This is a genomic window from Providencia sp. PROV201, from assembly GCF_028479545.1.
GTDB lineage: Bacteria > Pseudomonadota > Gammaproteobacteria > Enterobacterales > Enterobacteriaceae > Providencia > Providencia huaxiensis.
Genome location: NZ_JAMPNW010000004.1, coordinates 1 through 115,343 on the forward strand (window position 1 = coordinate 1; position 115,343 = coordinate 115,343).

The following is a 115,343-nucleotide window of genomic DNA, read 5'->3' on the forward strand; positions in this document are numbered from 1 at the left end:
TCATTAGAAATCAAACATAACTTTATTACAGATTAAATCTAACGAATATACACATGTTTTGTAAGTTACATTCTCTAAGTAGCATGATAAAGGGGCAAAAATTAATGATCGCGTCACTCGCTTTATATGCAGAATAATTCAGAATGTATCTTATAAAAGTCCTTTAGTACTTACATCTAAGTTTCAATATGGTACTAGCAGGATATATTTGGTGCGTTATAGAATATAATGATTTCACTATGTATAAATGAGAGAATAAAGCTGCGAGGATAAATATCGAGTGTGGGATAGAAAAAGTAAATATAATTTTTTATAAACGAATATTATTATATAGTAAATGTAAGATACTATAATATAGCAATAAATCCTGTGATTTTGTTTGTTTTTGAAGTTTTACGTCAGTTTGCACACAGTAAAAAACAAAAAAACAGTTAAATCAAAAACGCATTGTCGATGAAAATTATTTTTCATAATTTTGTGATATTCATCTAGTAAAATGAATAATAAGCTTTCTTAACGTTATGGTTTTGTTATGTTTGGTACTTGAATATAATAAATCCATATTTTGCTACTTTAAAAATTTAGTATTTTACTAATTGTAACAGACTGGCTGGTTTTTTAATGTACTGATATTTTGTCAAATTAGAGAGTTTTAGAGATAAAATTGACTGTTTTTACTATTTTTTACATAAAAGTATCATGAATACAGGTTTTATCATTTCAGACCATGTTAAATTGTATCAATAACATTAATATTGTTACAGTGTTAAATAATTCTATTTATTTCCTTTATTTTTAGGTTATACATCGGCCATACGGGTCTTTTTTAGATGAATATTCCGAGGGAGGAGGGGTGTCTTTTGGATTACTATCAAATGAAATTACACATATTTGGTGTAACTGAGTGATTTTAAAGTGTTATTTTGCTTTTAAATGCATAATGTATAGCATGAAATACTTTGTTACATAGTTGCAATGTTAATTTAGGACTAGTTGAAACTAATTATAAGGGTAGTATATCATTCTTTCCGATATATGCTGAATCGTCTATAGCATTATCACTGTTATACACATAAATATAAAAAATAAAATATGCAGGTAATTATCTGTTAATTTTTATTTCCTTAATAATAAATTGAAGCGAGAATGTTTATGAACACGAAATATCCTGTCGCTTGTGCAGTTGGACAAAAAATAAAAGCCCTTAGAAGAGCTCAAGGCTTTACTGTTTTTCAGTTAGCTAAAGAGATAGATATAAGTGAACAGCAGCTATTTCGTTACGAGCGTGGTGTTAATCGTATTGATATAGACTGTCTTGTTCGAGTGCTAAAAGTTTTAGACGTTAACATGGGTGAGTTTTTTAGTGAAGTCCTACAAGAGGATACTCAAGTAGATGAGGACACAGCTAATAAAGGGTTTGAAAGTTCTGCATACACCCTTATATAGCCGAATAAACCATATTGTCCCAGAATGAAACATAATTAGCTCTCATTCTTACCTGTTTAAATTAGGAACGTAAATTAAATACATTTGCTGTTTATAGTTTAAATAAGACAATATCTATTATTATCCTAGGTTTCATAAAAGAACAAATAAAAGCCCGAAAGGGCTTTTATTTTTGTATCTTTGAACTAATTATTACTTAACATTAGAGTCATTATCTCTAGCACATTTATGTGTAATTAACCTTCCTGCGCTTTAATAGGTTCTAATATTACGGTTATGATGCGTGTGCCTATCATTTCTCCAATTTTTAATTGCAGTTGTTCTAATTTCATGACGGTATCTTGTAAAGGTTCCGATATAGAAGCATAAATAAATTGGTTAAGGGTTCTTTCATCACCATTATCAATTTGGATACCATAAGATGAGTGGATCTCATTTAACCGAGTCGTTCCTTTTAAACTTAACCCGGTATCGGGTAGTTCAATAGGCGTGTTTTCAGAGATGTTTTTTTCTGAAAATAGATGTTCAAGAAAAATACGATTTTCAGGTTTAAGAACAACAAATAAATGATCATCAGCATGAAGCGTAGTTGACCCCCTTGGCGGTAAAACACTTTTTTCTCGCGTGATCATAGCAATGACAGTTTGGTCAGGTAATGCAAGTTGAGATAATCGACGACCTACTACAGCGCAATCCTCACCTAATGTATATTCCACTAAATCTGCATCTATTTGGTCTACCGCGGTAATATCTAACGTTGCTGCAGGGATCAATGGCGGTGGCTGCATTAAATTTAATTTACGTGCAACATAAGGTAAGGTTGAACCTTGTAATGTTGCTGAAATTAATACCACAAAGAAAACCACGTCAAAAATCAGATGGGCATTAGGTAAACCATAGATAAATGGGAAAATGGCGAGAATAATAGGGACAGAGCCACGTAATCCTACCCAAGAAATTAATGTAATTTCAGGTTTAGGGAAACCAAATAATTTTAGAACCGGTATTACAGCTAATGGCCTTGCGATAAACGTTAAGACAAGAGCAATAATTAAACCCTCAAGCCAGACTTCAATTAGAGAACTTGGGTTGACAAGTAGCCCTAACATAACAAACATGATAATTTGGCTTAGCCATGCTAATCCATCATGAAACAAAAATGTATTGCGTTGAAAAACAAACCGATGGTTACCAATCACCACACCAGTAACAAAAATAGATAAGAAGCCACTACCTTCTAAATTACTCGCGAGTCCAAAAGAAAGCAACCCACAAGCAGCGACAAGCACAGGATACAACCCAGTTGCGATTAGTTTAATCTTATTGATAATTTTGACTGAAACCCAGCCAACACTTAAGCCAACAACTGTACCTATCCCCATTTGACTAAAAAATAACAGAATTAATTCACTACCTGAAGCTTGTGGATTCATTAAGAGTTGTAATAAGCCAACAGTTAAGAATATGGCTGTCGGGTCATTGGTTGCGCTTTCTATTTCTAACGTCGATTGCAGGCGTTCATTTAAATAGATCCCCGCGTTGCGCAGTAAGGAAAAGACGGCGGCAGCATCGGTAGAACCGACGATAGCGCCTAGTAATAGCCCTTCCAGAAGAGGGACGTCGAGGATATAAGCAGCCGCGAGACCAGTCACCCCAGCGGTTACAAGAACGCCTAGCGTTGCTAGTGTAAAAGACGGTTTCCAAACTAGACGAATAGATTTTACTGATGTTTGTAGACCCCCATCAAATAAAATTAAAGCAAGCGCGAGAGAGCCAACGGCATACGAAACATTAACGTTATCAAACGTAATCTTACCTATCCCATCTTCACCCGCTAGCATGCCAACAAATAAAAACATGACAAGCATGGGTAAACCGAGCCTAGCGGACAGTTTGCTAGAGAAAATTCCCAAAAGAATGAGTATAGAAATCAATAAAATGAGCTGTTCAATAGTTGGCATAATCAGTTTAATCTGTAAGTGAATAAAACGCTGACGATGCATCGTAAAGCGCGCGTAGAAAGCAAAAACAACAAAATAGCAAGACGACTAAATATATATTGAGAATAGATTATTTTAGCGAAAAGCGGATAACATCCATTAAAATATATATCTACATGATTATAATATAAATAAATTTAAATAATTTGATTATTTATCGCATTTCTCACTATAAAAAAGCGTTAAAACACGTAAAAAATTGATAGATATGAATAAGTAAGCACTAGAGTGAGTTTTATTGTTAATTTTTTCTATTAACGATAATTATGGTGTTGGGGCTCGCCACAAGTCTTAAGGGGGATAATCGACACTTATAAAGTAAGGTAAAAGAGAGAAGGCCGAATATATTTTCGACCTTTTCCACGAAACTAATGACTAATGGAAGCGCGCTTTTTTCGCTAAATAGTCACCAATAAATTGCATGCCTTGTACGATAATTACTAATGTAACAACGGTGATAGCCATTGCAACATTATCAAAACGCTGGTAGCCGTAGTTTAGTGCTAAGTCACCGACACCTCCACCACCAACGGCTCCTGCCATTGCGGTTGCACCAACTAAAGTAATGCTGGCAGCGGTTAAACTTAGAATTAATGATGATTTCGCTTCAGGTAAAATAAAGTGCCAAACAATTTGCCAATTTGTTGCTCCCATAGAATCAGCCGCTTCAATAATACCTGAATGTACACTGAGTAATGAGTTTTCAACTAAACGTGCAGTATAGGGGGCAATAAAAATCACTAATGGCACAATTGCTGCAGTTGTTCCTATTGAGGTTCCTACCATAAAGCGTGTAAGGGGGATCATCGCAACTAATAAGATGATAAAAGGCAATGAACGAATAATATTAATTATCGGGTTCACAATGCGATAAATACATTTATTTTCCCAAATACCCTCTGGCCTCGTTACAACAAGTACGATACCTAATAGGATCCCAAATATAGAACCTAATACGAGCGCAATGCTGACCATCGTAAAGGTTTCTGACATCGCTAATAAAAACTGTTTCGCCGTTAAAGCGGTTTCGAATAATTGTGTCATAGTGCCCCCTGATTGACTGCAACTCCGCGTTGGCGAAGAAAAGAGACGGCTTCATCAATTTTTTCTTTATCACCAATAAATTGGACAAACATACTGCCCAGCACGACACCACTGATCTCTTTCATATTGGCAAATAAGATATTTATTTTGACAATTTCTTTGAGTATTAACTCATTAACGACAGGTTGTTGTGCGGAAGCCCCTAAAAATTCAAGACGATAAACATCTTGTTGATGTTCTAAGTTATGCAGAACGCGTTCTGGAATTTCTTCGTTTAATACGGTTCCTACAAATTTCTTGGTTGTGTCATGGCGTGGGTTGGCAAAAATATCAAGTACAGTTCCTTCTTCGACAATTTTGCCAGACCCCATAACAGCAACACGGTTACAAATTTGTTCAATAACTTCCATTTCGTGAGTAACTAGCAAAATAGTAATATGCTGTTCTTGGTTGATCTTTTTTAGTAATTGCAAAATTGAGCGCGTTGTTTGCGGGTCGAGTGCTGAAGTGGCTTCATCACATAATAAAATTTGTGGGTTGTTGATCAAAGCACGCGCAATACCCACACGCTGCTTTTGCCCACCAGATAACTGCCCTGGGTATTGGTTTTTTTTATCACTAAGCTCGACATATTCAAGAATGCTATCAACTCGCTGATTGATTTCTTGTTTATTGACACCTGAGAGTAATAAGGGCATCGCAATATTTTGAGCAACAGTTTTCGTTTCTAGCAAATTGAAATGCTGAAAAATCATACCGATGCTTTTTTTATGTGAGCGCGTTTCTGCTGGGGTATGCTCAGCAATATTTTGGCCATTGATAATAACGGCACCACTGGTTGGCTTTTCTAATTGATTAACCAAACGGATAAGTGAGCTTTTACCAGCCCCGCTATAACCAATAAACCCAAAGATATCACCTTTATTGATATGCAAATTAATGTCTTGCAATGCAACTAAAGACTGCCCATCTTTTTCATAAACTTTTTGAATGTTTTGAAAGGTAATCATAATCTACTCTACACTATCAGCTAATTGCACACGTTCTGAAGGCGGTACAGCGGGTTGCCACTCATCCCCCAATAATTCAGCTTCTTGGCTAGTTTTAACTTGCTCAAGGTGTTGCTCTTGGTAGCTTAGGTACAATTGAGCTGCAATATGGTCAGCCAATCGTTCTGCCCCAATATTCGTTCCAGGGATTAACCCTATGACCGGGCCCATACTGAGCGATGCACTTAAGTTAAAACAATATAACCGATTGATTTTTAATGTATCTGACTTGTTTTTAGCTTGAAATTCAAAATGATTACCTAAATAAGGGTGTGAAGCTAACTCTGCATTTTCTTCATGAATGGATGGCGTGTATGCATCCCCCCATGTTTTAACTAGCGGAGATAATTGATGAAAAGCGCTGTGTTTGGCCCAATTAATCCGATAGCCAGTTGCTAAGATTAAATAATCTAATACGAATTTGTCTGTTGTTGTTGTGACATGCAATTTTTTATTTTTCAATTCAATAAATTTAACTTGGGTATTGAAATTGAAATAAGCATTTTTATGGCGAGAAACTCTCAACGTGCTGCCATGAGGAGCTGGCGTTTTGGCTTTGGCAACATAATCAGTGTAATGCCACTTCTGAGCATCTGTAAAATAGGTATACGCATTGGTAAATCCTGCACTTCCAGCAACTTTTCCTCGATTTACTCGGGGCATGTCGCTAGCGCGGATCAAAATCTCAACTGAATTAGCACCATTTTCTAATGCCGTTGCTGAACTATCCATCGCACCGGCACTATATCCAACAACACCAATGTCTAAGCCTTTAAAACGACGATAGTCAGTACCTGCATATGAATGTTCCCAATAGGTCGTTGGGATATCATTCATAAAACTAGGGATATTAGCTTCACTAAAAGACTCCATACCCGTCGATAAAATAACATGTTGCGCTTGATATCTGACGGTACCGTTAGGAGTGTCAAAAATTAATTCACGGTAGTTATCGTTTAATTGCACATCGACTAATTGGTATTGATTAAGTACATAGGGTTCTGTCATGGTTTTATACCATTGCAGATATTCTCCCCACTGCAAACGTGGAATTTTATCGAGTTCATCCCATTTTTGAATGCCAAACTGGGCTTTAAACCAAGCTTGAAAAGTTAAAGAGGGGGATGCAAGCGCAGGGCCAACCACATGTTTTGGGGAACGCAATGTTTCCATTAATGCAGGGCTTTGCCATGGGCCTTCTTTGCCAGCAGGGGCTTGGTCGAAAACAATTGCATTGATACCTCGTAATTTCAGAGCGAATGCGGCTGTAATTCCTGACATACCCGCACCAATGATAGCGACATCAATAATTTGGTTTTCAGGGTTATTTTTTGATAATGACCAAGACGTTATTGGTAAATTTAAATACTGCAAATCTTGTTTTATTTGCGCTTCTAATGCCTCTAAACCCATAATCAGTTCCATTGAATTACTCCTTATCCTCTACTATTTCAAAGGGCTCACCCAGCGATAACATTAAGCGGTTCGCCCATGAAAAGAAGGCCGTTGATTGAACTAAGTCAAGTAATTCAAGTTCAGATAAACCCAAGTTTTGTAACTCTTTAATTTGTGATGGTGTGGCTTGGATGGGGGTTGCAGATAAAGAGGCGACTAAATCTGTGATGGCTAGGAGTCTGTCATCAAAACCTTCAGCAAGTACTGAACCCGTCGCAGTTGCTAGTAATTTATCAACATCAGCACGTCGTTCTTTTGCATACTGACTGGCTTTTCTAGCATGTACAGAAGCGCAGTATATGCAGCCATTAACTTTGCTAGTTACGGCCGCAGCAAATTCACGTTCCCAGCGAGGTAACCCTTCTGAGGTATAAAACACGCCTCGGTCAACTAAAGTTCGTAACTCTAAAATTTTACTTTGATGGGCGAGCAGTAAAAAATATTCAGAGTTTAATTGACCAAATTTTTTCATGACTTGGGCTTCTTCAACGGATAGCGTTTTTGCATCCCTTGCTGAAATCCAAGCTTCCCATCCTAAATTATCTTGTGTAAAAGCCGTTGGTGAAGGTTTTCCTTTGCGGGTTAATGGTTGGTGGTTCCATTTACCAGCCACAACTTTAGGTGAGTTATGTGTAAGATGACTACTATTCGTCAGTAACAGAACCCCTTCGATTAGCCGAGCTTGATAGGTGACATAAGTTATTAATTGAGCAAGTAAAATGATGTCACTTTCTTGCCAACCTTGTTCAGCTAACGCAGCAATTAATTGGTAATGGGTATCTTTAGGTGATTGTGTTAAAACTTGCAGATATTCTTTTGCTGTAGCCAGTGGTTTACTAAGAGGTTCATCAGGCATTGAGTTTATTAATTGAAAATAAAATTCAGCTAGGCGGGGACTTCCTGTCATTTTTGCAACTTCATAAGCAAAATAATATTTCACATTATTTGTGAGAAGTGTCGATGGTGCAGAAAAAATGGCTTCAAATACGGCTTGAGTATTTTCAGTCGCCACCGCGCGTTCATGGCGAATTTTAGCTAGGCTGGAATCTGGTGTTAAATTAGTTAAAGAATTAATTACATCATTATAGGAAATAGTCATAAAGCAACTCACTTTTTTAAATGTTTTTTATCTCCTTCATTACATATCAATCACATTACTAATCGAACGATCTGTTTGTTATATGCTTATAACCAAAAGGAATCAAATGCCACTCTTATATTACTTTAGTATTAAGTTATAACGATATAGTCTAAGTTGTACTCTCTAATTATGATTATACTGCCTAAAATATCTTTACAGGGCTGTTATCTATGTTAAAACAAAAATTAATAAATTTATCTTTAATTACTACTGCTTTAGCGGTGCTGGCTGGATGTGGCGATAATAGTGAAAAAGATAATCCTAATAAAAAACAAATTACAATAGGTTTTGGTGTTGGCAATTATATTGACCAAGTAGACAAAGGTATCGTACCGATTTTAGAGAAAAAAGGTTATACCGTTAATTTGCGCCAATTTTCACAGAATAGACAAATAAATCCTGCTTTTGAAGAAGGCTCTATTGATGCTTCTGTAAATCAAAGCCGTGCCTATATGGAGGCTTATAACAAAAAAAATAATATTAATATGGTGGCATTAACAGACTCACCGAGTGCGCCTCAAAGTCTGCGGTCAAATAAACATAAAACACTGGATGAAGTGAAAGACGGTATGATTGTTGCGTTATCTAATGACCCCGTTAATGCAGAGCGTGGCGCGAGGATCTTGGAAAAGTTAGGTTGGATAAAAATTAATCCAGATGTGAGTACATTAAGTTTTAGTGTTAATGATATCTCCCCAAATGAATATAACTTAGATATTCGAGAAACCGATGCGGCACAAGGGTTGCGATTATTAGATGATGTTGATTTTGTTGTTGTGAATGGTAACTATGTGGCAAGTGCTGGCCAACGTATTGCTGATGGTTTAGTTGTAGAAAATTCACCGCTAGAGCATCGCGTTATTGTGACTGTTATGCAAAAAGATTTAGATGCTCAGTGGGCAAAAGATTTGAAAGAAGCTTTTGAGTCTAAAGAGTACGCAGATTATATTCGTTCGCAGCGTATTTATGATGGTTTTATTGAACCTGACAGCTGGAACAAATATCCTAAATAAAATCCTAGTCTATTTTTTATTTTGATTATTACGTTGACCACTAATTTTTATTAATTAGTGGTTTTTTCTATATAAACTAAATATCTTACTGATTTAATATGAAAAAGATTCGTGTTGAATTTGTAGACAACAGAATGTTTTTTCGTTATTTAATAGGTTAGGAAGGGCATTATAAAAATAGTCTGTAGATAAGCTTATTTAGACAATAGAACTGACAGGGGAAAATATGAGCAATGAATTAATAGATGCATTTAATGTAATAAAATCTAAAAAATGGGTTGATTTGACACATAGCTTCGATAAAGACTCACCACATTTTTTTATGTTTGACTCTGCCGAATTTAAAACATTATTTGGCTATCCAGAAGGTTTCTTTGCACAGCAATTTACATTTCCAGGACAATATGGCACCCATATTGATGCTCCTTGTCATTTCGTTGAAGGGAAACGTTATTTACATGAGCTCGAATTAAAAGAACTTGTTCTGCCACTGATTGTTATTGACCAGTCAGAAAGGGCCAAAGAAGATCCTAACTTTGCATTTTCTCTCGATGATATCCTTAATTTTGAAGCGAAAAATGGTCGAATTGAATCAGGGAGTTTTGTTGCATTACGTACGGATTGGAGTAAACGTTGGCCATCACAAGAGCTTATGGATAATAAAGATGATGAGGGCAATAACCAAATACCGGGTTGGGGAATGGACGCACTCAAATTTTTATTTGAAGAACGCGGTATAAAAGCGATTGGACATGAAACATTTGATACTGATGCTGCAAAAGATTTTCGAAAAAATAATGCATTACTCGGTGAGTATTACGTATTAGAACAAGATACATACCAAGTTGAATTACTTGCTAATTTAGACCAAGTGCCCACACGTGGCGCGGTAATTTTTAATATCGTCGCTAAACCAAATAATGCCAGTGGTTTTCCTGTTCGTTCTTTTGCGATATTGCCATAGGAAATATAATGATAACCAATCTGCCAGTGTGATAGCAGATTGGTTAAAACGACTATAACGCAAGTAAAATCCAAGCAGCGGCTAATAGCATACACAATAGCGCGACAATTCCCCCTGATTTAGAGAACTCACCGAAAGAAATTTTTACGCCATATGCCGCTGATTGCTCAACGACGATAATGCCAGCAAGGCTACCGAAGACCAGTAAGTTACTTGAAAAACCAGAACCCAATACGAGAGCAGCGCCTAATGAATCGGCATTGCCTTCAGGTGTTAAGAAGGGGACGAGTAGCATGACTGAAGGGTTGTTTCCAACGATAGTACTTAGGACGCCTGTCACTAAAAATAGGGCTAATGGGTTATTGAGTTCCACACCGTAGTTTCGCAAATCAGTTAATAATTGCTGAGGTAGTCCTGTGGCGGCAAAAGCGGCATTGACAACAAATAGCCCCATGATGAGTAATAAAAGATTACCATCAACGAGTTTAAGCATATCACTCGAGGCAATAGATCGATTTAATAATAAAAATCCAGCAGCCGTTAATGCAATAAGTTCTTTAGGAATATCAGTCACAATAAAGGTAATGATGACTGCGAAAGTAATGACACCCGCTTTTGCTGTCTCCCAGACATCTAATGTTTCTTGGGTTGATTTAGGGGGAGTTGAGAGCGTATTTTCTTTAGTCAAATACCAACGATGACGATATAACCAAACGAGTACTAACCATGTTAATGGTAAGGAAAGCAGGGCTGGTATTGCTGATGCCTGTAATAAGCCAACAAACGAGATATCAAGCCCTTGTGCTGCGATCATATTTTGTGGGCTACCAATTAATGAACCTGCGGCCCCGTTATTCGCTGCGAAACAAAAGCCAAGTAAAAAAGGAATTGGGTTTAAACCGCGAGATAAACTAATTGATACTAATAATGGAGTCATCGCGACAACAACAACATCATTAGTGAGCAATGCGGAAAGAAAGCCACCAACAAGAATTAAAACAGCGAGTAATATAGGGGGCGAAACTTTTAGCATTGCGACTTTATTTGCGGTCCAGCTATAAAAACCAGACACAACAAAAGAAGCAGAAACGACCATAAGCCCGAATAACATCCCAATCGTTCGGTAATCGATAGCATTCCATGCATGGGGAGGGGTAATACTACCAATAGCCATCATAGCTAGGGCACCAATAACCGCAGCGCCAGTTCTATCAACTTTGAAGCCGGGTAGCTTACCAAAGCCCATCGCAATATAAACCAAAAGAAAAACAATAACGGTTGACGTCATGATATTCACATTTTAATTAAGAAAATTAGAGGTAATTTATCGGTGAAGACCAGACGAAGCAAGGTTAAATAATGTATTGATAATAATACGTTGTCGTTAATTCAATTTAAGATTATCGCAAAAAGATGATGGTAATAATGAAATAGAAAATGAAGTTTTCAAATAGCAATAACAGGCATTGACTACGAAAGACGATAATGTGATTTATTGCAGCATGCAAAGAAAAATGAAGAAAGTACGTTTAGTAATTTTATTACAAAATATAAAAAGTGACTTGTACAGTTGGATAATTGACATTAGTCCACAGGATAAAAAAGATAAATAGAAAATAAATTGTGATGCTCATCACTAATCGAAGATAAATAACGAGTTTTAAACTGTGACTAATATCACTAAAAATGGTTTTTTTGTGTAAAAAAAGAGCAATGTAATTTAGTGACATGAATTTTATGTGATCTTCATCAATATAAAGGTGGGGTGAGCCGGGGGGTAATAGTGATCTTGTTCACATAAAGGCCCACGTGGTGCGGATCTGATAAAGCTCATGCTAGAGTGAAAGAGTTGAAAAAATCACAGACGTTATTTGGCGATAACGTTACAACTTTATCATTCTCGTACCACGGGGTTCTATCATGGTAACATCAAATATCAAATTAAAGGTACAGAATTTTGGGCGTTTCCTCAGTAATATGGTTATGCCTAATATCGGTGCTTTCATCGCTTGGGGATTAATTACCGCGTTATTTATCCCAACGGGCTGGTGGCCTAATGAGACATTAGCTCAACTTGTTGGTCCTATGATCACCTATTTACTCCCTCTATTAATCGGTTATACCGGTGGCCGTTTGGTCGGTGGAGAGCGGGGTGGAATAGTTGGTGCAATAACAACAATGGGGGTCATTGTTGGTGCTGACATGCCGATGTTTATGGGGGCAATGATTGCTGGTCCATTAGGCGGATATGCAATAAAACGTTTTGATTTGTGGATCGAAGGCAAAGTTAAAACGGGTTTTGAAATGTTAGTGAATAATTTTTCATCCGGCATTATCGGCATGTTATTAGCTATTTTGGCTTATTTAGCGATAGGTCCTCTTGTTGCAGGGTTATCCAAAATATTAGCGGCTGGTGTGAACGTGATGGTGGAGAATAACTTACTTCCACTCACGTCTATTTTTGTTGAACCTGCAAAAATCTTATTTCTCAATAATGCTATTAATCACGGTATTTTTTCACCGTTAGGTATTCAGCAAGCATCTGAAACAGGTTCCTCCATTTTTTTCTTAATTGAAGCAAACCCTGGACCAGGTTTAGGCGTTTTACTCGCTTATATGTTTTTTGGTAAAGGTAATGCCAAGCAATCTGCACCAGGGGCAGCAATTATTCACTTTTTTGGCGGTATCCATGAAATTTATTTCCCGTATGTTTTAATGAATCCTCGATTAATTCTTGCTGTAATTCTTGGAGGGATGACAGGGGTATTTGTGATGAACCTTTTTCATGCGGGCTTAGTCTCTCCTGCATCACCAGGTTCAATATTTGCAGTTCTACTGATGACCCCTAAATCATCACTTATTGGCGTTATTTTATCAGTCACAAGTGCTACAGCTGTTTCTTTTATCGTTTCAGTGCTTTTATTAAAACGAACACGAATTGGCGATGATGATGAGCTCGAAAGTGCGACGAAAAAAATGCGCAATATGAAAACGCAATCAAAGTCATCAGCAACAAGCTCAACCAATAAAGATACCTCTATCAATTTAGCTCAAGTGCGCAACATTATTGTTGCTTGCGATGCAGGCATGGGGTCAAGTGCAATGGGGGCCGGGGTATTAGCCAAAAAAGTACGAGATGCAGGCTTAATCGATATTGCAGTCACTAATATGGCAATTAACGACCTGCCAGATAACGTTGATATTGTTATTACTCATAGAGATCTAACACAAAGGGCACAGTCATTTGCGCCAAATGCAATGCATATTTCTTTAACAAACTTCTTAGATAGCCAAACGTATAATGATCTAGTCACCAATTTAATAGCTAAAAAAAATCCTAAAGCTGCGAATGACGGACGACTGATTAAGCAAACGATTATTGCAGCAAATGATGAATCCTATGAAATAGAAAATTATGATGATGCGATATTTACATTGAGTGCAAAGCATATTCATTTAAACCTATCTGCACAGAATAAAACGCAAGCCATCCAATTTGCGGGGCAAAAATTAGTTGAGGGTGGCTATGTTGAGCCTGACTATATTGAGGCGATGTTAGCTCGCGAAAAACTAACTCCCACATATCTTGGCGAGTCTATTGCGGTACCTCACGGAACGATAGAAGCCAAAGACCGCGTATTAAAAACCGGCATTGTTATTTGCCAATACCCCGAAGGCGTACAATTTGGTGAAGAACCCGATGAAATTGCCCGCCTAGTTATTGGTATTGCCGCACAAAATAATGAGCACATTGAAGTTATCACACGAATTACTTCCGCTTTAGATGAAGATGGGGTTATTGAGCGTTTATGTGAAACCCAAGATGTTCAGGAAGTACTCGAAATTTTAGCGTCTCAAAGTGCAGCATAAGGAGAATAATAATGAAAGTCATTCACTTTGGTGCAGGAAATATAGGCCGTGGGTTTATTGGTAAATTATTAGCAGACGCAAATTCACAAGTGACTTTTACGGATGTTAATCAGCCATTAATTGACCAACTCGCGCATCAGCAATCTTATAATGTTCACGTGGTTGGTCAGGAAAATCGTATTGAGAAAGTCCAACACATTCACGCTGTTAATAGTAATGACCCTAAAACGATAGAGTTTATTGCAACAGCGGATATGCTTACAACTGCTGTCGGGCCACAAGTACTTGAAAAAATAGCGTCAACCATAGCTAAAGGCATAGTTTATAGAAAATCGCAGGGAAATAACCAGCCACTCAATATAATTGCATGTGAAAATATGGTAAGGGGAACTAGCCAATTAAAACAACATGTGTTGGTTCATTTGCCGGAAGAATTACATCAATGGGTTGACCAACATATTGGTTTTGTAGACTCCGCAGTTGACCGGATCGTTCCTCCGATGGATGCAGCGAATGATGACCCACTTGATGTTACTGTCGAATCCTTTAGCGAGTGGATTGTTGACCGAACACAATTTGTTGGTGATATTCCTATTATCGATGGAATGGAATTGACGAACAATCTAATGGCATTTGTTGAACGTAAACTATTTACATTAAATACAGGTCATGCAATGACAGCGTATTTAGGGCAGCGATATGGATACCAGACAATCAGCGAGGCAATTGGAGATTTGAGGATCTATACTGTTGTTAAATCGGCTATGCAAGAAAGTGGACAAGTTTTAATTCAACGTTATGGTTTTGATTCACAAATACATAATCAATACATAGATAAAATACTAAGTCGCTTTGCAAACCCATATTTAAAAGATGATGTTAGTCGAGTTGGGCGACAGCCTATAAGAAAGTTAAGTTCTAATGATCGCTTAATTAAGCCTTTGCTAGGCACATTAGAATATCAATTACCAAATGAAAATCTGATCATAGGAATTGCTGCCGCATTACATTTCAGATGTGAAGCCGATCCTCAAGCAAATGAAATGGCAAAGTTAATAGCTGATAAAGGTATATATCAAGCGGTTGTTGAGCTTTGTGGGTTAGAGAAATATCCCGAGGTTGTTGATAGAATTAGTTCCCAATACCAGTTATTGATATTGAGTAACAAGTGATATTACGGATAATAGATTGATTAACTGAGGTTCAGTCACTTTATGGCTATCTACTGTATGATAGTAAGCAGTATAGCTGTAAAGTGATAAAAGAAGCTAATATGGAAAATAAACAAAACATTGAAAATCAGATCCTTGAGCGGTTAAATCAACGGCCAGAAGTATATTTGTTTGTTCAAGAAGTCGTTGTTTTAATTTCACAAGCTATTGATAAATTAATGTTAAAAGTTTTTAGAAAGGATGATTATGCGGTAAAGTATGCCGTTGAACCACTTTTAACTGGAAATGGGCCATTAGGGGAGTTATCAGTTCGTTTGAAACTCCTATTTGCATTAGGGGCTATTTCTCGCGAAACCTATGAAGATATAGAATTATTTCTTGCTTTAAACGAATCGTTATCGGCAGAGGATTTAAATATAAATTTTACGGATGATGAAATTTTAGGCAGTATTAAAATGCTCCATTGTATGGAACCTTTACCAGAAATGATGAGATTCAATCAACCAGAGGATCTTGTCGATAACCAATTAATTGAATTACAAAAACACCGTTTTCAGCAAATGATCAAATCTTCATTGGTATTGTCTGTAACGGCTTTAATTACCCAAATTATAGAAACTGATGTATTTTAAAATAGCATATTCAATCCTCTCCTATTTTACTGTTTTCTTATCAAAGTAAATATGTTTGAAATAACACGTTATTAGCCGAGTATTAGCAGAGTATCAGTAGAGCATCGAATGAATATTATTGTTGCACATGAAATCACCACTGAAGATAAAGATGAACTCCTTGCAGGGTTACGTAGTTTTAATATCCAATATTTGAGTGCAGAACGTTTTGGTGAGCTAGGCGTTTATTTTAAAAATGATTCTGGTGTTATGCTTGGAGGATTACTGGCTTCTGTCAAGGCGAATTGGCTTTGTATCGATTTTTTATGGGTAAGTGAGGACGCCAGAAAAATGGGATTAGGCAGTAAATTGATGAAGGCTGCTGAACGGGAAGCAATTAAACTAGGTTGTATTCATAGCTTAGTTGACACCTTCAGTTTTCAAGCCTTGCCATTTTATGAAAAATTAGGATATGTGAAACAAATGTCATTGTCTGATTTCCCAGAGAAAGGCATGGAAAGGCATTATCTCACTAAAACTGAATTAGCGTAGGTATTTTTTGTTTGCTTCAATTAGCACACCCGTTAAGTTAACATGACTGAAATTAATTGATGGGATGCTGAGATGAAAAGAGCCTTAGTGGTTATATTATTTATGTGTTTTCAGTCGCCTTTAATGGCGACGACATATAGTTTGGATGAGCTACAGGCGATGTCAGCTAACAATAAAAAGCCAGAAATAGTACGCCCTTATAAGCAGCTTATAAAAGTAAAAGAGTTAGGTGATTTCAACACTTGCAAAGAGTGGCAAAAAGAACAGTTGACACCATACGCTGCATATCCACAGAAAATAGGGGCTTCAATGGAGAAGTTATATTCTATTAGGGTGTTGATGGCGGATAGAACACTGACATTCAATTGTATTGACCTAGATAACGTATCTGGCACGATAAATGAAGCAATGTACAAATAATTTAGTTGGGTAGTGAGGCTAATAGTTTAGTTTTTCAGTTTTTATGCGACTCATACTCTTAAGTAAAAATCTCACATAAAATAAAAAAACTATTTATATTCAAATAATTATAAATTTATTCACTAAATGTACTTCACTTTGAAACTGAAATAATTTTATGATCCAAATTGTGCAGGCGGGTGCGGTGTAGTGAATTTTACGTGGTTGAGAACTTTATTTCGTGTGAAAGGAAAAACATCATTTTCAAAACACCGCAATATCTCGCTCGCATAGCCTTTTGACCATGTAGAACATTTTGATGCATGCCATTCCATTGCAACCGCTTTAAACGTATTTTCAGCAGCATATTTTTGTGTAATCTTTTCCGATTTGCGAGCATCACTAGGGTCTATACCATCTGAAAGCTGTTTTTTTGCTTCATCTCTTTTTCTTCTGGCATCGGCTAAAGAAATTTGCCCATACACACCAAATGAAATCATTTTAGGCTTACCAGCAAAGCGATAACGAAACCGCCACCCCTTGGAACCATTGGGTTCAATGAGAAGGGATAAGCCATTGCCATCATTTAGGGTGTAAGCCTTATCTTTAGGCTTAGCTTTACGAATTTGGATATCAGTGAGCAGCATAATGTGTATAGTTTTTTTATCGAACCTAGACCTATACACAATACTATACACATTAATACTTAGATTCCACTAGAAGTTACTAGACCTTTTTGGAAGTCAAAATAATTAATCTATTGTTTTTATTTAAAAAATTGGAAGTCTTGAGAGGTCTTTAGAAGTGGCAATGGTGTCCCCTGCAGGAATCGAACCTGCAACTAGCCCTTAGGAGGGGCTCGTTATATCCATTTAACTAAGGGGACTTTTGGAGTCGTAGTTACGATAGCGAAAGCATTTTACTGTTCAGGTCTAATTGAATCAAGTTGTTACGGACAAATAATCGAATTTATCTTCCATAAATATTTATTTGACTGTTTTTCATTCGAAAATAGGGTGATTATCATCTTTATGGCTGAGTGGGCGCATTTCTATTTTGTACTAACTGTTCAATTTTCTTATAATAAGAATATTATTAAATGGCGTATAATTAGCCTTTAAGATAATCGAATAACTCAAAAGGATTAACATAATTCTTTTTTTCGCCTTACTATAAGCAAAGCAGTTATTACAGTGGAAAAGTACCGCAGTAGGACGGTACAGGGAATGGAGAAGTGTTATGAAGTTTCGCATGACGGGCGTTTTTCTGGCAGGGGTGTTAATTGCAGGTTGTGCAAGTAGCATTGATCCAGAAACACATGAACGTTCGGACCCATTAGAAGGGTTCAACCGAGCAATGTTTAATTTCAACTATAACGTCCTTGACCCTTATGTCTTGAGGCCAGTTGCTGTTGCTTGGAATGATTATGTCCCGATGCCTGCCCGTAATGGATTAACCAATTTTTTTGTTAACCTTGAAGAACCTGCAAGTATGCTAAATAGCTTTCTGCGTGGGGAAGTGACTCAAGGTTTCAAACATTTTAACCGCTTCTTCCTTAATACTGTCTTCGGCATGGGGGGGCTCATTGATGTGGCGACAATGGCAAACCCTCAATTAGCGAAAGAAGAGCCAAAACGTTTTGGTAATACCTTAGGCTATTACGATGTGGGCTATGGTCCTTATGTGGTGTTACCGGGGTATGGCAGTGCAACACCGAGGGAACAAGGGGGGGACTTAGTTGATGATTTATATCCAATGCTAAGCTATCTCACATTCTGGATGTCCGCGGGTAAATGGGCACTGGAAGGAATTGAAACCCGAGCAAGGCTATTAGATTCAGATGGATTATTGAAGAACTCTTCAGACCCGTACTTAATGATGCGAGAAGCCTATTTCCAACGTAATGACTTTTTATCAAGTGGTGGCGCGTTAAAAGCAACAGAAAACCCAAATGCGGCAGCGATTGAAGACCAGCTTGATTCGATAGATTAGTAAATTGAATTGTTTTGGAAGGTTTATCACTCTCTTGTATACGAATGATACTAGAGAGTGATAAATAAAAAGCTAATCATTGTCTCGCTTTCCTCGTTGAGAGACGGTGTCAATTAAGGCTATTACCCCTAATACACCAATAAAACCGACAGTAAACAGTGTTCCCATACAGCCTCCTAAGTTTTAGTCATTGTTGCCTCTTTTACATGCCTTCGCGGCCGTAGCCAATAATAGAATATAGCGTGATTAATACAGTTTGATGAAAAGCCATATATTAGTGGATATCATCAGTATAAAATATGCTATTGGGTTGTGCTTGCAAATAAGAACATTCAGAGAATGAATGATAATCTAATGAAATCTAAAGCGATTTATCTTAAAAATGCGATAGTGTGTATTTTATAAAGAAATGATGAGGTGAACTCATGTTCTTAACATTTAATTTACATATGATGCGGGTGAGGGTCAAGAAAATTTATGTTAAGTTTTGAAAATTAGTGGGATGGGGCAATTGACATTGATAATAGTACCAGGGAGAGAACTCCCTGATACTTAAAAATTCGATTAATTAGAACGTATAGTTGAAGTTTACGCCGTATAACCAAGCAGAACCTTCAGACTTGAAATGATATGCTGGAAGGATACTTTCAGGAACATCTTCACTTAATCTTTCTTTAATATTTACTTTTTTACCGTGCATATAAGAAATACCCACATCAACAGATGCATTTTCATTAAATGCATACGTTGTACCTGCACTTAACCAGTAACGGTCTTGGTCAGGGATAGAAATAGAACGGTAATCTGAACGTACAGGCGTTTGGTCGTAGGCAATACCGGTACGGAATGTCCAGTTATCATCATAAAAATAGGTGGTACCGAGTGCTAAACGCCAAGCATCTTTAAAGTGCTCAGGTTTATGGAATAACTGTTCGCCATCACTTTTTCTATAGGCGGTTAATTCTTTAAATTCACTCCAGCCAGTATAGGCAACGCTATAGTGTAAAGCCCACTTAGGAGCAACTTTATGGTACCCAGAGAACTCCCAAATATCTGGTAAATTAAGGTCTAACTTACCTTTGACTTTTTCACCCCCAGTACCATGTAACTGAGTTATTGATTTAGGTATGTCATTGGAATATTTGCCATCTTCAAACTTAACTTTAACTTTAGAACGATAGCTTAAACTTAAACGGTTATCATCATTGATTTCATACAAAATACCCGCATTCCAACCATAACCCCAGTCATCCCCTGTTAATTTAGCCATGGTAGTGCTGGCAGGGAACGAAGGTAAGCCTAATTTAGGTGCTAGGGCGCCAAGGTCACCTGCATGACGAGTAATTTCTGCATCGGCATATACCGCGTTCACGCCCAAGCCAAAACTGAAATTATTATTTACGCGGTATGCACCACTTAGGTTCAGGTTAACAGTTTTTAGGTCTGTTTTACCACCGATAGGGCCTGCAGCATAATTTTTATTAAAATCAGTGGCTAAACCAAAGTTGGTGGTCATTGAAGTACCAACAGCCCACTTGTCATTAACTGGGAAGATAAAGTGAGCATTGGGTACTACAGCACTTGGCGCAATATCATTTGCTGTTGTATTACTACCAAGTAAAGAGCCTCCTTTACCTTTGATATCAACGCTTGGGTCAATATAAACGGCACCAACAGAAAGAGAAGGGCGATCAAACAACATCATGGCAGCAGGGTTTCGGCTTCCCTCACTTGCGTTGTCGCCCATTGCACCCGCTCCCGAAAACGCGCGTCCCAGTGCGGATGTAGAATATTCATTAAGCAAAAAACCAGCCGCGCCTGCGTTGGATGATACAATTGCCACTGCTATTGCTAAAGCTGATCTAGAAAACAGGTTTTTCTGGCTCATGACCAAAACCCTCTTATGTTTTATTTTGAATAAAGCGACTTCTATCGCAAGAAGCGCAGAATTGTAGGGTCCCTTGCCGTTATGACAAATCAGACCAGTTACTAGAGTATAGGTCTGACCACCTGATATGTTGCAAGCTTGTTTTGCAGTTATTGTGACTTTGTTTTCAAAAATGCTACATATTTAACAAAATGGCAACATTGACTGACGAATTGGGAGCAAAAAGTATACGAATACGGGGTAAGATCAAACTTATGTTTAATTATTAGCGATATATTTTGATACACACTAGTTTTTAGCACTTTTTCAGCGTTATGATAGCGACTTAACAGTTTGTTTATTTGGAGAGTAAAATGACTGATGCGATTAACCGTTGTAGCGCGGATGAAACCGCAGCCTGCTGCTGCGTAGATGTGGGAACAGTATTAGATAATAAAGACTGCACTGCCTCGTATCAGCATGTATTCGCTACACAAAATGAAGCGGAAACTATGTTGAAAACACTCACAGAGAAAGCAAAATCTGTTGAGTCAGACCCTTGTGCGATAACCCATTCTATTAAGCCTGTAGAGGGTGGCGTTGAGCTTACGGCAGAGTTTAGTTTTAGCTGTGAAGCAGAAAGTTTGATTTTTCAATTAGGCCTTCGTTAATCAAACGATTGAATTTGCTCTGATTTGCCTTTTATCACTAAAACGATGGCGTGATTAACGCTCAGTGATAAAAGGCTTCCTTATTTCCCTCCTGTTTTCCTCTGCTGCAATTTGTTGGGTTTTTACTCTAAGTTGCGTACCTGCTCGCATTTTTTATCAATACCCATTGATAATTGTGAATTTTATGTTAACAATTGTTACAGGTCAGACCTCTTTGTCCGCTTAGAGAGCTAATTAACTATAATTTTCATTTTTGCTTTAGCAGGAGCGACCATGAATCAACATCTCAACCATGGTGAAAATACAGATAAAACAAATGAAAGGATCGCCATTGTCAGTGGTCTACGCTTACCTTTTGCAAAGCAATCTACGGCATACGCAGGAATTCCAGCAGTCGATCTAGGTAAAGCCGTAGTTGCTGAATTATTAGCCCGTAATGATTTAGATAGAAACCTGATTGAGCAACTGGTATTTGGGCAAGTGGTGCAAATGCCAGAAGCACCGAATATTGCGCGGGAAATTGTTCTTGGTACAGGGATGAGTGTCTCAACTGATGCCTATAGTGTATCAAGAGCCTGTGCGACAAGTTTTCAAGCAATTGTTAACGTTGCTCAAAGTATGAGGGTAGGCGATATTTCTATCGGTATTGCTGGCGGGGCAGATTCATCTTCTGTGCTTCCTATTGGCGTATCAAAAAAATTGGCCGAGACGTTATTAGCATTAAGCAAAGCAAAGTCTGTTGGGCAAAAATTATCATTGTTAGCGAAATTACGTTTGAGGGATTTAGCGCCAGTTGCACCCGGTGTTGCGGAATATTCTACAGGGCTGCGTATGGGAGATACCGCGGAGCAAATGGCGAAAAGTTATCAAATTAGCCGAGCCCAGCAAGATGAGCTTGCTCATCGCTCGCATATGTTAGCGACAAAAGCGTGGGAAAATGGCGCTTTAAATGATGAAGTTATGACCGCATATATGCCGCCCTTTAAGCAAGCTTTTTCCCAAGATAACAATGTGCGTACAAACTCAGTATTATCATCCTATGCGAAATTAAAACCCGCCTTTGACCGTAAGCACGGTAGTGTTACCGCTGCGAACAGCACACCGTTGACCGATGGTGCCGCTGCGGTGTTGATGATGACAGAATCTCGAGCGAAATCGCTGGGTTATACACCGTTAGGCTATATTCGAAGTTATGCGTTTTCAGCGATAGACGTATGGGAAGATATGCTTTTGGGGCCTTCTTATGCCACTCCGCTTGCTTTGAAACGAGCGGGGTTATCGCTGCAAGATTTATCCCTGATTGATATGCATGAAGCCTTTGCTGCGCAAACACTCGCTAATTTACAAATGTTTGGTAGTCGTAAATTCGCTCAAGAAAAATTAGGAATAGATAACGCAATTGGCGAAGTGGATATGGATAAATTTAATGTCTTAGGGGGCTCTATCGCTTATGGGCACCCATTTGCAGCCACAGGCGCACGAATGGTGACTCAAACCCTAAATGAATTGCGCAGACGGGGTGGTGGTTTTGGTTTAACAACAGCTTGTGCTGCGGGTGGTTTAGGTGCAGCTATGATCTTAGAGGTGGAATAATGGCTCAAAATTCTGCTATAGAAGTTGCAAGAGAAAAAACACAACAGGCTTTTCGCTTAGAAATTCATGATGAAAACGTCGGGGTCATCTTCATTGATGTACCGAATGAAAAAGTGAATACATTAAAAGCGGAATTTGCGGAGCAATTCCTTGCAGTTTTACAGCAAGCGCAGTCTACCTCTGGTTTGAAAGGCTTAGTTATCACCTCAGGGAAAAAAGACAGTTTTATTGCAGGCGCAGACATTAGCATGATAGCTGGCTGTGAAAATAAAGCTCAAGCCAGTGAGTTGTCAAAAGCAGGTCATGCACTATTTGATAAAATCGATAATTACCCATTGCCTATTATTGCCGCAATACATGGTGCGTGTTTAGGCGGCGGGCTAGAGCTTGCCTTGGCATGTCATGCGAGGGTTTGTTCTAATGATGATAAAACGAAGTTAGGCTTGCCTGAAGTACAATTGGGGTTATTACCTGGCTCTGGAGGAACGCAGCGTTTACCTCGGTTGATTGGTATTCCACATGCATTGGATTTAATGCTGACAGGCCGCCAGCTAAAAGCGAAACAGGCGCTGAAAATAGGGTTAGTTGATGATGTAGTTCCTGAGTCTATTTTACTCGACGTTGCAGTTAAAATGGTGAAAAAAGGGGGCGTTCAGCGTCCTGCTATCCATTGGCAACAGCGCTTATTAAGCAGCAAATTATTACGCAATAAAGTGTTCGATAGCGCCAAACAAAAAGCACTCAGCAAAACCAAAGGCCATTACCCAGCCCCTGAAAAAATTATTCATGTTGTGAAAACAGGAATGAATAAAGGGTTGCAAGCCGGTTATGCAGAAGAAGCGAAAGCCTTCGGTGAGCTTGTGATGACACCAGAGTCTGCTGCATTACGTAATTTATTTTTTGCGGTTACCGCGTTAAAAAATGAAACGGGGGCGCAAGCTGCACCCTTGAAAATTAACCAAGTTGGTGTGCTTGGCGGTGGGTTGATGGGCGGCGGAATTGCTTATGTCACCGCTTTTCAAGGTAAATTACCCGTTCGTATTAAAGATATTTCAGACAAAGGTGTCACCCAAGCCCTGCGTTATAGCTGGGACCTACTGACTCAGCGAGTTATCAAACGGCGGTTACTAGCCCGGGAACGAGCAGCCGTTATGGCTAAGGTATCAGGCACATTAAGTTATCAAGGGCTGGAAAACGCTAATGTTATCATTGAAGCGGTATTTGAAGATTTAGCATTAAAACAAAAAATGGTTGCTGAAGTTGAAAAGATGTCGAAACAACAAGCTATTTTTGCTTCTAATACATCATCCTTACCTATTCACCAAATTGCACAGAATGCGACGCATCCTGAAAAAGTCATCGGCTTACACTACTTTAGCCCAGTCGATAAAATGCCTTTGGTTGAAGTAATCCCTCATCAACACACAGACGAAACAACGATTGCAACCGTTGTTGCTCTAGCAAAACGCCAAGGCAAAACAGCAATTGTCGTGGGGGATGATGCCGGTTTCTATGTAAATCGCATTTTAGCCCCATTCTTATGTGAAGCTGCCCAATGCCTTGTTGAAGGTGAATCAATAGAGCATATTGACCGTGCTTTAGTCGAATTTGGCTTCCCTGTCGGGCCTTTTAATCTATTAGACGAAGTCGGTATTGATGTAGGAACTAAAATTTTACCGATTTTAGTTGAGCGTTTTGGTGAGCGTTTCAAAGCCCCTGATTTACTCGACAAAGTCGTTAAAGACGACCGTAAAGGTAAGAAAAATGGCAAAGGTTTTTATGAATATGGTCACCACACTAATAAGTTGTGGTTTTGGAAAAAAGCCAGTAAGCGTCAAGTCGATAAAACCATTTATTCACTGATTGGTGTAGTTCCCAACGATACATTGACTAAAGCGGATATTGCACAGCGGTGCGTTATGATGATGCTTAACGAGGCTGCCCGTTGCCTTGATGAAAAGATTATTAAAAGTGCACGTGATGGGGATGTCGGGGCGGTATTTGGTATCGGTTTCCCACCTTTCTTTGGTGGCCCATTCAGGTATATGGATAGCCTGGGGATTGCAAAAACCGTGGAAACCCTGAATAACCTCGCTATGAAATATGGTGATAAATTCCAGCCTTGTGAATTGCTATGTAACATGGCAGAAAATAATCGAACCTTTTTTTCTGCAGATGCAGAAGATGGGGTTAATGCAACAAAATCAAGTAACGAACAGTAATAGCATCAACAATCATGGCATAGCAGGATAGCCTGTTAGCCAATGGTTGTTTGATTCAATAAAACCAGTCAAGGCCTGATACCAAATATATCCTTGGTTATCAGGCTTTTTTAAGCCAAGTTCGTACAGTTAGAATAACTAATTATATTATCTTTAACTGATTGATAATAAATACCAAAATTTAGCTCGCAACATAGCCTGCTAAAGAAACATGCATAAAAATTTACTCAAATCATTTTCTTTGTTGGTCATTTCATGCAGAATCACATTTCACCCCAACTGATGGTTACTTTTACAACAATTATCTTAACAACAAAAGAATAGCCACCTTAATAAGGTAGGTTACTCAGATGGTGGATTATGCAAGTTTACATTATGCGTCACGGTGATGCAGCGATACAAGCGCCTAGCGATGCTGAGCGCCCATTGACTCAAAAGGGAAAAGACGACTCAGTATTAATGGCTCAATGGTTACAGAACCAAGGTATTAAGATTGATTCGGTGTTAGTGAGCCCCTATCTAAGAGCCGAACAAACTAGGCAGGTTGTGAGTCAGCACCTCGATTTACCCGTAAAGGCGGAGGTTTTAGGGCAATTAACGCCAGGAGGGAATGCCGCATTTGTGGCTGACCATATTCGAGATCTTGCTGTGCTAGGCGCTAATGCGATATTAGTTGTATCTCATTTACCGCTGGTGGGGTATTTAGTGTCGGAGCTATGTCCACATAAAGAACCTCCGATGTTCACCACATCAACAGTTGCATGTGTTGATATTGATGTGGCCCATCAGAAAAGTCATTTAGAATGGATGCTGAGTCCATCACAACTATTATTTGCGAAATAATACAGAACGGATGAGCGCTTAACGGCGAGCGCTCTCCGCGGTTTCAATGAGTAGTAATAAGGCTGCATTACCCCCCCATTCTTTAGGTGCTTGGTGAAAAGCAATAATATCAGGGTGTTGGGCAAGCCATAGCGGTGTTTGCTGCTTTAAAACATGCTTACCATGGCCGTGCATAATACAGGCACAATAGACATTTTCACGCTTACAGGCCGCAATAAGCGCGCCAATTTCTTGCTTTGCTTCCATTTGTGTTAAGCCATGTAAATCCAAAAACAACTCAGGAGCGTAGTCACCCCGACGAAGTTTTTTTAATTCATAAGGGTTAGCGTCGGGCCTTAAATAACGCGTTGGGCCTTCATTTTCAAGTTGCGGTTGAAATTCATCTGAAAAATAAAAAGAGGCGTCAACCTGTTCTTGCATGACTTTTTTATTTGATGGTTGTGTCACCTTGGCACGAACAGGTGCGTGCAGGACTTGGTCCTGATGGATTTTCTTTGCTCCATTAATGGCTTCTTTGAAAAGACGGATCTCTTCATCTTCTAGACCAAATTTTTTCTTCATAATTTTAATAATATATTTTTTGTGATTAATTTTTCTGATTGCTAGTGTAACTCATTTTTAATGAATGGTGATAATCGTAGATTGTTCGCGCTAAGTAACATATTTATAACCTTTTTACAGGTAAGCATTGACAAAAGGGGACTTGCTAGTCTAATTGTATATACATATCTATACTATTTATTAATACAATGATTAAAACTGAATTCAATAACAATGAATTCAATAACAATGAATTCAATAACAATGAATTCAATAACAATAGGAAAAACGATGGTATTCAAAACACACTCTCAAGATATCGTTTGGCGTAATGGCCGTATTGCCACTATGGATCCAGAACTATCAGTCCCTTATGGGCTTGTTGAACACCATGATTTAGTTGTCCGTGATAATAAAATAGTTGCAATTGTTCCTACTCAGGAAATTGAATTAAATGACTGCCAGGTTATTGATGTAAAGGGTAAATTAATAACCCCAGGATTAATCGATTGCCATACACATTTAGTTTTTGGTGGTGACCGAGCTTCTGAATGGGAACAGCGAATGAATGGGGTCTCTTATGAAACTATTAGTTCTCAAGGTGGTGGAATTAATTCTACTGTGCGTGAAACCCGTAAGATGAGCGAGAACGAGTTATTTGAACGCGCTAAGCCAAGGCTCGAAGCATTAATTCGAGAAGGTGTGACAAGTATAGAAATGAAATCAGGTTATGGGCTTGATTATGAAAATGAAGAAAAACAGTTACAAGTCGCAAAACGGTTATCTGCACAATATCCTATTTCAGTCAGTTCAACCTTGCTCTCCGCTCACACCGTTCCCGTTGAATATAAAGATAAACCTGATGAATACATTGATTTGATTTGCCAAAAAATCATGCCTAGACTATGGGAAAAAGGCTTGTTTGAAGCAGTCGATGTTTTCTGTGAAAGCGTGGGTTTTTCCCTTGCTCAAAGCGAAAAGTTATTTGCAGCGGCGCAGAAATTAGGCATTCCTGTGAAAGGGCATATGGAGCAGTTATCAAATCTAGGTGGGAGCGAATTAGTTGCCCGATACAAAGGGTTATCGGTTGACCACATTGAATATTTAGATTTAGAAGGGGTTAAAGCACTTAAAGCGAGCGGAACAGTCGCGGTCTTGCTACCGGGGGCATTTTATTTTCTGAGGGAAACCAAATTACCGCCAATTGAGCTGTTGAGGGAACATAACGTTCCTATGGCGGTTTCAACGGATTTTAACCCGGGCACCAGTCCTTTTGCCTCGTTACGTATTATTATGAATATGGCGGCTGTCTTATTTAAGCTGACACCGGAGGAGATATGGGCAGGTGTGACACGTCACGCTGCGAAGGCGTTAGGCCGTGAAAGTAGCCATGGGCAATTAAAAACGGGCTTTGTTGCTGATTTTGTTGTGTGGAACGCGCAAGAGCCAGTCGAAATGATTTATGAGCAGGGGAGTAACCCATTGTTCATTCGAGTGCATGAAGGCAAAATTACCCATCGAAACGGGTGATATATGTGACCCGCAGTTCTAGCTACGAAAATAATAATAATTAATAGCGGTAAATAATGTTGTTTGCCGCAATTTGCCCTAAATATTTTCTGTTTTTTGTTTGTTTCTATTAAAATTACATCGTTTAATTATGTGAATGCTTAATAATTAAGCATGATGTTTTTATTCGCGACTGTCAGGATAAAAAATGTCCGATAGCACTAAGGTCGTGTTGTATGCTATTCAATGAATAGCATATTAATACTTAAGATTTTAATCATTAAATTGGAAATGACTGTGACAGCCGATAAAAAGGATAAGCAGGGGGTACCGCTCCCGCTATATTTGCAAGTAAAACAATCGATTATTGAAAAAATCCACACCGCAGAGTGGCAGGCAAATGACCGTATTCCATCTGAGGCTGAGTTAGTTACACAGTTTCAATGTAGTCGAATGACGGCAAACCGAGCACTACGTGAATTAACCGCAGAAGGGTTATTGGTTCGCTTGCAAGGTGTGGGAACGTTCGTGGCTGAGCCAAAGGGGCAATCTGCGCTATTTGAAATCCACAGTATTGAAGCGGAAATACTGGCGAGAAACCATAAGTACAGCTGCAGGATAATTAAACTCGAAGAAATACAAGCGTCACCCGCGCTCGCAAATGAGTTAAATATTAGCCCAGATACCGTGATATTTCATTCTATTATTGTACATTTAGAAAATGATGTCCCTGTACAAATTGAAGACAGATATGTCAATGCGTTAGCAGCGCCTGATTATTTACAGCAAAACTTTTTATCGATTACCCCCCATGATTATTTGTCCCAAGTCGCCCCTTTAACACAAGGGGAGCATATTGTTGAGGCCGTAGAAGCTGATGAGCGCTCAGCGAGGTTATTGCAAATTACCACAGGCGCATCTTGTTTGTTAATTACAAGGCGTACTTGGTCCCAGTCTTTCACTGTGACAAGTACCAAACTATTGTTTCCTGGTCACCGCTATAAGCTTAAAGGTAGTTTCACGTCATAAGTTCTTTCACCACGTAAAAATATGGGCGGAATGATATACAACCTATTTTCCGCTTATCGTATCGAGTTATTCTCTTCCATACCTATTTTGTGTGAATTTATTGTAAATCAAATGTGATCTGGTAGGCATATTTAGAATAAAGAAAATACACCAAAATATCAGCCTTGTTTTTTATCTAATTGTTTTATTTGTATAAAAACATTTTCATATCACATTTTTTTAATCTTTATGTTAAAAAATTAATTGATCGTACATGTATATACAACTATATCTATAAGAACAATAAAAGGTAGCTAATGGACAGATAAAAGAGGGTATACAAGTGACAGCACTGAATAATAAATATCGAAATATCGAAATTAGGGCACCGCGGGGGAATACCTTAAGTGCCAAAAGTTGGCTCACTGAAGCTCCATTACGTATGTTAATGAATAACCTTGACCCAGATGTTGCAGAAAACCCTCATGAATTAGTGGTTTATGGTGGTATTGGGCGCGCGGCACGGAATTGGCAATGCTATGACCAAATTGTTGAGTCCCTGAAACAACTCGAGAGCGATGAAACACTGCTGGTTCAGTCAGGTAAGCCTGTCGGTGTTTTCAAAACCCATGCAAATGCCCCACGTGTTTTAATCGCTAACTCAAATCTCGTGCCACATTGGGCAAACTGGGAACATTTTAATGAGTTGGATGCGAAAGGCCTCGCCATGTATGGCCAAATGACGGCAGGTAGCTGGATTTATATCGGCAGCCAAGGCATTGTTCAAGGAACCTATGAAACCTTTGTGGAAGCCGCTCGTCAGCACTTTAACGGTGATTTAACTGGGCGCTGGGTACTTACCGCGGGTTTAGGTGGCATGGGGGGCGCACAACCTCTAGCCGCGACACTGGCAGGTGCTTGCTCATTGAATATTGAGTGCCAACAAAGCCGTATCGATTTCCGTTTAAGAACCCATTATGTGGATGAACAAGCGGTCGATCTTGATGATGCTCTAGCGCGTCTCAAAAAATACACATCGGAAGGCAAAGCCATTTCTATCGCACTGTGTGCTAATGCCGCTGAAGTTCTTCCTGAGCTCGTCAAACGCGGTGTTAAACCGGATATGGTGACCGACCAGACAAGTGCCCATGACCCGCTAAATGGTTATTTGCCAATTGGGATGAGCTGGGAAGAGTACCGTGAACGCAGTGTTCAAGACCCGCAAGCGACTGCATTGGCTGCAAAAAAATCCATGGCGGAACACGTTAAAGCGATGCTGGCGTTCAAACAGCAAGGCATTCCAACGTTTGATTATGGGAACAATATCCGCCAAATGGCGTTGGAAATGGGCGTAGAGAATGCGTTTGATTTCCCTGGTTTTGTGCCTGCTTATATTCGCCCACTATTTTGCCGCGGTGTTGGCCCATTCCGTTGGGTCGCGTTATCAGGGGATCCTGAAGATATCTATAAAACCGATGCGAAAGTAAAAGAACTTCTACCGGATGATAAGCACTTGCATCGCTGGTTGGATATGGCGCGTGAACGTATCAGCTTTCAAGGTTTGCCAGCGCGTATCTGTTGGGTAGGGCTTGGGGACCGCGCTAAATTAGGTTTAGCATTCAATGAGATGGTCAGAAACGGTGAGGTTTCGGCTCCAATTGTTATCGGCCGTGACCACCTAGATTCAGGCTCAGTGGCCAGCCCAAATCGGGAAACAGAGTCGATGAAAGATGGCTCTGATGCCGTTTCAGACTGGCCGTTACTCAATGCGTTATTAAATACAGCCAGTGGTGCGACGTGGGTATCCTTACATCACGGTGGTGGCGTAGGTATGGGCTTCTCTCAGCACTCTGGGGTTGTGATTGTCTGTGATGGAACGGATGAAGCCGCAGAGCGTATTGCTCGAGTGCTACACAATGACCCAGCTACAGGCGTCATGCGCCACGCAGATGCAGGGTATGACATCGCGATTGCTTGTGCGCAAGAAAAAAATCTTAATTTACCAATGATTAAAACACGTTAAGGAGTGCCATTAATGACTAAGTTAACTATTCACCCAGGAAAAATGACACTCGAAGACCTGCGTATTGTTTTCCAACAAGCGGTAACAGTGACATTGGATAAACGCGCTCATGCGGCTATTGAAAAAAGTGTTGCAACGGTCAATAAAATTATTGAAGAAGATAGAACCGCTTACGGTATCAATACGGGGTTTGGTTTACTTGCCAATACCCGCATCGCGACTAAAGATTTGCAATCATTACAACGCTCTATTGTGATGTCTCATGCTGCGGGTGTTGGCGAGCCGTTAGATGATGACCTCGTGCGTTTAATCATGGTGCTCAAAATTAATAGTTTAGCTCGCGGTTTCTCTGGTATCCGTCTCGAAGTCATTAATGCTTTAATTGCATTAGTGAATGCGCAAGTTTATCCATTTATTCCTGCGAAGGGCTCTGTAGGGGCTTCTGGTGACTTAGCACCATTGGCGCATATGAGTTTAATTCTGCTAGGAGAAGGAAAGGCGCGTTATGAAGGCAAGTGGATCTCAGCGAAAAAAGCGTTAGAAAAAGCTGGGTTAGCGCCACTAAAATTGGAAGCTAAAGAGGGGCTAGCGTTATTAAACGGCACGCAAACATCCACGGCCTTTGCATTGAAAGGGTTATTTGAAGCAGAAAAATTGCTGCTATCTGGCATTGTTTGTGGTGCGCTTAGTGTTGAAGCCACATTGGGCTCCCGTAAACCGTTCGATGCACGAGTGCAAGAAGTTCGAGGGCAAAAAGGGCAAATCGATGTAGCGGCGATGTTCCGTGATATTTTATCACCGACGAGTGAATTGGCGAAGTCCCATGAAAACTGCGTGAAAGTGCAAGACCCTTATTCACTACGTTGTCAGCCACAAGTCATGGGGGCTTGTTTAACCCAAATTCGCCAAGCAGCCGAAGTGATATTAATTGAATCCAATGCGGTGTCAGATAACCCGTTAGTCTTTACCGATAATGGCGATATTATTTCGGGCGGTAACTTCCATGCCGAACCTGTTGCGATGGCAGCCGATAATATTGCACTTGCATTAGCAGAAATTGGCGCGTTATCCGAACGTCGCATTGCATTATTGATGGATACCCACATGTCGCAGTTGCCACCTTTCTTAGTGAATAATGGCGGCGTCAATTCAGGCTTTATGATAGCCCAAGTGACCGCGGCTGCATTAGCCAGTGAAAACAAAGCATTAGCACACCCTTCGAGTGTTGATAGCCTACCTACATCCGCTAACCAAGAAGACCACGTATCGATGGCGCCTGCAGCAGGTCGTCGATTATGGGAAATGGCAAAGAATGTCACAGGTATTTTAGCCATTGAATGGCTTTCTGCGTGTCAGGGAATGGATTTTCGTGAAGGTTTGACGTCGAGCGAAACCTTGGAAAAAGCACGTAAAACGTTGCGTGACCAAGTGACTTACTATGATAAAGACCGTTATTTTGCCCCTGATATTGAAGCGGCAATTAATTTAATTAACCAATATAAACTGTCTGCGCTCTTCAAGGCTGGCGCAGTCTTCCCTAACTAACATATCAAGCAAATAAAAGGTGGCCGGCAAAGTATCGGCTACCTGAAGTATTTATCTGCACGACAATAAAATAATACGAAGGATAAATCATGCAAAGCACATCACAACTTGCGCGAGGGCTTTCTGCGCGCCACATTCGATTTATGGCTTTAGGTTCTGCGATTGGTACAGGTTTATTTTATGGTTCGGCGAAAGCAATAGAAACCGCTGGGCCTGCGGTATTACTCGCCTATATTATCGGCGGTGCCGCAGTATTTATGGTAATGAGAGCGCTGGGTGAAATGGCGGTTCATCGGCCACTTGCGGGGTCGTTCTCACAGTATGCCAGCCATTATTTAGGGGCTAGAGCGGGTTTTTTTGCGGGATGGACCTATGTTTTTGAAATGCTCATCGTTTGTTTGGCGGACGTGACGGCATTTGGTGTTTATATGAAACTGTGGTTTCCAGAGGTTGCACAGTGGATTTGGGTGTTAAGCATTATTTTCTTTATTGGCGCGATAAACCTATGTCACGTGAAAACCTTCGGTGAAATGGAGTTTTGGCTGTCAATCATTAAAGTTATTGCGATTATTGCGATGATTGTCGGTGGTGCAGCCATCATGATGTTTGGTTTTGGCCAAGCAGCAGACCATGCGGTTGGGGTATCAAACTTATTTATTCACGATGGGTTTATGCCAAATGGTATTGGTGGGGTGATTGCATCCTTTGCTGTCGTGATGTTTGCTTTCGGGGGAATTGAAGTTATTGGTATTACCGCGAGTGAAGCGAAGAACCCTGAAACGACTATCCCAAGAGCGATTAATGCAGTACCAATTCGCATCTTACTGTTTTATGTCCTAACGTTATTTGTCTTGATGTGCATTTACCCGTGGAACCAAATTGGGCAGCAAGGTAGCCCATTTGTGCAAATTTTCGATAGCTTAGGTATTCAATCTGCGGCGAATATCTTAAATGTTGTGGTGATCACGGCGGCAATTTCGGCGATTAACAGCGATATCTTTGGTGCAGGGCGTATGATGTATGGCATGGCACATGAAGGGCAAGCGCCAAAAGCCTTTACCAAGCTGACAAAAAATGGTGTGCCTTGGATGACGGTATTAGTGATGGTCGCGGTGTTGTTAGTCGGTGTGGTATTGAACTATGTCATCCCTGATGATGTATTTGTGGTAATTGCGTCAATTGCGACATTTGCCACCATTTGGGTATGGTTAATGATTTTGCTGTCACAGTTTGCAATGCGTAAAAAAATGTCGCCAGAAGAAATTAGCCAATTAAAATTCCCTGTGCCTATGTGGCCTGTGGCACCTATTTTAGCCATCGCATTTATGGTATTTGTTTTTGGTGTCTTGGGGTATTTTGAATCAACACGAATTGCACTCTATGTAGGCATTGTTTGGTTAGTATTACTGACTATCGCCTACGCACTTTGGGTAAAAAAACCTGCGAAAGAGGCGGAAATCGTACTGCAAAACGAAAGCTAATATCGTTGCTTCCTTGCTGAACTTGTTATTTTCTTCACGCCCTTTAGCTAAATAAAGGGCGTTTTTACGTCAAAACATGCATTAATAAGCGCGATGAGCAGATCCCCTTGGCAAATTTTATTGCATTAATCTGCTGATTTGTCTTTCACTTCGTGGCAAACTTTAACTATTCATATATTCCCTTTCAAAATACAGGCTGGAGAACCCCTTCTTGGAAAAGATTTTCGTTGATGAAGCCGTTGCAGAACTTCATACCATTCAAGATATTTTACGTTGGACGATGAGCCGCTTTAATGCAGCCAATGTGTACTATGGTCACGGTACAGATAACCCATGGGATGAGGCGCTACAATTGGTGTTACCAACACTTTACCTGCCTCTAGACCTGCCCGATGAGCTGTTAACCTCACGCCTAACACCAACAGAACGCCACCGCATTATTGAGCGTGTTTTACGCCGCATTAATGAGCGTATTCCGGTTGCATACCTGACTAATCGCTCATGGTTTTGTGGCCATGAGTTTTATGTTGATGAGCGAGTGCTTATCCCACGCTCGCCAATTGGTGAATTAATCAATAACCATTTTGTTGGTTTAGTGGCGGATGAGCCACAAACTATTCTTGATTTATGTACCGGAAGTGGTTGTATTGCGATTGCTTGTGCGTATGAATTCCCTGATGCAGAAGTCGATGCGGTTGATATTTCAAGTGATGTGCTGGCGGTGGCTGAGCAAAATATTGCCAATCATGGTTTAGAACACCGGGTGATACCGATCCGCTCTGACTTATTCCGCGATATGCCAGAGGTTAAATATGACCTGATCGTGACGAACCCACCGTATGTTGATGCGGAAGATATGGATGACTTACCGGAAGAGTTTCGTGTCGAGCCTGAATTAGCGCTAGCCGCTGGAAGTGATGGGTTGAAATTGGTGCGCCGTATTTTAGCCAATGCACCGCGTTTTCTGACAGAAGAAGGTGTGTTAGTGTGCGAAGTGGGCAACAGCATGGTTCATCTGATTGAACAATATCCTGAAATTCCATTTATTTGGTTAGACTTTGAATATGGTGGTGACGGTGTGTTTATGTTAACGCGTGAACAACTTGTTGAGCACCACGCACATTTTGAGCTTTATATCGATTAATCAACAGTTGCGTGATGTTCCAAGATCATGTAATCAATAATAACGACACAACGATATAATAATTAACAACCAAAATTCTTAGTAAAACAAGAATGGCTTAGAATAGGATACTCCGATGGCAGGAAATTCAATTGGGCAACTTTTCCGCGTAACCACATTTGGTGAGTCACACGGGGTTGCATTAGGTTGCATCGTCGATGGGGTTCCCCCTGGCTTAGCACTGACAGAAGCAGATTTACAAAAAGATTTAGACCGTCGTCGTCCGGGGACATCTCGTTATACGACAGCGCGTCGGGAGCCTGACCAAGTCAAAATCTTATCTGGTGTGTTTAATGGTGTGACAACGGGCACGAGTATTGGTTTACTGATTGAAAATACCGACCAACGCTCGCAAGATTATGGCGCGATTAAAGATGTTTTTAGGCCCGGTCATGCAGACTACACTTACGAACAAAAATATGGCCAGCGAGATTATCGTGGTGGTGGTCGCTCATCAGCACGTGAAACAGCCATGCGCGTTGCGGCAGGTGCGATTGCGAAAAAGTATTTACAAGAAAAGCTTGGTGTGCAAATTCATGGTTGTTTAACGCAAATGGGGTCAGTCGCTTGTGAAATTAAAGACTGGTCAATTGTCGAAGAAAACCCGTTTTTCTGTCCTGATCCAAGCAAGTTAGAAGCACTTGACGAATTATTGCGTGGTTTAAAGAAAGAAGGTGATTCGATTGGTGCTAAAATTACCGTCATTGCAGAGCATGTGCCTGCGGGCTTAGGTGAGCCGGTATTTGACCGTTTAGATGCCGACCTCGCTCATGCGTTGATGAGTATTAACGCGGTAAAAGGCGTGGAAATTGGTGATGGTTTCGGTGTTATTGCACTGAAAGGTAGTGAAAACCGTGATGAAATTACCCGTAATGGTTTCACCTCAAACCATGCAGGCGGCATTTTAGGCGGTATTAGCAGTAGCCAGCCTATTATTGCGCATATTGCGTTAAAACCGACATCCAGTATTACCGTTTCAGGTAAAACACTAAACCGTGATGGTGAAGAAGTTGAAATGATCACCAAAGGGCGTCATGACCCTTGTGTAGGCATTCGCGCGGTACCAATTGCGGAAGCGATGATGGCGATTGTTCTAATGGACCACTATTTACGTCATCGTGGCCAATGTGCGGATGTAACGCCAGCAATGGAACCGTTTGAATAACCGTTTTACTGTGTTTATGTAGTGACAACTGAGCGGCCTATAAGGTCGCTTTGTTGATGATGAAGGTTCGGATGAAGCCTCCTAAAAATACCTCATCTAGGTTGTGATATCACCAAACCTGATTGGCGATATGTTCACATCAACATCATGATATTTCTTCTCTTTGGATAGTAAAATGGATTGGCTAACTGCCGTTGCACCTGAAGTTTATGCTTTACTCTTCTTTGTTGCGCTGTTTGCAGGGTTTATTGACTCCATCGCGGGTGGTGGTGGGCTATTAACAATCCCAGCCCTGTTATCTGTGGGAATAACTCCAGTTGAAGCTTTAGCAACCAATAAGTTGCAAGCGGTTGGCGGTTCGTTTTCTTCAACGCTCTATTTTGTCAGGCGAAAAGCCATAGATTTACGAGAACAATTGTTTCCATTCATTATGACAATGATTGGTGCCATGTTAGGTGCGATTGTTATTCAAATGATTGACACTGCGTTCTTAAAACAACTGTTGCCCATTTTGGTGATTTGTGTCGGTTTATACTTTTTATTAACGCCGTCAATTGGTGTGCAAGACCGTCAACAACGTATCAGTATGCCATTTTTCGGGGTGGCAATTGGGATGACACTGGGTTTTTATGATGGTGCATTTGGTCCCGGAACTGGTTCATTTTTGGCATTGGGTTATGTTTTGTTGCTTGGCTATAACCTTGCTAAAGCCACTGCTCATGCGAAGTTACTTAATTTCGCCTCTAATTTTGGCTCTTTAGTGTTTTTTATTATCGGGGGTCATGTTCTTTGGGCATTAGGTTTTGTTATGCTAATTGGCCAAATGGTTGGCGCTCGTTTAGGTGCGCGCTTGGTATTAACCAAAGGACAGAAACTGATCAGGCCGATGATCGTGGTGATTTCGTTGCTGATGAGTATTAAATTACTCCATGATAGCCATGGTGACGTGATTAAAGCTTGGTTCCTCTCATTATTTTAAGATGATTTAAATTATTCATGAGTACACATAATTATCAGGATCTAATCAATATCTTTAATGAATGCTTTGGTGTGACATATAACACTAGACTGGTAAAAGGGGATGATGAACCCATTTATTTACCTGCAGATGAGGAAGTGCCTTATCACCGAATTGTGTTCGCACACGGCTTTTTCACCAGTGGATTACACGAAATCTCACATTGGTGTATCGCAGGGGAAGCAAGGCGCCAGCAAGTTGATTACGGCTATTGGTATTGCCCTGATGGGCGAGATGAAAAAACACAGTGTGAGTTTGAAGTGGTGGAAATCAAACCTCAAGCGCTAGACTGGCTGTTTTGTGTTGCTGTTGGCATTCCATTTAATGTCAGCTGTGACAACTTAGAAGGGGATTTTGAGCCTGATCGCATTGCGTTTATGCGCAAAGTTCATGCCCAAGTGATGCTTTATTTAGAAAATGGTATCCCTGAGCGCCCATTACGCTTTATTAATGCGTTACAATTGTTTTACAATACGCCACCTCTTTGTGCAGAAGCTTTTCCTTACCCGGAAGATATTTTTGCCTAATGAACACACAATATAGTAAGGATTAAGCATGCTTGCGGATTTAGAAACACGCATACTAACGAAAATTGATGATATGGTTGAACACGCGAGTGATGATGAACTCTTCGCTGGCGGCTATTTGCGTGGTCACTTAACCCTTGCTGTGGCTGAGCTGGAAGAAGAAAACGAAACCAGTTCTGAAGCATTATACCAACGTGTTGAAGTCAGTATTCAAAATGCCATCAAAGCTGGTGAATTGACACCACCAGATCAAGTACTGGTATTAGATATGTGGAAAAGCTTATTAAATAACGCAATTTAATTTATTGTGTTATGCATTATCTGTTGAGTTCTGCATGAAAAGCGGGGAAACCCGCTTTTTTGTTAGCTAAATTTTGTTGTGAGTACACATTATGGCGAATGTTCGTTTAGCAACCCCCCTTGATGCTAAATCCCTTCCTACGGTGGAAGCTTCCGCAGGGCAGGCGTTCACGAGTATCGAAAAATATCAATGGCTTGCTGAAGGTGATGGGCAAACAGAGCAAGACCACCTCGGTTTTATTTCTGAGCAATTAGAGTGGGTGGCTGTGAATGATTGTGATGAACCAATTGGTTTTATCAATGCTGAAAGTCACCATACTAGCCTGCATATTTGTGAAGTGTCTGTTTGCCAGCAATGGCAAGGACAGGGGCTGGGTAAGAAGCTGATTAAGCAGGTTCTTGATGCCGCTTTGGCACGCAAAATCACGGTAGTGACATTGACCACTTGCCGCGATGTGCCTTGGAATGCACCTTATTACCAACGCTTGGGTTTTAAAATTCTTGAAATTAATGAGCTAACCACCGAGTTACAGGCTATTTTACAGTCTGAGGTCGATGCAGGGTTTGCTGCTGAAGACCGCTGTGCAATGGCTATCTCATTAACTTAATGTATTAATATTAGTGTATTAATAAGGGAGTTTAATAGGGCGGCCTAATAATAATTTCCTTACCCAAAAACGGTTTGGGTTGAGTTCTGCAAGGGTTTCATCATCGAGCGGGAGTACTTGCCCAAAAATTTGAGCAGCCAGCAATTCCGCACAAAGTGGTGCAGTTGATAACCCTCTTGACCCCAACGCCCCAAAAATAAATAAATTTGGGTGCACAGGAGCGAGTCCAATAGGCTGTTTGTTGGCGATTTGAGTGGGTAAATCATGATAGAGTGCCAAATGTTTTTCGAAATCAGGCACATTGCCTAATAAAGGAAAATGGTCGCGAATAACACAACGAATACCTTGGCGTGAATGTTGCTGTGAAATATCGATGTCCCTAGGCCAAGTTACATCGGGTAGGTTATCAACCAGTTTCTGGCGGTTTCCTTGCTGTTCCTCTTCACTATAATCGAAGTCAAGTCGTTCACGTTGGTAGCTAGCGCCTAAGCAATGTTGTGTACCAGTGGCATCGGCTGGTGTTAAATACCCTTCAAAACACAAAACATTTTTCAGTTGTTGTAGGGTGTGATTGGTTGGAATATGGCTGACTTGCCCACGTACAGGCGAAATGGGTAAATTAACGGTTTGAGCAAATTGGCGCAGCTTGTGCCCATTAGCAATGATGACAGTTGAGTGAACACGTGTTAGCTGTTTGTGTTGTGCAGTTTCAATTAATAACTGCCAATTTTGTTCTGTTTGTTTTAATTCAACGACATTATGTTCAAAACAGAAAGTGACACCCTGCTGTTGCAAGTATTGTTGTAAACTCTCGCACAGTTGGGCAGGGCACAACCATCCTCCAGACGCGTAGTGAATACCATCATGGTTGACATCAACGCCGCAAATATCACTCAGTTGCTGACGATTTTTACCAATCGCAAAATCAGCAGGCCACTCGGTTTCTAACATTCCTGCTATTTTGTGAGCAATTTTGTCGTTATAAGCGAGTTGGCTTACGCCACACCACTGGCCTTCAAATGTGAGCCCTTGTTTTGCTAATTGGTGATAAAAGCGAGAGGCAAAGGGGAAAGCACTGACAAAAAAACGCTCAAGTGGGTCGTTATTACCGGTGAGTAAGGGGTAAATAGCCCCTTGGCGATTGCCGGAAGCGTTCTGTGCAACTTTGGCATCTTGGCAGTATAAGGTGACTTTAGCACCGCGGTTATGAAGGGCGTAGGCCACCGTTAAACTGGCAAGCCCGCCGCCAATGATAGCAACGTCAGTTGGGTTATCGGCTTTTCGTCTTGCAAACCAAGGGGTTGGGATATCAATTTCTTTTTCGGCTAATACACCCGTTAACATTTCTCGCTTGTTGCCAAAGCCTTTAACCTTTTTAAGGGTGAAGCCAGCTTGCTGTAGGCCTCTTTTAACTGAACCTGCCACAGTAAATGTCGCAAAAGTCCCATTGAGGCGGGCTAACTTTGTCATGTTAGTGTACAGCTGTTCACTCCACATTTCGGGGTTTTTTGAGGGGGCGAAACCATCTAAAAACCATGCGTCTATCTTGTTGTTTAAGTTGTTTTTCAGTAAAGATATTTGCTCATTAACATCGCCAAACCATAAATCTAATATGATATGGCCATTTTCTAATATGATCCTCTGGTTGCCTGGTAGAGCTTGTGGCCAACTTTCACAAAGGGTTTGCGATAAGCCAGCAAGTTCAGGCCAGCAGCGATGTGCAGCGATTAAATCTGTTTTTGTTAAAGGGTATTTTTCGAAGCTGATGAAATGTAATTGCTGTAATGCTGCATTGGGGTTTTCGGCTTTAAACTGATTAAAAGATTGCCACAATGCTAGGAAATTCAAACCCGTACCAAACCCAGTTTCAGCAATGACACAGGTTGCAAAAGGGTGCGTCGCAAAGCGGCCAGGAAAATGATTCCCTTGCAAAAACACATGTCGAGCTTCTTCTAAGCCATCTTGGTTAGAAAAATAGATATCTGCAAACTGTTCAGACATGGGAGTGCCTTCGTCATTCCAACTCAGGCGTGCGGTTTGTACAGCGTTCTTTTTCACGATATGCCTACACTTTTTATATAATCCCTAAATTTTACCGCTGATATCGGTGTAAGGCTACCGCAATAAAAAAGTCTTATCCGTGTCATAAAGAAAAAAATACAAATATTTACCCTGATCGGACTTGTTCAGCGTACAAGTGTAAGCTAAAGTGACATCCTGTAATCCCGCAATCATATAATTATAGTCATGAGGTAACGAATGAAGCGTGCAGTCATCACTGGTCTAGGTATTGTTTCCAGCCTTGGTAATAACCAGGAAGAAGTACTGGCTTCTCTGAAGGAAGGTCGTTCCGGGATCACTTTCTCAGAAGAATTCAAAGAGGCAGGGCTACGTAGCCATGTCTGGGGTAATGTCAAAAATTTAGACCCAAAAGACTTAATCGACCGTAAAATTTTCCGTTTTATGAGTGATTGCTCCGCCTATGCTTATTTATCGATGGAACAAGCGATTGCGGATTCAGGTTTAGCTGAAGAACAAGTTTCAAATTTACGCACAGGTATCGTTGTTGGCTCTGGTGGTGGTTCTCCACGTAACCAAGTGGCGGGTTCTGACGGTATGCGTGCTAAAGGTTTACGTGGTGTGGGTCCATATATGGTGACCCGTGCAATGGCATCGGGTATTTCTGCCTGTTTAGCGACTCCATTTAAAATCAAAGGTGTAAACTACTCAATCAGTTCTGCGTGTTCAACATCAGCGCACTGTATCGGCCATGCAGTTGAATTAATTCAATTAGGCAAACAAGATGTGGTTTTCGCGGGTGGCGGTGAAGAGCTGAGCTGGGAAATGACCTGTGAGTTTGATGCGATGGGCGCATTGTCGACTAAATACAATGAAACGCCAGACAAAGCATCAAGAACTTACGATAAAGACCGTGATGGTTTCGTTATCGCAGGTGGTGGTGGTATCGTTGTTGTCGAGGAATTAGAACATGCGTTAGCGCGTGGTGCACATATCTACGCTGAAATTGTCGGCTATGGTGCGACCTCTGACGGTGCAGACATGGTTGCCCCATCAGGTGAAGGTGCGGTGCGTTGTATGCAAATGGCTATGCAGGGTGTTGATAAAATTGATTATATCAACACACACGGTACGTCAACACCAGTGGGTGACACCAAAGAGTTAGAAGCTATCCAAGAAGTGTTTGGTAGCCATTCTCCTGCAATTTCTGCAACGAAAGCAATGAGTGGCCACTCATTAGGTGCAGCGGGTGTACACGAAGCGATTTACAGCTTACTGATGTTAGAGCACGGCTTTATTGCACCAAGCATTAACGTCGAAAATTTAGACGAGAAAGCTGCTGGCTTGAATATCGTGACTAAACCAACGGAACAAGAGTTGGAAACCGTCATGTCTAACAGCTTTGGTTTCGGTGGAACTAACGCCACATTAGTGATGAGCAAATACAAAGCGTAATTTGTATTAGGCTAACGTATTAAATAAGCGAGAACTTCGGTTCTCGTTTTTTTTGTTTAATCACTACCTCCGCCGTCTCCGCCTCCTGAATCGGACGATGAGCAATCTGAACTTGAATTATCATTAGAACAATAATGGTTGCTTGAGCGGTGATTGTTATCACTGGATGAGCTGTCATAATAAGGGGATGTGTAGCTTGAACTCGAACTTTTTGAATTCATTCGATATGCAGCTTCTTTCACATTTTTGCGCACTTCAAATATTTGGCTTTTTCCTTTTGACCAGCCAATAGTTACTAGAGTCACATTTTTATTTACGCTGATATGCAGCATTTTTCCGCAGAAAACATGCATCTTACCTAATGCTTTTATTTGGATATAACCGCTGTCTTTTTCTGTGATAGTGACAGGTTTTTGGCTATGGATAGTGTAACGGTCACCATGGACATCAATGGTGCGAGTATAGGCTAACGGTTTTGGCTGGATATTAAAAAGGACAAAAAGTAATCTATTGAACATTACGTTTTATGTTTTAATAAATGAGATGGCTAAGATAATTGATTGAGGTTATTCAATATATCGTCATTATCTGAATTCGTGGTTTATTAATTATTGAATGAATATTCATCATTTTATTAAATTTTTCTGTCCAAAATAGTGACATGATATTGACTCAATATTTAGTTGATTAGAGGAAACCATATGAGTGTAACAAGGTTTCATGCAGCTATTTGGAAACAGGACTTCAAAATTTTAGGTACGGCACTATCTCGTTATATCCGCAGTAAATTTAGTAAAATGATTAGTAAAATACATAATATTGAGAATCCATTTCCACTACATAGAAATGCTCCATAGCGGCCAAGTACTATCACTAGTTCACCATCAAAGTATGTCTATTATGGTGAGGGAACTCGTGATGAAAATGTGGTTTTATTTAGCTATATAAAACTCTCTACTTATTAATAAAAAATGCCCCAAATACACTGGGGCAAAGTTTTACAGAGATTGTATGAACACTTAATTACGATGAGACAGTGGATTGTTTACGTTTACGAATACGCTTTATAATCGGTGGTAGAATTAGCACTAATACCGCAAGTGTTAATAAGCTTTGAGAAATCGTACTGCTCCAAAGAATATCGAAATTACCATTACTAATGGACAGTGAACGGCGTAAGTTTTGTTCTAACATTTCACCGAGTACAAACCCTAAAATTAATGGTGAAAGTGGGAAGTTCATTTTTCGTAGAATAAACCCAAATACACCTAGCCCCATCATGAGTAACAAATCAAACGTTGTACTATGAACGGCATACACCCCTACAGCAGAAATGCAAGCAATAGCAGGGACTAAAAACCATAATGGAACTGTTAGCATTCGTGTGAATAGGCCAATTAATGGAATATTCATGATGAGCAGAACCACGTTAGCAATCAACAGAGCCGCAATTAACCCCCAAACAATATCAGGTTGCTCAGTAAACATCCCTGGGCCTGGGGTGATATTATAGAGCGTTAGCGCCCCCATCATTACTGCTGTGGTTCCTGAACCCGGCACACCAAGGGTTAACATTGGGATAAATGAGCCACATGCAGAGGCATTATTGGCCGCTTCTGGTGCGGCAACACCACGCACATCACCATTACCAAAGTCGCCTTTTTCACCACTGATTTTCTTTTCAGTCATGTAGGTGATAGCACTGGCGATGGTGGCACCAGCTCCTGGTAGAACGCCAACAAAGAAACCGATAAAAGAGGAGCGTAAAGCTGGACCTGCACACGCTTTAGCTTCTTTGCGATTGAATAGCATTCGGCCTGTTTTGCGGATCAGCCCTTGGCCTGCCGCGGTACCTTCGAGCATCAATAAAATTTCGCTGACAGAGAACAAACCAATAACCACGACGATAAACTGTACGCCATCTGATAAATGTACGCTATCAAACGTAAAACGATATTCCCCAGAGTTGGCATCCACCCCCACAGTGGCAAGTGATAGACCAATTAATGCAGCCAGTAGTGATTTAATTGGGTTTTGGCTCATCATGCTACCTAAGCAGGCAATGGCAAAAACCATTAAGGCGAAATATTCGGCAGGACCAAAGGCGAGTGACCATTGAGCAAGCAAAGGAGCGAATAGAATTATCCCTACAATTGCAATCGTTGAACCAATAAATGAACTGACCGCGGAAATAGAGAGCGCAACGCCACCTTTTCCCTGTTTTGCCATAGGATAACCATCTAGCGTGGTCATGATTGCTGCGGCATCGCCGGGGACATTAAGTAAGATTGATGATATGCGTCCGCCATATTCACAGCCTAAATAAACCGTGGCGAGTAAGATTAATGCAGACTCAGCCGGTAATTTAAGCGCAAAAGCCAATGGCAGTAAAATTGCCACGCCATTGATAGGGCCGAGGCCGGGAAGCATGCCCACGATTGTTCCGATAAAACAGCCAATTAAGGCGATCAAGATATTTTGAGGAACCAGAGCGACCTCAAAACCTTGCGATAGGTACATCCAAGTTTCCATGACTTCGCTCCTTAACTTAGCAGGCTGCCAATAGGCAAGGTAACATCTAGCCATTTATCAAAGGCATAGAACAAAAAGATACCTAAGACCGGGCCCGAAATAATCGCGGCAATAGGTGTCGCACCAAATAGCAGGGCGATACTGATGGTGACTAAACTGGTTGCAATTGGAAACCCTAACCATTCAAAAGCCCATGCATAGATAACAAGTGCAATGACTAATAAAACTAGACGACGTAATACATAGGGTTTTGGCCACTCAACGGCTTCTTGCTTGCCAAATAATAAGGCAAGAGCACAAAGGGCCATTAAGGAGAGTATGACAACCGGAAAAGGGCGGGGGCCCAGTGGTTCATAGGTAAACTCACTTTGGATCCCCCAACCAATATAAATTCCGATAGCACACAGTATTAGCCAAATTATGGCAAATATGCGTTGGCTCATCGTTCGCTCCGTTATTTAGCTAAACCGAAAGCGCGGGCTTGTTCACGATACTGCTCAATTTCTTTTTTGACATAGCTATCGAGTTCTTGCCCGGTTAAGTTGTATTCAAATAAACCACGGAGTTCGCGTTGTTTTTTGAATTCGTCGGTTTGTTGTAGTTTCTGGAAGGCTTCAACCCATTGGTTATAATCGGCATCAGACACTTTTGGGCCCATATAGAAACCGCGAATGATTGGCCAGACAATGTCATACCCTTGTTCTTTTGCTGTAGGGATATCGGATAACCCATCACCAAGGCGTTTGTCTGCATAGACGGCAAGAATACGAATTTTACCTTCATTGATATATGGGGTCATTTCGCTGATATCCCCTGAAAGTACTTGAATATGGTTGCCCAGTAGCGCGGTTAAGGTTTCACCACCGCCCTCAAAAGCCACATAACGCATTTTGCGAGGGTCAATGTCTATCGCTTTTGCGAGTAAAGCGGTTTTCATCCAATCTTGGCTACCAATAGATCCTCCCGCACCAAACACGATGCTGTTAGGGTCTTTCTTGAAGGTATCCATTAAATCTTTAAGGTCTTTATAAGGGGAGTCTGCACGAACCGCAATCATGCCGTAGTCACTGCCAACGCTGGCAAGCCAACGCACGTCATTTTCGTTATAGCGGCCAAATTTACCTTGTGCAAGGTTGAGTAATGAGCCTCCTGAGAACGCGACGATGGTGCCGGGTTCTGCAGGGCGCTGAGCAACAATAGCGTTATAAGCAACCGCGCCAATACCGCCAGGCATATAGGTCACTCGCATCGGTTTTTCAATTTCTTTGGTTTCAAGAAGAGACACTTGTACTAACTTACAAGTTAAATCAAAACCACCTCCAGGTTTGGCGGGGGCAATACATTCTGTACGTTCAGGTAGGGCGTTTGCAGGGTTGATGCCAACTAAAAATATTGCTGTTGCTAAGGCCTTCAGTGTGAATTTTTTCATTCTTTTTTCCTTACTAAGACAATAATTAGAGGTAAAAATTGTTTACTTCTTGTTGTATTCGTATGACATCATTGCCCTATGAAGCTTTCATTTACCTTTCATTAACAAATATTATTATTTTTATGTGATATATATCAGATTGTTTTGTATTTTTGCTTTTTTGTTATGTTAACTTAATGTTAATTTAATCACGTTAATGGTGTTTACTGATAATAGTTGTGATGGATACAGTAAAAATGGTCACATTTGCTTTCCATTCATCCAATGGAATGCCAACGTATACTGATAAATAATTATAATGAGTATGCGGAATGAGAATTTTATTGGTTGAAGACCATGACGAATTGTCATTATGGTTACAAAAAGCGTTATCGTCATCCGGGTTTGCGGTTGATGTTGCCAGTGATGGCGCGATAGCAGACCAACTATTACAAACCGAACACTATGAATTAGTCGTGTTAGATGTATCACTTCCGAGAATGAGTGGGCTTGAGGTATTGGCGCAAATGCGCAAGCGTCATCAAGAAACCCCTGTCTTGTTATTAACGGCGAATTCAGACGTAGCCGACCGAGTGCAAGGGCTAAATGCAGGGGCTGATGACTACTTGACAAAACCTTTTGATATTGCGGAATTAGAAGCACGCCTTCGCGCTTTATTACGACGTAGCCAAGGCAAAGTCAATGAGTCACAACAGTTTGGGTTACTGAGTTACCATGAGGATGGCTATTTTCTATTAGGCGAAGAGCCTCTAGGCTTAACACCAAGAGAATATGCGGTGTTAAACACCTTATTTCATCGACGAGGACGTCCTGTTTCTAAAATGCAATTATTTGAACAGGTTTTTTCGTTGTCAGATGAAGCCAATTTACAAAGTATTGAGTTATATGTTCATCGTGTAAGAAAAAAGCTTGCCGGTTCAGACGTTAACATCAATACCTTACGCGGATTGGGATACCGATTAGAGCAGTGTAGTGTATGAAATTAGTCTCTCATCCACGCTCTCTCTTTCATCAGTTGCTGCTCTTTTTCGGTATCCCGCTCATTTTGTTGGGAAGTTTTTCGGTTTATACCCACTATTACAGTGCAAAAAATGCCGCAAACTTAGCCTATGACCGAACCTTATTAGCTTCAGCACGAACAGCCGCGGAACGCTTGCAAGTCGTTGATGGTCATCTTTCTGTGAGCGTGCCTTATGTCGTGCTTGATAGTTTCGAATTAAATAATAATGATCGAATTTTTTATCAAGTGATCTCCCCTGACGGTGAAACCATCTCTGGTTATGATGATTTACCGCCAATTCCCCCTTATTGGATGCGTTCACAACACTATACTGCGCTAGTTTATTTTTATGATGCGCAGTATAAGGGGCTTCCTATTCGTATTGCTGCGTTTTATCAACCGATTAACGAAGGTGGGATAACAGGAATGGTTGAAATCCGAGTGGCGGAAACGGTCTATTCACGGCAAGATCTCGCTAACCAATTGTTAATCTCTGCCCTGATGAGCCAAGGTACGGTGGTATTATTAACCTTGGCCCTTGCCTATATCCTACTGAGTAAGCTACTGGCACCGTTGAAAAAATTGTCCCATTTAATGCTAGGCCGTTCTGCTAATGATTTAACCCCATTGCCAGATTTACTGCCGTGGTCTGATTTATCACCACTCATTGATGCATTAAATCGTTATATTTCCCGCCTAAAGCGGATGGTTAGACGACAAGAGCGATTCAGTGCAGATGCTTCTCATCAACTTAAAACGCCACTAACTGTTCTCAAAACTCAAGTTTCCGTAGCGATTAATAGTACGGACGAAACCCAACGGCAACAGAGTTTGCAAGCCATTGAAAAAACGCTCGATAATACGATTATCCTGACGGATAGGCTCTTGCAGCTATCGCGATTAAAAGCTCATGAAAAAGAGGCGATTACACAGTATCGAGCCATAAATTTGGTAGAAATTGTTCATCAAGTTTGTTTTACTCGTCTGCCCCAAGCTGAAAGCCAAAATATTGATTTAGGTTATGAAGGCGCGGAAACGGCATGGATCAAAGGCGAGCCGATTTTATTAGCAGAGATGTGTGCAAATCTAATTGATAATGCCATCAAATATACACCCGAAAATGGGGTGGTCACCGTCCGTGTGGTTAGCAGTGACGACCATCTTCATTGGGTCTTGGAGGTGGAGGACTCGGGGCCTGGGATCCCTGATGCTAAAATTAACCGTTCTATGGAAGCCTTTACGCGTTTAAATAATGCGCTAGGGAAGGAAGGGGCAGGGCTTGGGTTGGCGCTCGTGAAAGATATTGCAAGCTATCATGGTTCTGAGCCTCAATTATTAAAAAGTAAATTACTCAATGGATTGTTAGTCAGAATCCCATTCAAAGCCAGCCAAGCGCCGTTATAAGAGAAACCACCTAATAAAATAGGTGGTTTAAATAACAGCAAACTGCAACTGGCGGTAATAAAAATACGTGTTAGTTGCGTAATGGTGCAAATATAGGCGTTGATTTACTATGCAATGGTTGGTGGTTTACATCACTTGTTATCGTGTCTTGTGGAAATTCTGCGATGATTGACGATAATAGAGATTCTAGGTCTTTATCATTTCCATCGCTATCAGCGAAGTTGAGATTGATTTTATCTGATCCCTTGTTAATCGTGGTTTCAATTGACATTACTTTTGTTTTTTTGTTACTTAATTCAATAAGTAGTGGTGTGATCTCTGAAGAAATTGATTTCTTATCTTTATTTTCCGAATGGGTATAAATGTATTGAGATATCTCTTTTTCTGTTTGAGCAATTTGTTTCTCTAAAGAATGTATATCATTAATGTATTCTAGTATTTCTGTATGCCCTTTTGAGTTATACAGTTTTGTTAACGACCCTAATTGGTCAGTTAAGCCTAATAATGTATACATTTTATCTTGAACCGTTTGGTAATATGTATTTTCATCAATCGTAGACGACGCTGATTTTAAGGGGATCTTTATACGAATGTTAGAAATTAAACTATTTATTTCATTTTTCAATAGCTTCTTTTCCACGGCTAGCATGTAGATATTATCTTTATTTTCACCAAAGTTATTAATGTAAGAACCTACCTCACTTGGCTGAGAAAATTGTTGTAGATGGCTATTAAATTCTAAATTAATAAATTTATGAAGAGTTTTTGCCCTAAGGAATTCATCAGAAAACTGCGTCGCTAACTCGTCAATGCTATCATGGGTGTTTTTCTCCTGAGCTAACACTCTATTTTCAATGATATAATTTGCTAAATCTTCTTTTATATTCAGTATGTTTTTTTCTAACTGAGACCTATGGATCAAGTATGAGGACTGGTCGTAATATAAACCCGCCTCTTTTTTTATTTCTACGTTGATACGTAATTCAATCTTATCGAATAATTTTTCTAATTTCGCACCAATATTTTGTTGATGTTTTTCTTGTTTATTAGAGTCAAATGTGAATAAATCAAAAGCTGATAGTTTGTAGTTTTTTAATTTTTCTGTAATGTTAATTTTTAAGTTATTTAAGTATCTAACTGACTTGGATAATTCAGTTAGTAATGTATATTCTTTATTGCTTTGGTAGTCGCTATCGATTTCATTACTGTCAAAACCTTTATTCTTTTCACTATAATAATGAACATCATCTAAGTATTCAAAATTTTTGATTTTATCAAAACTATGGTGTAAATATTGAATTTTCGCATATTGAGTATTTAGTTTTGTCGTGTGTTTTATTAATTTATTGATGGTATTATTGCTAGAGGAGTGCATTACTCCTTCATTATTAAGTTTTTTTAGCAGTTTTTCTATGTTATTTTTACTTTCTTTAGCGTTTGTGTATAAATTATGTATATCTTCTTCTGCATAAAATGTTTTTTGCATAAGTCTAAGCCTAGACTGCATGTTTTCAGTGGTTTTATGCAGATATTTTTGGGATAAATTGTAACTATTATTTAGGTTGGTGTTAATTTGGTTAAGCTCTGAACTTATGGCGTTTAGAATAATAGGATTTTCTTGATGTGAAATTTCATTAGGAAAAATAAAATGACCGTTAATATCATTCAGTAAACTCGATAAATCAGCTCCATATCGGTCAATTAAATTGGATTTATTGAGACTCATAGACTCTGAAGTTCCTGAAATCGTATAATGGCCTTGCTTATTTGTATGTTTACTGTGTAAAAACTGTAGCGTTTCGAAATTTTTTTCTTGGTTTTCGGCTTGTTTGTGAAGTTTATACTCTATGTTTTTTAATTCATTCAATTCATCAGAACCCGTCGTCTTAAATTCATGTTTTAAATCATCAACTTTATTAAGTAAATGACGAATTCTTGTACTATTCTGTTCTGTATTCTCTCTAATGCTTTGATATGTTTTTTCTAGGTAAATGGTATTTTTGGGTGGCTTTTTACTAATTGATAAAATTGTTGAATAGTCTATCTCCTTATATATATCTTGTATTTTTATACTTCCCAATGATTTATGGTCTTTATTAAATATTGAAATCATAGTAAACACTCCTTGTTAATAGATTATTTAAATCTGCAGATGTGCAGACGCAAATAAAATATAATCTAACGATAGGAGGAAGACTAATTTTTATTTAATATGGAAATCTCATTAATATAATCAAAAATCATTAGCTAATAATTTTTTAGTTATATTATAAGTGGGTGTTATAAAAGATATTTTGCGTGGATGTAAAATGATAATTGTAGACGGATGAAGGCGCTAAAGTTAATTAGCGCCTTAGAGTCATGACTTATTGATTTAACATACTAAAGTCCCACTCTTTTAGGGCTTTGATTGAGTCATCATCTAAGTATTTAGCACCAAGTTCAAGGTAATCATGGGCTTTTTGGATATCTTCTTTACTCTTGTTACCGACCCAGCCGTTATAATACATATAAGCAAGCTTGTATTTTGCCATTGCATGGTGGGTGCCTTGTTCTAGGCTTGTAATGTCATAATATTTCGCTGCTCGGACATAATCTTTTGATATGCCTTGGCCAAAATAGAGCATGTCACCAGCGAGGTGAGCCGTATTACTGTCATTTTGTTGCGCACCTAAATCAAAATAATAAAGTGCTTTAGGGAAGTCTTTTTCAATGCCGCGTTCGTTATCTTTACGATACAGATTGCCTAAAATATTATAAGCACGAGGATAGCCATTTTTCCCTGCTAATTCATAATAATAGATCATCTTTTGCGTATCTTCAGGCACACGTTCACCACGCGCATAGGCGACACCTAAGGAGAAGGCTGACATTTTGTCACCGGCCTCAGCTTCGACGCGCTGTTTTTCAATTTGCTCGGCAAAGCGGCCATATTTCTCATAGGCTTTTTCATCGGCAACTTGTTTCTCAATCGCTTGTTTGTCTTGGGCTGAAAGTGTATCTAGTAGCTCGATGGAACTTGGTTTTTTATCAAGTAGCAATGCATAGTAATAGGCCTGCTTGGCATCACCTTTTTCTACATAAGCCTGATAAATCGAACCAAATGCATGAGTTGGATGGTAATTTAGCGAAATTTGGTACCATTCGATGGCTTTGTCGATATTTTGATCAACATTACAATCGCCTTTTAAATAGATGGTTCCCATCTCTTCGGAAAGGCTCTCAGGATAATGGATATAATGTTTGTCGGTATTTTTCTGGAAATTGCTTTTCTCAATCCACTCCTTCAAATATCGGCTCGCTTTATCCATGTCGACATTATCGCTGTTACTACAGTATTGGCCAGGATAATAGATTTGATAGAGTTTTTTCGTCGCCGCTAAATCACCCTTATCATAAGCCCGTTGTAAATAGGCTAAGGCTTTAGCGTTATCACTATTTACATAATAGTAATACAAGTTCACCAATGCTACGGTACGATTGTTTTCTTCACTGAGTAGCAATGCTAAATACTTTTGTTCATCTTTGGGGCGATTAAGCTCCCTTTTTGTATTTTTGATCCCATCTCGATATAAATTCACCAATGCATTGAAGGCGTTATTAGAAAGCGCCTCATCGGTTGATTTTATCCCTTCTTGAAGATATTGAATCGCTAAATCATATTCAGGAGAGTTCGTGAGAATTTTGTTATCATATAAATACGTTTCGGCTAATTGAACTTTAGAGAAAAGGTCACCTTTCGCTGTGCCATCAATATAATTTTGGCGTTTTGCTTGGTTATCTTCAGTCACGGAATCAAGAGGTTGATAAGCGGCTAAATTGCCAGCGTCGATACTTTTCTTATACCAACCTTGCGCTGCTAGGCTTCGGCCGCGTGTACTATACCAATCCCCGAGTTTAATATAAGCGGTGGTATCACCTTTTTGGGCAGGAACCACGAGGGTTTCATAGGCTTCAATATAATCATCAACCCGTTTTGGATTAGAATGTTTTCTTAGATAAACAATGGCTTCGTCCCAATCAGGTTCCATTACCCAAGCATTTTTTTCTTCATTCAGTACGCCCATATATCGCATTTCACTATAGAGTGCGATGGCGTAGTCATTGCCTTCATCACTCGCTTGTTTTAGGTATTTAGCCGCTTCTAAAAGGTCTTCTTTGACACCTTGCCCATAGAAATAAGCTCGACCCACTTTGTATTTCGCAGAAGGGCTATCATTGAGCATTTTCATGCCAATATCATAATCATCCATATATTTGATGAATTCATTGCCCCAACTTCCTGCTTTTAGGTAATACTCACGTGCTTTTTGTCGGTTAAGCCCAACAAGCTGGCTGCCTTTTAAATACTGGTGTGCCAGTTTACGGGTATAGTCTTTACTGCCAATAGCGGCTAATTGGTCGTAATAACCTAAGATTTTTGCTTTATTTGCATTGATAAATTGATCTTGTTGGTAATAATCAATAAGCTCTTCAAGCGCACTTTCTTGATTGAATTTTGCACTTTTCTCTAAATATTCAAGCCACTTTTTCTGATCGATTTTCTGCCCATAGTTACCATATTTATAAGCATTGGCGAGCGTGCGTAACGCATCTGGGTCATTCTGTTTCACTTTTTCTTGAATATTGGCAAACGAAGCTTTGGATTTTTCAATTTCTCTTTTACGTGATTTTAAGAAGCTAAAGTCAGGATCAGAAATCTGATTGTAATAGGAGAGGGCGGTGTCATAATTGGCATCTTCCCCGTAGTTACCTTCTTGGTATATTTCCCCTAATTCATATAAGCAGCGGTTGTTTTTGAGTGCAGCACATTTTTTATATTGAGAAATTAAATCTTTTGCGCTAAGCCCAGTAATCTTTTGGAAGCGAGATTTATAATATGCCTTATCATTGTGGTAAGTGACGCCATCAAGGTTCTGTGCGATATATAAATAAGCCGATGAACTACCTAATTCTCCTGCTTTTAAAATATAATCGTACAATGGTTTTATTTCAGCATCACTTAAAGAGTCAACATTCGTTAATTGAGTAAGCTTGTTTATCCCATATAAATAGGTGATATCAGCATCATTATTAATAAGCGGTTCAATTAATTTTTGAGCCTCAACATTGTTATCATATAAGGCAAGTTGCACTAATATTTTTTTTGTGTCAGCTCGGTTTAAGCCTGTTTTTAATAAAATATCTTTAGCGATTTGTAACTGGCTTGGAAGTAATTCGGCTCGTGCTTGGGATGAATGGAGCACATTGACTATCAAGTTAGCTATTTTATTGGTTTCTGTTGGGCGATATTTTAATAATGCAGCAGCATAATAAACCTGGCTATTATAATTTTGCTTGATTGATTTTTCATATAAATCTAAAGCCTGATCACTATTTTTCTCAGCATCTTCCTTTAGTAAATAGTCAGCATACAAATAAGCTAAGGAATAATTTTCGCGTTTAATCACATCCTCTTTGAGGATATCGATAATCGTTTTTTCATCGATAAGTGCTTTAATATCATAGCGATAATATATTTGAACCAATAAGCGCTCAGCGGTTGATGGGTAACCGTTTTCATTAAGGTTGTCGATGAGTAATTTAGCGGCTTTCTGCACATCCTGCTTAGTACCAAAAGCATTAATATAATAACGCGCTAATTGCATCTGGGCATCATAAGTGGGGTCAATGCGATTTGCTTTTTCTAAAGCGGCGAAGGCTTTTTCTGGCGAAAATAATGGGCTACCCTTAACACTATAAACATCACTTGCCGCCACTAACGCTTCCGCGGAGTTCGGGTACTTTTCCATTAAAATAGGGGTATATTTGGCGACAATATCACTCAGTTTTTTGTTTGGAAAATCGTAACTTGAAATTGCTCTCTGGTTGATGATAACAAGTGCGTTTAAATCACCAAGGTCTGCGGCAGCGGTGAGATATTTTTCAGCTAAAGCGTCATTTCGCTTAACATCGCTAAATGTACGGCCAGAATACACGTTATAGGCTTGATACATCGCGGGAGGGTATTGACCATCAGCGGCATCAGTTAAATCCTGAATACGGTCGGTATCAGCTTTGTAATTTAAATATAAGGCTTTAGGTTTTTTTGCGTCTACAAGGGGGCGGATATAAGCCATTGCACGGTTTTTATTTCTCCGAACACCATCGCCAGTCATGTATTTTTGGTACAACACATAGATGGCGTTCTCATCACCACGGCTTGCCCGCTCTTCTAAATTAGAAATGACCTTTTGTTTTTCTTCTTCTGTTTGTGAACCATACAATGATAAAGCTCCAGGTTCTAATTCATCCGCGTCAGAAATGTATTCTAATGCAGAGGAGAAAGAGAGGCGCTCGTACTTTTTAGCGAGTGATGGGTTCGGTGGCACACCGTTACCGCCATCCTTATAAATCGAGGCAAGCAGCATAGCGGGTAAGGGAAAATCGTTGCTGACAAGTGGCGTTAATATATCAACGGCTTTCTTACTGTCATTGTCAAAGTCATGGGCGATATAACCTAAAGCAAATTTGGCCAGTTTTGAGCCTTGGTCAGAAGCTAAAGTGAAATATTGGCGAGAAAGTTCAATATTTTGTGGAACTTCTTCGTATTTATCAGCTAAATAAATACCACCAACCATTTCTTGTGCTTCTTTTACACCGAGATCAGCCGCTTTCGTTAAAGAAGCTAACCCGTTTTCATCTGTAGAAGTGTCTTCTATCATGCGCTTATAGCGGAAAAAACCAAGGTTATATAACGCATTTTTATTGTTAGCTTCTGCTGCCTTAATTAACCAGTTTTGAGCTGCCACATCATCGACATTTGTACCAATACCGTCTTTATACATCATGGCTAATGCAAAAGCGGATTGTGAGTCTTGCTCTGCTGTTTTTTGGAACTGTTCAAAGGCAGCTTGAGACTCACCTTGTTGATATAAATCATAGCCTAATTGGGAGGGAGAGGATGGGTTGGTGTTATTGATAAAATAAATGCCAGTGGCTACAGCAATTATTATCAATATGAACAACCCAACTTTAAACGGCTTAGTCATTGTTATTCCTTATTATAGTGGTTACTTGCCACGCTCCATTTAGATTTATCGCGTTATCACGGCTTATTGAGTGGAGTTACTACTCCTAAAGGGGTATTTAATTTTGTTTAAGTCTAATTGTAATTCCAGAAGATTCAATCGGATTTTCCCTTATCTGGAAAATGGTAATCCGATAAATCATATCAATGATGAGCGAATTAAAGGTGAACTGAAGGTATTTTAAATGTCACAAAGTATGAATGGTGAAGAAAATTAAGGAGAAATTGAAGAGGAAATAGAGGGGATTTCAAACATAGCCCCACAGAGTGGGGCATATGAGTGACGACATTGCATTTATTGCTTTTATAATTCTATTCTACTGGCAAGAATCCTCTTGAACCACCTTTTTTTCACGGCGGAATAATTCTGTCAGTGGAGTACGTAGTTGTTGCGCTAACATTACCCCGAGTAAGACCACACCACCACCGATTAAATGGTAGCTTTTTAATTCTTCACCCAAGGCGAAAATGGCAATAATGGCGGTAAATACAGGGGCAAGGTTCATAAATATGGAGGTTGTATTTGCGCCGAGTTTTATAACCCCTTTGATCCATAAAGCTGGGGCGATGATAGAAGCTGCAATACCTGCAAATACCACTAAACCAATATTTTGGCTGTTCAGAGAGACATCTTCAGCTAATAAGAAATTAGGGAGCAGCATGATCACGCCAAAGAAAATTTGAACGTAAAGGGCATCCCAACTCGATAACTGAATTGACCAACGCTTAGTCAGAACACCGTATAGGGCGTATGCCGCAGACGCAACCAACATCATGGCTTCACCTTGGCCTAAGCCTTGAGAGAACAACGCACTTGGGCTTCCTTGGCTCACTAGCCACACTAATCCACATAATGAGAGGATTGAACCTAGCACAATCCCCACGGTAGGAATAACGCGTAGCACAAAGATACTAATAATGACTGTCAATAATGGGATCAACGAGTTCATAATTCCCATAAAGGTGGCACTCACGCTATGTGCGGCATAATAAGCCAAGCTTTGGTATAACATCATCCCTAAAGCGCCTAAAATGGCGAGTTGCCACCAATGTTTCATGACCATTTTAAAATTTCGAAGCACAGAACGTAATACAAAAGGAGTCATGACAAGAAATGCCAGTGCCCAACGGTAAAATGAGATTGCCGCAGGGTCAATGGCTGTTGATGCCGCTTTGTTAACAATGGCGTTAATTGACCATAATAAAACCGCGATTAGCGGAAAAAGAAGATTTTTCATTAAAACACTCTCCCATATTGAATGGGCGCTAGTATACATCTGTCCGATTTTTTATATATACTGATAACCAGACAATCGATAACGCTTTTCAGACAGGACTATGGAAAACTTAAAATCAGACATTTGGCAAATCAGTGAATGTAATATTGCAGAACCCGAATTGGTGGCTTTTCGGCACGAGCAAACGGCAGCTCTCACTGAGTATAAATCCCATTCGCACCCCTTTGGACAAATGCTGTATGTGGTTTGTGGCATCATGGAAATGGAGGTGGCAGGTCAACATTATTTAGCACCACCAGAATTTTGCATTTGGATCCCAGCGAACATTTCCCATGCTAGCTTTAATAAAGAAAGTGTCAAATTTCGGATCATAGATTTTGCACATGAATACAACCAAGTGCTCGCCCAGCGGCCTTGTGTGATTAAGCTTAGCCCTATATTTCAATCAATTATGACGGATATGTATCAACGCGGTATTGTTCAACCTGAAACCGCGCAAGACTTGCGTTTGGCGCATGTGTTGATTGACCAATTTCCATTGTCTTCCTGCCAAGACACCTATTTGCCTGTTTCAAAAGACAAATTTCTTGCCCCCATTTTATTAGAGTTACAAAGCGACCCAGCCGATAACACGACATTAGCACAATGGGCAAAACGCTATTACACATCGGAACGCACGTTATCAAGACGCTGCCAGCAGGAGCTAGGTATGTCATTTAGTGAATGGCGCCAACGCTTGCGATATCTACATGCGGTTGCGGGGCTAGAAAAAGGGAAGAGTGTACATGAAGTGGCACTGGATGTTGGATATAGCTCGGCATCCGCTTTTATTGCGATGTTCCAGCAAATATCAGGCGTGACACCAGACCGTTTTCGAGTGAAAGAATTTGCCGTAGAAGGCAACCTCTAATAGGCATCTGGCTTAAACCGTGGCAAAATATTATTCCACTTATTTATATAAATAACGACACAAAACAAAAAAGTGATTGATTAGGACAACAGCGTGAAAATTTTAGTCGATGAGAATATGCCCTATGCTCAAACTTTATTTAGTGAGCTTGGTGAGGTAAAAGCGGTACCAGGACGTCCTATACCAGAACAAGAATTAATTGATGCAGATGCACTAATGGTGCGTTCTATCACTAAGGTTAATGAATCACTACTCAATAATACCCCGGTTAAGTTTGTTGGAACCGCGACTGCTGGTTTTGATCATATTGATACCGAGTGGTTATCAACGGCAAATATCGGTTTTTCATCAGCGCCGGGTTGTAATGCGATAGCGGTTGTTGAATATGTTATTTCCTCACTATTATTGCTAGCGGAGCGCGATAACTTTGATTTACGTGATAAAACAGTAGGAATTATTGGCGTTGGCAATGTCGGAGGGCGCTTAGCCGCTAGGTTATCGGCTTGGGGCGTCAAAACATTACTTTGTGATCCACCGAGAGCAGCCAAGGGGGACGACGAGCCATTTGTTTCTTTTGACGATGTCCTCGAGCGCGCTGACGTCATTACCTTCCATACTCCGCTGAATATGTCAGGGGAGTATCAAACTTTCCATTTAATGGATGAAGCGCGTTTAGCAAAATTACAGGCTGGCACCATTTTGATTAACGCAAGCCGGGGTGAGGTAGTTGATAATAAAGCACTATTATCTGTACTTAACAACGGGAAAAAACTCAGTGTTATCTTAGATGTGTGGGAGCCAGAGCCTGATTTAGACACAGCACTTTTAGCATTAGTGGATATCGGCACGCCCCATATTGCAGGTTATACCCTAGAAGGCAAAGCACGAGGAACCACGCAAGTTTATGAAGCTTACTGTCAGTTTCTCGGCAAATCGTCACAAGTTTGCCTTTCATCCTTACTGCCTAAGCCAGATATCAATCAATTAACTTTCAATGGTAAATTAACGCAAAACCAGCTCAAAAGGTTAGTGCATCTCGTGTATGATGTGCGCCGAGATGACGCAGCGTTAAGAGCGGTTGCAGGGGTAAAAGGCGAATTTGATAAACTGCGCAAAAATTACCAAGAACGCCGTGAATGGTCATCCCTTGAAATTATTTGTGATAATGAACAAACGGCATCGAAACTGAATGCGCTGGGTTTTAAGGCACGTTTAACCCACGCATAATAAATGTAGTTAAAATGAACATCTAATTAAATAGCCCCTAATTATTGGGGGTTGTTTGATTTTTTTTATTTTTTAGAGGAATAGCCATGACTGAAGGTTGGAATATTGCAGTATTAGGCGCAACCGGTGCTGTAGGTGAAGCTATTATTTCACTGTTACAAGAAAGAGAATTCCCAGTCGGCGAATTGTATTTACTTGCCAGCGAGCGTAGTGCAGGGGAGAGCGTACGCTTTAATGGTAAAAGTATTCAAGTTGAAAATGTGGCCGATTTTGATTGGTCACAGGCACAAATAGCTTTTTTTGCCGCCAATGAAGGTGTGAGCCGAGAATATGCCGATTTAGCAGCGCAAGAAGGGTGTATTGTCATCGATACTAGCGGTGTATTTGCCCAAGAACCGGACGTGCCATTGATTGTCCCAAATGTGAATCCGCAAGTGTTAGCTGATTATCGCAACCGTAATATTATTTCATTGGCAGATAGCTCTGTGAGCCAATTATTAACAGCGATTAAACCGCTGGTGGATGCCGCAGGGTTAGGCCGTATTACCTTGACAAATATGCTGTCGGTTTCCAGCTATGGTAAAGCCGCAGTCGACGAACTGGCCGGGCAAAGTGCGCGTTTATTAAATGGTATTCCTGCCGAAGAGGGTCGTTTTAGTAAGCAACTCGCGTTCAATATGTTGCCATTATTGGCTGACATGGAAGGCAGTGTGGTTCACGAACGTCGTTTGGTTGAGCAAGTGCGTAAGGTATTGCAAGATGATGGCTTGCCAGTTGCGGTGAGCTTCATTCAATCCCCTGTTTTTTATGGTAATGCGCAAGTCGTTCATTTAGAAACATTGCGTCCAATGAGTGCAGAAGAAGCTAACGACGAACTTGAACGTTTTGAGGATATTCAGGTCTCAGAAGAGGGTGATTATCCCACACAGGTGACAGAAGCGTCAGGTCATGACCAATTAAGCATTGGTTGTGTTCGCAATGATTACGGCATACCTGAAATTTTACAGTTTTGGTCAGTGGCAGATAACGTGCGTTTCGGTGGGGCATTGATGGCAGTAGAAACAGCAGAAAAACTGGCTCAGGAGCTGTTTTACTAATGTCTGAGTCTACACAGTTGTATCGAATCGCCTTAGGTATTGAATACAACGGCAGTCGTTATTTTGGTTGGCAACGTCAGCAAGAAGTTAAAAGTGTTCAAGGCTGCTTAGAAGAAGCTTTATCAAAAATTGCTGCGGAGCCAATTAGCGTGTTTTGCGCAGGGCGTACCGATGCAGGTGTGCATGCCACAGGGCAAGTGGTGCATTTTGAAACCTCGGCCATCCGTAAAGAGGCGGCTTGGACGATGGGGACGAATACCCATTTACCTGCGGATATCGCTGTCCGCTGGTGTAAACCAGTGGCCGAGGAATTTCATGCACGCTTTAGTGCAACAGCACGCCGATATCGCTATGTGATTTTTAATCACCGTTATCGGCCTGCAATTTTGTCGAATGGCGTAACACATTTTCATTACCCGCTCGATGAAAAAAGAATGCATGAAGCGGCACAGGCGCTATTGGGTGAGCGTGATTTTACCTCATTCAGAGCAGTCCAGTGTCAGTCGAAGTCGCCATGGCGTAATGTGATGCATGTGAATGTCAGCCGCCACGGTAATTATGTGGTGGTAGACATCAAAGCCAATGCGTTTGTTCACCATATGGTAAGAAATATTGTCGGAAGTCTGTTGGAGATTGGCTGTGGCAATCAAAATATTGATTGGATGGCACATCTTCTTGAGTTAAAAGATCGCACGAAGGCAGCTGCAACCGCCAAAGCGGAAGGGTTGTATTTAGTGAGTGTCGATTACCCAGAGAAATTTGAGTTACCTCAGAATGTGATGGGGCCTCTTTTTCTGGCAGATGAACTGATGTAAAGCGAATTTTTATCTATCTCATAATTATTGCAAATAGCATGGATGCTATTATTAATGAGGATTATATGGAATTTATCACTTTTATTATCGACTTTATTTTACATATCGATGTACACCTTGCTGAACTGGTCAGAGATTATGGTACATGGGTCTATGGTATCCTGTTTCTGATCCTATTTTGTGAAACAGGGTTAGTGGTCACACCATTTTTACCTGGAGATTCGTTATTATTTGTTGCTGGCGCGATTTCGTCATTAGACAGCAATGACTTGAATGTCCATTTAATGGTCGCTTTAATGATCACCGCGGCAATTATTGGTGATGCAGTGAACTACACAATCGGGCGTATTTTTGGTGAGAAACTATTCAAAAATCCAGATTCGAAGATTTTTCGTCGTGTTTATTTAGATAAAACCCATGCTTTTTATGAAAAACATGGCGGTAAAGCGATTATACTGGCACGCTTTGTGCCGATAGTCAGAACTTTTGCGCCATTCGTTGCAGGAATGGGTAAAATGTCTTATCGTCACTTTGCGTTTTATAATGTGACGGGCGCGTTTATTTGGGTATTATTATTCACCTATGCAGGTTATTTCTTTGGTGAATTACCGTTCGTACAAAAGAATTTGAAATTACTGATAGTCGCGATTATCTTTGTTTCAATTTTGCCGGGTGTGGTTGAAATTATTCGTCATCGCCGGATCGCTGCAAAAGAAAAGCGTGCGGCAGCGCAAAAAATCGATAACCACTAAGCCGTTTAGCAAGGTGGTTTAACAAGTTTTTATCTACAGTGAGATATCATTGTGGTTTAATGGCAAAAAAATTACATACTGGTGATAACCAGAGTGAATCAGACAAAAAGGTCCATTAATGAGCTGGATTGAAAAAATTTTAAAGAAAGGTAACTTGACCCAATCACATAAAGCCAATATCCCAGAAGGGGTTTGGACTAAATGCGATAGCTGTGGGCAAGTATTATATGGTGCTGAATTAGAGCGTAATTTATCCGTGTGTCCAAAATGTGACCACCATATGCGAATTCACGCACGTCAGCGTTTAGAAACCTTCCTTGATGAAAACTCAACAACGGAATTAGGTAGCGAACTTGAGCCAAAAGATATCCTTAAGTTCAAAGATTCAAAAAAATATAAAGACCGTATTGCTGCTGCGCAAAAAGAAACAGGTGAAAAAGATGCGATCATCGTGCTAAAAGGCACATTGAAAGGCATGCCTGTTGTGGCTGCAGCGTTTGAATTCGCCTTTATGGGCGGTTCAATGGCCTCTGTTGTCGGTGCGCGTTTTGTGCGTGCGGTTGAACAAGCTCTGGAAGATAACTGCCCATTGGTTTGTTTCTCTTCAAGTGGCGGTGCGCGTATGCAAGAAGCACTGTTATCATTGATGCAGATGGCAAAAACCAGTGCCGCATTAGCAAAAATGCAAGAACGTGGTTTACCTTATATTTCAGTATTGACCGACCCAACCATGGGTGGGGTATCTGCAAGTTTAGCTATGTTAGGTGATATTAACGTGGCTGAGCCGAAAGCATTAATCGGTTTTGCGGGGCCGCGTGTTATCGAACAGACGGTTCGCGAAAAATTACCACAAGGCTTCCAACGCAGTGAATTCTTACTTGAGAAAGGCGCGATTGATATGATAGTTCGCCGCCCTGAGATGCGTGACCGTTTAGCTGAAATATTGGCAATGTTAACCAATAAACCAAGCTTTAATGAGACACCTATCATCGTAGCGGAAACGGTTGAAATCGACATTAACGCCGTTGATGAACTTGATGCCCAAGAGCCAAAAAAGGATTCTGAAAAGCATAAAAAAGATGATGAGTAATCTAATCATTCCTAACGCCAAGTCTCCTTTGGAGGCTTGGCTTTCTTATCTCACCGACCTACATAGCCAAAATATTGATATGGGGTTGGAGCGAGTCGGTCAAGTTGCTAGGAAAATGAACCTAACGCAACCTGCACCCAAAGTTATCACTGTCACTGGAACCAACGGCAAAGGAACAACCTGTCATACGCTAGAGTCCATTTTTATGGCTTCTGGGCTAAACGTTGGGGTTTACAGTTCACCACATCTTATCCGTTATACCGAGCGCGTTCGTATTCAAGGGCAAGAACTTCCCGAATCTGATTTCTGTGAGGCATTTGCCACAATTGAAGCCCAGCGTGCAGATATTTCGCTGACCTATTTTGAATATGGCACCTTGGCTGCGTTACAGTTATTTAAACAAGCTAAACTCGATATTGTGATTTTAGAAGTCGGTTTAGGCGGGCGGTTAGATGCGACAAATATCGTTGATGCTGACATTGCAGCGATCACCAGTATTGCCTTAGACCATATTGATTGGTTAGGCGCAGACCGTGAGCACATTGGTTATGAAAAAGCCGGCATTTTTCGCAAAGATCACTATGGTGTCGTTGGTGAGCCAGACATGCCAGCTTCAATTGCTCAAGTGGCTGAGCAGTTAGGTACGCGGTTATTTCGTCGTGGTGTGGATTGGCAATACAGTGCGCAAGAAAATAGTTGGTCATGGAAAAGTTCACAGCGTGAATGGCATAATTTGCCGTTACCCAATGTCCCTTTAGCGAATGCCGCGACGGCACTGGGTGTGGTAAGTTGCTTACTGGAAATTGACACTGATATTGCCCAGAAAGTGACTGAATCCGCTATTCATCAAGGTTTGAAATCGGCTCAATTACCGGGTCGATTCCAAATTATCGGTGAAAAACCGTTAATGATATTGGATGTCGCTCATAACCCACATGCAGCTGGGTACTTAGTCAGTAAATTAGCTACCTTACCGGAAACTAAAAACCGTCGCATTCGCGCGGTGGTTGGGATGCTAGGCGATAAAGATATCAAAGGGACGCTTGAGTGCTTATCACAACAAGTCACCGACTGGTACCTTGCGCCATTAACTGAGTTTAGGGGAGCCGATGTGGCCCAACTTAGTCAATATTTACCAGCAGCTAACCAGTTTGGCAGTGTAGAAAAAGCGTGGCAACAAGCTTGCGTCGATGCAAACGAGCAAGATGTGATTGTGGTGTGCGGGTCATTTCATACCGTCGCTCACGTCATGATGTTATTGGAAAATCAAGAAGGATAGTGCCGGTGGCTAGTAAATTTCAGAATCGACTTGCTGGCGCCATTGTGCTCGTAGCAGTAGGTGTCATTGTGCTTCCTGCTCTGCTTGATGGCGATAAAAAATACAATGAAAATGAATTTGCGGCCATTCCTATTATCCCTAAACCGGGTGATGAAGAAGATATTGAGGCAATAGCGCCTATTGTGAGTACGACAACCACCGCTTCTTCAGAAGGGGCTTCTGAAGCCATGTTGTCAGAAGCCATTACGCAGCAGCAAAACGAACAGGTTGAAACACGGCCATCGACAACAAGCCCTGCACCGAGCGTAGTTGAACCAGTCAAGCCGGATCCTAAGCCTGAACCTAAAGTTGAACCGAAGCCACAACCGAAGCCTGAACCTAAGCCTGAACCTAAGCCCGAGCCAAAACCTCAGCCACAGGGTAAAGCATTTGTGGTGCAAGTGATTGCATTGAACAATGCAAGTAAAGTTGAGGAGATAGTCGCTAAACTAAGGTTGTCTGGCTACCAAGTTTATACGGTGCCAGCAAAACCGGTGAATAATAAACTCACACGTATTTACGTAGGGCCAGAGGCCTCAAGGCAGCGCTTAGAAGCAGCTTTACCTGAATTGAACAAGATTACGGGAACAAAAGGAATAATTCAAAGCTATAAACCTTAAAATAGAATTTCAATAATCCCTAAAAGGTAAGGGGATTTAGTAACTTACTGCGGCGATTATGATTTTTTCTTTTCGCCGCTATTTTTTTAAAATTGATAGAAAAATGGTTACGCAAACGTTTTCGTTTTCTGTTAGAATGCACTTCGCTGATGTCGTGAGTGCGAATTTTGGAATAAAATATGGTCTGGATAGATTACACAATTATCGCCATTATTGGCTTCTCGGCACTAGTTAGCTTGATCCGTGGGTTTGTACGAGAGGCGCTCTCATTGGTTACATGGGGCTGTGCTTTTTTTGTTGCGAGTACGTTTTATCCTTATTTAGCGGGCTATTTTACTCGCTTTGAGGATGTGCTGGTTAGAAATGGCATTGCTATCGCTGCTCTGTTTATTGCCACATTAATTGTTGGCGCGGTGGTGAACTATGTGATTAGCTCGTTGGTACAAAAAACCGGGTTATCAGGCACAGATCGGGTTCTGGGGATCTGCTTCGGCGCGTTGCGTGGTGTACTGATTGTTTCGGCATTGCTGTTTTTTCTCGATACATTTACACCATTACCTCAAAGTGAGGACTGGCAGCGTTCGGAACTTATTCCGCAGTTCAGTCATATAATCAGGTGGTTTTTTGACTACCTGCAAAATGCGTCAAGTTTCCTACCGGAGAACATTTCTCCGTCTGGCTGATGAGGAAAGACTAAATGTGCGGTATTGTCGGTATCGCCGGTGTTACACCGGTAAACCAATCAATTTATGATGCTCTCACGGTGCTTCAGCATCGTGGGCAAGATGCAGCAGGTATTGCCACAATTGATGGCAAAAATAATATTCGTTTACGTAAAGCGAATGGCCTTGTAAAAGACGTCTTTGAAACCCGACATATGCTCAGACTACAAGGTTGTATGGGGTTGGGCCATGTTCGTTATCCTACAGCAGGCAGTTCGAGTGCATCAGAAGCACAGCCTTTCTATGTAAACTCACCTTTTGGTATTACCCTTGCACATAATGGTAATCTGACAAACGCTCACGAACTAACGCGAAGCTTATTTGAAACTGCTCGCCGCCATGTTAACACCACCTCTGATTCTGAAATACTACTGAACGTATTAGCGCATGAGCTGGATAGGTTTGACCATTTTCCTCTCGAGCCAGACAATGTTTTCAGTGCAGTGGCAGCCATGCACAAGAAAATACGCGGTGCATATGCATGCGTGGCATTAATTATTGGGCATGGCATGTTAGCCTTCCGTGACCCTCATGGTATCCGTCCGTTAGTATTAGGGCGCCGCATTACTGAAAGCGGTGAGCATGAATATATGGTCGCTTCAGAGAGTGTCGCGCTTGATACTTTAGGCTTCGAATTTTTACGCGATGTCGCTCCGGGTGAAGCGGTATATGTGACAGAAAGAGGGCAGTTATTTACACGCCAATGCTCTGATAACCCACAATTAACCCCATGTATCTTTGAATATGTCTATTTTGCTCGCCAAGACTCTTTTATTGATAAAGTGTCGGTATATAACGCAAGATTACGTATGGGGCAAAAACTGGGCGCCAAAATTGCCCGTGAATGGGAAGATTTAAATATCGATGTGGTGATCCCTATCCCAGAAACATCGTGTGATATTGCGCTAGAAATCGCACATATTCTTGATAAACCCTATCGCCAAGGTTTTGTGAAAAACCGCTATGTAGGCCGTACATTTATCATGCCGGGTCAGCAAGAACGTCGTAAATCCGTACGTCGTAAACTTAATGCGAACCGTGCAGAGTTTCGTGATAAAAACGTCTTACTCATCGATGACTCAATTGTGCGCGGAACAACATCTGAGCAAATTGTTGAGTTAGCGCGCGAAGCTGGAGCAAAAAATGTTTATTTTGCCTCAGCGGCACCCGAAGTGCGTTTCCCGAACGTGTATGGTATTGATATGCCAAATGCAAATGAATTGATTGCACACGGTCGTGAAGTGGATGAAATTCGTAAGCTTATCGGTGCAGATGGCCTGATATTCCAAGATTTAAGTGATTTGGTGGATGCTGTTAAAGAAGAAAACCCAGAAATCACGGAGTTTGAATGCTCGGTATTTGATGGTATTTATGTGACAAAGGATATCGACCAAAGTTATTTAGACTACTTAGAAAACTTACGGAAAGACGATGAGTTAAAGTTGAAGGACCAGAGTGAGGTTGAGGATTTGGAAATTTACAACGAAGGCTAAATTTTCGTCATAGTTTGGGCTACAGCGTTGTTGGCTTCATTCAGCTACCCAAGTCACATACTTTTGTATGCTCCTTGGGATAGCCTCATTTGCCGCCTAGCTGTAACCGAAACTATTTAGAAAATTAATGGTGATTGTGATTTTTTGTCGTCATTAAATTTACAGCGTTGTTGGCTTCATTCAGCTACCCAAGTCACATACTTTTGTATGCTCCTTGGGATAGCTTCATTCGCCGCCTAGCTGTAACCGAAACTATTTAGAAAATTAGTTATAGTTTTATAACTATGACTTGAAATGAAAGGGTAAGTTACAGTTATATCTGATTTAAAAGACGTAAAAATCAAGTAGTCTAGAGGGACATTAACTGTCTATTTGGAATGCTATATGGTCGACTTCAATTCCCTTCCTGATGTAATTAAACCTTTCGCAGATAAAATCAAAGCCACTAAAAAGCCGCTTGTTACAATGGCCTTAGCCCCAATTGAAAACACTGTGTTATGGGAGAGTCGAGTCGGTGGTATGCCATATTTGCCACTGAATGAAAAATACCCGACGAATAGTGAAGGAACTCCTTTAAAGTTGTTGGCACAAATTAATTTTGCACAAATGCCTAAACTCGAAAATTATCCAGAAAAGGGTATTTTGCAATTTTTTATTGGCGGTGATGATTTATATGGTGCCGATTTCAATGACAGACAAAACCAAGAAGATTTCAGGGTTATCTATTGGGAAGATATTATTGAAGACCAAGAGCAATTAACCCAAGATTTCTCTGAGGTTATTGCAGCGCACAGCGATGATTATTATACACCGATAGACTGTCAATGCCGTATTGAATATGCGCTCGCGGAGCAGTACATCAGTATCGATGATTTCCAATTTGGTCAGAAAATTTTAGGGGTCGACAACCTCTACGATTATGAAGACCAATTTGAAGGTGAAGACTTTTACGACGAATGGGTTGAACCTTATAGTGATGCATTCGAGTCAGGCGCTCACTGCATTGGCGGTTATCCATTTTTTACCCAAAGTGACCCAAGGGAATATGAAGAAAAAATTCAACAATATGAATTACTTCTGCAAATCAATAGTGATTATGAAATTGGGATCCTTTGGGGGGATATCGGTGTGGGTAATTTCTTTATTCACCCTGATGATCTGAAAAAACGTGATTTTAGTCGAGTCGTGTATAATTGGGATTGCGGCTGATAGCCAAAAAATTCGTCATAGCTAGAGCTACAGCGTCGTTGATATCTGCCATTCTAGTGAGATTTGTATATAATACGGTGAGTTATCGTGAATAGGGCAGCGAAATGAAAAAACTGATCATTGGGTTAACCGGGGCAAGTGGGGCTATTTATGGTGTCCGCTTGCTTGAAGTGTTGAAACCTGTCAAAGAGGTAGAAACCCATTTGGTGATGAGTGCGGCTGCCCGACAAACATTAGCATTAGAAACAGATTACAGTGTCAAAGAGGTTCAACAGCTCGCTGACCATAACTATGATAGCCGCGATATCGCAGCTGCGATCTCTTCGGGGTCGTTCCGTACTGCTGGCATGGTGATCATGCCTTGTACCATGAAGACGTTATCAGGTATTGTTCATAGTTATACAGATACGTTGGTCACTAGAGCTGCGGACGTGGTACTGAAAGAAGGTAAAAAATTACTTTTAGGTGTCCGTGAAACGCCATTGCATGTTGGGCATTTGAAATTAATGGTTCAAGCTGCAGAAATGGGAGCCGTGATCATGCCCCCAATGCCTGCGTTTTATCACCAACCTGAAACAATCCAAGATATTATTGACCAAACGGTTAACCGCATTCTTGATCAGTTTGATATCGAACTAGAACAAGACCTATTTCACCGCTGGCAGGGGGCGAAATAATATTTACTGATCAGCATGTGGAATAAGCAAGTCAGTAAGCGCTTCTTTTAATTCGATATGTTCAAATTGAAAGCCTGCCTCTTCTAATCGTTTGGGGATCGCTTGTTGGCCACCCAAGACCAGCGCTGCAGATTCACCCATAATGGTCTTAATCACAAAAGCGGGTGTTCGCACAAATGAAGGGCGATTGAGAACATCACCTAATGTGGCAGAAAATAAGTCATTATGAACCGGATAAGGTGAGGTCATATTAAAAGGGCCAGAGAGTGTTGGGGTATCTAATAGAAAACAAATCGCACGAACCATATCATTGATATGTATCCATGGCATGTATTGTTTCCCGTCACCAATTGGACCTCCCGCACCCATTTTAAAAATGGGGAGAATTTTGGCAAGTAAACCGCCATTCGCTGATAACACTAAGCCGGTGCGTAATAAACAAACACGCGTTTTTTCTGATTGTGCATTAGCGGCTAAAGCTTCCCAATGCTGTGTGAGTTGGTGAGTAAATTCATCGTGGGGCTGTTCGTCTTCTGTGACGACTGATTGGCCTTGGTTACCATAATAACCAACGGCTGAACCCGATAAAAATACGCGAGGTGGTGTTTCGCTGGCCGTAATTAATTCACTGAGCTGTTGAGTTAATTTCCAGCGGCTGTCACACAATAATTTTTTTTGTTCCTCTGTCCAGCGCTTGTCCGCGATGGGTTCGCCAGCAAGGTTAATGACAGCATCAAAGTCATTTAAGTGAGTTTGATCATTGAGCGTCGTCCAGCACTCAACAGCCTTGCAAAAATGGCTATAAACTTTTTGTGGAGAGCGGCTTAATACAGTAACCTGATGCTCTAGAGAGATCAGTTTTTGGATAAGTGGTGTTCCGATTAGCCCGGTGCCGCCTGTTATGAGTATCTTCATCGCCATCCCCGTCATATTTCAAACCGCAGCGTTGTTGCCTACGTTCTGTCACCTTAGTCACATACTTGTGTATGCTCCTAAGGATGCCATCTCTTAGCGCCTAGCTGCAATTTGAACTATTTAGGGGATACCCCCCTGTCAATATACTCAAACCGCAGCGTTGTTGCCTACGTTCTGTCACCTTAGTCACAATACACCAACTTTGCGTATTAACTTTTCATTAGTGTCACAAACTACAGCGTTATGATTTAACTATAGCATTTGTGAACACAATTTGTATGATTTGCTTGGGCTACCTTAAAGAAACAGGATTTCATTATCATTGTAATAAAGAAGTGTTTTTTTATGATGGCAACCCATCACAAATTCAGCTAGGATCGTTTCTATAGTTGTGGATCAATGCAGATTAGTATTGTTTGGCACACAATAATAATCAGTCTAATGATATAAGCAGTTTTAGCTTAAAAATAAAAGGTTTACAGGATGGAACAACCAACCGAAGTCGTTGAGTGGGTCGATATTGTTGATGAAGACAATACGGTGATTGCTCAGGCAACACGTAGCCAAATGCGAGCAGAAAACCTACGCCATCGTGCAACTTACATCGTTGTCCATGATGGAATGGGAAAAATACTGGTTCAACGACGCACAGACATTAAAGATTTTCACCCCGGCTTCCTTGATGCAACAGCAGGAGGAGTCGTTACAAAAGGTGAAAACATCCTTGATTCTGCAAAGCGCGAAGCGGAAGAAGAGCTGGGTATTGCAGGTGTTCCTTTTGCTGAACATGGCCATTTTTATTTTGAAGATGCGCATTGTCGTGTATGGGGCGGGTTGTTTAGTTGTGTAAGCCATGGCCCATTCGCTTTACAAGAGTCTGAAGTGGCTGAGGTCAGTTGGTTGACCCCGAAAGAGATCAGTGCACGCTGTGACGAATTTACGCCAGATTCACTCAAAGCGCTTTCTTTATGGTTAACGCGTAATAATGAGTTAGAAAAAACCATCACTTGTGCTGAAAACTTATAACTACTCAGACTTAAATGATTAAAGGGCTAATTTATTTAGTCCTTTTCTTTATTTTCCCTAAAATCAAATCTCTAGCAAAGTTAATTTCTGGCTAATATATAACTATTAGTTATAAAAAACTTGTATGTTAAACGATGTATTCATTTCCACACTAGATATAATGTGGCAGATCTTAACATTTATCGTTTGCGATATGATGCACATGCGTGATGTAGATATGACGCTTCGAGAGAATAAAAATGATAATGAATAAACAGAATACTTTTTTGAAACAACAACACCTTGAGAACGTAACCCACAAAGCTCGTGAGATTATGGAGCGTGAAGGGATTGAAGCATTAATCGCAACAGTGGGTGATAATTTCTATCACTTAACCGGTTTTGCGAGCTTCTTTATGTATACTTTCAGGCAAACAGGCTCTGCGATCGCGGTTATTTTTCGTGATCCCTCTATTGAATCATTGGTTATTATGAATGAATTTGAAGCGGCGAATTTGTCACTTCAAATGCCTAATGCAAAGATTAAAACATTTCCAATTTGGGTGGATGTAGACGACCCTTACAATCCAGAAAATGGCAAAGTAATGAAGGCAAGGCCAATTAATAGCCCAATAGAAACGATTTTTAATATACTTAAAGAGGCGTTGTCAGATGCAGGCGTTTATGGAAAACCGGTTGCGATTGAATTAAACCAAATTACACATACTGGAAAAGTATGGCTGGATAAGGTTATCCCTGGGCTAAATTTGGTTGACTCTTCACCGTTATTTAATGAATTACGCATGATTAAAAGTGAGTGGGAAATCGCTCACCTCAGAAAGTCTGCACAAATTACAGAAGCTGGTATTGCTGCTGCGAGTAAATTAATTAGAGTTGGCTGTACTTCAGCAGAATTAACCGCAGCTTTTAAAGCGAAAGTGATGGAATTCCCTGAAACGAACTATAGCCGCTTCAATTTAATTTCAGTTGGCAGTGATTTTTCACCCAAAATGATCCCAGATGACCAGCCAGCAAAAGAAGGTGATTTAATTAAATTTGACTGTGGTGTTGATGTAGCAGGCTATGGCGCTGATATTGCACGCACATTTGTGGTTGGTAAACCGAATGAAAAAGTCGCTGCTATTTATCAAACCATCTTAAAAGGTCATCAATATATGTTAAGCCGAGTTGCACCCGGTGTCGCATTGAGTGATGTTTTTAATGAAACAATGGCACTGATCCGTTCCTCGGGATTGCCTTATTATAACCGTGGGCACTTAGGCCATGGGGATGGCGTGTTTGTCGGGTTAGAAGAAGCCCCTTTTGTGAGTGCTGCGACGACAGAAGTCTTTCGAGCTGGGATGGTCATGAGTTTAGAAACGCCATATTACGGGATTGGTGTGGGCGGCATTATGATTGAAGATATGCTACTCATCACTGAAGATGGTGTTGAAATGCTAAGTCATCTGCCCCGTGAATTGGTCTCTTTAGGGTAATGGAATAAGGAATTTTCTATGAAGTGGTATCATTATTTAGTTATTTTCCCAATTCTAGCATTAACCGTGGGCATTTATTTCGTTAACCAAGTAGAGCCTTTTGTGATGGGCTTGCCATTTTTAATGTTTTGGATTGTGGCATGGGTGATTATTACAGCTTTAGTGATGTTACTAATCAATGTATTAGATAATAAAAATACTAAGGAAACATCATGAGTTCCTCATTAATTATCATCACTGCATTTTTCTTTTTTAGTATTTATTTAGCTATCCGCGCTAAAAAAGGAAAAACGATGGATCACGAAGGATGGTCTGTCGGTGGGCGTAGTTACGGCGCACTGCTGGTTTTCTTATTAAGTGCAGGAGAAATATATACCACATTTACCTTCCTCGGTGGGAGCGGCTGGGCTTACGGAAAAGGCCCTGCAATCCTATATACCTTAGCAGTCAATGCGTTTATGGGGATCTTTTTATATTGGGTACACCCAAGAGTATGGCGCTTCGCAAAAGATAATGATGTCAGAACGATTTCTGAGTTATTTACCAAGAAATATCAAAGCCCGGGGTTAGGGTTATTAATTAGCTTAATTTCTATTGCTGCGATGGTGCCTTTATTTGTTTTGCAGCTCAAAGGATTAGGCATTATTGTTTCTCAAGCGTCTTATGGTGCAATTCCAGCTGATATTGCCATTTGGATTGGAATTATCGCAGTGACGTTGTTTGTGATGATTTCAGGTATTCATGGCTCAGCTTGGACATCAGCTCTGAAAGATCTAATGATTTTAATTGTGGTGGTGTTTATCGGTATTTATATCCCACTTCATTATTACGGTAGCTTTGGAGAGATGTTTAAAGCGATAGATACGGCAATGCCAAACTTTTTAACCTTCTCCGAAACAGGGCTTAATATTCCTTGGTATATTTCGACAATATTCTTATCTGTGGTTGCCTATTTCTGTTGGCCACACTATATGGCCGCAGTGTTTACCGCAAAAGATGAGAAATCTCTGAAACGTAATAGTATTTTGATCCCAGCTTACAGCTTGATTATGCTATTTGCTTTTTTTGTCGGCTATGCGTCTATATTGCAAATTCCGCATCTTGAAGGGGCCGCGGTGGATTTATCGCTGTTTGAGATATCTAAAAGCACCTTCTCACCTATTGTTGTCGGTTTTATTGGCGCTGCGGGTATGCTAACGGCATTAGTTCCAGGATCGATGTTGTTGTTAACCACCTCCAATATGTTAGCAGGCGTTGTGCAAAAAGCGATGGGTGTGAGTGAAGAAAAACGTCAGTCAGGTGTTTATGCACGCTTTATGGTGCCTGTTGTTGCGTTAGTCAGCTTGTATTTTATTTTCCACAGTAACGATACTCTCGTAGCGATTATGTTACTCGGCGTGAATATTGTTGCACAGTTTTTCCCTGCTTTATTGATGAGCTTTAAACAACAAAACCCAATGACACCAGCAGGTGCTATTTGTGGGATTTCTGCGGGAGTTTTATTCCTTGCGGTAACCTATATCGAGAAAATTTCGTTAGCACAATTGTTCCCTTGGTTAGGGGAAAGTTTAAGTTTCATGAATATCGGTATTGCGGCATTTATTCTGAATATTATTGTTGCTGTAGTGGTTTCATTATTTACGCGTAAAAGATAGTCTATTAAATTACGGATGGTAATTTTATTTACCATCCGTAATGACATATTATGCATTTGGAACAACTTCATCCGCGATAATATCAACAGCGTCCTTTAAGTCTTCTAAGGTTATCACCTGTTCAGTATTACTTAATTGGTTCCCACTGTTTTTCCTAATGGCTTCATATAAAGGCAACCCAGTTTGTGAGTCAGTGACTTTCCATTCAAAATAAATATTCGTGTCAGCATCTCGGCTTCCTACTGCAAGTTGGGTTCCTGCTATCACTAACATAACAGGTAAAACTTCATAGGGTTTGAGTTCTTCAGCAGTTGCGCTAACAGAGGTAATGACACCTGCAAATTGTAATGTATTAGGCCCTGGTGTTTGGGTTAATTCAAAGTGCTTTTCTAGTTCTTTTTTGACCTGTTGATTCGTGTAATTAAGTAGAACCGTTGCGAATTTTTCATTTATTTTATTGTGTTCATTAAGCGGTTTAAATTTTATAGGGGTAAAAATAAGCTTATTTTTTTGAGTTGTATTTAGTTGGTCTGAATGCCATGCTTTGATTATATTGCCAGACGGTGTTTTAACTTCAGATAAACGGTCATAGTTACTCAAAAAATTTGATTGTTCTGTTGAGGAAGGAAGGCGGCTAGAACAAGATGCTAGGAATAAAGTACCGATTATGATTATAAGATTTTTAGTTAGGTGATTCATATTATTACCATTGCTATGATGCGACACAAAAAATTAGTGCGAATGCTATCATCTGTAAATTTGATATAGTTAATAAAAAATGCGACTAATAAACTAGATGATAGTTTTATGGTAATTAATTTGTTTATTTGTGCTTATTGGTTTCAAATATAAAAAAAGCGCTCAACTGAGCGCTTTTTTACATCATAGAGATGAATTATGCGTTTTCGTTTTGTACGGCTTGGATTGCAGTTAATGCAACCGTATAAACGATGTCATCAACTAATGCACCACGAGACAAGTCATTGACAGGCTTACGCATACCTTGCAGCATTGGACCAATAGACACTAAGTCAGCAGAACGTTGTACTGCTTTATAAGTGGTATTACCGGTATTCAAGTCAGGGAAGATAAATACGGTCGCTTTACCTGCAACTGGCGAATTAGGAGCTTTAGATTTAGCAACGTCAGCCATCACTGCCGCATCATATTGTAATGGGCCATCGATGATTAAGTCTGGGCGTTTCTCTTTCGCTAAACGTGTTGCTTCACGCACTTTCTCAACGTCACTACCTGCACCTGAATCACCAGTAGAATAAGAGATCATCGCAACGCGTGGGTCAATACCGAACGCTTTTGCGGAATCAGCAGATTGGATAGCGATTTCTGATAATTGCTCTGCAGTTGGATCTGGATTGATAGCGCAGTCACCATAAACAAACACTTGCTCAGGTAATAGCATAAAGAAAACAGAAGAAACTAATGAGCTGCCCGGTGCTGTTTTAATTAATTGTAGCGGTGGACGAATAGTATTTGCCGTCGTATGAACTGCACCAGAAACTAGGCCATCAACTTCGCCTTTTTCCAGCATTAATGTCCCTAATACGACGTTATCTTCTAATTGCTCGCGAGCAACAACCTCAGTCATTCCTTTGCTCTTACGTAATTCAACGAGGCGAGCAACGTACTCTTCACGTACTTTAACTGGGTCGACAATTTCAATGCCAGTGCCGAGCTCAATACCTTGCGCTGCCGCAACGCGACGAATGTCTTCTGGGTTACCTAACAGTACACAAGTTGCGATGCCGCGCTCTGCACAGATAGATGCAGCTTTAACGGTACGTGGCTCGTCGCCTTCAGGAAGAACGATACGTTTGCCAGCTTTACGCGCTAATTCAGTTAACTGATAACGGAAAGCAGGTGGTGAGAGGCGGTTAGGGCGCTCAGAGTCTGCAACCAGTGATTCGATCCAATCGCTACTAATATGACGAGCCACGTAGTTTTGAATTTTTTCAATACGTTCGTGGTCATCTGCAGGGACTTCTAAGCTAAAGCTTTGCAGATTCAGTGATGTTTGCCATGTATTGCTTTTCACCATAAACACCGGCAGGCCTGTTTCGAACGCTTGTTCACACAGTTGGCGAATAGGCGGGTCAATGTTGTAGCCACCCGTTAGTAGAACCGCACCGATTTCAACACCATTCATTGCCGCTAGTGATGCAGAAACTAACACATCAGGGCGATCTGCGGAGGTCACTAATAGTGAGCCAGGGCGGAAGTGCTCAAGCATGTGAGGGATGCTACGTGCGCAGAAAGTCACAGATTTAACGCGACGGGTTTTGATTTCACCTTCGTTAACAACTTCTGCACCTAAGTGCCTTGCCATGTCCATAGCACGAGTGGCAATTAAATCAAAGTTCCATGGAATGGATGCAAGTACAGGTAAATTCAGCGCAGAAAGTTGCTTGGTATCGAGGTTAGCCACTGTCGCTTTAGTTGAATCATCAAAGATTTCAGACAGATCAGGGCGAGTACGGCCTTGCTCATCAACAGGCGCATTCACCTTGTTGATAATAACACCGATAATATTTTTATTACGTTGGCCGCCGAATTCGTTGCGTACTAACTCTAAACGTTCTTGCATTTGCGTAATGGAGCTATTGCCTGGTGCAGTGACAAAAACAATCTCTGCGCCTAATGTTTTGGCAATTTCATAGTTTAATGATTGAGCAAATGAATGTTTACGTGTTGGCACTAAACCTTCAATTAAAATCACTTCCGCATTTTTTGTGTGGTCATGATAGCGAGCGACGATTTCTTCCATTAACACATCTTTTTTGGAAGAGGTCAGTAGCGATTCAACGTATTCCATTGTTAAGGGTTCAACAATGGTAGTAATACTTGAATGAGAGCGCAGGACTTCAGTGGTTTGGTCTTTGTTGCCAGAGACGCGTGGCTGTGCGATAGGTTTGAAAACGCTTAATTGAACACCTTTTTGTTCCATTGAGCGAACGACACCTAGGCTAACGCTAGTTAAGCCAACGCTGGTGCCAGTAGGTATTAACATAATTGTACGGGACACGGGAACCTCTTTATTTCGGTTACTCTAATGACAAAACGATACCGCCAGCATGTTGCTGGCGGTAGAAGTTGCTTATGCGGTTAAACGCGCAGTATCTTGGGCGATAACCAACTCTTCATTGGTTGCGATAACCAGAGCAGGGCGGCTGTTATCGGTGGTGATTAAACCTTCTTTACCGAAGCGTGCTGCTAAGTTACGCTCATGGTCATATTCGAAACCAAGGATAGCCAGTTTCTTCAAAGTAATTTCACGAACTTGCGCTGAGTTTTCACCAATACCACCTGTGAAGATGATAGCGTCAAGACGGCCTTCCATCAGTGCACTGTATGCACCAACGTATTTAGCTAAACGATGGCAGAAAACATCCATTGCGCGAGTGGCATCTTCTTTAGTGCCGTAGTTGTCTTCAACGTAGCGGCAGTCGCTAGTTACGCCAGTTAAACCTAATAAACCAGACTCTTTGGTCAGCATTTTGTTGATTTGATCAACGCTCATGCCTAAAGAATCATGTAAATGGAAAATAATTGCAGGGTCGATATCACCACTACGAGTTCCCATTACCAGACCTTCTAATGGCGTTAAGCCCATTGACGTATCTACACATTTACCATTAACAATAGCAGTAACAGAACCACCGTTGCCTAAGTGGCAAGTGATAACGTTTAGATCATCAACAGATTTGTTGAGTTTTTTCGCGGCTTCACGGGAAACATAGTAATGGCTTGTACCGTGCGCACCATAACGGCGGATACTATGCTCTGAATATAATTCGTATGGCAATGCATACAGATAAGCTTCCTGCGGCATGGTCTGATGGAATGCGGTATCAAAGACAGCGACATTCTTGTTGATCAGATGCGGGAAAGATTTTCTTGCTTCTTCAATACCGATAAGGTGAGCAGGGTTATGTAATGGCGCGAATGGAATAGCCGCTTCGATGCCTTCAATCACTTCGTCTGTAATTAATACAGAAGAGGTGAATTTCTCACCACCATGAACAATACGGTGGCCAATGGAGGTGATTTGCTCTGATAGCTCAGGTTTTTCAGCAAGAATAGTGTTAACAATGAAATCCAATGCTTCGCTATGCGCTGCACCAGCACCTAAAGGCGCTTCTTTCTTAGCACCATCCATTTTCCACTTAATACGGGCTTCCGGGAGGTTAAAGCACTCAGCTAATCCAGATAAAAATTCATCGCCATTAGTTGGGTCGATGATGGCGAATTTCAGTGAGGAGCTACCGCAGTTTAGAACCAGTACCAGCTTACTTGACATGGAAATACCTATCGTTAATTGTTGTTGTGAAGCCTTTTAAACAACATGAAAAGACTCAGATTAAAAATATACTGCTAAAGCCTAGCGTATTTATGACCTGAAACATCATGATTGATATCATGTTAAAGGCGAAAAAGTTAAAGATCGTGAGACCTTTATGGGGTTGATAAAACAGGCGCTATTCTTTCCAGCAAAGGGTTATAAAAGTAAACCTTTGCATCTAGTGTTGAAATAACGACCAATAACCCCAATATATAACTGTTGTCTATCTTCCGTTTTGAAGATGGATAAAGCTAAAAAGTAACAAATGCAACAGCAATTCTAAATGCGGTAGATTCTACTAAAATTATTTTATATTTTATACGTTTTTTTTAAAAATAGGGGCTTTGATTGATTAAAATCATAAGTGACGTATAAAGTGGTGTTATAGCACAGGGTTACATTGCTATTAGAATAGCTGATATTTAGTAAAATGACTTAACTTAAGGTAAATGTAATGAAATAATTTCGTTATCTTAAATGTGCTATCATTTTACCATCGTGCAATCTATAAATTATTGCCTCAGTTTTTAAGAAGTCGATAGGAAACGTTTCATGAGTACATTACAAAGTACACCGCCCGGTTTTTTTAAACGCTTTAGATTAGGTAACCACTATCTGAAGACTTTTCCTATGGAGAAAAAACTGTCGCCAATCTTCCCCGAAATTCGCATTAACAAGGCTGTTCGCTTTGGTATTCGTTTTATGCCACCCATTGCAATTTTCACATTAGCATGGCAAATCGCATTAGGTGGGCAACTTGGTCCCGCCATTGCAACGGCACTGTTTGCCTGTAGTTTGCCAATGCAAGGTTTATGGTGGTTAGGAAAACGTGCTGCGACGCCTCTGCCATCGAGCTTGTTGAGCTGGTTTCACGAGATCCGTGATAAATTTACCGAAGCGGGTATTGTCATGGCACCGATTGAACAGCAACCCGATTATATGGCGTTAGCTGATTTACTAAAACGTGCGTTTAAGCAGCTGGATCGTTCCTTTTTGGAAGATATCTAAGAGATGATTTCCATTAAAAGGTAGATTTAACAATAAGTAATGCAAAAAACGTGTTTAGATCAATAAAAGCGATGTTTTCACTGTCTATGATTGATGTTGAATGCGAAGATAAGCCATACTTTTTAGTGGGAGAACCATGATGGAAATGACTAACGCACAACGCTTGATCTTATCTAATCAATATAAAATGATGACCATGCTTGACCCCGATAATGCAGAACGTTATCGCCGCTTACAAACCATTATTGAACGTGGTTTCGGTTTACAAATGCGTGAGTTAGACAGAGACTTTGGCCATTTAAGTGAAGACACCTGCCGTACTGTTATTGATATCATGGAAATGTACCATGCACTGCAAGTCTCTTATAGCAACATGGCTAATAAAGAAGACATTGATGGCCGCCGTGTGCAATTTTTGGGCTTTGATGCGGCAACAGAAGCGCGTTATCTGAGCTATGTTCGTTTTATGGTCAATACAGAAGGGCGTTATACCCACTTTGACAGTGGAACGCATGGGTTTAACTCACAAACACCAATGTGGGAAAAATATAATCGTATGTTAGCGATTTGGCATGCATGTCCAAGGCAGTATCATTTATCAGCAGTAGAGATATCCCAAATCTTCAACGCTTAGTACTCATCATTCTTCGCGCTGTAGTGTTGTTGACTACATTCAGCTACTCGGGTTACATACTTTTGTATGTTCCCCGAGATATCTTTTCTAGTCGCTTAGCTACAGCGTGAATATTTAGAGCAATCTCGTCATACTTCACTTTATCGCCTAGAGACAAGGCAAATTATTTAGAGTAAATGGGATTAATAGGTATAAAATTTCAACTTCAAATTAACATTTCTTTCCTGTTTTAACTCTCTAGTGCATTCAAATCTAAGTCTTAGGCTCAATTCTTAATTATTTTTAATATTGAGGTTGCGTATATATGCCTATTTAGCGTTAACTAGTGGGCTAGAATCGATTCAACTTTTTATGTTATGCGAATTGCACAATTAAAGGGTAAAGGGGGGAGATGTGAAGTTAAAGGCAAAAGGGTTTCTATTTGATTTAGATGGCACATTGGCGGATTCGCTGGCAGTTGTTGAGCGTTGCTGGTGTAAATTTGGTGAGCGAATAGGAAAAAGCCCTGAAGAAATTATTAACTTTATTCATGGAAAGCCAGCATTAACCAGTTTGCGTCACTTTTTACCTGAGGCGAGTGATGAAGAAATTATGGGTTATTTTCGCTGGTTAGAAAAAATGGAAAGTGAAGATACTGAAGGCGTTATTGCTTTACCCGGCGCTATTGCTTTGCTATCGCGTTTAAATGAAATTGGCGCGCCGTGGGCGATTGTCACCTCTGGTACTGTACCAATTGCCCATGGCCGTCAACAAGCGGCAGGGTTACCAGAGCCTAAACATTGGATAACATTTGAAAAAGTGTCCAAAGGTAAGCCAGATCCAGAACCGTTTTTACTTGGGGCACAAGCACTTTCTCTTCCTACAAAATCCTGCATTGCCTTTGAAGATGCGCAGGCAGGCATCCATTCTGCATTAACAGCAGGCTGCCAAGTGGTCGCAGTCCATGCGCCAGAAGGCATGCCGCGTCGTGATGAAATTCAAGTAATTGTGAGTTCACTGGCACAAATTTCCGTTACGGGGCCTGACAATAATGGTGATTATGAACTTTTCGTGTCTAATTTGACTTAATGGTGATTTAATCAAAGAAATTCTCCGTAAAACATGCTTAACTGAATAAAATTCTTAGCAATGTTTTTTTTCGTCGAAAGGGGATATTTTGAACGGAGAATTGCTGTGGGTCTTGACCCTCCTATTAATTGCGATAGTTTTATTTACCACAAATAAGATCCGTATGGATGTGGTAGCGTTACTTGTCATTGTCGCGTTTGTATTGAGCGATACTTTAACGCTAGAACAAGCTACAGCCGGTTTTGCTGACCCTAACGTCTTGCTAATCGCTGCATTATTTGTCATCGGTGATGGCCTTGTTCGCACAGGGATAGCCTATCAAATGGGAGACTGGCTTGTTCGCGTTGCAGGAAGCAGCGAAAGCAAAATGCTGGTTTTCTTAATGCTCACCGTCGCTGGGTTAGGGGCTTTTATGAGCTCCACTGGGGTGGTAGCTATTTTTATCCCCGTCGTTTTAAGTGTCGCATCACGCATGAAAACGTCCCCTAGCCGGTTAATGATGCCATTAGGCTTCGCTGGGCTAATCAGTGGGATGATGACACTGGTGGCCACGCCACCTAATATGGTGGTGAACAGTGAATTGGTACGAGAAGGGATCAAAGGCTTTCAATTTTTCTCTATTACCCCGATTGGTATTTTAATTTTATTCGCGGGTATCGCCTACATGTGGCTGACAAGGCGCTGGCTAGGCAGTAACGAACCTGATAAACAACCAGTTAAATATCAGCGTACTTTCCGTGATTTAATTCGAGATTACAAGCTGACAGGCAGAGCTCGCCGTCTTGCTATCCGCAAAGGTTCCCCGCTTATTGGCCATACCCTTGATGAACTGCATCTTCGCTCTCGTTACGAAGCTAACGTGGTAGGGATTGAGCGTTGGCGTAAATTCCGTCGTGTGATGGTGAGCGCGACGGGGGGAACGGAGTTACGCGAGCGAGATGTCTTATTAATTGATATTTCTGTGAGTGATGACGACTTACGTCAGTTTTGTAGCGAACAGCTCCTTGAACCCATGATTTTACGAGGTGATTATTTTTCAGAGCAATCACGAGACGTAGGCATGGCTGAAGTATCAATGAACCCAGATTCCGAACTATTGGGTAAATCGTTAAAGGATATTAAATTTCGTACTCGCTATGGTTTGAACGTGGTTGGTATTCGTCGTGATGGCAAGGCATTGGATGGAAAACTAGTTGATGAACCGCTTAGATTAGGGGATATTTTATTAGTCATTGGTGATTGGAAATTAATCCGGGTTTTATCGACTAAGCCACGGAACTTTATTGTCCTGAATCTAGCTGCTGAAGTCGAAGCGGTTGCCCCTGCCGCCTCTCAAGCTCCTCATGCTTTATTTTGCTTGGCACTAATGGTCGCGATGATGGTGACCAATGAAATTCCTAATTTTATTGCGGCGCTGATTGCCTGTTTATTAATGGGAAAATTTCGCTGTATCGACATGGAAAGTGCGTATAAGTCAATTCACTGGCCGAGTATCATATTAATTGTTGGGATGATGCCTTTTGCGCTCGCATTGCAAGAAACGGGCGGGATAGCACTTGCAGTTGATGCCTTGATGAAGATAGCGGGTGGGTTAGGTCCGCACGTCATGCTGCTGTGTTTATTTATCCTTTGCGCTACGATTGGTTTGTTTATTTCTAACACTGCAACAGCGGTATTGATGGCGCCAATTGCCATTGCTGCAGCACGTCAAATGGAGGTTTCTCCGCTGCCATTTGCTATGGTTGTTGGTATTGCTGCATCAGCTGCGTTTATGACCCCTGTTTCATCACCTGTTAACACCTTGGTATTAGGGCCAGGGGGTTATAAATTTTCTGACTTTTTGAAAGTGGGAGTGCCATTCACTATTATTGTGATGTTTATTAGTATTTTGGTCGTACCGGTATTATTTCCCTTTAATTAATTTTTGTTATTTATAATCTCAAAATTACCATCAATAACGAATGAAAAGTAAATCGTTATTGATGGTTTCTATTAAAAAAACGTAAGCGTTAATATTTATTCGTTTTTTCATTTGATAAACTAAATGCTAGCTTATTTCTGACAAATTAATGTGAGGAATATCTAATATGAATAAAGAAACTGTTACACCAGAAAGATATTATTTGGGCTTGGCAACATTTGAAAATTTTTGGGGGGAAGATTTAAGTTCTGTTGTCATTGAACACTATATTAATAACCTTAGTAATAGCAGTGCGAAAAAATACCCTAGGTCACAAACGTTGTCTAATATTGCAAATAAAGCTGTTATGAAAGATATTTTTGCATTTAAATATGAGCTCGGTGTTAATGATTCATATGATTATTGGGTTGTTGAAATAACAACTAAAAGTGGCAAAAAATATCGTACAAAATCGAGTTTTTATTGTTCTATTACCTTCGAAGATAAAGGAAAAATGGTATTGGGGGTTAATGGGGACTCCAAGCGGCTGTATGTGCATTTCCCGTCATCGTCTGACTGTTCTACCGCATTTAACGAAATATAATTAATAACTGCTTATGCAGAGTAGGAATATTTATTATTCCTACTAAAAAATTAATTACTGATTTCATCAAGGGAAAGTTTAAAGCCTGGGACAAATTTTTCCATAAAATAGTTCATTTCAGGGCTTTTTCTTTCTTCTAATATTTTCTCTAGGCGTTTTTTTGCAAGTTTAAATTCACTATTACCTGCGGAAAGTTCCTCTAAACATTTCAAATAAGCACATAGTGAATCAGCTTGTTTAACCAATGAATGTTCTTCAGCAGTTTGTAAATCTTCAATAATTAGCTCACGGAAGTCATCTCGCAGTTCTTCTGGTAGCATTTCGAGTAATTTTTGCTGGGCGAACTTCTCTATTTTTTTATATTCATGAGCAATTTGCTGATTATGATATTTAATCGGAGTTGGTAAATCCCCTGTGATAACTTCGCTCGCATCATGGTACATGGCTAACATAGCTATTCGTTCTGCATTAACCTGACCACCGAATCGACGATTCTTGATGATAGCAAGAGCATGGGCAACCATAGCCACTTGCAAGCTATGTTCCGAAACGTTTTCAGTTCGGACATTACGCATTAACGGCCAACGATGGATTAACTTCATTCTAGCAAGGTGGGCGAAAAAGTAGCTCATAAGTCCTCTTTTATGGTGTCTACAAACAACAAAAATTATAACGGAAATAAAGTGACAGTGATATAAATTTATTGTTTTTTAATTGGTTACTACTTAGAGACTGTATTTTAATGTTATTTTGTCAAATTAAGAGCGTCTTAATAATATTATCTAATTTAGATTATAAATTAACTGATATTTTAATTGTGTTGAATTATGTAATCAAAAAAATATAATGAATATTCAATCCATAAATAAAGAGGCAGTATGAAATATTTTCCATTTATATTATTGGGCTTTTTCCTTGTGGCAATTTATTTTATTTCCATTCTTTGATTATCAGAATAATACAGTCTATTAGTGATGGCTAGATTTAGAATAAAAAAGCCTCCAGAGCTGGAGGCTTTTATTCTATATTTTACCCAATTCTATTGGCGATAACCTTCCAGGAAACGGCCAAATTTATTAATCGCCATTTCAAGGTCGTCAGCATAAGGTAATGTAACAATTCTAAAGTGGTCGGGTTCAGGCCAGTTGAATGCGGTACCCTGAACTAATAGTACTTTTTCTTGTAGTAACAGGTCTAAAATCATTTTCTGGTCGTCATAGATATTAAATCGTTTAATATCTATTTTCGGGAACATGTAAAGAGCACCTTGCGGTTTGACACATGAAACACCCGGTATTTGGTTGATCAATTCCCATGCACGATTACGTTGCTCATATAAGCGGCCACCCGGCTGAATGAATTCGCTAATACTTTGATAGCCGCCCAATGCAGTTTGAATAGCATGTTGCATTGGCACGTTGGCACATAGGCGCATAGAGGCTAGCATTTCTAAGCCTTCAATGTAGCTTTTAGCATGTTTTTTCGGGCCGTTTAATACCATCCAACCTTGGCGGAAGCCAGCGACGCGATACGTTTTCGATAAACCATTAAAGGTGATGGTTAATAAATCAGGGCCGAGGGCGGCAATCGAGTGATGCACAGCATCATCATAAAGAATTTTGTCATAAATTTCATCAGCATAGATAATAAGATTGTGCTGACGAGCCAACTCGACAATTTCCATTAATAGATCTTTGCTGTAGACAGCACCGGTTGGGTTATTTGGGTTGATAACCACAATCCCACGCGTTCTTGGGGTGATCTTTTTGCGAATATCTTCAATATCAGGCATCCAACCTTGCTGCTCATCACACATATAATGAACGGCTTTCCCACCAGAAAGGGAAACTGCAGCAGTCCATAGTGGGTAATCAGGGGCAGGGACTAACATTTCATCGCCATTATTAAGCAGTGCTTGCATCGCTTGGACGATAAGCTCAGATACACCATTACCAATGTAAACATCTTCTACCGTCATTTCGTGAATACCACGAGCTTGGTAGTGCTGGACGATAGCTTTACGTGCAGAATAGAGCCCTTTGGAATCACAATAACCTTGAGAGCTCGGCAGATTACGTAAGACATCGACTAGGATTTCATCTGGGGCTTCAAAGCCAAACGGGGCCGGGTTACCAATATTGAGTTTGAGGACTTTGTTGCCTTCTTCTTCTAGGCGCTTAGCTTCTTTTAATACGGGCCCACGAATGTCATAGCAAACATTATCGAGCTTACTGGATTTAGTTAGATTATTCATAGTTCTCTCATTACCCTAAGGGTTACATTGGTCGAGCCGGCGTTATTCCTTTACTGTACTCTTCCCTCAGAAGCTTTTGAAGATGCAAGGTTATTTTTGGTGTAAAAGGTTGGTTTACGCGTAAATGTAATGTTTGGTATCTTATTATCTTACTTAGGTTAGCTGTCTATTCCAAAAATAGGGCATTAGTTGGATTATAATTTTAACATTCTTTGATGTTTTGGAGTATAAATAGTAAAAAAGCATAAAAATAGTGAAAAAGGAAAAATTGTATCAAAATGTAATATTAAGCATTGAATGGTTAAATCAGACATGTTTTTTTTGCGGTAATGGCCTTTTTTCATAATAATTAGTGTGATTTTGTTAGTAATATTGATTGTTTCGAGGTGTTTTTTTTAACGAAAAGTGCGCCTTAAATTCATAACTCATTGATATTTTTGGGTATAACCAAATAGTGAAATGAGTTTTATAATGTGCTTACATTAAAATAATTGCGATTACATTAAATATGTTACTATTTAGGCGTTTCCAAGAAAGCATGTTTTAGCTTGTTTTTTAAGAAAACATTGCCTTTTTATTAAGATTATTTGATTTTTGGAAGTATGCTATTTGTACACATGCCTTATCGTCAATGAATAATGGACAAGGTGCAAAAAAGTAAAGTAATGAGAAGTTATTGCAGATCTATGGATTAGAAATGCACTCGCTTAGTAGTCGCTATAAACTCGCTGATTCTCATGGAGGAGAGCAGAAACACCAGGTAACATAAAATTATATAAGAGAATGAACGATGATAAATTCCAATCGTCCCATCATGAACCTAGATCTTGATTTGCTACGTACTTTCGTCGCTGTCGCAGATCTTAACACGTTCGCAGCTGCAGCTGCAGCCGTTTGTCGAACACAATCTGCTGTGAGCCAGCAAATGCAGCGCCTAGAGCAATTAGTCGGCCGTGAGCTTTTTGCTCGTCATGGGCGAAATAAACTGCTCACTGCGCATGGATTACAATTGCTTGGCTACGCAAGGAAAATACTTCGCGCCAACGATGATGCAACGGCATCGTTAACCTATAATGACGCGGATGGTGAATTGCGTATTGGTGCATCTGATGACACCGTCGATATCTTATTACCTTTCTTGCTTAATCGTATCGCATCTGTCTATCCAAGAATTGCCGTTGAAGTGCGTATTAAACGGGCACAGTTTATTGAGTCAATGCTCGATAACCATGAGATAGACCTTGCTTTAACAACGGCAAGAATTAGCCACCATCCCAAAACGGCTTTAAGAACTGTGCCTGTTTTGTGGCATAGTGCACCGGATTTTCAATTGCGTTCTAATGAGCCCATTCCATTAGTGGTTATGGACGAAACTAACCCATATCGTAAACTTTGTACTAGTGCTCTTGATGATGCAGGTTTGTCATGGCATGTGGCGTATGAAGCGGCTTCTTTACCTGCTGTCCGTGCAGCCGTAAATGCAGAAGTTGGGGTAACAGCAAGGCCAATGGAAATGCAAAATGCAGATTTACGCATTTTGAGTGAAGCAGATGGGTTGCCTCGTTTACCTGATATTCAGTATTGGTTGTATAAGAATGCAGATGAGCAAAAAGATTTTGTTCTGACTGTATTCGATGCGATTGAAAACAAAAAAATCCCTTATGTTGCAACTCCAGCAAGTGAATTGGTGGATATCAACGAAGAAGGTAATTAATTTAATCGATTCAACTGGTTATCTTAAGCATAATATTTAATCGATTTATTGTACTGACGGCAATTCCAATTATCTTGGGATTGCCGTTTTTTTATATCTTTTTTGTCCGTTTATTACTGAATCACTTGTTTGTGATCAATGTGTTATTGGTCATGTACAAATAAAATCAATGTGTTAATCACAGTCTAAATAACATTCGGGCTGTGGTTGTGATGGCATCATTGGTTGAATGGCTTACGTACGCGTAGGTTAAGCCGTTTGGTGGTAGATGAAAGTGGATTGCTGCTGATGACTGAAACGATTATCTCATACCGTGGAACAAAATTTTCAATATTGGGAAATGGCATCGAGAAATTTGTTCTTGTGGGTGTTTAAATAATCCTCAGTGATATTTTTAATAGGTTATCAAATTCAAGTTTATCAATTTTTTATCGATATCCGCTCATAAAAAAAACAATTAACCACTTAATAAGTATGGTTAAATAGGAAAGACCATGAAATAATTGTGATGTAGCTGGCATAACCTGAATTTCATTGTTTAGTTAACAATTTGTTATGTTGTTAACAATATTTTTTTATTGAATAGATAAAATAGCGCTGGAATGTCAGGTAGTTACTTGAAGTCATGCGTTAAAAAGAGTTACAAAGACTTAAAGTTAAATTGAATGCTATGTAAACAAATTGAGTACTTTTTCAATAAAAGTGTGCGTTAGATCAAATAAAAAGCGCAATTTTTCATCTGTTAAGACAGGTTTTTCCTGAGATAATGGTGTAGTAAAAACGAATAATCAGTTAAACTAGTTTGCGTGTTTACTTGAGTATCATTACACTGACACGTTTTAGCAGATTATGAGTACTTTTTGTTGTTCCGTTGTTTTTGTAGTGTGAAGTTTTTGTAACAAATACGGGTTATTTTACTTAATTTAAGTAAGGTAAATTGTAATGAGAGAGGACAAACCAAACGCAGTCAACAGACTGATTTAAGTTTGGTGATATTTTAGTTTGTGATCAATTTTGGTCTTTCTTCTCGATTAACTGGGCAATTGTGGTGCAATACTGCCGTGATGTAAAAAAGAGCAGTTAACACACCATAAGTAATGAGTAAGCAACGAGTATGTCTACATCAATCCTAGCGTTAGCCCATAACTGGGCGTTTGCGATATTCCTTATCGGCACTATCGGTCTTTGTGCTTTCATGTTGGTCGCGGGTCACTTTTTAGGTAGCCGCGCCAAAGCCAGAACAAAACACGTTCCTTATGAGTCCGGTATCGACTCGGTCGGTAGTGCACGTCTCCGCATGTCCGCTAAGTTTTACTTAGTTGCCATGTTTTTCGTTATCTTCGATGTTGAAGCCATGTTCTTATTTGCATGGTCAGTTGCCATCCGCGAAGCCGGTTGGGTAGGTTTCATCGAAGCCGCGATCTTTATTTTGGTATTGTTGGCGGGACTGTTTTATCTCGTCCGCGTTGGGGCATTGGATTGGACTCCAGTCCGTTCCCGCGGAAAAGTAAAGCATCCTAGTGAAGTTATTAAAATCAGCAATCGTCATCCGCAGTAAAAAGCGAGGCATTATACAATGGATTATACGCTCACCCGCATAGATCCGAACGGTGAGAACGACCGTTACCCACTGCAAACCCAGGAAATCGTAACAGATCCACTGGAGCAGCAAGTTGAAAACAGTGTTTACATGGGGAAACTTTCTCATGCACTTCACGATGTGGTTAACTGGGGGCGCAAAAACTCTCTCTGGCCATATAACTTTGGTCTTTCATGTTGCTATGTAGAAATGGTGACTTCGTTCACGGCTGTTCATGACGTCGCCCGCTTTGGTGCAGAAGTACTGCGTGCTTCACCTCGTCAAGCCGATTTCATGGTAGTTGCAGGTACTTGTTTCACAAAAATGGCACCTGTTATTCAACGTCTGTATGACCAAATGCTTGAACCAAAATGGGTTATTTCCATGGGTTCATGTGCCAACTCTGGTGGCATGTATGACATTTATTCTGTTGTACAAGGCGTCGATAAATTTATTCCTGTGGATGTATATATCCCAGGTTGCCCACCACGCCCAGAAGCCTATATGCAGGCTCTGCTTCTATTGCAAGAATCTATCGGTAAAGAGCGTCGTCCGCTATCTTGGGTCGTTGGAGACCAAGGGGTTTACCGTGCCAATATGCAATCAGAAAGAGAAAGAAAGCATGGTGAACGTATTGCAGTGACAAACCTGCGTACACCAGACGAAATTTAAGGCTTAAAGCCATACAGCGTAACAGAGCAATGTTGTTGCGAAATAATAAACCTGATCAAGCGTTATGGTGAAGAATGATGACAGATCAGATAGCGCAAGCGAGTAGTAACCAGCCAGGATGGCAGACACAGGATCACTTAAACGACCCTGTGCTTCTGGAACTGCGCAATCAATTTGGGCCGGATGCCTTTTCTGTTCAAGCAACTCGCACTGGTATGCCAGTGCTTTGGGTGCGTCGTGAACAGTTACTGGAAGTGGTCGATTTCCTAAAGAAATTACCAAAACCGTATGTCATGTTATTTGACTTACATGGGGTAGATGAACGTCAACGAATTCACCGTCAAGGTCTGCCAGAAGCAGATTTTAGTGTTTTCTATCATATCATCTCCATCGATCGTAACCGCGATATCATGTTAAAAGTCGCTCTTAATGAGAAAGACTTAAACGTGCCTTCTATTGTTTCACTGTTCCCGAATGCGAATTGGCATGAGCGTGAAGTGTGGGACATGTTCGGTATAACGTTCCAAGGTCACCCGAATCTACGCCGCCTTTTAATGTCACCAAGCTGGGAAGGCCACCCACTGCGTAAGGATTACCCTGCGCGTGCGACCGAGTTCGACCCTTTTGTGCTGACTAAGCAGAAACAAGATCTGGAAATGGAAGCTTTGACTTTCAAACCAGAAGAGTGGGGCATGGCACGCGGAAATGAAAACGAAGATTTCATGTTCCTGAACTTGGGGCCAAACCACCCATCCTCACACGGTGCGTTCCGTATCGTACTGCAATTGGATGGCGAAGAAATTATCGACTGCGTACCTGATATCGGCTACCACCACCGTGGCGCTGAAAAAATGGGTGAACGCCAGTCATGGCACAGCTACATTCCTTACACCGACCGTATCGAGTACCTCGGTGGTTGTGTGAATGAAATGCCATATGTGTTGGCCGTTGAAAAATTGGCAGGCATTGAAGTGCCAGATCGCGTCAAAACGATCCGTGTCATGTTGTCTGAGTTATTCCGTATCAACAGCCACTTACTGTACATCAGTACCTATATCCAAGACGTTGGTGCGATGACCCCAGTCTTCTTTGCGTTTACTGACCGTCAAAAAGTCTACAACGTCATTGAAGCGATTACCGGTTTCCGTATGCACCCTGCATGGTTCCGTATAGGTGGTGTCGCTCACGACTTACCACGTGGCTGGGAAAAACTGCTGCGTGAGTTATTAGACTGGCTGCCAAAACGTTTAGAGTCTTATGTCACTTCCGCACTGAAAAACTCCATCTTAAAAGGCCGTTCTATTGGTACCGCAATGTACTCAAAAGAAGAGGCGTTGGCATGGGGGGTGACAGGGGCTGGATTACGTGCAACAGGCGTTGATTTTGACGTGCGTAAATGGCGTCCATATTCAGGCTATGAAAACTTCGAATTTGATATCCCTATCGCGCATAACGGTGACTGTTATGACCGTGTGATGATCAAAGTGGAAGAGATGCGCCAGAGTATCCGTATTCTTGAGCAATGCTATAAGAATATGCCAGAAGGTCCTTTCAAAGCTGACCATCCACTGACAACTCCGCCACCAAAAGAGCGTACGTTGCAGCACATCGAAACCCTGATCAACCACTTCTTACAAGTGTCTTGGGGTCCGGTGATGCCAGCAAATGAGTCATTCCAGATGGTTGAAGCGACGAAGGGGATCAACAGCTACTACTTAACCAGTGATGGCAGCACAATGAGCTACCGCACGCGTATTCGTACGCCGAGCTACGCTCACTTGCAGCAAATTCCTGCGGTTATCAGAGGCAGCTTAGTTTCAGACTTAATCGTCTATCTGGGTAGTATCGATTTTGTAATGTCGGATGTGGATCGCTAACCATGCATAATGAACATAACGAAAATGAGAAGCACAACGAGCTCAATGTCGTGAATGTGTTTGAACCGCAAGTCAATCATGGCTTTGTCTTAACCGAGAAAGAGCGCGAAGAGATTGAAGGTGAGAAACACCATTACGAGGACGCACGTGCTGCCTCAATTGAAGCACTGAAAATTGTGCAAAAAAACCGCGGTTGGGTTGAAGATGGTGCGATCCATGCTATCGCTGACGTCTTAGGTATCCCAGCTAGTGATGTTGAAGGGGTGGCGACATTCTATAGCCAAATCTTCCGCCAACCAGTGGGTCGCCACATTATTCGCTATTGCGACAGTGTTGTTTGCCATATTACAGGTTATCAGGGCTTAGAAGCTGAAATCATTAAACAGCTTAATATTCGCCCGGGCCAAACAACAGCTGATGGCCGTTTTACATTGCTGCCGACCTGTTGCTTAGGTAACTGTGACAAGGGTCCAACGATGATGATCGATGATGACACTCACAGCTACGTGCAGCCTGAAAATATTCAAAAATTACTGGAGCAGTATCCATGACAAATTCTGTTAATCCAGTGATCCGTACTGCTGAAACTCATCCCCTAACATGGCGTTTGCGTGATGACAATCAGCCTGTTTGGTTAGATGAGTATCGCAGTAAAAACGGATACAAAGGTCTTGAGCGTGCGCTCAAAGGCATGGCACCGGATGAAGTTGTGAATCTCGTGAAAGACGCTGGCCTGAAAGGGCGAGGCGGTGCGGGCTTCTCAACGGGTCTGAAATGGAGCCTGATGCCAAAAGACGAAAACATGAAACTGCGTTACTTTTTATGTAATGCGGATGAAATGGAACCGGGCACTTATAAAGACCGTCTATTGATGGAACAACTTCCTCACTTGTTAGTTGAGGGGATGATCACGGGCGCTTATGCACTTAAAGCTTACCGTGGTTATATCTTCTTACGGGGTGAATACGTTGAAGCCGCGCAAAACCTGCGTCGTGCCATCGAAGAAGCTAAAGCGGCAGGTCTATTAGGCAAAAATATCCTCGGTTCAGGTTTCGATTTTGAACTATTTGTCCACACCGGCGCTGGGCGTTATATCTGCGGTGAAGAAACCGCACTGATTAACTCTTTAGAAGGCCGCCGTGCTAACCCGCGTTCTAAGCCACCATTCCCTGCCACATCAGGTGCTTGGGGTAAACCAACTTGCGTTAATAACGTTGAAACCATCTGTAACGTGCCTGCTATTTTAGAGCACGGAGACCAATGGTATATCGATTTAAGCGCAGGTAAGAGTAAAGATGCGGGTACTAAACTGATGGGTTTCTCTGGCCGTGTGAAAAACCCGGGTCTGTGGGAACTGCCATTTGGTACGACGGCACGTGAAGTGCTGGAAGATTACGCAGGTGGTATGCGTGATGGACTAAAATTAAAAGCATGGCAGCCGGGTGGCGCAGGGACAGACTTCCTGACCAACGACCATCTCGACTTACCGATGGATTTCGAAAATATTGCCAAAGCGGGAAGCCGTCTTGGTACTGCATTGGCGATGGCGGTTGATCATGAGATCAACATGGTTTCGTTAGTGCGTAACCTAGAAACCTTCTTTGCCCGTGAATCCTGTGGTTGGTGTACACCGTGCCGCGATGGTTTGCCATGGAGTGTGAAAATTTTACAAGCGCTGGAAAAAGGTGAAGGGCAGCCGGGGGATATTGAAACCCTAGAGCAACTTTGCCGTTTCTTAGGGCCGGGTAAAACTTTCTGCGCTCACGCACCGGGTGCGGTCGAACCGCTACAAAGTGCCATCAAATATTTCCGTGATGAATTCGAAGCGGGTATTTCGCAAAAAGATCTGCGTAACATTGTGCAGATTGCGGGTATCCAGCCCAACCTGCTGAAGCAGCGCTGGTAATTATTTAGCGATTGAGCAACCGCTAAAGAGATTTTTCACGAAGAACGTATTTTTGATTAACGCCTGCTTTATGCGGGCCTTTGGGAAGCATGCTGACTATGGCTACAATATATGTAGACGGCAAAGAATATGACGTAAACGGGTCTGAAAACCTGTTACAAGCCTGTCTTTCTCTCGGGCTAGATATTCCTTATTTTTGCTGGCATCCGGCGCTGGGAAGCGTTGGCGCTTGCCGCCAGTGTGCGGTTAAGCAGTATCAGAACGCAGATGACACTCGCGGTCGCCTAGTAATGTCTTGTATGACACCCGCAACGGAAGGGACTTACATCTCAATTGATGATGAAGAAGCCAAACAATTCCGTGAAAGTGTCGTGGAATGGCTGATGACCAACCACCCTCATGACTGCCCAGTCTGTGAGGAAGGTGGGAACTGTCACCTACAAGATATGACGGTAATGACCGGTCATAATATGCGTAAATATCGTTTTACGAAGCGTACTCACATTAACCAAGATCTCGGTCCATTTATTAGTCATGAGATGAACCGTTGTATCGCGTGTTATCGTTGTGTTCGTTACTACAAAGATTACGCAGATGGCACCGATTTAGGGGTTTATGGCGCACATAACTATGTGTATTTCGGTCGTACTGAAGACGGTACGCTGGAAAGCGAGTTCTCCGGTAACTTAGTTGAAGTTTGCCCTACTGGGGTATTCACCGACAAAACTCACTCTGAGCGCTATAACCGTAAATGGGATATGCAATTTGCACCGGGTATCTGCCAGCAGTGCAGTATCGGTTGTAATACTAGCCCCGGTGAGCGTTATGGTGAAATCCGCCGCATCGAAAACCGTTATAACGGCTCGGTAAACCACTATTTCCTGTGTGACCGTGGTCGCTTTGGTTATGGTTACGTCAACCGTAAAGACCGTCCTCGCCAAGCCGTACTCAATAAAAATGGCGTTAAGAACGTGATTTCGGCTATCGAAGCGATGCAAAGCGGTGCGCAAATTATCAATCAAGCGAAAAAAGTGATTGGTATCGGCTCGCCGCGTGCTAGCGTTGAAAGCAACTATGCATTGCGCGCTTTAGTCGGTGCAGAAAACTTCTACTCAGGTATTTCTGCGGGTGAGCAAAGTCGCTTAGCGCTGATGCAAAACATTTTGCAAAATGGTGGTATCTATACCCCAACATTGCGTGAAGTGGAAGGCTATGATGCGGTACTGGTACTGGGTGAAGATTTAACTCAGACGGGCGCACGTATGGCGTTATCTGTTCGTCAAGCCGTGAAAGGTAAAGCACGTGAAATGGCCGCAGCGCAGAAAGTCGCTGACTGGCAAATCGCCGCTATCCAAAACATTGGCCAACACGCGAAATATCCGCTGTTTATTACCAATGTTGATGATACTCGCTTAGACGATATGGCCGCCTTTAATTACCGTGCTCCAGTCGCTGACCAAGCGCGTTTTGGTTTTGCAATCGCCAATATGATTAATGGCGAAGCCCCTGCGGTGAATGATTTACCGGCAGACTTAAAAGCCAAAGTGGAAACCATTGCTCAGGCCTTAGCGGGTGCGAAAAAACCATTAATTATCAGTGGTAGCCATAGTGCCAGCGAGGCAATGATCCAAGCGGCTGCTAACGTGGCATTTGCACTGAAAGCGAAAGGCGCGAATGTTGGGTTATCTTACTTAGCGTCTCATGCAAATAGTTTCGGTCTGGCAATGATGAACGCACAGCCACTAGATAGCGCTTTAGCTCGCATTGAAGCGAAAGAAGCGGATGTGGCTGTTGTTATCGAAAACGACTTGTACCGTCACAGCAGCGTGGATGCGGTCAATAGCGCACTCGCAAAATTGAGCCACTTGATTGTTGCAGACCATCAGCAAACGGACATCATGGATAAAGCAACATTAGTTCTGCCTGCAGCGAGTTTTGCTGAAGCAGACGGTACGTTGATTAACCAAGAAGGTCGTGCACAACGTTTCTTCCAAGTCTTCGACCCAACGTATTACGACAAAGCTATCGTGATGAACGAAAGCTGGCGCTGGATGCATTCACTGCAAACTGAAGCGCAAGAGCGTGATGCAGATTGGTCTCAACTGGATCACGTTATCGCTGATTGTGTTGCCGCAATGCCACAATTCTCAGGTATGGTTGATGCGGCTCCGAAAGCGTCTTTCCGTATTCGTGGTCAAAAACTGGCGCGTGAACCACATCGTTACAGTGGTCGTACAGCGATGCTAGCAAATCAATCTGTCCATGAGCCTCGTCAACCGCAAGATATTGACTCTCCATTTGCTTTCTCAATGGAAGGGAACAACAGCCCAACCGCGCCACGCCAGCAAATTCCATTTGCATGGGCACCGGGTTGGAACTCACCGCAAGCCTGGAACAAATTCCAAGCCGAAGTGGGGGGACACCTGTTATTTGGTGACCCGGGTATCCGTTTGTTCAATTCAACAGAAGGTAAATTGGCTTACTTCACTGAAATTCCAGCGGCTTATCAAGCCAGCGAAGCTCAGTGGGTTGTCGCACCTTATTACCACCTGTTCGGTAGTGATGAAATGTCACAGCGTTCAGAAGTGATCCAAGAGCGTATGCCAGAGCCATATATCATGCTGAACACGCAAGATGCTGCGTCACTTGGCTTGGTAGCAGGAACAAAAGCTGAATTTAGCCATGCAGGTCAAGCGTTTAACTTGACTGTTCGTCTCAGCAATCACTTATCTACAGGTCAAATTGGCTTACCGTTAGGCATGCCAGGTATCGCACCTTCAATGGCTGGCGTGTCAGTCAATAATCTGCGGAGGGGAGCATGATGGATTGGATTTCTCCTGAAGTGATGGAAGTGTTAATTTCCATCCTTAAATCTGTCGTCATTTTATTGGTTGTTGTGACTTGTGGGGCCTACATGAGTCTGGGAGAGCGCCGTATTCTCGGTCTATTCCAGAACCGTTATGGTCCAAACCGCGTTGGTCCGTTTGGGATGGGCCAGTTAATCGCCGACATGTTCAAAATGCTGTTTAAAGAAGACTGGATCCCACAGTTCGCGGACAAGAAAATCTTTACGCTTGCGCCAGTGATTGCGTTTTGTTCACTGTTCTTAGCATTTGCTATCGTCCCTGTTAGCCCAACATGGCACGTTGCAGACCTGAATATTGGGATTTTATTCTTCCTGATGATGGCGGGTCTCGCGGTCTATGCGGTGTTATTTGCGGGTTGGTCAAGTAACAACAAATACTCATTATTAGGTGCGATGCGTGCGTCAGCACAAACCGTGAGTTACGAAGTGTTCTTAGGCCTTTCTTTAATGGGCGTGGTTGCACAAGCAGGTTCATTCAACCTGATTGATATTGTGAACTCCCAAGAAGGCATGTGGAACATCATTCCTCAGTTCTTTGGTTTTGTGACTTTTGCGATAGCGGGCGTTGCGGTATGTCACCGTCATCCGTTTGACCAACCAGAAGCAGAACAAGAGATTGCGGATGGTTACCACGTTGAATACTCAGGCATGAAGTTCGGTCTGTTCTTCGTCGGTGAGTATATCGGTATCGTAACGGTTTCTGCCCTGATTGTGACGCTGTTCTTTGGTGGCTGGCATGGTCCATTCCTGCCGTCATTCTTGTGGTTTGCTATCAAAACTGGCTTCTTCATGATGATGTTTATCTTGATCCGTGCCTCTTTACCGCGTCCACGTTATGACCAAGTGATGTCTTTCGGTTGGAAAATTTGCCTGCCGTTGACACTGCTTAATCTGCTGGGTACTGCAGCAGTGATTTTATACAACGCTCAGTAAGGGGTGATTGAACCATGACATTGAAAGAGTTATTGGTCGGTTTCGCCACCCAAGTACGTAGTATTTGGATGGTCGGCCTACATGCGTTCGATAAACGCGAAACGCAAATGTATCCAGAAGAGCCGGTTTATCTGCCACCCCGTTACCGTGGGCGTATCGTGCTAACGCGCGACCCTGACGGTGAAGAGCGTTGTGTTGCGTGTAACTTGTGTGCGGTTGCTTGCCCAGTGGGGTGTATTTCACTGCAAAAAGCCGAGCACGAAGATGGCCGCTGGTACCCTGAATTTTTCCGCGTTAACTTTTCGCGCTGTATTTTCTGTGGTCTGTGTGAAGAGGCTTGCCCAACGACGGCAATCCAATTAACACCTGATTTTGAAATGGCCGATTGGAGACGTCAGGATCTGGTTTACGAGAAAAATGACCTGTTAATTTCAGGCCCAGGTAAATATCCTGATTATAACTTTTACCGTAAATCGGGTATGGCGATTGCAGGTAAAGACAAAGGTGAAGCGGATAACGAAGCGAAACCTATCAACGTCAAAGACCTGTTGCCATAAGGAGCGATATTCATGGAATTTACATTTTATATCGCCGGTCTAGTTGCCATTTTAGCAACTTTAAGGGTGATAACGAATACAAATCCAGTGCACGCACTGTTGTATCTGGTTGTTTCTCTGCTGGCTCTGTCAATGGTGTTTTTCTCCCTCGGTGCGTATTTTGCTGGGGCATTGGAAATCATCGTGTATGCAGGTGCCATTATGGTCCTGTTCGTGTTCGTCGTGATGATGCTCAACTTGGGGCGTTCTGTTCAAGAACAAGAGCGCGCTTGGTTGACACCGAAAAACTGGATTGGCCCTGCGGCGTTATCCGCAGTTTTATTGGCTATCTTAGTTTACGGCATCACCTCGTTGTCATATCAAAATGGCATTGAGGGCACCATCATTGGGGCGAAAGAAGTGGGTATTAGCTTGTTCGGGCCGTATGTTCTGGCTGTCGAATTGGCGTCATTGCTACTACTAGCGGGTTTAGTCGTCGCATTCCACGTTGGACGTGACCGTAAAGAAAACGGTGCTGATCTTGTGAGCATCGCGAAGGTGGAGGAGCAAAAATGATACCTCTAGAGCATGGTCTGATTTTAGCGGCAATTCTATTTGTGATGGGGCTTAGCTGCCTTGTTATCCGCCGCAACTTGCTTTTCATGTTGATCGGACTGGAAATCATGATTAACTCAACTGCACTGGCATTTGTGGTTGCAGGGAGTTTTTGGGGGCAACCAGACGGCCAGATTATGTATATCTTGGCAATCGCGCTGGCTGCAGCGGAGGCGAGTATTGGATTGGCGTTGTTACTGCAACTCCATCGTCATCGTCAGAACCTGAATATTGATAAAGTCAGTGAGATGCGCGGATGAACCTACTCTATTTAACCATTCTGTTGCCTTTACTGGGGTCGGTACTGTTAGCCTTCTCCCGTGGACGCTGGTCAGAAAACGTTTCGGCCATTATTGGTGCGGGGTCGGTCGGCTTAGCGGCCATCGTCGCATTCTATGCTGGCAATGAATTTTTAGCTCAAGACGCAGGTAGCGTATTCATCCAGCCACTTTGGACTTGGATGTCTGTCGGCACCTTTAATATCCCATTCACCCTAATGTTAGATGGTTTATCTCTGACCATGTTAGGTGTGGTAACGGGGGTGGGCTTCCTTATTCACGTATACGCTTCTTGGTATATGCGTGGCGAGGAAGGTTACTCACGTTTCTTCGCTTACACTAACCTGTTTATCGCGAGCATGGTGGTTTTAGTTCTCGCTGATAACATGATGCTGATGTATCTCGGCTGGGAAGGGGTAGGGCTGTGCAGTTATCTGTTGATTGGTTTCTATTATACCAATCCAGAAAACGGTAAAGCCGCCATGAAAGCGTTCTTTGTCACGCGTATCGGTGACGTGTTCCTCGCCATTGGTATGTTTATCCTGTGGAATGAGCTCGGTACATTGAATTTCAGCGAAATGGCGGTGTTAGCACCTCAGAAATTTGCTGAAGGTTCAAGTGCGATCAATTGGGCAACCTTGATGTTATTAGGTGGCGCAGTCGGTAAATCAGCACAGTTACCATTGCAAACGTGGTTGGCAGATGCGATGGCGGGTCCTACGCCAGTTTCAGCATTGATCCACGCCGCAACCATGGTAACGGCCGGTGTGTACTTAGTGGCTCGTACCCACGTTCTGTTCTTATTAGCGCCAGAAGTTTTACATTTAGTTGGCGTTGTCGGCGCGGTGACATTGGTACTGGCTGGGTTTGCTGCACTGGTTCAAACGGATATCAAACGTGTACTTGCATACTCCACCATGAGCCAAATCGGTTATATGTTCTTGGCACTGGGTGTGCAAGCTTGGGATGCTGCGATTTTCCACCTGATGACGCACGCTTTCTTTAAAGCGCTGTTATTCCTGTCAGCAGGTTCGGTCATTTTGGCATGCCACCACGAGCAAAACATCTTCAAAATGGGTGGGTTGCGTAAGCAAATTCCATTTATCTACGCTGTGATGTTGATTGGCGGAAGCGCACTGGCAGCATTGCCACTGTTTACTGCTGGTTTCTACAGTAAAGATGCCATTTTGTGGGGTGCGCAGCTTGATGGACAAACTGTATTGTTGTGGGCCGGTATCCTCGGTGCATTAATGACCGCAATTTATACCTTCCGTATGATTTTCATCGTGTTCCACGGTGAAGCAAAAATCAAAGCGCATAAGGTTAAAGGCATCACTCACACATTACCACTGGGTATTTTGGCTATCCTTGCAACGTTTGTTGGTGCATTAATCCACCAACCACTCGAAGGGGTATTCCCTGCGGAAGCGGCTGGCAGTGAAGACGGTAAAGTCTTACTCGAAGCGATTTCTGGCGGGTTTGCTATCGCTGGTCTTTTAATTGCGGTATTCCTCTACCTGTTTAGACGTTCAATAGTCGATGCTATCGCGAAAACTGCAGTGGGTCGTTTCTTCAGCGCATGGTGGTACCAAGCGTGGGGCTTCGATTGGCTGTATGACGTAGTCTTTGTAAAACCGTTTAAAGGTATTGCATGGCTACTGGAAAGCGATCCGATTAACTCTCTGATGAATATCCCTGCACATCTTTCACGTTGGGCAAATAAAGGGCTTGCAGTGAGTGAAAACGGCCAAATCCGTTGGTATGTTGCCTCGTTGGGGCTGGGTGCAGTGCTGATTCTTGCTCTGCTGCTTTTGGTTTAATTAAGGGACACATTGCGCCATGCTATTACCCTGGCTAATACTCATTCCCTTCATCGGAGGCCTGCTAAGCTGGCAGGCTGACCGGTTCAGTCATCGCGCACCGCGTTGGATTGCACTGGCGACGATGGGAATAACATTGATACTTTCCGTGCAATTGTGGTTACAAGGGAACTACTCGCTTGTTAATCCACAAGGTATTCCACAGTGGCAATCTGTTTTCTTTATGCCGTGGATCCCGTCACTGGGAATTGACTTTCATTTAGCAATTGACGGTTTATCACTGCTGATGGTCGTATTAACGGCTATCATGGGGGCTTTTTCGATTCTGAGCTCTTGGAGTGAAAACCAAAAGAACCAAGGTGCGTACCACTTTAACCTGCTGTGGATTATCACAGGGGTGATGGGGATTTTTACCGCGGTTGACCTGTTCTTATTCTTCTTCTTCTGGGAGATGATGCTGATCCCAATGTACTTCCTGATTGCCAATTGGGGACACAAAGGGTCAGAAAACAGACAACATATCAAAGCTGCGACTAAGTTCTTCATTTATACGCAAGCGAGTGGTTTGATCATGCTGGTCTCCATCATTGGATTGGCACTAGCAAACTTCAATACTTCAGGTGTATTAACATTCGACTATAACCAACTGCTGGGAGCAGAGCTCTCTAGTAACGTTGCGTTTATGTTGATGTTAGGCTTCTTTATCGCCTTTGCCGTTAAAATGCCTCTGGTTCCATTCCATGGTTGGATGGCAGATACTCAAGAACAATCGCCAACAGCGGGTTCTGTAGATATCTCCGGTATCATGTTAAAAACCGCAGCATACGGTCTGTTACGCTTTACTTTGCCTCTGTTCCCAGAAGCCTCTATCCAGTTCACACCAGTGGCGATGACGCTGGGTGTGATCAGTATCTTCTATGGTGCATGGTTGGCGTTCAAACAAACGGATATCAAACGTCTGGCGGCGTACAGTAGCTTATCCCACATGGGGTTTGTGACAGTCGCTATTTACGCGGGTTCAACCTTGGCTTACCAAGGTGCGGTGATCCAAATGATCACCAACGGTTTGTCTGGTGCGGCACTGATTATCATTAGTGGCCAACTGTATGAACGCACGCAAACTCGTGATATGCGCATGATGGGTGGATTGTGGAAACGCATTAAATGGTTACCAGGAATGTCCCTGTTCTTTGCTGCGGCAACGCTAGGAATGCCAGGTACAGGTAACTTCATTGGTGAGTTTATGATCCTGTTTGGCAGCTTCAGCCAATTCACGTTAGTGACTTGCATTATGGTTTTTGGTGTGGTGTTTGCGTCTATCTACTCACTGTGGATGATGCAACAGACTTACTACGGCACACCAAAATCAGAAAAAGAAATGAAAGGGTTAACGGCGCGTGAGTTTGGTGTGCTGCTGGCTCTGGCTGCTTTACTGGTTATTATTGGCTTCTATCCGCAACCGATTTTAGATACATCAATTGGTTCGATGGAAACATTGCATAACCTGTATTCTGCTTCACTTACAACATTAGGGCTGTAATTCGCCATGACAATAACTCCTCAAGAACTGATCGCAATACTGCCACTGATGATCGTCGGGTTGACGGCGGTGGTTGTGATGCTGTCCATTGCGTGGCGACGCGATCACCTTACCAGTGCCGCGCTGACAGTATCTGGCTTTATTATTGCGTTGCTTTCACTCATTTGGGTAGCCGACGGCTACCTAATGGATGTGACTTCGCTTATCCGTGTTGATGGCTTTGCGCTGTTCTATAGTGCATTAGTCCTGATTGCAGGTATCGGAACGACTATCTTTGCTTATCACTGGTTAGAAGGTTTTGGTGATAATAGAGATGAGTTTCACTTACTCGTTGCTATCGCAGTGGCGGGTGGGGTGCTGTTATCTATGTCAAATCATATGGCGTCAATGTTTATCGGTATTGAGCTGATTTCATTGCCATTGTTTGGCTTAGTTGCCTATACCTTTGAGCGCAGTCGCACATTAGAAGCTGGGATCAAGTACATGCTGTTATCTGCAGCAGCGTCTTCATTCCTGTTATTCGGAATTGCATTACTGTATGCAGAATCGGGTAGCTTAAGCTTTGCTGCGGTTGGTCAAAGCCTTTCTGATAGCCAGATCCACGCACCATTGGTGATGATTGGCTTCGGTATGCTCATTGTAGGCTTTGGTTTTAAACTGTCTCTGTTTCCATTCCAACTGTGGACACCAGACGTTTACCAAGGCGCTCCTGCGCCAGTGTCAGCCTTCTTAGCAACGGGCAGTAAAATCGCTATCTTTGCCGTATTAGTGCGTATCTTTCTGGAAGCACCAATCACCAATAGCAATACATTGTCGATTGTCATTTCAGTAATTGCGATAGCCTCTATTCTGTTTGGTAACTTACTGGCTATCACGCAAAAAAGTGCAAAACGCTTGCTGGGTTACTCATCCATCTCGCATATGGGATATTTATTGGTTGCTCTGGTTGCGCTTCGTATCGATCCAGTCGCTTCACAAGTCACTATCGCAATCTACTTAGTGGGTTACTTGTTTGCAAGCCTAGGGGCATTTGGTGTTGTGAGTATCGTTTCAAGCCCTTACCGTGGTGATGACCAAGATGATTTCAGTGCATTCCGTGGTCTGTTCTGGCATAAACCTGTTCTCGCAACGGTAATGACGGTGATGATGCTGTCACTGGCGGGTATTCCAATTACATTAGGATTTATTGGTAAATTCTATGTGATTGCATCCGCGGTGAACGCAGAGTTATGGTGGTTAACAGGTGCTGTCGTTGTCGGTAGTGCAATTGGTTTATATTACTACCTGCGCTTTATGGCTAGCCTATATAGCCGTGATGCGGAACATGCAGAACGTTATACAGGCCCTGAAAAAGCAACGTTAGGAACGGTTGTTGCTGTTATATGCGCCATTGCAGTTATCGTCTTTGGGGTATGGCCACAACCCCTTATTGATATGACATCAACAGCGCTTGCTGTGCTTAATTAGTAGGCAGAAAATTTCCTATTGTTGATAAACCGGTTACTTCAGAGTAGCCGGTTTTTTTTAGTCAGGTAACTGGCGTTGATATTGATACTCCATGTCGTCTAGGAATGACATGAGTACCTGGCTTGCCATATTGATCTCTTGAATATTCAATGTTTTTTCAGACGATTTTTCATTAATGAAATGACACCATTCCGACCAGTAATCTTTAATTAAACCTATCTGAGTAATAATTGACAGCTTATGTGAGTCTATGATTGTTATTTGGTCAGCTAATAACATGAGTTGAGCTAGTTTAAATATTGTTTTATCAATGTGATTAACCTCTTCTTTTAATTCTAAAATTTGGTTTCCTAAATCTAATCTGACCTCGACAAGCTGCGCAAACTCTAAACCATCATCAATGACTGATAATAAATTTTTAATAAAGGCAATGGCTGATTTTAATATTTGTTTTTTATTTGTTGGCATATCAATTGAGTCAATTAACTCATCATTTAACAAATGTTTCTTTAAGAAATCAGTGATTTTAGATTTTAAGATGATATCTTCTGCTGCGGTAATAACGGAGTGTTGCTGATTGATTTCATTTATTTTTAGCATTTTGCTATTTTTGGATGTGACTAGGAGCTCTTTTTGCTCTGCGTATTGCTGTAGTTTATGTTGATTGCTTTCTTCCACGTGAATGAGAGACAGAGAGTCTGTGGTATAACTGAATTTAGTAATTATTCTTTCTAGCTCTAATTTAAAATCGATTAAATCCTCAATAAAACTCGTGACTAAAATTCCGTCAGGTGTATTTGTGTTTTCACTATTTAATTCACTTTTTAGAATGTAATTTAATTTTATTTTTAGCTTCGGTATCGAGTTTCTGATTGTTTCATTTATATTGAAACTCTTACTTGCAATTTTTTGTATTTTTCCGTGTATGATAAAGTCATAATGTATTATATTTTTATTGAATGCGGAGATTTCATTTGACATATGCCTTAACTGATAAATATCAATGGAGGGCAATATCGGTAAATCAAGCTTATCTTGCATATGAGTACCTTTTATTGAGGGGGAGTGTTATTTGGTTGAATTTGGTCAAATAACGTTATTAAATGTGTAGAATATTCTTGAATGGTATACCAAGATGTAATAATTCGTTTGAAATAAGTAATGAATTTAATAAGTTTATCAGCATTGTTGATATGTTTAAACATCTCGATTGATTGGGTTATTTCGGTTAAGAGGACAAGCCACATATAATCTAAATGGTCAACGGCTAGCCGTGCATCTTTAAATAAACCATCGATTTTATGGAGGTTTATTTGAATATCAAAGATAACTTTTTTGATGATTTCTTCTTTGTTAATTTGGTCGTTAATTAATTTTATTTCTGCTAATGTCTCATTCTTTCTTGCTCGGATTTTTTCAGCTTTCGAGCCAAAAATACTGCCCGTAATAATGAGACCGATGACACCACCCGCTAAGCCTGTGAAACTTAGTTTCACAAAGTGTGAATACTCTAGGTCGAGTTGCTTTAGCTCCTGTTTTTTCATTTTAAGTGATTCTTGTAAATGGGCATCTGTATTTTCACTATTAGTAGGCTCAAGTTGCTTATATAATCCTTTAATATTAAACAATAAAGATTCAACGTGTTGATAATTAGATAGATACCCTCCTGTAATATGTACTCTAAAATCTGAAATGATATTCTTTATATTACTTGTCTTAAGCGATTGGTCCTTAATGTCATCTTTAATCAATTGCAATATATTAGTTAGTTCAGTCGCTATTTGTTGGTCATCACTTTGATAAAATATTTCATCTAGCTCACTTTCATCAATATCATTCAAACTGTCTGAGACTCTTTTTAATATAGGCATATGGTTAATATATTCAATAATTTGCCGGCCTGTCTGTATAATGTTTCGACTAGCTAGAGATAGGTTGACAGACTGTTCTTTAACATGTTGCTCGACATTATCCCAGGTATTGGCATGGTCACGAATATTGATAATAGTATTAATTAATTCGTCTGTATCTATTGGTAAAGTGGTTGATGATGTAATACCAAACCATTTTAGAATATCATTTTTTTTCCAAGGCAAAGAAAGAGAGAAGTAAACATGGCGATGTATGCTAATTAAATCGTCTAATGTAAAAATACCGACTTCGCGGGTTGAAAGAGCATCTTGATTAGTTAATAAAGCTAAGGTTGTATGGCCTATATGCTCTTTTTCAATAATTCTGTCGTAATTTTCTTTTGTATTCATTTTAAAATCCATGTTGATTAAGTTAAGGATTGAACACTAATTTGTATTAGCACTATTGTATGGTTAAGCTACCTATTTATTGTAAATGAAAATATAAATCTCATATTTGTTAACCTACTAGAAATTGGCTGAAAGTTTTATACTAAAAAATGAAAAGCAGAGCTAAAAAATAGCATTTTGAACAAGCTAATATATGTTGAAAATATTATTTAGCGTTATATGTATTTAGAAATAATCTATAGCGGTACTAAATTAAATAATCCATAACAATATGATGATAATTAAAATTTACGGTAATTTTACTTTTTGAGGCTAAATAAATATGTAATGGAATATGGGTTTGCAGCTTAAATATAATTATGTTTCAAAATGGAATTTTTATTGGATGAAAATGAAGCAATTTCGAGGGAGAGGAAAGAAGAAAGGGGGATAAAATCACATTTTCCATTAATTAAATGAATAGAATGACATCTAATATATATAATAAGCTATACTATCAACAACCTGAAGCCTCTATTCATGTAAGCAGGTTTGTCTTGAGGTAATTTCTCTTGGTTATCGTTATTTGTGTCATAAGCGATAATTATAGTGATGTACTGAAAGTAACCTGTTTATTGCAGATAATCTGCTTTTAGTACTGAACGGGTGATATAGCATTTACTGTTAGTCATCAATGTATTAAAAAATGGTTTTGCGCTATATAATAACGCGTAGTAAATTTGTGTGATGTAGCAGTGGGAATCTAAAGTGAACTATAAAAAAATTGATCAACTGATAACTGAAATTTTGGACCATTTGTCTACATTGACACTAAAAACCAAAGCGTATACTCGTTTTGTCTGGCAGTTAGATGCGCAAACCGCTTTCCCTGGTCTTGCATGGCTGTCGGTGCAAGAAAGCTACCCACAATTTTACTGGTATCAACGGACAGGAGCCGAAGAATGCAGTGCTCTTGGGATGGTGAAGTCCTTTGATTCGATAGATACAGCACAAGCTTTTTTATCACAATATCCTGATATGCCAGAGATGCGTCTATGGGGGCTTAATGGTTGGAATGCAGTTGGAGATGGTATCCCTGAAGAGATAAAACGCCAAGCAACTTTTTGTTTTTTGCCTCGCATTGAAATTCATCGGTTACGTTCGACGATTAGCGTTAGTGTCAATATAGAAGGTGAAGAAGATAGGTTAAATGCTATCCATTTTTTACAGCAATTAAAATCCGCTTCTCAAGTGACATTGACTCTTGACGCCGATATTACTGCACAGGAACATATTCCTACGCATGATGAATGGTGCCGTTTATTAAATTGCGCTATTGATGACATGAAGTCAGGAAAAATGGAAAAAGTGGTTATGGCAAGGGAAACAAAACTGACTCTGTCTAAGCCAATTGCGGTTGCTGAGTTTTTAGCACAAAGTCAGCAGGTGAATCACCATTGTTACCATTTTATGATGGCCTTCAGCGCGCATTCAGGTTTTATTTCGTCAACACCCGAACGTTTATACTTACGTCAAGACGAACAACTGAACTCAGAGGCCTTAGCGGGAACCGTCGCTAATGACCCTGATGATGTGGTCGCAGCGGAGTACGCTAAATGGTTGATGGAAGATAAAAAGAACCAACATGAAAACTTAGTGGTTGTTGATGATATTTGCCAACAATTACAAGGCGCAGTGACGGGGGTTGATGTATCGTCAGCAAAAGTGATCCGCTTGAGAAAAATTCAACACCTTTACCGTTCAATTGTTGCGACATTAGTTAGCCCTTCTGATAGCGATTGTTTGCAGCGTCTCCAACCCACAGCAGCGGTCTGCGGTTTGCCACGAAAGGTTGCACGGCAATTTTTAGCAAAAAATGAACCGTTCTCTCGCGGTTGGTATGCCGGAACAGGCGGGTTTATTAGCTTAGATAAAAGTGAATTCGCGGTCTCTCTACGTTGTGCACAGATAGAGGGCGCCCATGTCTCATTATATTCAGGCGCTGGCATTGTCAGTGGTTCAGACCCAGAGCAAGAGTGGATAGAAATTGAGAATAAAGCCGCTGGGCTAAAGTCTTTATTTGGAAATAACGAAAAACCATAAAATAAAAATGGTTATTTTCTTTTTATTTCAATTAGTTCACCAAAAATTGTTCTGAGATCAAGAAATTTATTTCAGCCAGTCTAAACTAATTGATAACTAATAATTTGCTGAGCATATTATGTCGAATTCTGCTTTTAATCTCCGTTGGGCTGAAGTGATTATCGAAGCGCTATCTCGCCACGGAATGAAACATATCTGTATTGCGCCCGGCTCGCGCTCGACACCGTTGACCCTTGCCGCCATTAGCCATGGGAAATTGCATTGCCATACCCATTTTGATGAGCGTGGTTTAGGGCATTTAGCTCTAGGTTTAGCAAAGGCCAGTCGTGAGCCTGTTGGGGTCATAGTGACCTCTGGTACGGCAGTCGCGAACCTTTACCCCTCATTGATTGAAGCGGGTTTAACCGGTGAGAAGGTTATTTTTCTTACAGCAGATAGACCCCCTGAATTAATTGATTGCGGTGCTAATCAAGCTATTCGACAAGCACATATCTTTGCTTCCCATCCAGCTCAATCATTAATGTTGCCAAGACCGACACAAGATATTTCAGCGAAGTGGTTGGTAACCGCGATTGATAATGGCATGAATCAACTACACCATGGCGCATTTCATATTAACTGCCCATTTGCAGAACCATTGTATGGTGATATGGATGGGGAATATGAGTGGCAAAAAACGCTGGGTGAATGGTGGAGTTCTAATCATCCTTGGTTAAGTGAACCGCTGACGAATACGGTGGCATTAGTTGCTGATTGGTATTTCTGGCGTCAGAAAAAAGGCGTTGTGATTGCGGGTAGAATGAGTGCAAGTGAAGGAGAGTTCGTCGCTAAATGGGCTCAAGAGCTCGGATGGCCAGTACTCGGTGATGTGCTGTCACAAACCGGACAACCTTTTCCATGTGCAGACTTATGGCTGCAACATCCAGAAACCCAGTCTATTTTAGAAGACGCAGAATTAGTCGTCCAGTTTGGTTCAAGCTTAACGGGAAAGCGGCTTCTACAATGGCAAGCCAACTGTGAGCCGCAAGAGTATTGGATTATCGACTCAATACCTCAGCGACTAGACCCAGCCAATCATATGGGTAGAAAGCTAACTTGCTCAATTAAAGGTTGGCTAGATAACCATCCTGCGCAGCCGAGAAGTTTGTGGTGTGAATCGCTGCTGACTTTAGCGCAAAAAACCCAAAATCACGTGCACCAACAGTTACATGACCAGTTTTCAGAAGCCGCGGTGGCACACCAATTACCTGAACTACTGCCTCTTCGAGGCCAACTGTTTGTTGGTAATAGCTTAATTGTCCGCTTGGTGGATGCGTTGGCACAACTTCCATTGGGTTATCCGGTGTATAGCAACCGGGGCGCGAGTGGTATTGATGGTTTGATTTCTACCATGGCGGGAGTTCAGCGGGCAACCGCACGGCCAACATTGGCTATCGTTGGGGATATTTCTGCACTCTACGATTTGAATAGTTTGGCGCTATTGAGAGAACCTTCAGCGCCAACAGTGCTTATCGTTGTGAATAATAATGGTGGGCAGATTTTTTCTATGCTACCCACACCAGACGAAGCAAGACAAAATTATTACTGTATGCCGCAAAATGTCAGTTTCGAGCCAGCGGCGAAGATGTTTGGCTTACAATATTGTGCTCCGACAGACTGGGGAACACTAAAAGAAACCGTACAACAATTTTGGCATCGTCAACAGGGCACCTTGCTAGTGGAGTTACAGGTGCCAAGTGATGAAGGTGCGCGTACTTTAAAACAACTATTGAATGAAGTTGTGGAACTGTAATGTTATCCGCACAGATTTATCATTCTGCTTCATCCGCTCCTTGGATAATCTACTTACATGGTTTGTTAGGTAGTGCGGATGATTGGCTACCAGTGATTGAGCAAACATGCGCTTTTCCATCGTTAGCTGTCGATTTACCCGGTCATGGGGGTTCTCACTCAGAACCCTGCCTAGGTTTTTCACATTTTGATCAACAACTCAGCGCACTTTTACAGTATCATCAAATTAATGAATACTACTTAGTTGGCTATTCACTAGGCGCTCGGCTGGCGATGCATTTTGCTTGCTACTATCAACCTAACGGACTATTAGGTTTAGTGATTGAAGGTGGGAATGTGGGGTTAGTCAATGAAAAAGAACGAATTGCTCGAGCTGCTAATGATGCGGCTTGGGCGCAGCGTTTTCGTTCAGAGCCGATTGAAGAAGTGTTAGATGACTGGTATCAACAAACTGTATTTGCTGATTTGTCGGTGACCCAGCGCCAACGTTTAATTCAATTACGTCGACAAAATAACCCGCAAAGTATTGCTGCTATGCTAGAAAATACATCATTAGCAAAGCAACCTTTATTAGCGGATAAATTGCGCAAATTGACCTGTCCTTATCGCTATTTTTGTGGCGAAAAAGACCAAAAGTTTCGAAGCGTTTCGCAACAATATGCTTTGCCGTTAACGCTGATTGAAAATGCAGGGCATAATGCACATCGGGAAAACCCTATGGGCTTTGCCACTGCACTACACCATTTTTTATCACACTGTGGTTAAAGGAATCTGATAATGATTTATCCAAGCGAAGAAAAATTATACGCACCAATTGAATGGCAAGATTGCTCTACAGGGTTTGAAGATATTCGCTATCATAAGTCTCCTGAAGGGATAGCTAAAATTACGATTAACCGTCCAGAAGTGCGCAATGCTTTTCGTCCACAAACCGTGAAAGAAATGATCCAAGCACTCTCCGACGCACGTTATGATGACCATATTGGAACCATTATCCTAACCGGTGAAGGTGAAAAAGCATTTTGTGCAGGCGGTGACCAAAAAATTCGTGGTGACTACGGCGGGTATCGTGATGAAAGCGGCACGCACCACTTAAACGTATTAGATTTCCAACGCCAAATTCGTACTTGTCCAAAACCTGTTGTCGCGATGGTCGCTGGTTTTTCTATCGGTGGTGGCCATGTGTTACATATGATGTGTGACCTTACGATAGCGGCAGATAACGCAATTTTTGGTCAAACGGGCCCAAAAGTCGGTTCATTTGATGGCGGCTGGGGCGCATCTTATATGGCTCGTATTGTTGGGCAGAAAAAGGCACGTGAAATCTGGTTTTTATGCCGTCAATACAATGCACAAGAAGCATTAGATATGGGCTTGGTTAACACGGTTGTCCCATATGCAGATCTTGAAAAAGAAACGGTGCGCTGGTGCCGTGAAATGCTAGAAAATAGCCCGATGGCACTGCGTTGCTTAAAAGCAGCGTTAAATGCGGACTGTGATGGACAAGCAGGTCTGCAAGAGTTGGCTGGTAATGCCACTATGTTGTTCTATATGACAGACGAAGGGCAAGAAGGCCGTAACGCCTTTAATGAAAAACGTGCGCCTGATTTCTCTAAATATAAGCGTAACCCATAATGCGTAAAGCCAAGATTTATTCGTTCAGCCTGCCGATGGAGGCAGGCGTTATCCTTCGTTATCAGCGGTTAAAAACGCGTGATGGGCTTTTGGTCTGTTTACAAGATGGGGATAACGAAGGTTGGGGAGAAATTTCGCCTCTACCTGAATTCAGCCGTGAAACATTAGAAGAGGCCACTGCCGAAACTATTGTACGACTGAATGAATGGGTGAAAGAAGGCAAAATTTCTAATAGTTTATTACCCTCAGTGGCTTTTGGCTGTAGTTGTGCTATCGCGGAGCTAACAGGGGAGCTTCCTGAACAAGCGGACTACCGCAAAGCGCCTTTATGTAGTGGTGATCCTGACGATTTAATCCTAAGCCTTGATGCAATGGAAGGTGAGAAAGTCGCTAAGGTTAAAGTCGGTTTATATGAAGCTGTTCGTGATGGTATGGTGGTTAACCTGTTACTCGAGGCCGTTCCAGAACTGAAATTGCGTCTGGATGCAAATCGCAGTTGGACTAGAGCAAAAGCCGACGGTTTTGCAAAATATGTTAACCCTGACTACCGTAACCGAATCGCTTTTTTGGAAGAGCCGTGTAAAACCCGTGAAGAGTCACTGCAATTTGCAGCAGAAACTGGCATTAGCATTGCTTGGGATGAAAGTGTACGTGAAGAAGGCTTTATGGTAGAGGCACAAGAAGGGGTGTCTGCGATTGTGATTAAACCGACCCTGACAGGCAGTTTGTCTTATTGCCGCTATTTGGCGGAAGAGGCCCATCGCTTAGGGTTACAAGCAGTGATCAGCTCATCCATTGAAAGTAGCTTTGGTTTAACACAACTTGCTCGTATAGCACACTGGTTAACCCCAAATACCATTCCTGGTTTAGACACTGTATCGCTTATTCAATCTCAATTGGTACGGCCTTGGCCACAATGTGATATTCCGCTTCAGCAGTTAGATGATTTAACGCTTGTATGGCAGAACTAGATGACTTTAAAGATTGGCCTTGGCAGCATTGGGCCAATCTTCATCCTAACTCAATTGCCTTAGTGACCGACTCCGAACGCCTAACTTGGGAAAGTGTCAGCCAACAAATTACTGACCTCAGTACTTACTTTTCAATGCAAGGTGTAGAGCAGGGGCAGTGTATCGTTCTGCGTGGGAAAAATTCAGTTGAGTTATTACTGAGTCAGCTAGCTCTTATTGCGTGTGGTGCTCGTGTCTTACCGTTAAACCCCCGTCTCCCTGAACGGTTGTTAGCAGAATTATTGCCTCATCTGAATGTTAGTGCGGTCATCGATTTTACTGATGAATCAAATTCATTAGCAAATTATCGTAATTTAGATTATCAACTCTATTATCATTTTATTGGTGATGAAGAGGTTGCTCCGACTGTTTTTCAAGAGGCTATTCAGCAGCCTGCCACATTGATTTTAACATCGGGGTCGACAGGCTTACCTAAAGCCGCTGTTCACAGTGTCGCTGCGCACTTAAATAGTGCAGCAGGTGTTGTTAATTTGATGAATTACCAGCAAGGAGATTGTTGGTTACTATCGCTGCCGTTATTTCATGTATCTGGGCAAGGTATTGTTTGGCGCTGGCTTCTTAAGGGTGGCTCACTTGCGGTCAAAAATCTTCCTTTGGCTCAAGCATTACATGAAGTTACTCATGCCTCTTTGGTACCGACCCAGTTATGGCGGTTATTAAATGATAAACGGGTGGCGGAGCTTACGCTAAAAGCTGTTTTATTGGGGGGAGCCAGTATTCCTTCAACGTTAACGGATCTTGCTCAACAACACGGTATTGCTTGTTGGAGCGGCTATGGCATGACAGAAATGGCTTCTACAGTTTGTGCTAAACGCGCAGATGGTAAGAAAGGTGTGGGTTTACCCTTAAAAGGTAAGCAAATTCGTATCTTGGATGATGAAATTCAGATCCAATCAAATAGTCAAGCGCTGGGGTATTGGTTTGATGGGAATATCAAGCCTTTAAATTGTATTGATGGCTGGTTCAAAACGAATGATAAAGGGGTATTTATTGATGGTGAATATCAAATCATTGGTCGTCTAGACAATTTATTTATCAGTGGTGGGGAATGTGTTCAACCCGAAGATATCGAGTCAGTAATCAATTCATACCCTGATGTAAGCCAAAGTTTTATTATACCCATTGAGGATGTGCAGTTTGGGCAACGTCCTGTCGCGGTTGTTGAAGTAAATAAGTCAGTGGATTTGAATCAGCTGGCGGATTGGTTAAAAGATAAACTCGCTCCATACCAATATCCTATAGCATTTTATTATTTAGACCCCGAACTGAAAGCGGGGGGAATAAAAGTCTCTAGGCAACAAGTGAAAAAGTGGTTGTTAGCGAAAATAAAAGTATAGGACAAAATAGTGGCGGGGTTACCCCCACCACTTAATGAATTACACTATTTTAGTGCTTTCAACGCTTTTTCAACACCCGCGCCATATTCAGGATGAACTTGTTTAAATAACTCGATTTGGCGCACTTGCGTGGCTTCTGTCGCGTCAATGAGTTCACCTGCAATACGTTTAAACATACGTTGGTGTTCTGCATCATCTAATAACTCATATAATGCACGTGGTTGGCTGAAATAGTCTTGGTCTTCACGGTGATCCCAATGGTCAGCTGCACCTTCAATAGTTAATGGCGGTTCGCTAAAGTCAGGCTGTTCTTGGAATAGACTTGCTTCATTTGGCTCATAGGTTACGTGGTTGCCACTATTACCGTCAACGCGCATTGCACCATCGCGGTGGTAATTATGGAATGGGCAACGTGGGGCATTCACTGGGATTTGATGATGGTTGACACCAAGGCGATAACGATGGGCATCCCCATATGAGAACAGGCGACCTTGTAACATTCTATCCGGTGAGAAACCAATACCCGGAACGACGTTAGCAGGGCTAAAAGCTGCTTGTTCTACATCTGCAAAATAGTTATCTGGATTACGATTAAGTTCAAAATAACCGACATCAATTAATGGATAATCTTTATGTGGCCAAACTTTAGTTAAGTCAAAAGGGTTATAAGGAACTTGAGAGGCTTCCTTCTCTGGCATAATTTGTACTTGCAAATTCCAGCGTGGGAAATCCCCTTTTTCAATTGATTCAAACAGATCGCGCTGTGAACTTTCTCTGTCTTTACCAACTAATTGCTCAGCTTGTTCATCAGACAAATTCTCAATGCCTTGTTGGCAACGGAAATGGAATTTGACCCAGAAACGTTCATTATTACTGTTAATGAAACTGTATGTATGGCTACCAAATCCATGCATATGACGATAACTTTGTGGAATACCACGGTCACTCGCATCAATGGTTAATTGGTGTAAAGATTCAGGTAACTGAGAGAAAAAGGCCCATTTATGTTCCATTGTACGCAGGTTAGAGCGAGGGTCACGCTTCACTACGTGGTTTAAATCAGGGAATTTTAATGGGTCGCGGAAATAGAATACAGGGGTGTTGTTACCCACCATATCCCAGTTACCTTCTTCAGTATAAAATTTTAATGCGAAACCACGAATGTCACGCTCTGCGTCGGCAGCACCACGTTCACCTGCAACGGTAGAGAAGCGAGCAAACATTTCTGTTTTTTTGCCCACCTCAGAGAAAATTTTTGCACGAGTATAGCGGCTAATATCATGGGTTACGGTAAACGTACCGAAAGCACCAGAACCTTTTGCATGCATGCGTCTTTCAGGGATCACTTCACGGTCAAAATGGGCAAGCTTTTCTAAAAACCAAACATCCTGTAATAACATTGGGCCACGTTTACCAGCTGTCATCACATTATTATTATTGGCGACCGGGGCGCCTGAGGCGGTAGTAAGGCCTTTCTTTTTCATCACAATGCTCCTTTGTTTGGATTAAATGACTACACAAACCTAACTAATAAGTTAATATTTTGTAAAAAATAAAAAACACTACTACAATAAACTTGTAATTCAGTATAGTTATTATGGAATTGATTATCTAATTAAT

At 41.2% G+C, this 115,343-nt stretch carries 94 protein-coding genes and 1 tRNA gene; 68 read left to right on the plus strand and 27 right to left on the minus strand.

The window, feature by feature from the left end:
• The first annotated feature begins 1,152 nt into the window (after positions 1-1,152).
• On the plus strand, positions 1,153-1,446 hold the full coding sequence (locus PR809_RS04460) for a helix-turn-helix domain-containing protein (RefSeq protein ID WP_102137798.1): 294 nt from the start codon (positions 1,153-1,155) through the stop codon (positions 1,444-1,446).
• Positions 1,447-1,682: 236 nt separating this feature from the next.
• On the opposite strand, the gene PR809_RS04465 is transcribed toward PR809_RS04460, so the two are convergent.
• The 5 genes from PR809_RS04465 to PR809_RS04485 all read right to left on the minus strand — a co-directional run bounded on the left by PR809_RS04465 (position 1,683) and on the right by PR809_RS04485 (position 8,093).
• Positions 1,683-3,449 carry a potassium/proton antiporter gene (locus PR809_RS04465; RefSeq protein ID WP_229597465.1) on the minus strand — a complete coding sequence of 589 codons (1,767 nt, stop codon included), beginning with the start codon at positions 3,447-3,449 and terminating at the stop codon, positions 1,683-1,685.
• Positions 3,450-3,821: 372 nt separating this feature from the next.
• Positions 3,822-4,490 carry a methionine ABC transporter permease gene (locus PR809_RS04470; protein WP_102137580.1) on the minus strand — a complete coding sequence of 223 codons (669 nt, stop codon included), beginning with the start codon at positions 4,488-4,490 and terminating at the stop codon, positions 3,822-3,824.
• Entirely contained in the window at positions 4,487-5,500 is a 1,014-nt protein-coding gene (locus tag PR809_RS04475; RefSeq protein WP_102137581.1) for a methionine ABC transporter ATP-binding protein, read from the minus strand. Before PR809_RS04475 ends, PR809_RS04470 begins: the two co-directional genes overlap by 4 nt.
• Positions 5,501-5,503: 3 nt before the next feature.
• The gene (locus PR809_RS04480) at positions 5,504-6,964 is read right to left on the minus strand and encodes an FAD/NAD(P)-binding protein (RefSeq protein WP_206277021.1); all 1,461 of its coding nucleotides are present in this window, start codon (positions 6,962-6,964) and stop codon (positions 5,504-5,506) included.
• Positions 6,965-6,968: 4 nt separating this feature from the next.
• Positions 6,969-8,093 (minus strand): CMD domain-containing protein, encoded by a 1,125-nt coding sequence (locus PR809_RS04485; RefSeq protein ID WP_102137583.1) that lies wholly within the window; start codon positions 8,091-8,093, stop codon positions 6,969-6,971.
• 212 nt (positions 8,094-8,305) lie between these two features.
• On the opposite strand from PR809_RS04485, the gene PR809_RS04490 reads away from it, so the two are divergent.
• Together PR809_RS04490 and PR809_RS04495 are read left to right on the plus strand one after the other, a co-directional pair.
• A complete protein-coding gene (locus PR809_RS04490; protein ID WP_102137584.1) occupies positions 8,306-9,148 on the plus strand; it encodes a MetQ/NlpA family ABC transporter substrate-binding protein in 843 nt (280 codons plus the stop codon).
• A 226-nt stretch (positions 9,149-9,374) separates the two neighbouring features.
• Positions 9,375-10,112: a cyclase family protein gene (locus PR809_RS04495; protein WP_102137585.1), complete on the plus strand. Its 738-nt coding sequence runs from the start codon at positions 9,375-9,377 to the stop codon at positions 10,110-10,112.
• A 52-nt stretch (positions 10,113-10,164) separates the two neighbouring features.
• On the opposite strand, the gene PR809_RS04500 is transcribed toward PR809_RS04495, so the two are convergent.
• The gene (locus tag PR809_RS04500; protein WP_166264536.1) at positions 10,165-11,400 is read right to left on the minus strand and encodes an SLC13 family permease; all 1,236 of its coding nucleotides are present in this window, start codon (positions 11,398-11,400) and stop codon (positions 10,165-10,167) included.
• 632 nt (positions 11,401-12,032) lie between these two features.
• Between PR809_RS04500 and PR809_RS04505 the strand changes: the two genes are divergently transcribed.
• The 5 genes from PR809_RS04505 to PR809_RS04525 all read left to right on the plus strand — a co-directional run bounded on the left by PR809_RS04505 (position 12,033) and on the right by PR809_RS04525 (position 16,737).
• Complete coding sequence (locus PR809_RS04505) at positions 12,033-13,982, plus strand: PTS mannitol transporter subunit IICBA (protein WP_206276402.1); 1,950 nt, start codon at positions 12,033-12,035, stop codon at positions 13,980-13,982.
• Positions 13,983-13,993: 11 nt separating this feature from the next.
• The gene (locus tag PR809_RS04510) at positions 13,994-15,154 is read left to right on the plus strand and encodes a mannitol-1-phosphate 5-dehydrogenase (RefSeq protein WP_206276403.1); all 1,161 of its coding nucleotides are present in this window, start codon (positions 13,994-13,996) and stop codon (positions 15,152-15,154) included.
• Positions 15,155-15,255: 101 nt separating this feature from the next.
• Complete coding sequence (locus PR809_RS04515) at positions 15,256-15,786, plus strand: MltR family transcriptional regulator (protein ID WP_102137589.1); 531 nt, start codon at positions 15,256-15,258, stop codon at positions 15,784-15,786.
• Positions 15,787-15,894: 108 nt separating this feature from the next.
• A complete protein-coding gene (locus tag PR809_RS04520) occupies positions 15,895-16,317 on the plus strand; it encodes a GNAT family N-acetyltransferase (protein ID WP_206276404.1) in 423 nt (140 codons plus the stop codon).
• A gap of 72 nt (positions 16,318-16,389) precedes the next feature.
• Positions 16,390-16,737, plus strand: a complete 348-nt coding sequence (locus PR809_RS04525) for a hypothetical protein (protein ID WP_206276405.1) — start codon at positions 16,390-16,392, stop codon at positions 16,735-16,737.
• A 155-nt stretch (positions 16,738-16,892) separates the two neighbouring features.
• Here PR809_RS04525 and PR809_RS04530 read toward each other — a convergent pair whose 3' ends face one another.
• Positions 16,893-17,363, minus strand: coding sequence for a tyrosine-type recombinase/integrase (locus PR809_RS04530; RefSeq protein WP_206276406.1), 471 nt, complete (start codon positions 17,361-17,363; stop codon positions 16,893-16,895).
• Positions 17,364-17,527: 164 nt separating this feature from the next.
• Positions 17,528-17,602 (minus strand) — tRNA-Arg (locus tag PR809_RS04535).
• Positions 17,603-17,955: 353 nt separating this feature from the next.
• Between PR809_RS04535 and mlaA the strand changes: the two genes are divergently transcribed.
• The gene (gene mlaA, locus PR809_RS04540) at positions 17,956-18,708 is read left to right on the plus strand and encodes a phospholipid-binding lipoprotein MlaA (RefSeq protein WP_102137593.1); all 753 of its coding nucleotides are present in this window, start codon (positions 17,956-17,958) and stop codon (positions 18,706-18,708) included.
• 568 nt (positions 18,709-19,276) lie between these two features.
• Here the strand turns inward: mlaA and fadL are convergent.
• Complete coding sequence (fadL, locus tag PR809_RS04545; protein WP_206276407.1) at positions 19,277-20,596, minus strand: long-chain fatty acid transporter FadL; 1,320 nt, start codon at positions 20,594-20,596, stop codon at positions 19,277-19,279.
• Between the two features lie 353 nt (positions 20,597-20,949).
• Here fadL and PR809_RS04550 point away from each other — a divergent pair, with 353 nt between their 5' ends.
• The 4 genes from PR809_RS04550 (at position 20,950) to sixA (ending at position 25,904) form a co-directional block, all read left to right on the plus strand.
• Entirely contained in the window at positions 20,950-21,246 is a 297-nt protein-coding gene (locus PR809_RS04550; protein ID WP_166264544.1) for a YfcZ/YiiS family protein, read from the plus strand.
• A gap of 273 nt (positions 21,247-21,519) precedes the next feature.
• Positions 21,520-22,839, plus strand: a complete 1,320-nt coding sequence (fadI, locus tag PR809_RS04555) for an acetyl-CoA C-acyltransferase FadI (RefSeq protein WP_166264545.1) — start codon at positions 21,520-21,522, stop codon at positions 22,837-22,839.
• Entirely contained in the window at positions 22,839-25,061 is a 2,223-nt protein-coding gene (gene fadJ / locus PR809_RS04560) for a fatty acid oxidation complex subunit alpha FadJ (RefSeq protein ID WP_206276408.1), read from the plus strand. The genes fadI and fadJ overlap by 1 nt, the downstream gene beginning before the upstream one ends.
• Positions 25,062-25,421: 360 nt before the next feature.
• Positions 25,422-25,904 (plus strand): phosphohistidine phosphatase SixA, encoded by a 483-nt coding sequence (gene sixA / locus PR809_RS04565; protein ID WP_102137598.1) that lies wholly within the window; start codon positions 25,422-25,424, stop codon positions 25,902-25,904.
• Positions 25,905-25,922: 18 nt separating this feature from the next.
• Here the strand turns inward: sixA and smrB are convergent, their stop codons facing one another.
• Positions 25,923-26,465, minus strand: coding sequence for an endonuclease SmrB (gene smrB / locus PR809_RS04570; RefSeq protein ID WP_206276409.1), 543 nt, complete (start codon positions 26,463-26,465; stop codon positions 25,923-25,925).
• Between the two features lie 270 nt (positions 26,466-26,735).
• Between smrB and hutI the strand changes: the two genes are divergently transcribed.
• The 11 genes from hutI to PR809_RS04625 all read left to right on the plus strand — a co-directional run bounded on the left by hutI (position 26,736) and on the right by PR809_RS04625 (position 38,811).
• Positions 26,736-27,974, plus strand: coding sequence for an imidazolonepropionase (gene hutI / locus PR809_RS04575; protein ID WP_102137600.1), 1,239 nt, complete (start codon positions 26,736-26,738; stop codon positions 27,972-27,974).
• A 270-nt stretch (positions 27,975-28,244) separates the two neighbouring features.
• On the plus strand, positions 28,245-28,982 hold the full coding sequence (gene hutC / locus PR809_RS04580) for a histidine utilization repressor (protein ID WP_181490110.1): 738 nt from the start codon (positions 28,245-28,247) through the stop codon (positions 28,980-28,982).
• Positions 28,983-29,304: 322 nt separating this feature from the next.
• Positions 29,305-30,984: a urocanate hydratase gene (gene hutU, locus PR809_RS04585; protein WP_102137602.1), complete on the plus strand. Its 1,680-nt coding sequence runs from the start codon at positions 29,305-29,307 to the stop codon at positions 30,982-30,984.
• Between the two features lie 12 nt (positions 30,985-30,996).
• Positions 30,997-32,529 (plus strand): histidine ammonia-lyase, encoded by a 1,533-nt coding sequence (gene hutH / locus PR809_RS04590; RefSeq protein ID WP_206276411.1) that lies wholly within the window; start codon positions 30,997-30,999, stop codon positions 32,527-32,529.
• Between the two features lie 89 nt (positions 32,530-32,618).
• Positions 32,619-34,010: an amino acid permease gene (locus PR809_RS04595; RefSeq protein WP_206276412.1), complete on the plus strand. Its 1,392-nt coding sequence runs from the start codon at positions 32,619-32,621 to the stop codon at positions 34,008-34,010.
• Between the two features lie 211 nt (positions 34,011-34,221).
• Complete coding sequence (prmB, locus tag PR809_RS04600; protein ID WP_004257202.1) at positions 34,222-35,154, plus strand: 50S ribosomal protein L3 N(5)-glutamine methyltransferase; 933 nt, start codon at positions 34,222-34,224, stop codon at positions 35,152-35,154.
• A 115-nt stretch (positions 35,155-35,269) separates the two neighbouring features.
• The gene (gene aroC, locus PR809_RS04605; RefSeq protein ID WP_004257206.1) at positions 35,270-36,358 is read left to right on the plus strand and encodes a chorismate synthase; all 1,089 of its coding nucleotides are present in this window, start codon (positions 35,270-35,272) and stop codon (positions 36,356-36,358) included.
• Between the two features lie 175 nt (positions 36,359-36,533).
• On the plus strand, positions 36,534-37,337 hold the full coding sequence (locus PR809_RS04610) for a TSUP family transporter (RefSeq protein WP_004912371.1): 804 nt from the start codon (positions 36,534-36,536) through the stop codon (positions 37,335-37,337).
• 17 nt (positions 37,338-37,354) lie between these two features.
• Positions 37,355-37,903 carry an elongation factor P hydroxylase gene (locus PR809_RS04615; protein ID WP_206276413.1) on the plus strand — a complete coding sequence of 183 codons (549 nt, stop codon included), beginning with the start codon at positions 37,355-37,357 and terminating at the stop codon, positions 37,901-37,903.
• A 28-nt stretch (positions 37,904-37,931) separates the two neighbouring features.
• Positions 37,932-38,204 carry a YfcL family protein gene (locus PR809_RS04620; RefSeq protein WP_102137607.1) on the plus strand — a complete coding sequence of 91 codons (273 nt, stop codon included), beginning with the start codon at positions 37,932-37,934 and terminating at the stop codon, positions 38,202-38,204.
• A gap of 91 nt (positions 38,205-38,295) precedes the next feature.
• Positions 38,296-38,811, plus strand: a complete 516-nt coding sequence (locus PR809_RS04625) for a GNAT family N-acetyltransferase (RefSeq protein ID WP_102137608.1) — start codon at positions 38,296-38,298, stop codon at positions 38,809-38,811.
• Positions 38,812-38,829: 18 nt separating this feature from the next.
• Here PR809_RS04625 and mnmC read toward each other — a convergent pair whose 3' ends face one another.
• Positions 38,830-40,869, minus strand: coding sequence for a bifunctional tRNA (5-methylaminomethyl-2-thiouridine)(34)-methyltransferase MnmD/FAD-dependent 5-carboxymethylaminomethyl-2-thiouridine(34) oxidoreductase MnmC (mnmC, locus tag PR809_RS04630; RefSeq protein ID WP_206276414.1), 2,040 nt, complete (start codon positions 40,867-40,869; stop codon positions 38,830-38,832).
• Positions 40,870-41,070: 201 nt separating this feature from the next.
• Here mnmC and fabB point away from each other — a divergent pair, with 201 nt between their 5' ends.
• A complete protein-coding gene (gene fabB, locus PR809_RS04635) occupies positions 41,071-42,285 on the plus strand; it encodes a beta-ketoacyl-ACP synthase I (protein WP_102137610.1) in 1,215 nt (404 codons plus the stop codon).
• 56 nt (positions 42,286-42,341) lie between these two features.
• On the opposite strand, the gene PR809_RS04640 is transcribed toward fabB, so the two are convergent.
• The 4 genes from PR809_RS04640 to PR809_RS04655 form a co-directional block, all read right to left on the minus strand.
• A complete protein-coding gene (locus tag PR809_RS04640; protein ID WP_206276415.1) occupies positions 42,342-42,803 on the minus strand; it encodes a hypothetical protein in 462 nt (153 codons plus the stop codon).
• Positions 42,804-43,308: 505 nt separating this feature from the next.
• A complete protein-coding gene (locus PR809_RS04645; protein ID WP_206276416.1) occupies positions 43,309-44,817 on the minus strand; it encodes a tripartite tricarboxylate transporter permease in 1,509 nt (502 codons plus the stop codon).
• An 11-nt stretch (positions 44,818-44,828) separates the two neighbouring features.
• The gene (locus PR809_RS04650; protein WP_206276417.1) at positions 44,829-45,260 is read right to left on the minus strand and encodes a tripartite tricarboxylate transporter TctB family protein; all 432 of its coding nucleotides are present in this window, start codon (positions 45,258-45,260) and stop codon (positions 44,829-44,831) included.
• 11 nt (positions 45,261-45,271) lie between these two features.
• The gene (locus tag PR809_RS04655) at positions 45,272-46,246 is read right to left on the minus strand and encodes a Bug family tripartite tricarboxylate transporter substrate binding protein (protein WP_094962690.1); all 975 of its coding nucleotides are present in this window, start codon (positions 46,244-46,246) and stop codon (positions 45,272-45,274) included.
• A gap of 311 nt (positions 46,247-46,557) precedes the next feature.
• On the opposite strand from PR809_RS04655, the gene tctD reads away from it, so the two are divergent.
• Positions 46,558-47,226: a transcriptional regulator TctD gene (tctD, locus tag PR809_RS04660; RefSeq protein WP_094962689.1), complete on the plus strand. Its 669-nt coding sequence runs from the start codon at positions 46,558-46,560 to the stop codon at positions 47,224-47,226.
• The gene (locus tag PR809_RS04665; protein WP_195697406.1) at positions 47,223-48,650 is read left to right on the plus strand and encodes a sensor histidine kinase; all 1,428 of its coding nucleotides are present in this window, start codon (positions 47,223-47,225) and stop codon (positions 48,648-48,650) included. Before tctD ends, PR809_RS04665 begins: the two co-directional genes overlap by 4 nt.
• Before the next feature lie 70 nt (positions 48,651-48,720).
• Here PR809_RS04665 and PR809_RS04670 read toward each other — a convergent pair whose 3' ends face one another.
• The 3 genes from PR809_RS04670 to PR809_RS04680 all read right to left on the minus strand — a co-directional run bounded on the left by PR809_RS04670 (position 48,721) and on the right by PR809_RS04680 (position 56,957).
• On the minus strand, positions 48,721-50,763 hold the full coding sequence (locus tag PR809_RS04670; RefSeq protein WP_272524455.1) for a hypothetical protein: 2,043 nt from the start codon (positions 50,761-50,763) through the stop codon (positions 48,721-48,723).
• Positions 50,764-51,016: 253 nt separating this feature from the next.
• Positions 51,017-55,681, minus strand: a complete 4,665-nt coding sequence (locus PR809_RS04675) for an SEL1-like repeat protein (protein WP_241098708.1) — start codon at positions 55,679-55,681, stop codon at positions 51,017-51,019.
• A gap of 355 nt (positions 55,682-56,036) precedes the next feature.
• Entirely contained in the window at positions 56,037-56,957 is a 921-nt protein-coding gene (locus PR809_RS04680; protein ID WP_102137616.1) for a DMT family transporter, read from the minus strand.
• Positions 56,958-57,057: 100 nt separating this feature from the next.
• Here PR809_RS04680 and PR809_RS04685 point away from each other — a divergent pair, with 100 nt between their 5' ends.
• From PR809_RS04685 to PR809_RS04740, 12 genes are all read left to right on the plus strand, one after another.
• Entirely contained in the window at positions 57,058-57,867 is an 810-nt protein-coding gene (locus PR809_RS04685; RefSeq protein ID WP_102137617.1) for an AraC family transcriptional regulator, read from the plus strand.
• Positions 57,868-57,960: 93 nt separating this feature from the next.
• Positions 57,961-59,094: a 4-phosphoerythronate dehydrogenase PdxB gene (pdxB, locus tag PR809_RS04690; protein ID WP_206276497.1), complete on the plus strand. Its 1,134-nt coding sequence runs from the start codon at positions 57,961-57,963 to the stop codon at positions 59,092-59,094.
• Positions 59,095-59,180: 86 nt separating this feature from the next.
• A complete protein-coding gene (locus PR809_RS04695) occupies positions 59,181-60,191 on the plus strand; it encodes an aspartate-semialdehyde dehydrogenase (RefSeq protein WP_166264556.1) in 1,011 nt (336 codons plus the stop codon).
• Positions 60,191-61,006 carry a tRNA pseudouridine(38-40) synthase TruA gene (gene truA, locus PR809_RS04700; protein WP_166264557.1) on the plus strand — a complete coding sequence of 272 codons (816 nt, stop codon included), beginning with the start codon at positions 60,191-60,193 and terminating at the stop codon, positions 61,004-61,006. Before PR809_RS04695 ends, truA begins: the two co-directional genes overlap by 1 nt.
• A 65-nt stretch (positions 61,007-61,071) precedes the next feature.
• Positions 61,072-61,758 (plus strand): DedA family protein, encoded by a 687-nt coding sequence (locus tag PR809_RS04705; protein WP_042851864.1) that lies wholly within the window; start codon positions 61,072-61,074, stop codon positions 61,756-61,758.
• A 118-nt stretch (positions 61,759-61,876) separates the two neighbouring features.
• Entirely contained in the window at positions 61,877-62,848 is a 972-nt protein-coding gene (gene accD, locus PR809_RS04710; protein ID WP_102137621.1) for an acetyl-CoA carboxylase, carboxyltransferase subunit beta, read from the plus strand.
• Entirely contained in the window at positions 62,838-64,127 is a 1,290-nt protein-coding gene (gene folC / locus PR809_RS04715; RefSeq protein WP_206276496.1) for a bifunctional tetrahydrofolate synthase/dihydrofolate synthase, read from the plus strand. The genes accD and folC overlap by 11 nt, the downstream gene beginning before the upstream one ends.
• Positions 64,128-64,132: 5 nt before the next feature.
• Positions 64,133-64,786 (plus strand): cell division protein DedD, encoded by a 654-nt coding sequence (dedD, locus tag PR809_RS04720; RefSeq protein ID WP_206276495.1) that lies wholly within the window; start codon positions 64,133-64,135, stop codon positions 64,784-64,786.
• Positions 64,787-64,965: 179 nt separating this feature from the next.
• The gene (cvpA, locus tag PR809_RS04725) at positions 64,966-65,469 is read left to right on the plus strand and encodes a colicin V production protein (RefSeq protein ID WP_004912301.1); all 504 of its coding nucleotides are present in this window, start codon (positions 64,966-64,968) and stop codon (positions 65,467-65,469) included.
• 14 nt (positions 65,470-65,483) lie between these two features.
• On the plus strand, positions 65,484-67,001 hold the full coding sequence (gene purF / locus PR809_RS04730; protein ID WP_102137624.1) for an amidophosphoribosyltransferase: 1,518 nt from the start codon (positions 65,484-65,486) through the stop codon (positions 66,999-67,001).
• 384 nt (positions 67,002-67,385) lie between these two features.
• Positions 67,386-68,210 carry a YwqG family protein gene (locus PR809_RS04735; RefSeq protein WP_206276494.1) on the plus strand — a complete coding sequence of 275 codons (825 nt, stop codon included), beginning with the start codon at positions 67,386-67,388 and terminating at the stop codon, positions 68,208-68,210.
• Positions 68,211-68,314: 104 nt separating this feature from the next.
• Positions 68,315-68,887 carry a UbiX family flavin prenyltransferase gene (locus PR809_RS04740; RefSeq protein WP_102137626.1) on the plus strand — a complete coding sequence of 191 codons (573 nt, stop codon included), beginning with the start codon at positions 68,315-68,317 and terminating at the stop codon, positions 68,885-68,887.
• A 3-nt stretch (positions 68,888-68,890) separates the two neighbouring features.
• Here PR809_RS04740 and PR809_RS04745 read toward each other — a convergent pair whose 3' ends face one another.
• Entirely contained in the window at positions 68,891-69,802 is a 912-nt protein-coding gene (locus PR809_RS04745) for a TIGR01777 family oxidoreductase (protein WP_102137627.1), read from the minus strand.
• Between the two features lie 483 nt (positions 69,803-70,285).
• On the opposite strand from PR809_RS04745, the gene yfcD reads away from it, so the two are divergent.
• From yfcD to PR809_RS04765, 4 genes are all read left to right on the plus strand, one after another.
• Positions 70,286-70,828 (plus strand): NUDIX hydrolase YfcD, encoded by a 543-nt coding sequence (gene yfcD, locus PR809_RS04750; RefSeq protein ID WP_102137628.1) that lies wholly within the window; start codon positions 70,286-70,288, stop codon positions 70,826-70,828.
• A gap of 245 nt (positions 70,829-71,073) precedes the next feature.
• Positions 71,074-72,303 (plus strand): M24 family metallopeptidase, encoded by a 1,230-nt coding sequence (locus PR809_RS04755; RefSeq protein WP_181490111.1) that lies wholly within the window; start codon positions 71,074-71,076, stop codon positions 72,301-72,303.
• Positions 72,304-72,321: 18 nt separating this feature from the next.
• Positions 72,322-72,519 carry a DUF3311 domain-containing protein gene (locus PR809_RS04760; RefSeq protein WP_102137630.1) on the plus strand — a complete coding sequence of 66 codons (198 nt, stop codon included), beginning with the start codon at positions 72,322-72,324 and terminating at the stop codon, positions 72,517-72,519.
• The gene (locus PR809_RS04765; protein ID WP_206276493.1) at positions 72,516-73,958 is read left to right on the plus strand and encodes a sodium:solute symporter family protein; all 1,443 of its coding nucleotides are present in this window, start codon (positions 72,516-72,518) and stop codon (positions 73,956-73,958) included. Before PR809_RS04760 ends, PR809_RS04765 begins: the two co-directional genes overlap by 4 nt.
• A gap of 48 nt (positions 73,959-74,006) precedes the next feature.
• Here the strand turns inward: PR809_RS04765 and PR809_RS04770 are convergent, their stop codons facing one another.
• The 3 genes from PR809_RS04770 to ackA all read right to left on the minus strand — a co-directional run bounded on the left by PR809_RS04770 (position 74,007) and on the right by ackA (position 78,273).
• Positions 74,007-74,657 (minus strand): DUF3313 domain-containing protein, encoded by a 651-nt coding sequence (locus PR809_RS04770; protein WP_102137632.1) that lies wholly within the window; start codon positions 74,655-74,657, stop codon positions 74,007-74,009.
• Between the two features lie 196 nt (positions 74,658-74,853).
• Positions 74,854-76,983, minus strand: a complete 2,130-nt coding sequence (gene pta, locus PR809_RS04775) for a phosphate acetyltransferase (RefSeq protein ID WP_181490151.1) — start codon at positions 76,981-76,983, stop codon at positions 74,854-74,856.
• Positions 76,984-77,070: 87 nt separating this feature from the next.
• On the minus strand, positions 77,071-78,273 hold the full coding sequence (ackA, locus tag PR809_RS04780; protein ID WP_102137634.1) for an acetate kinase: 1,203 nt from the start codon (positions 78,271-78,273) through the stop codon (positions 77,071-77,073).
• A 594-nt stretch (positions 78,274-78,867) separates the two neighbouring features.
• On the opposite strand from ackA, the gene yfbV reads away from it, so the two are divergent.
• The 5 genes from yfbV to PR809_RS04805 all read left to right on the plus strand — a co-directional run bounded on the left by yfbV (position 78,868) and on the right by PR809_RS04805 (position 83,529).
• On the plus strand, positions 78,868-79,323 hold the full coding sequence (gene yfbV / locus PR809_RS04785) for a terminus macrodomain insulation protein YfbV (protein ID WP_102137635.1): 456 nt from the start codon (positions 78,868-78,870) through the stop codon (positions 79,321-79,323).
• A 139-nt stretch (positions 79,324-79,462) separates the two neighbouring features.
• The gene (locus tag PR809_RS04790; protein WP_102137636.1) at positions 79,463-79,957 is read left to right on the plus strand and encodes a YfbU family protein; all 495 of its coding nucleotides are present in this window, start codon (positions 79,463-79,465) and stop codon (positions 79,955-79,957) included.
• Positions 79,958-80,350: 393 nt separating this feature from the next.
• Positions 80,351-81,025: a sugar phosphatase gene (locus PR809_RS04795; RefSeq protein WP_166264563.1), complete on the plus strand. Its 675-nt coding sequence runs from the start codon at positions 80,351-80,353 to the stop codon at positions 81,023-81,025.
• A gap of 88 nt (positions 81,026-81,113) precedes the next feature.
• A complete protein-coding gene (locus PR809_RS04800) occupies positions 81,114-82,946 on the plus strand; it encodes an SLC13 family permease (protein ID WP_102137638.1) in 1,833 nt (610 codons plus the stop codon).
• A gap of 166 nt (positions 82,947-83,112) precedes the next feature.
• Positions 83,113-83,529 carry a hypothetical protein gene (locus PR809_RS04805; RefSeq protein ID WP_241098707.1) on the plus strand — a complete coding sequence of 139 codons (417 nt, stop codon included), beginning with the start codon at positions 83,113-83,115 and terminating at the stop codon, positions 83,527-83,529.
• Between the two features lie 50 nt (positions 83,530-83,579).
• Here the strand turns inward: PR809_RS04805 and yfbR are convergent, their stop codons facing one another.
• Both yfbR and PR809_RS04815 read right to left on the minus strand, forming a co-directional pair.
• Positions 83,580-84,161, minus strand: coding sequence for a 5'-deoxynucleotidase (gene yfbR, locus PR809_RS04810; protein WP_102137639.1), 582 nt, complete (start codon positions 84,159-84,161; stop codon positions 83,580-83,582).
• Positions 84,162-84,568: 407 nt separating this feature from the next.
• A complete protein-coding gene (locus PR809_RS04815; protein ID WP_206276263.1) occupies positions 84,569-85,783 on the minus strand; it encodes a pyridoxal phosphate-dependent aminotransferase in 1,215 nt (404 codons plus the stop codon).
• Positions 85,784-86,573: 790 nt separating this feature from the next.
• Here PR809_RS04815 and PR809_RS04820 point away from each other — a divergent pair.
• The 14 genes from PR809_RS04820 to nuoN all read left to right on the plus strand — a co-directional run bounded on the left by PR809_RS04820 (position 86,574) and on the right by nuoN (position 103,586).
• On the plus strand, positions 86,574-87,497 hold the full coding sequence (locus tag PR809_RS04820; protein WP_272524456.1) for a LysR family transcriptional regulator: 924 nt from the start codon (positions 86,574-86,576) through the stop codon (positions 87,495-87,497).
• Positions 87,498-88,611: 1,114 nt separating this feature from the next.
• Positions 88,612-89,055, plus strand: coding sequence for an NADH-quinone oxidoreductase subunit A (locus tag PR809_RS04825; protein WP_004259806.1), 444 nt, complete (start codon positions 88,612-88,614; stop codon positions 89,053-89,055).
• A gap of 18 nt (positions 89,056-89,073) precedes the next feature.
• The gene (locus PR809_RS04830; protein WP_004912254.1) at positions 89,074-89,748 is read left to right on the plus strand and encodes a NuoB/complex I 20 kDa subunit family protein; all 675 of its coding nucleotides are present in this window, start codon (positions 89,074-89,076) and stop codon (positions 89,746-89,748) included.
• Positions 89,749-89,822: 74 nt separating this feature from the next.
• Positions 89,823-91,625 carry an NADH-quinone oxidoreductase subunit C/D gene (gene nuoC / locus PR809_RS04835; RefSeq protein ID WP_375373114.1) on the plus strand — a complete coding sequence of 601 codons (1,803 nt, stop codon included), beginning with the start codon at positions 89,823-89,825 and terminating at the stop codon, positions 91,623-91,625.
• Between the two features lie 2 nt (positions 91,626-91,627).
• Complete coding sequence (nuoE, locus tag PR809_RS04840) at positions 91,628-92,176, plus strand: NADH-quinone oxidoreductase subunit NuoE (RefSeq protein ID WP_036958085.1); 549 nt, start codon at positions 91,628-91,630, stop codon at positions 92,174-92,176.
• Positions 92,173-93,531: an NADH-quinone oxidoreductase subunit NuoF gene (gene nuoF / locus PR809_RS04845; protein WP_004259820.1), complete on the plus strand. Its 1,359-nt coding sequence runs from the start codon at positions 92,173-92,175 to the stop codon at positions 93,529-93,531. The genes nuoE and nuoF overlap by 4 nt, the downstream gene beginning before the upstream one ends.
• A 98-nt stretch (positions 93,532-93,629) precedes the next feature.
• Positions 93,630-96,353 carry an NADH-quinone oxidoreductase subunit NuoG gene (gene nuoG, locus PR809_RS04850; RefSeq protein WP_206276262.1) on the plus strand — a complete coding sequence of 908 codons (2,724 nt, stop codon included), beginning with the start codon at positions 93,630-93,632 and terminating at the stop codon, positions 96,351-96,353.
• The gene (nuoH, locus tag PR809_RS04855; RefSeq protein WP_004912244.1) at positions 96,353-97,330 is read left to right on the plus strand and encodes an NADH-quinone oxidoreductase subunit NuoH; all 978 of its coding nucleotides are present in this window, start codon (positions 96,353-96,355) and stop codon (positions 97,328-97,330) included. Before nuoG ends, nuoH begins: the two co-directional genes overlap by 1 nt.
• Before the next feature lie 14 nt (positions 97,331-97,344).
• Positions 97,345-97,887 carry an NADH-quinone oxidoreductase subunit NuoI gene (gene nuoI, locus PR809_RS04860; RefSeq protein ID WP_004259834.1) on the plus strand — a complete coding sequence of 181 codons (543 nt, stop codon included), beginning with the start codon at positions 97,345-97,347 and terminating at the stop codon, positions 97,885-97,887.
• 12 nt (positions 97,888-97,899) lie between these two features.
• Positions 97,900-98,442, plus strand: coding sequence for an NADH-quinone oxidoreductase subunit J (nuoJ, locus tag PR809_RS04865; protein ID WP_102137642.1), 543 nt, complete (start codon positions 97,900-97,902; stop codon positions 98,440-98,442).
• Complete coding sequence (nuoK, locus tag PR809_RS04870; protein ID WP_004912233.1) at positions 98,439-98,741, plus strand: NADH-quinone oxidoreductase subunit NuoK; 303 nt, start codon at positions 98,439-98,441, stop codon at positions 98,739-98,741. Before nuoJ ends, nuoK begins: the two co-directional genes overlap by 4 nt.
• Positions 98,738-100,579, plus strand: a complete 1,842-nt coding sequence (nuoL, locus tag PR809_RS04875) for an NADH-quinone oxidoreductase subunit L (RefSeq protein ID WP_004259845.1) — start codon at positions 98,738-98,740, stop codon at positions 100,577-100,579. Before nuoK ends, nuoL begins: the two co-directional genes overlap by 4 nt.
• A gap of 19 nt (positions 100,580-100,598) precedes the next feature.
• Positions 100,599-102,119, plus strand: a complete 1,521-nt coding sequence (gene nuoM / locus PR809_RS04880) for an NADH-quinone oxidoreductase subunit M (RefSeq protein ID WP_102137643.1) — start codon at positions 100,599-100,601, stop codon at positions 102,117-102,119.
• A gap of 6 nt (positions 102,120-102,125) precedes the next feature.
• Positions 102,126-103,586, plus strand: coding sequence for an NADH-quinone oxidoreductase subunit NuoN (gene nuoN / locus PR809_RS04885; protein WP_102137644.1), 1,461 nt, complete (start codon positions 102,126-102,128; stop codon positions 103,584-103,586).
• A gap of 57 nt (positions 103,587-103,643) precedes the next feature.
• Here the strand turns inward: nuoN and PR809_RS04890 are convergent, their stop codons facing one another.
• Together PR809_RS04890 and PR809_RS04895 are read right to left on the minus strand one after the other, a co-directional pair.
• Positions 103,644-104,627: an alpha-xenorhabdolysin family binary toxin subunit B gene (locus PR809_RS04890; protein ID WP_102137645.1), complete on the minus strand. Its 984-nt coding sequence runs from the start codon at positions 104,625-104,627 to the stop codon at positions 103,644-103,646.
• 11 nt (positions 104,628-104,638) lie between these two features.
• Positions 104,639-105,847, minus strand: coding sequence for an alpha-xenorhabdolysin family binary toxin subunit A (locus tag PR809_RS04895; protein WP_206276261.1), 1,209 nt, complete (start codon positions 105,845-105,847; stop codon positions 104,639-104,641).
• 747 nt (positions 105,848-106,594) lie between these two features.
• Here PR809_RS04895 and PR809_RS04900 point away from each other — a divergent pair.
• The 6 genes from PR809_RS04900 (at position 106,595) to menE (ending at position 113,723) form a co-directional block, all read left to right on the plus strand.
• The gene (locus tag PR809_RS04900; protein ID WP_102137647.1) at positions 106,595-107,929 is read left to right on the plus strand and encodes an isochorismate synthase; all 1,335 of its coding nucleotides are present in this window, start codon (positions 106,595-106,597) and stop codon (positions 107,927-107,929) included.
• A 118-nt stretch (positions 107,930-108,047) separates the two neighbouring features.
• On the plus strand, positions 108,048-109,721 hold the full coding sequence (gene menD / locus PR809_RS04905; RefSeq protein ID WP_206276260.1) for a 2-succinyl-5-enolpyruvyl-6-hydroxy-3-cyclohexene-1-carboxylic-acid synthase: 1,674 nt from the start codon (positions 108,048-108,050) through the stop codon (positions 109,719-109,721).
• Positions 109,721-110,485, plus strand: coding sequence for a 2-succinyl-6-hydroxy-2,4-cyclohexadiene-1-carboxylate synthase (menH, locus tag PR809_RS04910; RefSeq protein ID WP_206276259.1), 765 nt, complete (start codon positions 109,721-109,723; stop codon positions 110,483-110,485). Before menD ends, menH begins: the two co-directional genes overlap by 1 nt.
• Positions 110,486-110,497: 12 nt before the next feature.
• Positions 110,498-111,355 (plus strand): 1,4-dihydroxy-2-naphthoyl-CoA synthase, encoded by an 858-nt coding sequence (gene menB / locus PR809_RS04915; protein ID WP_004912212.1) that lies wholly within the window; start codon positions 110,498-110,500, stop codon positions 111,353-111,355.
• Positions 111,355-112,326, plus strand: coding sequence for an o-succinylbenzoate synthase (menC, locus tag PR809_RS04920; RefSeq protein ID WP_166264576.1), 972 nt, complete (start codon positions 111,355-111,357; stop codon positions 112,324-112,326). Before menB ends, menC begins: the two co-directional genes overlap by 1 nt.
• Positions 112,314-113,723: an o-succinylbenzoate--CoA ligase gene (menE, locus tag PR809_RS04925; RefSeq protein WP_102137651.1), complete on the plus strand. Its 1,410-nt coding sequence runs from the start codon at positions 112,314-112,316 to the stop codon at positions 113,721-113,723. Before menC ends, menE begins: the two co-directional genes overlap by 13 nt.
• 44 nt (positions 113,724-113,767) lie before the next feature.
• Here menE and PR809_RS04930 read toward each other — a convergent pair whose 3' ends face one another.
• A complete protein-coding gene (locus tag PR809_RS04930; protein ID WP_206276258.1) occupies positions 113,768-115,207 on the minus strand; it encodes a catalase in 1,440 nt (479 codons plus the stop codon).
• Positions 115,208-115,343 lie beyond the last annotated feature (136 nt).

Bases quoted from the DNA above. Each gene is read 5' to 3' on its own strand.
- nuoG (WP_206276262.1), top strand. From the start codon at position 93,630: ATGGCTACAATATATGTAGACGGCAAAGAATATGACGTAAACGGGTCT.
- PR809_RS04740 (WP_102137626.1), top strand. From the start codon at position 68,315: ATGAAAAAACTGATCATTGGGTTAACCGGGGCAAGTGGGGCTATTTAT.
- PR809_RS04485 (WP_102137583.1), bottom strand. From the start codon at position 8,093: ATGACTATTTCCTATAATGATGTAATTAATTCTTTAACTAATTTAACA.
- menD (WP_206276260.1), top strand. From the start codon at position 108,048: ATGTCGAATTCTGCTTTTAATCTCCGTTGGGCTGAAGTGATTATCGAA.
- nuoN (WP_102137644.1), top strand. From the start codon at position 102,126: ATGACAATAACTCCTCAAGAACTGATCGCAATACTGCCACTGATGATC.
- PR809_RS04645 (WP_206276416.1), bottom strand. From the start codon at position 44,817: ATGGAAACTTGGATGTACCTATCGCAAGGTTTTGAGGTCGCTCTGGTT.
- PR809_RS04480 (WP_206277021.1), bottom strand. From the start codon at position 6,964: ATGGAACTGATTATGGGTTTAGAGGCATTAGAAGCGCAAATAAAACAA.
- PR809_RS04815 (WP_206276263.1), bottom strand. From the start codon at position 85,783: ATGAATAATCTAACTAAATCCAGTAAGCTCGATAATGTTTGCTATGAC.
- PR809_RS04595 (WP_206276412.1), top strand. From the start codon at position 32,619: ATGCAAAGCACATCACAACTTGCGCGAGGGCTTTCTGCGCGCCACATT.
- PR809_RS04930 (WP_206276258.1), bottom strand. From the start codon at position 115,207: ATGAAAAAGAAAGGCCTTACTACCGCCTCAGGCGCCCCGGTCGCCAAT.
- PR809_RS04525 (WP_206276405.1), top strand. From the start codon at position 16,390: ATGAAAAGAGCCTTAGTGGTTATATTATTTATGTGTTTTCAGTCGCCT.
- PR809_RS04530 (WP_206276406.1), bottom strand. From the start codon at position 17,363: ATGCTGCTCACTGATATCCAAATTCGTAAAGCTAAGCCTAAAGATAAG.
- PR809_RS04670 (WP_272524455.1), bottom strand. From the start codon at position 50,763: ATGATTTCAATATTTAATAAAGACCATAAATCATTGGGAAGTATAAAA.
- PR809_RS04705 (WP_042851864.1), top strand. From the start codon at position 61,072: ATGGAATTTATCACTTTTATTATCGACTTTATTTTACATATCGATGTA.
- sixA (WP_102137598.1), top strand. From the start codon at position 25,422: ATGCAAGTTTACATTATGCGTCACGGTGATGCAGCGATACAAGCGCCT.
- PR809_RS04465 (WP_229597465.1), bottom strand. From the start codon at position 3,449: ATGCATCGTCAGCGTTTTATTCACTTACAGATTAAACTGATTATGCCA.
- PR809_RS04520 (WP_206276404.1), top strand. From the start codon at position 15,895: ATGAATATTATTGTTGCACATGAAATCACCACTGAAGATAAAGATGAA.
- hutC (WP_181490110.1), top strand. From the start codon at position 28,245: ATGACTGTGACAGCCGATAAAAAGGATAAGCAGGGGGTACCGCTCCCG.
- PR809_RS04655 (WP_094962690.1), bottom strand. From the start codon at position 46,246: ATGAAAAAATTCACACTGAAGGCCTTAGCAACAGCAATATTTTTAGTT.
- yfbR (WP_102137639.1), bottom strand. From the start codon at position 84,161: ATGAGCTACTTTTTCGCCCACCTTGCTAGAATGAAGTTAATCCATCGT.
- PR809_RS04505 (WP_206276402.1), top strand. From the start codon at position 12,033: ATGGTAACATCAAATATCAAATTAAAGGTACAGAATTTTGGGCGTTTC.
- PR809_RS04620 (WP_102137607.1), top strand. From the start codon at position 37,932: ATGCTTGCGGATTTAGAAACACGCATACTAACGAAAATTGATGATATG.
- nuoI (WP_004259834.1), top strand. From the start codon at position 97,345: ATGACATTGAAAGAGTTATTGGTCGGTTTCGCCACCCAAGTACGTAGT.
- yfcD (WP_102137628.1), top strand. From the start codon at position 70,286: ATGGAACAACCAACCGAAGTCGTTGAGTGGGTCGATATTGTTGATGAA.
- hutH (WP_206276411.1), top strand. From the start codon at position 30,997: ATGACTAAGTTAACTATTCACCCAGGAAAAATGACACTCGAAGACCTG.
- accD (WP_102137621.1), top strand. From the start codon at position 61,877: ATGAGCTGGATTGAAAAAATTTTAAAGAAAGGTAACTTGACCCAATCA.
- PR809_RS04490 (WP_102137584.1), top strand. From the start codon at position 8,306: ATGTTAAAACAAAAATTAATAAATTTATCTTTAATTACTACTGCTTTA.
- pta (WP_181490151.1), bottom strand. From the start codon at position 76,983: ATGTTAATACCTACTGGCACCAGCGTTGGCTTAACTAGCGTTAGCCTA.
- menE (WP_102137651.1), top strand. From the start codon at position 112,314: ATGGCAGAACTAGATGACTTTAAAGATTGGCCTTGGCAGCATTGGGCC.
- smrB (WP_206276409.1), bottom strand. From the start codon at position 26,465: ATGAAGAAAAAATTTGGTCTAGAAGATGAAGAGATCCGTCTTTTCAAA.
- tctD (WP_094962689.1), top strand. From the start codon at position 46,558: ATGAGAATTTTATTGGTTGAAGACCATGACGAATTGTCATTATGGTTA.
- nuoM (WP_102137643.1), top strand. From the start codon at position 100,599: ATGCTATTACCCTGGCTAATACTCATTCCCTTCATCGGAGGCCTGCTA.
- PR809_RS04675 (WP_241098708.1), bottom strand. From the start codon at position 55,681: ATGACTAAGCCGTTTAAAGTTGGGTTGTTCATATTGATAATAATTGCT.
- PR809_RS04895 (WP_206276261.1), bottom strand. From the start codon at position 105,847: ATGAATACAAAAGAAAATTACGACAGAATTATTGAAAAAGAGCATATA.
- truA (WP_166264557.1), top strand. From the start codon at position 60,191: ATGTCTGAGTCTACACAGTTGTATCGAATCGCCTTAGGTATTGAATAC.
- nuoK (WP_004912233.1), top strand. From the start codon at position 98,439: ATGATACCTCTAGAGCATGGTCTGATTTTAGCGGCAATTCTATTTGTG.
- PR809_RS04695 (WP_166264556.1), top strand. From the start codon at position 59,181: ATGACTGAAGGTTGGAATATTGCAGTATTAGGCGCAACCGGTGCTGTA.
- PR809_RS04760 (WP_102137630.1), top strand. From the start codon at position 72,322: ATGAAGTGGTATCATTATTTAGTTATTTTCCCAATTCTAGCATTAACC.
- PR809_RS04510 (WP_206276403.1), top strand. From the start codon at position 13,994: ATGAAAGTCATTCACTTTGGTGCAGGAAATATAGGCCGTGGGTTTATT.
- PR809_RS04460 (WP_102137798.1), top strand. From the start codon at position 1,153: ATGAACACGAAATATCCTGTCGCTTGTGCAGTTGGACAAAAAATAAAA.
- PR809_RS04470 (WP_102137580.1), bottom strand. From the start codon at position 4,490: ATGACACAATTATTCGAAACCGCTTTAACGGCGAAACAGTTTTTATTA.
- aroC (WP_004257206.1), top strand. From the start codon at position 35,270: ATGGCAGGAAATTCAATTGGGCAACTTTTCCGCGTAACCACATTTGGT.
- PR809_RS04680 (WP_102137616.1), bottom strand. From the start codon at position 56,957: ATGAAAAATCTTCTTTTTCCGCTAATCGCGGTTTTATTATGGTCAATT.
- PR809_RS04755 (WP_181490111.1), top strand. From the start codon at position 71,074: ATGAATAAACAGAATACTTTTTTGAAACAACAACACCTTGAGAACGTA.
- PR809_RS04625 (WP_102137608.1), top strand. From the start codon at position 38,296: ATGGCGAATGTTCGTTTAGCAACCCCCCTTGATGCTAAATCCCTTCCT.
- fadL (WP_206276407.1), bottom strand. From the start codon at position 20,596: ATGAGCCAGAAAAACCTGTTTTCTAGATCAGCTTTAGCAATAGCAGTG.
- PR809_RS04515 (WP_102137589.1), top strand. From the start codon at position 15,256: ATGGAAAATAAACAAAACATTGAAAATCAGATCCTTGAGCGGTTAAAT.
- nuoL (WP_004259845.1), top strand. From the start codon at position 98,738: ATGAACCTACTCTATTTAACCATTCTGTTGCCTTTACTGGGGTCGGTA.
- PR809_RS04770 (WP_102137632.1), bottom strand. From the start codon at position 74,657: ATGAATCACCTAACTAAAAATCTTATAATCATAATCGGTACTTTATTC.
- PR809_RS04890 (WP_102137645.1), bottom strand. From the start codon at position 104,627: ATGCAAGATAAGCTTGATTTACCGATATTGCCCTCCATTGATATTTAT.
- PR809_RS04825 (WP_004259806.1), top strand. From the start codon at position 88,612: ATGTCTACATCAATCCTAGCGTTAGCCCATAACTGGGCGTTTGCGATA.
- PR809_RS04745 (WP_102137627.1), bottom strand. From the start codon at position 69,802: ATGAAGATACTCATAACAGGCGGCACCGGGCTAATCGGAACACCACTT.
- menH (WP_206276259.1), top strand. From the start codon at position 109,721: ATGTTATCCGCACAGATTTATCATTCTGCTTCATCCGCTCCTTGGATA.
- PR809_RS04640 (WP_206276415.1), bottom strand. From the start codon at position 42,803: ATGTTCAATAGATTACTTTTTGTCCTTTTTAATATCCAGCCAAAACCG.
- PR809_RS04500 (WP_166264536.1), bottom strand. From the start codon at position 11,400: ATGACGTCAACCGTTATTGTTTTTCTTTTGGTTTATATTGCGATGGGC.
- nuoF (WP_004259820.1), top strand. From the start codon at position 92,173: ATGACAAATTCTGTTAATCCAGTGATCCGTACTGCTGAAACTCATCCC.
- PR809_RS04475 (WP_102137581.1), bottom strand. From the start codon at position 5,500: ATGATTACCTTTCAAAACATTCAAAAAGTTTATGAAAAAGATGGGCAG.
- PR809_RS04765 (WP_206276493.1), top strand. From the start codon at position 72,516: ATGAGTTCCTCATTAATTATCATCACTGCATTTTTCTTTTTTAGTATT.
- hutI (WP_102137600.1), top strand. From the start codon at position 26,736: ATGGTATTCAAAACACACTCTCAAGATATCGTTTGGCGTAATGGCCGT.
- ackA (WP_102137634.1), bottom strand. From the start codon at position 78,273: ATGTCAAGTAAGCTGGTACTGGTTCTAAACTGCGGTAGCTCCTCACTG.
- menB (WP_004912212.1), top strand. From the start codon at position 110,498: ATGATTTATCCAAGCGAAGAAAAATTATACGCACCAATTGAATGGCAA.
- PR809_RS04790 (WP_102137636.1), top strand. From the start codon at position 79,463: ATGGAAATGACTAACGCACAACGCTTGATCTTATCTAATCAATATAAA.
- PR809_RS04650 (WP_206276417.1), bottom strand. From the start codon at position 45,260: ATGAGCCAACGCATATTTGCCATAATTTGGCTAATACTGTGTGCTATC.
- PR809_RS04665 (WP_195697406.1), top strand. From the start codon at position 47,223: ATGAAATTAGTCTCTCATCCACGCTCTCTCTTTCATCAGTTGCTGCTC.
- fadJ (WP_206276408.1), top strand. From the start codon at position 22,839: ATGGCTCAAAATTCTGCTATAGAAGTTGCAAGAGAAAAAACACAACAG.
- nuoJ (WP_102137642.1), top strand. From the start codon at position 97,900: ATGGAATTTACATTTTATATCGCCGGTCTAGTTGCCATTTTAGCAACT.
- PR809_RS04805 (WP_241098707.1), top strand. From the start codon at position 83,113: ATGAATAAAGAAACTGTTACACCAGAAAGATATTATTTGGGCTTGGCA.
- PR809_RS04610 (WP_004912371.1), top strand. From the start codon at position 36,534: ATGGATTGGCTAACTGCCGTTGCACCTGAAGTTTATGCTTTACTCTTC.
- PR809_RS04685 (WP_102137617.1), top strand. From the start codon at position 57,058: ATGGAAAACTTAAAATCAGACATTTGGCAAATCAGTGAATGTAATATT.
- fabB (WP_102137610.1), top strand. From the start codon at position 41,071: ATGAAGCGTGCAGTCATCACTGGTCTAGGTATTGTTTCCAGCCTTGGT.
- PR809_RS04495 (WP_102137585.1), top strand. From the start codon at position 9,375: ATGAGCAATGAATTAATAGATGCATTTAATGTAATAAAATCTAAAAAA.
- menC (WP_166264576.1), top strand. From the start codon at position 111,355: ATGCGTAAAGCCAAGATTTATTCGTTCAGCCTGCCGATGGAGGCAGGC.
- PR809_RS04830 (WP_004912254.1), top strand. From the start codon at position 89,074: ATGGATTATACGCTCACCCGCATAGATCCGAACGGTGAGAACGACCGT.
- yfbV (WP_102137635.1), top strand. From the start codon at position 78,868: ATGAGTACATTACAAAGTACACCGCCCGGTTTTTTTAAACGCTTTAGA.
- nuoH (WP_004912244.1), top strand. From the start codon at position 96,353: ATGGATTGGATTTCTCCTGAAGTGATGGAAGTGTTAATTTCCATCCTT.
- PR809_RS04820 (WP_272524456.1), top strand. From the start codon at position 86,574: ATGATAAATTCCAATCGTCCCATCATGAACCTAGATCTTGATTTGCTA.
- mlaA (WP_102137593.1), top strand. From the start codon at position 17,956: ATGAAGTTTCGCATGACGGGCGTTTTTCTGGCAGGGGTGTTAATTGCA.
- PR809_RS04615 (WP_206276413.1), top strand. From the start codon at position 37,355: ATGAGTACACATAATTATCAGGATCTAATCAATATCTTTAATGAATGC.
- nuoC (WP_375373114.1), top strand. From the start codon at position 89,823: ATGATGACAGATCAGATAGCGCAAGCGAGTAGTAACCAGCCAGGATGG.
- PR809_RS04735 (WP_206276494.1), top strand. From the start codon at position 67,386: ATGGTCGACTTCAATTCCCTTCCTGATGTAATTAAACCTTTCGCAGAT.
- PR809_RS04550 (WP_166264544.1), top strand. From the start codon at position 20,950: ATGACTGATGCGATTAACCGTTGTAGCGCGGATGAAACCGCAGCCTGC.
- fadI (WP_166264545.1), top strand. From the start codon at position 21,520: ATGAATCAACATCTCAACCATGGTGAAAATACAGATAAAACAAATGAA.
- purF (WP_102137624.1), top strand. From the start codon at position 65,484: ATGTGCGGTATTGTCGGTATCGCCGGTGTTACACCGGTAAACCAATCA.
- nuoE (WP_036958085.1), top strand. From the start codon at position 91,628: ATGCATAATGAACATAACGAAAATGAGAAGCACAACGAGCTCAATGTC.
- folC (WP_206276496.1), top strand. From the start codon at position 62,838: ATGATGAGTAATCTAATCATTCCTAACGCCAAGTCTCCTTTGGAGGCT.
- cvpA (WP_004912301.1), top strand. From the start codon at position 64,966: ATGGTCTGGATAGATTACACAATTATCGCCATTATTGGCTTCTCGGCA.